Genomic DNA, 114,108 nt, shown 5'->3' with positions numbered 1-114,108 from the left:
GCCGGCGGTACGGCGGCCCGCCCCCGAGCCGGCGGTACGGCGGCCCGCCCCCGAGCCGGCGGTACGGCGGCCCGCCCCCGAGCCGGCGGTACGGCGGCCCGGCGCCCGCCCCGGCGCGGCGGGCCGCCACCTGCCCCGCCCGGCCCCGCCACCCGGCCGGCTCCGTCACCCGGCCGGCCCGCTCGCCGGGCGGGCCGGCGGTCACCGCCCGCGACCAGGCAATGAACCCGGCGCGACGACGCCCGGTGGTCGGGGCGGCCCACGGCGCGCCACGGGCCGCGGATGCGGCACGGCCCCGGGCGACCCGCTAGCGTCGGGGCGTGACCCACGCTGCTCCCGTGTCCCCCGTCGACCGCGCCGGCCTGCGTCAGCGGGTCGACAAGGCCCTGACCGAGTTCCTGGCCGGCCAACGAATCTGGATGGCGGGCGTCGACGACGCCCTGGTGCCGGTGGCCGAGGCGATCGAGGCGTTCGTGCTGGGCGGCGGCAAGCGGCTGCGCCCGGCCTTCGCGTACTGGGGGTTCCGGGGTGCCGGCGGGGGCGACTCGGACCAGATCGTGACCGCGCTGTCGGCGCTGGAGTTCGTGCAGGCCAGCGCGCTGATCCACGACGACCTGATGGACCGCTCGGACACCCGGCGCGGCGAGCCGGCGGTGCACCGGCGGTTCGCCGCCCGGCACCGGGGCGCCGGCTGGGGTGGCGACGCCGACGGGTTCGGTGACGCGGCGGCGATCCTGCTCGGCGACCTGTGCCTGGTCTGGTCCGACGAGCTGCTGCACTCCGCCGGGCTGGACCCGCGGATCGTGGCCCGGGCCCGCCCGGTCTTCGACGAGATGCGCACCGAGGTCACCGTCGGGCAGTACCTCGACGTGCTCACCCAGGCCACCGGGGACACCTCGGTGGAACGCGCGGGCAAGGTCGCCCGGTACAAGTCGGCGAAGTACACGGTCGAGCGCCCGCTGCTGCTGGGCGCCGCGCTGGCCGGCGCGGGGGCGGACGTCCGGGCGGCCTACTCGGCGTACGGGCTGCCGCTGGGCGAGGCGTTCCAGTTGCGCGACGACGTGCTGGGAGTGTTCGGCGACCCGTCGCAGACCGGCAAGCCGGCCGGCGACGACCTGCGCGAGGGCAAGCGGACGTACCTGGTGGCGGCGGCCGTGGAGGCCACCGACGCGGCCGGCCGGGAGCTGCTGCTCGGCCGGCTCGGCGACCCGGGCCTGGACGAGGACGGGGTGGCCCGGCTGCGCGAGCTGATCACCTCGACCGGGGCGCTGGCCCGCGCCGAGGAGCGGATCGTCGCGCTGACCGACACGGCGCTGGCCGCGCTGGCCACCGTCGACCTGGAGACGGAGGCCCGCCAGGCCCTGGTCGACCTCGCCATCGCCGCCACCCGCCGCGCCGACTGACCCCGTCCCGGCCACCCGGGCCCGCCCGCCGTTCCGGACCCGCCCGAAAACGGCGGGAAAGGCCCGGAACGGCGGGACAGGCCCGGTACGGCCGACCCGCCCGGTGCCGTGGGAACAGGGGGCGGGCGGGGTGGGTCAGGGGTCAGAAGCCGAGGGCCTGGGCGCGGCGCTTGACCTCGCGGGCGTGGTCGCCGCCGAGCGTGGCGGCCGGGGTACCGCCGGACAGGGTGTCGTCGGGCTCGTAGAGCCAGCGCAGCGCGGCCTCGTCGTCGTAGCCGGCGTCGGTCAGCAGGGTGAGCACCCCGGGCAGGTGCTTGAGCACGGTGTGGTTGGCCACCAGGTCGGTGGGGATCCGGCGGACGCCGTCGCGGCGCACCGCGAGCAGCTCCCGGTCCCGGATCATCTGGTGCACCTTGCTGATCGACAGGTCGAGGCGCTCGGCGACGTCCGGCAGGGTCAGCCAGCCGGCCGGATCGGTCGGGCCGGCGGGGCCGGCGCCGGAGGCAGCCTGGTCGGAGGGTACGGAGTCGGTCACCCGATCACCCTGTCACGCCGTCGGCGGCGACGGCGAGGGGCACCCCCTCGACCAGTCCCGGACGGGCTGCCGGGAGGGTTCGGGGACGGCCCGAGCGCGGCGGGACGGGCCGGCCGGCCAGCCGGCTGTAGCATCCTGTTCAACCTCTACCCTCTGGACACATAGACTGCCTGCCGATGGACACACAGGTCGCCGACACGTTGCTGGGCTCGCTGATCGACGGGCGCTACCGCATTCGCGGTCGCGTGGCCCGTGGCGGCATGGCGACCGTGTACACCGCCACCGACGAGCGCCTGGAGCGCACCGTCGCGGTCAAGATCATTCACCCGACCCAGGCCGCCGAGACGCGGGCGCGGATGGCCGGGTTCCTGGAGCGGTTCACCGACGAGGCGAAGACCATCGCCCGGCTGACCCACCCGAACGTGGTGGCGGTCTACGACCAGGGCACCCACGCCGGCCTGCCGTACCTGGTGATGGAGTACGTGCGCGGCCGGACGCTGCGCGACGTGCTCGCCGAGCGGCGCCGGCTGCACCCGGACGAGGCGCTGGCGATCATGGAGCAGATGCTCGCCGCGATCGCCGCCGCACACCGGGCCGGCCTGGTGCACCGCGACGTCAAGCCGGAGAACGTGCTGGTCGCCGAGGCGCCCACCGGCGGCGTCGCCAACCTGGTCGACAGCGTGGTCAAGGTCGCCGACTTCGGGCTGGCGCGCGCCGTGGAGGCCAGCGCCGAGGACGAGCCGGGCAACCAACTCATGGCCACGGTGGCGTACGTCGCGCCGGAGTTGGTCACCGACGGTCACTCCGACACCCGCACCGACGTCTACTCGGCCGGCATCGTGCTGTTCGAGATGCTCACCGGCCGGGTCCCGTACGACGGCGACCGGCCGGTGGACGTCGCCTGGCAGCACGTCGACCGCGACGTGCCGGCCCCCTCGACGCTGGTGCCCGGACTGCCGAGGGCGCTCGACGACCTCGTCGCCCGGGCCACCCGACGCGCCCCGGAGGCGCGGCCGACCGACGCCGGCGCCCTCCTGGCCGAGGTCCAGGTCGCCCGCGACGACCTGGGCGACCAGAACGCGCACACCGCCGTGCTGCGCGCGGTGACCGACGACGCGGCCCCGCTGGCGCAGCCCACCATGGTGGTCGCGGCGGTCCGGCCCGCCGAGCGCCCGGCCTGGGCCCGGCTGCCCGAGCACAAGGAGCCGCGCCCGCACCGGCGCCGGGCCGCGCCGGAGAACACCGGCCCGGGCGGCCGGATCGGCGCGCTGCGGGCCCGGGTGCTGGGCGACCAGCGGGGGCGCGTGGGCCTGCTGGCGGCAGCCGTGGTGCTCGTCCTGATCGCCGCGCTCACCGGCTGGTGGTTCGGGGTGGGCCGGTACACGGTGGCCCCGGAGCTGGTCAGCCTCAGCAAGGCCGAGGCGCAGGCGCAGGCGACCAGGGGCGGCTTCACCCTTGAGTACGCCGAGCCCCGCTACGACGAGAAGATCCCGCGCGACGGCGTGGTGGCGCAGAGCCCGGCCTCGGCCGCCCGGATCGTCAAGGGCGGCACCATCACCCTCACCCTCTCGCTGGGGCCGGACCGGTTCCCCGTGCCGGACGTGGTCGGCAAGGAGTTCGAGCTGGCCGAAGCCGACCTGGTCAACGCCAAGCTGGTCGTCGCCAAGGGCACCCCCCGGTACGACGACAACCTGCCCGAGGGCGTGGTGGTGGACACCAACCCGAAGGTCGGCGCCGAGGTCAAGCCGGGCGCGAAGGTCACCGTCATCCTGAGCAAGGGCAAGGCCCCGATCTCGGTGCCGAACCTCGTCGGCAAGAACGTCAACGAGGCCCGCACCGCCCTGACCCAGCTCGGCCTGGTGCCGGTGGAGACGTACAAGGACTCGCCCAAGCCGAAGGACGAGGTCCTCGGGCAGAGCCCGGTGGACGGTACGGGCGTGGAGAAGGGGGCCCAGGTCAAGCTGGACGTCAGCAAGGGCCCCGCCCCGGTGGTCGTGCCCCGGGTGGTCGACCTGCCCTGTCAGCAGGCCAAGCAGCAGTTGGAGAGCCAGGGCTTCCCGGTGAACGTGCAGTTCAACCCGAACGGCATCGTCCGGTTCCAGAACCCGGGCGAGAACGCCCAGGTGGCGCCGGGTACCCAGATCACGATCGGGTGTCTGTAGCGATGTCCGCGTCCGCTGTCCACCGGCCGGTCGGCTCGCACACCCCCACCTCGGGCGGGCTGGCGAAGGCTGCCCTGCCGTACGTCGACGCGACCGGCGCCGAGGTCGTCCAGGTCTACGTCTCCAACTCCCGGGGCTGGGCGCTGCCGGCGGGCGACCCGGTCCAGGACGTGCTGTTCCGCGACGGCTGCGCCGAGCGGGGCGTGCCGGTGTTCGTCCACGCGTCGCTGCTGGTGAATCTCGGCTCCCCCACCCCGGCCACGGTCGAGCGGTCGGCGCAGACCCTGGCCCACGCGCTGCGCCGGGGGCGGGCGATCGGTGCCCTCGGGGTGGTGTTCCACGCCGGCAGCGCGGTCGACACGGGCCACGCCGACGCGGCCATGCGGCAGGTACGCGAGGCGCTGCTGCCGCTGCTCGACGAGACGCTGGCGGCGGGCGGCCCGCTGCTGCTGGTCGAGCCGAGCGCGGGTGGCGGCCGGTCGCTGGCCTCCCGGGTGGAGCAGCTCGGCCCGTACCTGGACGCGGTGGACCGGCACCCCGGCCTGGGCGTCTGCTTCGACACCTGCCACGCCTGGGCGGCCGGGCACGACCTGGCCGCCGAGGGCGGCATGACGGCCTGCCTGGACGCGCTGGTCGCCACGGTCGGGCCGGACCGGCTGCGGCTGGTGCACGCCAACGACTCGAAGGACCTGTGCGGCTCGACCCGGGACCGGCACGAGAACATCGGCAAGGGCACCATCGGCGAGCCGGCGTTCGCCGAACTGATGGCCCACCCCGCCACGGCGGGCATCCCGGTGGTGGTGGAGACCCCCTCGGAAAAACACGAGGGCCACGCCACCGACATAGCCACCCTCACCCGCCTCCACCCCTAACCCCACCCCCGCCGACCCTTGCGTTGATCAAGAGGTTTACGTCATCCGGGCCCCGGATCCTGACGCGAACCTCTTGATCAACGGGGGCAGTCGCGGGGTGGGTGGGGTTGGGTTGGCTAGTTGCGGAGGATTTGGGTGAGGGTGGTGGCGGCGCGGTCGACGGTGGTGTCGTCGACGTCCAGGTGGGTGACCAGGCGGGCGGAGCGCGGGCCGAGGACCGAGATCAGCACGCCCTCGGCGCGGGCGGCGGCGGCCAGGCCCCGTGCGTCGAGCGGGGACTTCGTCAGGTCCAGCGGGACGATGTTCGTCCGCACCGCTGTGGCGAGCACCCCGAACGGGGCGACAGCCTCGGCCAGCCGGGCTGCCTTCGCGTGGTCGTCGACGAGTCGCTGGATGTGGTGGGCCAGGGCGTACCGGCCCGCGGCGGCGAGCACGCCGGCCTGGCGCATTCCGCCGCCCATCCGCTTGCGGACGAACCGGGCCCGCTCGATCTTCTCCGCGCTGCCGACGACGAGCGAGCCGACCGGCGCGCCGAGGCCCTTGGACAGGCAGACCGACATGGTGTCGAACAGGGCACCGTAGGCAGCCAGCGGCACGCCGTCGGCGACGTGGGCGTGCCAGATCCGGGCGCCGTCGCAGTGCAGGGCCAGCCCGTTGGCGTCGGCGACCCGACGCAGCTCGCGCAGGGTGGCCAGCGGGATCACCCCGCCGCCGCCCCGGTTGTGGGTCTGCTCCACGGCGATGGCCCGGGTCGGCACCGCGAAGTAGCCGTCCGGCCGGACCATGCCGGCGACCAGGTCGGGGTCGACGTCCGCGCCGACCGCCGGCCACGTCCGCGACGAGATCCCGCCGTACGCCGCCGCCGCGCCGATCTCGTACGTGACGATGTGCGCGTCGGCGTCGCAGAGCAGCTCGTCGCCGGGCGGCACCACCAGTTGCAGGGCGATCTGGTTGGCCATCGACCCGGTCGGGGCGAACAGCGCCGCCTCGTGCCCGAACAGGGCGGCGACCTCGGCCTCCAGGGCGTTGACCGTCGGGTCCTCGCCGTAGACGTCGTCGCCGACCTCGGCGGTGGCCATCGCCTCCCGCATCCCGGCGGTGGGCCGGGTCACGGTGTCCGACCGCAGGTCGATGAGTGGGTCAGCCACGGTCATCCCTTCGGCCGCCGACTGCGGGGCTCGCAAGCTCACTCCTCGCGTCAGCCACGGAGCATCTCCGCCACCAGGAAAGCCAGCTCCAGCGACTGCTGGGTGTTCAGCCGCGGGTCGCAGGCGGTCTCGTACCGGTCGGGCAGGTCGAGGTCCTCGATGCCCTGGGCACCGCCGAGGCACTCGGTGACGTCCTCGCCGGTCAGCTCGACGTGCAGGCCGCCCGGGTGGGTCTCCAGGCCCCGGTGCACCTCGAAGTAGCCGAGCACCTCGTCGACGATCCGGTCGAAGTGCCGGGTCTTGTAGCCGTTGGACGACTCGTGGGTGTTGCCGTGCATCGGGTCGCACTGCCAGACGACCTTCGCGCCGGCGGCGGTGACCTTCGCCACGATCGGCGGCAGGGTGTCGCGGACCCGGTGGTTGCCCATCCGGCTGATCAGGGTCAGCCGGCCGGGGATGTTCTCCGGGTTGAGCTTCTCGCAGAGCTCGATCGCCTCGTCCGGGGTGGTGGTCGGGCCGAGCTTCACGCCGATCGGGTTGGCGATGCGGGAGATGTAGTCGATGTGCGCGCCGTCGATCTGCCGGGTGCGCTCGCCGATCCAGAGGAAGTGCCCGGACAGGCCGTACGCGCGGCTGCCGGAGACCCGGGTGAGCGCCCGGTCGTACTCCAGCGCGAGGGCCTCGTGGGAGCAGTAGAGGGTGACGGTGCGCAGCGCGTCGTCCTCGGTCATCCCGCAGGCGTTGATGAAGGCCAGCGCCCGGTCGATCTCCCGGGCGATCGCCTCGTAGCGCTCGCCGGCCGGGGAGCTCTTGACGAAGCCCTTGTTCCAGTCGTGCACCGCGTGCAGGTCGGCCAGCCCACCGGCCAGGTACGCCCGGAGCATGTTCATCGCGGCGGCCGAGTTCGCGTACGCCCGGATCATGCGCTGCGGGTCGGCGACCCGCGCCTCCGGCGTGGCCTCCAGCGAGTTGATCAGGTCGCCGCGGTAGGCCGGCAGGCCCCGCGCGTCGGTCGGCAGCGACCGGGGCTTGGTGTACTGCCCGGCGACCCGGGCGACCTTGATCACCGGCAGGGAAGCGCCGTAGGTGAGCACGATCGCCATCTGGAGCAGGGTGCGGGCGTTGGCCAGCAGGTGACTCTCGGTGTTGTCGACGAAGGTCTCCGCGCAGTCGCCGCCCTGGAGCAGGAACGCCTTGCCCTCGCAGACCAGCGCGAGGCGCTGCCGGAGCTGGTCGACCTCGTAGGGCGCGACGACCGACGGCACGGTGTCGAGCACCTTGCAGACCTCGGCGACCGCCGCCGGGTCCGGCCACGGCGGGATCTGCGCCCGGGGCAGGTCCCGCCAGCGGTCCAGGCCGAGGGCGGCGTCCTCGGCGGAGTCGACGGTCGGACGGCTGGTCTGTAGGCCGGGGCTGCCCACCGCGGGATGGCTCAGCTGATGCCACTCATGGCGCATGACAGAAAGCGTACGGCGACCGCCGGAGGGACCGGGCGGCGAGGGTGACGGTTCCGGCAGTTGGGAGGTCCCGGCCCGTGGGGGTCGGCGTCAGGGGGTGACCGACGGCTCGGGGGTGTGGCCGCCCGGCGCCTCCCCCGCGACGCACCAGTCGGCGCCGCTGCGGGTGACGGTGAACAGCAGCGGCCGGGTGGCCTCGCGGGTGCCGACGGTGACGGTGACCGACGTGCTGACCTCCTGCCCGGCCGCGCCCGGGCGGACGTCGGTGATGGCCGCCTCCGTCACGGTGAAGTGGTCGGCGAAGTCGCCGTTCGGGCCGGTGGCGGCGGAGTCGAAGCTCCCCTGGGCGGGGGCGCAGAGCTGACTGCGTCCGGCTGCGACGTCCTTGGCGATCATCGCGTCGAGGTACGCCTGCACCCGCTCGCGGGCCTTGGTGCCCGCCTCCTCGGCGGGCGCCCGGCCGGGCTGCTCCGCCGCCTTCTCGTCGGCACCGCCGAGCCCGCAGCCGAGCAGGGTGAACGGCAGGAGCGCGAGCGCCGTGACGAGCGCCGCCCTGGAGTGAGCCACAGCCATCCGTCCCTCCCCTCGACCCGGCACGGGCAGGTGCCGATGCGCGAGTCTGACACATCGCCCCGGACCCGCCGCGCACCCGGTGCGCCACGGGGGCCGGCGGGCCGGGTGGGGGCGGGGGGGGCGGATGGGGCACCGGGCCGGGTGGGGGCGAAGGCGGGCTGGGGCGCCGGCGCGGGCCTGCCGCGCGGGAGGCGTCGACGAGGGCCAGGCGCCACGAGCGGGCGGGGAGGGACCGGTGCGCGGTCCCTCCCCGCCGGGTGGGTGTTGCGTCGGCCTTCGGCTCAGCCGAGACCGCCCTTGATGGCGCCGATCAGCTCACCGTTGGTCGTGTCGCCGGAGAGCTCCCAGAAGAACGCGCCACCGAGGCCCTGGTTCTTCGCGTACGTCATCTTGCCGCCGATGGTGGACGGGGTGTCGTAGCTCCACCAGTTGCTGCCGCACTTGGCGTACGCGGTGCCGGCGACGGTGCCGGTGGCCGGGCAGGTGTTCTTGAGGACCTTGTAGTCCTCGATGCCGGCCTCGTAGGTGCCCGGGGCCGCGCCGGTGGCGGTGCCGCCCGGGGCGGCCTGGGTGACCCCGGTCCAGCCCCGGCCGTAGAAGCCGATGCCGAGCAGCAGCTTGTCGGACGGGATGCCCTTGCTCTTGAGCTTCTGGATCGCCGCGTCGCTCCAGAAGCCCTGCTGCGGGATGCCGGCGTACGAGGTGAGCGGGGAGTGCGGGGCGGTGGGGCCCTGCGCCGCCCAGGCGCCGAAGAAGTCGTACGTCATCGGCATCAGCCAGTTGAGGTTCGGCGCGGCACCGGCGTAGTCGGTGGCGTCGATCTTGCCACCGGTGCTGCCGTCGGCGGTGATGGCCGCGGTGACCAGCGCCGAGGAGCCGAACTTGGTCCGCAGCGCGCTGATCACGTTCTTGAAGGCGTTCGGGCCGCTGGTGTCACAGGTGAGGCCGCAGGCGTTCGGGTACTCCCAGTCGACGTCGATGCCGTCGAAGACGTCCGCCCAGCGCGGGTCCTCGACCATGTTGTAGCAGCTCTCGGCGAACGCGGTCGGGTTCTGCGCGGCCTGGGTGAAGCCGCCCGACCAGGTCCAGCCGCCGACGGAGTAGATGACCTTGAGGTGCGGGTACATCTTCTTCAGCTTGCGGAGCTGGTTGAAGCTGCCGCGCAGCGGCTGGTCCCAGGTGTCGGCGACGCCGTCGACGCTGTCCGCGGCGGTGTACGCCTTCTCGTAGTCGGCGTAGCTGTCGCCGATGCTGCAGCGACCGCCGGTGGTGTTGCCGAAGGCGTACAGGATGTGGGTCAGCTTCGCGGCGGACCCGCTGGTGTGGATGTTCTTGACGTGGTAGTTACGGCCGTAGACGCCCCACTCGGCGAAGTAGCCGACGACCTTCTTGCCCCCGCCGGGCGGCGGCGTGGTCGGCGGCGGGGTGGTCGGCGGCGGGGTCGTGGGGGGCGCGGTGGTCGGCGGGGTGGTGGTCGGCGGCGGGGCGCTGGTGGTCGGGGTGGTGCCGCCGCCGCACGGCGCGCCGTTGACGGTGCAGTTCAGCGGCGCCTTGTACGCCCCGGTGCCGTTGTAGCCCCAGCTGAAGCTCGCCCCGGCGGGGAGCGGGCCGGCCCAGCTCTTCTTCACCGCGACGTAGTGGTTGCCGCTGCTGGTGACGTCGGCGTCCCAGGAGCTGCTGATGGTGGTGCCGGCCGGCAGGTCGAACTCGATGCGCCAGGTGTCCACGCTGGCGGCGGAGCCGTTGGCAACGGTCACCCGGGCCTCGTGACCGGTCCCCCAGTCCTGCGCCTTGGCGAACGTGGCGGTCACACTTCCGGCACCGAACGCCGAGGTCATCGGGACCGCCGAGACGGTCATCGCGACCACGGCGCCGGCCCAGAGGGCCCGGCGGAGCGATCTCTTCATGTGGCGTCTCCCCAAACAGTTAGGAAACTTTCCAAAAGGATGGTGAGACGCTACTCACGGCGTCATCACTTCGTCAAGATGTACATGCGTCGATCATCGGGAAACGGGGATCCGCCCGGCCGTCGCCGCCGGTCGGTAGCCTCGGCGGATGACCGTCTTCGACACCCAGATCGACGCGCTGGCCGGTGGCCCGGCCGACCTCGCCCGCCACCGGGGCCGGGCGCTGCTGGTGGTGAACGTGGCGTCCCGCTGCGGCCTCACCCCGCAGTACGCCGGCCTCCAGGCCCTGCACGAGACCTACGCCGACCGGGGCCTGGTGGTGCTCGGCGTGCCGTGCAACCAGTTCGCCGGCCAGGAGCCGGGCACCGCCGCCGAGATCGACGAGTTCTGCCAGGTCAACTACGGGGTGACCTTCCCCCTGACGGAGAAGGTGGACGTCAACGGCCCGGGCCGGCACCCGCTCTACGCGCAGCTCGTGTCCACGCCGGACCCGGACGGGCACACCGGCGACGTGCGGTGGAATTTCGAGAAGTTCCTGGTGGCGCCGGACGGCACGGTGGCGGGCCGGTTCGCCCCGACCGTCGCGCCGGACTCCCCGGACCTGCGCGCGGCGGTCGAGAAGGTGCTGCCGGCGTGACGACCGGGTAGGCGCCCGGAACACACGCGAGGCCGCGCCCCCACCCGAGGTGGGCGCGCGGCCTCGAAGGTCACCGGCGCGGGGCCGGCCCGGTCAGCCCGCCGCGGCGCGGAACACCGGGTAGTAACCGCCGGACTGACCGGCCGCCGTCGGGTGGTACGAGATGCCGAGGTTGAGGAAGTTCAGGGCGTGCATCCACTTCTCGCCGTAGCTGCACAGCTGGTGGCCGACGAAGGCCGACCGCACGTCGGCGAACTTGAAGCCGGCCGAGGTGGCGGCGGTGCGGATGATGTCGTCCACGAGGTTGATGCCCTCGTTGATCTTCGCCCGGGAGGTCGCGGTGAGGCCGACGCAGGTCGTGCCGAGCTGGTAGAAGACCGGGTATCCGACGACCACGACCCGGGCCGACGGCGCCTTGGCCTTGATGCCGTTGTAGACGTTGGCCAGCTTGCCGGGCAGCTCGGTGCGCGCCTTGGTCTCGGCGGCCTGCACGGCGGCCACGCACTGGCTCTCGCCTTGGAGCACGCAGGTGGACATGATGGTGGTGAAGCCGACGTCGTTGCCGCCGATGGTGATGCTGACCAGCGTGGTGGTCGACGACAGCGCGGAGAGCTGGTTGTTGATCACGTCCGTGGTGATCGCTCCGGAACAGGCGACCGACTTGTACGACGCGGGCCTGATGTTGGTGTTGTAGAGCGCCGAGTACGCGTTTGTGCTGCGCTTGCACGCGCCACTCTCGGCGGTGTAGCTGTCGGCGCCGAGGCCGGAGGCGTACGAGTCGCCGAGGGCGACGTAGCGGTCGCTGGCCGAGGCCTGGGCGGGGACGGCCAGCGTGAGCGTGGCGCCGAGGGTCGCCGCGACACTCACGGCGAAGGTAACGAGACGGGATCTCCGCACGTCGCACTCCTGGGGGTGGGAAGTGGTAGTGAAAGATAGATATCACTGAATCCAGACCTGATGGAAGATCACCGATCCCCTACAGGGGTGGATAGGGGTGGTTCGGTCCACAAGCGTCCGAAGTCACGGGACGCCCGAGCCGGAGTCACGGGACGCCAGATAACCCAGTGGATCGGTCGCTGGGCTCGCGGGCCCGGGCGGCCACCCCCGCCGAGGCCGCGGCGAAGGCCGCCGTCACCGCGTTCCTCGACACCCTCGGGTACGACGCGGCAGACGTCGGGCCGCTCGCCGAGGGCTGGCGCTTCCAGCGGGACACCACCGCGTACGCGGCGCTCTACGCGGCCGACCCGGCGGGCGACTTCGACGTCCCCGCCCGGGTGGACGCGGAGAGACTGCGCGCCGCCCTCGCCGCCGCCCGCCGCTACGCCGACGCCTGAGGCCTGACCAGGGGCCCCTGCTCACCGCCCCGGCGGCAGGCGTCCCTGGTCAGCAGCGGCCCGGTCACCGGTCACCCTGGCGACCGCACGTCCGCGGGGAGGTGGACGCGCTCGGCGGGGATCCCCGCCGCCAGCAGCCGCAGCCGCGCGCCGGCGAGCATGGCCGGCGGCCCACACACGTACACCTCCTGCCCGGGCTCGTGGTGGTCCAGGGCCAGGGTGAGCGCGTCGCCCTGCTCCGCCGGCCCGGCGAGGACGTCGTGCGAGAACGCCGGGACGAGGGTCAGCCAGTCGTACGCGCGCTGGAGCCGGTCCAGGCTGATCGCGTCGTACAGGTCGGCGAAGGTGCGCGCCCCGACCACGAGGGTGACCCGGCGGCCGTCCGGAGCGGCGGCGACCTGCTCGACGAGGGCACGCAGCGGCGCAAGGCCGGTGCCCCCGGCGACCAGGAGCAGGTCCCGGCGGGGTCGCGGGTGGAGGGTCAGCCCGGTCTCGGCCGGCGGGCCCAACCAGAGCGGCTCGCCGGGGCGTACCTCGTGCACCAGGGCGCGGGAGACGGTGCCGGCGGTGACGGCGCGGACGTGCAGCTCGACGGTGCCGTCGGGGCGCGGCGCGTTGGCCGGGCAGTACCAGCGCCACACCCCGGGCCGGCGGGGCGTGCACACCGGCACGGCCTGGCCGGGCCGGTGCGGCAGCCGTTCCCCGGGACGCACGGTCAGGATCGCGACGCCGTCGCCCGGCCGGTCGTGGTCGACGACCCGGGCCGCCCACCACGCCGGACCGGTCCCGCTCGGCGGCAGCGCGCGCAGCGCCTCCCGGCAGCGCCGCCGCCAGCCGTCAGCCGGCGTCCGCCCAGGGGCGATCCCGGCGAGCAGGGCATCGGCGACCGGCCCCGCGTGCTCCGGCAGCAGGCCGTGCCGTCGCCGGGCGCGGCCGAGCACCGTCAGCAGCGCCGCCCGCCCGACCGGGTCGTCGCCGCCGTCGACCAGCCGGGCGAGGCTGGCGAACAGCAACGGCCCGTCCCGCCCCGGCGGGCCGCCGCCCACCGCCGCGCGGAAGTGCCGGGCCGCCGCGTCGGCGTACCGGAAGGTGGCCGCCCAGGACGCGGCCTCGTCGGCGGCCGGCGGCCCGGCCTCGTCGGCGAACGCCCGGCCCGCCGCCTCGACCGCCGCCGCCGGCAGGTCACGCGCCAGCAGCACCCCGGTCAGGTAGTCGACCACCCGTCGGTGCTGCGTCTCGGTGAGCCCGAGGCCGCGCCACGCGCCCGCCGCCGGGCGGGCGATGTCGCCGGCCGGGCCGCCGAGCGCCGTCGTGAGGGTCAACGCCAGGTGCCCGGCGAGCCGGACCCGATCGACCCCGACGAGGTACGGCGACAGGTCGGCGTCCGCCGCCACCAGCCGCAGCCAGCGCGTCACCACCTCCCGCACCCCCGCCGGCCCGAGCCGGCCGAACACCCCCATCCGGTACGTCACCGCTGGCCTCCGTTGGTTGAGAAGTCGAGCGGCACCGGGGCGGGCGGGGACGGTGGAAGCGCTCGGGGTGACGCTCCCACCGGAGCCCGGCACCCGCCCCGGGCCATGCGTCCACCCTCGCCTCCGGGACGGGCCGGTCCCAGGGCGGCAACTCGGCGAAAGGGCGGCACGGGTGTTGCATCCCGATCACCAGGGAGGTAACTGTGTAGTGCTGCCCAATCACGTTCCGCGACGGAAGGTGCCGTGATGGCCCCGAAGCGACACCGGCTTGCCCAGCGACGGAAGACGGTTGGTCACACCCAGGAGAGCCTCGCGGAGAAGCTCGGCGTCGACCGCACCACCGTCGTCCGCTGGGAACGCGCCGAGTCGGCGCCCCAACCCTGGATCAGACTCAACCTGGCCAACGCGCTCGCGATGACTGTGGACCAGTTGGACGACCTGCTGAGGGATGTGGCCGAGACCGAACTTCCTCGACCAGGGGTTCCCAGTGGTGGTCGCGGCACTGGGACGACCACCTCGCTGATAAGCGAGGCCGCAGATGCGATCTCCAACGATCCGTTTCTCTCCGACAGGCCGATGCCACACGAGACGGTCGAATCACTGCAAGATGACATGGCGATCCTGGCGCGGTCGTTCAGCATGACCGCCCTTGACGTGTTCACCACCGCTCGCTGGCTCTCGAACGAGGCCCGATCGCTGGCCAAGCGAACGCGGCGGCCAGGTGAGCTTGCGGATCTCTACACGGTGATCGGCCAGGGCACGGCACTGATGGCGTCCACCGCCTTCGACCTCGGGCACTGGAACGACTCAGCAGCGTTCGCCCGCGCCTCCACCCGGTACGCCGACCTGGCTGGCCAACCGTCTCTGATGGCCTGGACGCTCGGTCTCCAGATGACGCTGGCCAACTGGCGCAACGAGCCGGATGCCGCCTTGGCCTACTTCGCCAAAGCGATGCGTGTCGCACCTGACGGCGAGCCGAAACTGAGACTCCGTCACATCGCCGCGCGGTCATACGCGTTGCTCGCGGACCCAGCGTCCGTCGCCGAGTCCCTGGAGGCGGCCCGGCGGGACAGGGAGCTCGCGGCAGGACACCCGGACGAGCTCAACGTTTCCTCCGGTGGCGAGTTCGCTTTCGGGCCCGCGCGGGCGGCGGCGTGTGCGGCAGCTGCCTGGCTCGACCTCGGCGAGGGCGGACAGGCAATCGCGCACGCGCAGGAGGCTCTCGACGCCTACACCAGCGTCCCGTCCGCCCGCTGGCCCTACTCACAGATCTGCGGCGTACAGATCGACCTGGCGGCGGCCCGCCTCTGTCAGGCTGACCGGGACGGCGCTGCCGACGCTGTTCGGAACGCCCTGGCACTACCCCAACACCGGAGGAACACGTCGCTGACCGGCCGGATGACCAGGGTGCAGAGGCTACTGGGAACCTCGCGCTGGGAGCACGACGAAAGGGCGCGGCAACTCGCCGAGCAGATCGCGATGTGGCTCGCCGAGCAGTCAGCCGCAGCGCTCACCTGAGCCATGCCACGCGGCCAACACCCGGGCTTCCTTCTCCGGGCTCAACCCGATCTCCACAGTGCGGTCGATCCCGTGTGTCGAACCGCCGGACTGGCGCAGCCAGTGCCAGGTGTCGGCGACGGTCGCAGCCAGCGACCGGCACGTCAGACCGGCCTGCTGGGCCTTGGCCGCGTCGACCTGCCACACCCCGTCGAACGTGCGCCACAACGGAAGCTCGGACCATTGCCGTACGCCTTGGTCGAGCAACGCGCCGTGCGGAACCCAGGTGAAACTCGGGGTGACGCCGGTCGCGGCGACACAGGCGTGCAGCAGACCGGCGAAGGTCGCTCCCCCGATGGGCGCGCAGACGTTGTACGCACCCGGCAGGTGGTCCGTGACGGCACACAGCGCGAACGTGGCCACATCTCGCACGTCGATCGGCTGGATGGTGCGGTCGGGCGAGCCGGGGGCGAGCACCTCACCACCGGCGGCGACCCGACGCAGCCACCAGGGCAGGCGGCCGACGTACTCACGGGGACCGAGGATCACGCCGGGGCGCAGCAGGGTTGTCCGGTCCTCGCCGAACACGGCGGAAACGGCCGCCTCGCAGCCGGACTTGAGGTAGCCGTATCGGGTCGCCCCGTCCTCGGTGTCGGTGCCGTAGCTCGGCCCGGCGTCCTGCGGACAGTCGAGCACCTCGGAGCGCTCGCTGAGCGGCCTCGCCGGCCAGTCGCGATACACACTGACCGTCGACACGAACACGTAGCGATCGGCGGCGGCGGAGAGGGCGGCCGCCACCTCGAGCACGTTCGCCGGCACGTACCCGGACGTGTCGACCACGGCGTCCCACGGCCCGGCGGCCGCCAGGTCAGCGACATCACCGGCCCGCGTCCGGTCGCCGTGGATCGCCCGCACTCCAGCCAGACCAGGACCCGACTGGCCCCGGTTGAAGGTGGTGACCTCCCAGCCGGCACGGAGGGCCGCCGCTACCACGGCACGGCCGACGAACCAGCTTCCCCCGAGCACCAGCAGTCGCATGGTTCCACTATCCGCCGCGACGATCGAGCGACGAGCCCCAGACGCTGTAGAACAGGAGTGCGGTGGAACACGACAATGCGAAGCGCAGTGTGCGTGAGCGGGTCTCGTGACCGGCCGTCCGGTCCTGTACCTGGTGGTGTGCGCCGCTCCCCCGGCGCAGCGGATCGGCGAGTTGGTCGAGCTGCTGCGCCGGGACGGCTGGACGGTGTGCGTGATCGCCACGCCGACGGCCGCCACCTGGGTCGACCGGGAGGCCCTGGCCGAGCGGACCGGTCACCCCGTTCGCTGGACGCCCCGGACGCCCGGAGATCCCGCCGTGCACCCCGAGGCCGACGCCGTCCTGGTGGCCCCCGCGACCTTCAACACGGTCAACAAGTGGGCGCTCGGCATCAACGACAGCGTCGCCCTCGGCATCCTCAACGAGCTACTCATGTCGGGTCTGCCGATCCTCGTCTCCCCGTACGCCAAGGGGACCCTGACGGCGCACCCGTCGTACGCCGGACACGTCCGGCTGCTCGCCGGGGCCGGCGTGGAGTTCACGGAGACCTCGGTCCTCCGGCCGGGGACGGCGGCCGGGGAGCACCCGTGGCGCCTGGTGAGCGAACCGCTGAGGCGTCACCTTCCGACCGGCCGCTGAGCCCGTCAGTCGGCCGGCGACAGGCTCAGGCGCAGCGTCTGGCCGGAGGTGGGAACGAACCCCAGCGACCGGTAGAGCGGCTCACCGTCCGCCGTCGCCCGCAGGTCGATCTTGCCCACGCCGCGCTCGCGGTACCAGTCGAGCAGCGCCTCCAGGCAGGCCCGCGAGTACCCGCGCCGCCGGTAGCCGTGGTCGGTGACGACGTTGAAGACGTACCCGGTCAGGCCGCCAGGGTTGTCCGGGCCGCCGAGCCGGCGCTCGATCGTGCCCACCGCGACGGCGGCCAGCTCCCCCGGCCCATCCGGCTTGTCGACGACGAAGACGCCCATCGCGTCCTGCGGCTCGGCCAGCCGGTCGCGCAGCGTCTCCCGGGCCGCCTCCTGCCAGGGGCCGGGCGCGGGCGGTGCCCCGGCCATCGCCGCCAGCATGACGCCACGCAGCCGGACGATCTCGGAGGCGTCCCCGACGGCCGCTCGACGCACGATGATCATGCTGGGACCGTACCCGGTGCCTCCCGGCGCGTCGGCAGAGCCCATGGCTTGGTCCCCGCGCCCCGCCGCCACAATCGGCGCGTACCTGCGCCTGCGAGCTGGCGACCCTCGCGCTGCGGGCCGGCTGGTCGAAGCCGCCCGGGCACCCGGACGATGCTGCTACCCAGCGGCGGCAACTCGGGAGGGCGCCGTTTCACACCGGGCGGCGGCCGGCGAAGCCGCACTCGACGCGGTGGTACCAGCGCACGTCGGAGTCGCCCTCCAGCCAGCACCACAGCACCGGGCGGCCGGCCTGCTCGCCGGGGAAGTCCAGCAGCACCGGGGCGATGCCCTTGACCTCGATGTCGTGCTCGTGCAGCTCGTCCACGACGCCGTGCAGCCGGGCCTCCAGGGCCTTGACCTCGGCCAGGCCGCCGAGCGGGCTCAGGCCCCCGTCGGCGAGATCGGCGCGCAGCTCGGCCAGGTCGGCCCGGATCCGGATCAGCTCGTCGATGCGGGGCCGCAGGGTGGCCACCAGGAACCGCGCCTGGGCGAGTGTGAACACCGCGCCAGTATGGGGCACGGCGGTGGGTGACGCGTCCCGCCGGTCCGACGGCGGGACCGCGGCGGGGACGGGTGCGCTACTCGGACTGGGCGGCCAGTTCCCGGGCCCGGTCGCGGGCGGCCTCCAGCGCGGCGAGCATGGCCGCCCGGACGCCGTGGTTCTCCAGCTCCCGGATGGCGGCGATGGTGGTGCCGGCGGGCGAGGTGACCGCCTCGCGCAGCTTGACCGGGTGCTCGCCGGAGTCGCGCAGCATGACCGCCGAGCCGATCGCGGTCTGCACGATCAGCTCGTGGGCGACCTGCCGGGGCAGGCCGAGCAGGATGCCGGCGTCGACCATCGCCTCGACCAGCAGGTAGAAGTACGCCGGCCCGGAGCCGGACAGGGCGGTCACGGCGTCCTGCTGGGACTCGGGGACCCGGACGGTCGCGCCGAGCGGGGAGAACATCTCCTCGGCCAGGGCCAGGTGCTCGCCGGTGGCGTGCGCGCCGGCCGAGATCGCGCTCATCGCCTCGTCCACCAGGGCCGGGGTGTTGGTCATCACCCGCACCACCGGGGTGCCCTCGGGCAGCCGCCGGGTGAAGAAGGTGGTGGGCAGGCCGGCGCAGAGCGAGATCACCAGCTTGCCGGCCGGCACCTTCGGCCCGATCTCGTCGAGCAGGGCGGCGGCGTCCTGCGGCTTCACGGAGACGGCCAGCACCGCCGCCTCGTCGACCGCGGTCAGGTTGTCGACCACCCGGACGCCGTAGCGGGCGGTCAGCTCCTCGGCCCGGCTCGGCCGGCGCGCCGTGGCGAGCAGCCGCTCCACCGGCCACCCGGACCGCAGCAGCCCGGAGAGCATCAGCTCGCCGATCTTGCCGGCCCCGATCACCGCAACGATGTGTCTCCCCGCCGCCATGGCCGTACCCCCTTACCCGCCTCGCGTCGTCCCAGGGTGTGCCGCCGCCCGGGCGTAGCCGCCCGCCGCGGACGCCCTGGACCGGCGCGGCGGGGCACCCGGCGGCGCGTGCGGCGACCCGCAGGGGTGCCGCACGCGCCGCGTGGGCGTCAGCTACCGAAGAAGACCTCGGCCTCGTTGTACCGCTCCAGCGGCACGGTCTTCAGCTCGCGGGTGGCCTCCGCCAGCGGCACCCGGACGATGTCCGTGCTCTGCATGGCGACCATCTTGCCCCAGTCGCCCTCGTGCACCGCGTCGATCGCCTGGAGGCCGAGCCGGGTGGCGAGCACCCGGTCGAAGGCGGTCGGGGTGCCACCGCGCTGGATGTGGCCCAGCACGACGGTGCGGGCCTCCTTGCCGGTCTTGGCCTCCAGCTGCTCGGCGAGCCACTGGCCGATGCCGCCGAGGCGGACGTGGCCGAACGAGTCGAGCTCCTGGTTGTGCAGCACCATCTGGCCGTCGAGCGGCTGGGCGCCCTCGGCGACCACGACGATCGGGGCGTACTGGTGCTGGAAGCGCTTCTCGACGTACCCGGCGACCTGCTCGACGTCGAACTGCCGCTCGGGCAGCAGGATGACGTTGGCGCCGCCGGCCAGGCCGGCGTGCAGGGCGATCCAGCCGGCGTGCCGGCCCATCACCTCGACGACCAGGGTGCGGTGGTGGCTCTCCGCCGTGGTGTGCAGCCGGTCGATCGCCTCCATGGCGATGTTGACGGCGGTGTCGAAGCCGAAGGTGTAGTCGGTCGCGCCGAGGTCGTTGTCGATCGTCTTCGGCACGCCGACGACGTTGACGCCCAGCTCGTGCAGCTTGGTGGCGACGCCGAGGGTGTCCTCGCCGCCGATCGCGATCAGCGCGTCCACGCCCTGCGCGGCGAGGTTCTCCTTGATCCGCTCGACGCCGTTCTCGATCTTGAACGGGTTGGTGCGGGACGAGCCGAGGATGGTGCCGCCGCGCGGCAGGATGCCCCGCACCTCGGCGATGCCCAGGGGCTTGGACAGGCCCTCCAGCGGACCCTTCCAGCCGTCCTTGAAGCCCACGAACTCGTGACCGTAGCTGGCGACGCCCTTGCGGACCACCGCCCGGATTACCGCGTTGAGACCCGGGCAGTCGCCGCCGCCGGTGAGCACGCCGATACGCATGATCTGCTCATCCTCCTGGAGCATCAGGTGAAGCCCGATTTGCCCCAGGATATGTGTCAGATCAGACCATCGGCGCCATTGCCGGCCCGGGGCGGGCCGTCAGTGCGAACTGTAGCCGTCGTACCTGCGCGCCGGCCGCGCGCCCCGGGCAGCCGCCCACAGCTCAGCAGGTCGTCTCCTGGTCGCCCCCCGCCCTCGGCGGCTTGCCGGTGCCCGCCGCCCTGGCGAAGCCGAGCAGGTTGACCACGGTGCTGCTCGCCGAGTCCCAGTACTCCGTGGAACTGACGTGCACCCTGATCAGCGTCAGCCCGGGGGTGTCCAGCCCGTCCGGGAACCAGGTTTTCAGCAACGGGTTCCACACCTGCTCGGCGCGGGCCCGGTCGTACTCCTCCTGCGCGGTGCCGGACAGCGAGACCCAGGCGTCGTTGCGCCGGTCGGAGAACCCGACGTTGACCTCCGGGTTGACCCGGAGCTGGCGGACCTTCGCCGAGTCGGCGTGGGCGAAGAACCACAGGTCGCCGTCGAACTCTGCCGCCTGTAGCCCCATCGGCCGGCTGACCAGCCGCCCGTCCAGGCCGATGGTGGTCAGCATGCAGATCCGCGCCTCACGGATCAGCTCGGTGACCCGGTGCCGGGCGTCGGTGGCGCTGGTCGGCTCACTGCTCATGGCGGTACCTCCCTCGATCGACCGGACGTCGACCCGGTGCCCGGGACGGACCCGACCAAACCCGAGGGAGCCGACGAACGTCAGCGGGCGGTCATCGCACGCCAGCGGGCGAGGTTGTGCCGGGCGTCGACCAGCGCGTCGTGCCGGGCGGCGTCGGCGTTCGGCAGCGGCGGTCGCCCCCGGTCGTCCCAGAGCTGCCGCAGATCCTTGGTGAACCGGGGGATCTCCCGGGGCAGCGCCGGCATCGCCCCCCAGAGCTGGGCCAGCACCACGTGGTCGTACGCGGCGTACCAGGCCCACAGCTCCAACTGCTCGCCCGGCCGGTCCCGGACCGGCTCGACGAGGAACTCGTAGAGCTCGTCGCGGATCCGCTCCCGCGACCGCCAGGCCCGGTCGGCCGGCGAGGGGAGCTTGTCCAGCACGTTGCGGCGCACCCAGGGCACGGCCCGGGAGTCGTCGAACTCGGTGGAGACGGCGTAGAACTCGCGCCCGTTCTCGTCGACGACGCCGATCGACACCAGGTCGACGGTGCGCCCGTCCTCGATGAACTCGCAGTCGTAGAAATAGCGGTAGACCATCGTCCCCATCCTGGCCCACCCGCGCCACCCGCCGTCGGCCGGGGCCCGCCCCGCCGCCCTTCGCCGCAGCTCGGGAGTGTCACGGAAGTGTTTCCAGGGGTGTACAGCAAGCGACTGGACCGTCATGATCTGATGTGTACCGCTACCGGACGTCGAACCGGTTCAGAACCTCGTACCGGGGACTGTCAGGTTCACCCGGCTGCGAGTTGTGGTCCTTGACCGGGGAGGGGTTGGGCCGTGGAGATGCGCCTGCCGGAGCCGGGTGACGCCCTCACGGGGGTCGACATGTTCGCCGGCCTCGAACCGGAGGTGCGCCAGCGGGTGATCGCGGCGGCGGTGCCGCGGACGTACCGCAAGGGCCAACTGCTCTTCGTCGAGAACGACCCGGGCGAGTCGCTGATCGTGCTGCGCCGGGGCGCGGTGGCCGTGTTCCGCACCGCGCCGACCGGCGAACGGGCCGTGCTGTCGGTGATCCGACCCCCGGAGGTGCTCGGCGAGGTCTCCCTGCTCGACGCCTCCACCCGCTCGGCGTCGGCGGAGGCCATCGAGGACTGCTCGGCGCTCGCGCTGTCCCGCTCCGCCTTCATGGAGCTGGTGCACTCCAACCCGCGCATCCTCGACGTGGTGATGCGCTCGCTCGGCGGGCTCATCCGCCGGCTGACCGAGCAGAACGCCGACCACGTCTTCCTGGACCTACCCGGTCGGGTCGCCAAGACGCTGGTCCGGCTGGCCGGCGAGAGCCAGGCCCCGATGATCACGATCGAGCTGAACCAGAGCCAGCTCGCGGAGATGGCCGGTGGCTCCCGGCAGAGCGTCAACCAGGCGATCGGTTCCTTCGCCAGCCGCGGTTGGCTGCGTACCGAGGGTCGCCGGATCGTGGTCACCGACGTGGCGGCGCTGCGCCGCCGGGCCGGCATGAGCGACCGCTGAGCCACCCCGCCCCCGGACGGTGAGAGGGCCGGCGGGCGAGGCCCGCCGGCCCTCTCACCGGTTATCGACTTGTCCCGTTGTTCACTTGCCCGGCTCGTCCGCGGGCGGTGCGCCCGGGCCGGGACCGATCTTTGTCGGATCGGTCGGCTTGGGCGTCGGCGTCGGCGTCGACGTGGTGTTCGTGGTGCTCTCGGGACCAGCGCCCTGGCCGTCCGGCGTTTCTACCATGCCCTGCTCCTCCAGTGAGGCGAGAGTGACGGCGTCGACCTCGACCGTGTCGCCCGGGGCCCACATGGTCCCGCGCGCATCCATCCACGGGGCGGACAGTCGTACGTGCACGGCACTCTCCTGACGGTGTATCTCCTGAGTGGAAGGTTAGTCTGACCCGATCAGCCGCATCGTCCGCCCGCATATCGGGTAGCCGACTCAGCGGCGGGGGCGTGATACTGGGGCCACCTCGCGCTACGGAGCCGACCATCGACCTGAAGTGTGGACACTGCTCACGGGAAGCCGGTCCCGACGACCGCTTCTGCGGCGGGTGCGGGCAGGCGCTGAGCCGTAGCTGCGCCCGCTGCGGGCACCCCAATGGTGCCGAGGCCAACTTCTGCACGAGCTGCGGCCAGCCGCTGCACGACCGGCCGGTGGCGGTGCAGGAGGACCGCCGCCAGGTCAGCGTCCTGTTCATCGACATCGTCGACTTCACGACGTACGCCGAGCGGGCCGACCCGGAGCAGGCCCGCGGCCTCCAGCAGGGCTACTTCGCCACCGTGCGCCGGCTGGTGCACCAGTACGGCGGGGTGGTCGAGAAGTACATCGGCGACGCGGTGATGGCGCTGTTCGGGGCGCCGGTGGCCACCGACAACGACGCGTTGCGCTGCGTCCGCGCGGGGCTGGAGCTGCAACGGAACCTGGCCCGCCAGTCCATCGGCCCGCATCCGCCGCTCGGGTTCCGGGTCGGCATCGCCACCGGCGAGGCGCTGGTCGACCTCTCCGCCGCCCGCGACGGCGGGCAGGGCTTCGTCACGGGGGACGTGGTGAACACGGCCTCCCGGTTGCAGTCCCTCGCCCCCTCCGGCGGCGTGGTGGTGGACGAGAGCACCTGGGCGGCCACCCGGCACGACATGGAGTACGCCGTCCAGCCCCCGGTGACGCTGCGGGGCCGCTCCGCGGTCAGCCGGATCTGGCTGGCCGTCCGCGCGCTGCCCCAGCGGGACCTGAGCAGCGCCGAGCAGACGCCGATGGTCAACCGGGAACACGAGCGCGGCCTGCTGGTCAACGCCCTGCACCGGACGATCACCGAGCGCACCTCGCAGCTGGTCACCGTCTTCGGTCCGGCCGGGGTGGGCAAGAGCCGGCTGCTGCGCGAGCTGGCCCGGACCGCCGCCAGCCTGCCCGGACCGCCGGTCACCTGGTTGGTCGGGCAGTGCCCGCCGTTCGGCGAGAACGTCACGTACGCCGCCCTCGCCGACATCGTCAAGGGGTGGGTCGGCGTGTCGGACGTCGACGACCCGGCGGCCCTCGGCGACCTGCTACAGCGCCGCCTGGGCGGGCTGGCCGACCGGCACGGCGTCCGGCTGGCCGGCCAGCTCGGCCCGCTGATCGGCCTGCCCGGCGAGCGGCTCACCCCGGGCGAGACCGAGGCGTCCTGGCGACGGTTCCTGCTCGCCCTGGCCGCCGCCGGCCCGACGGTGCTGGTCTTCGAGGACATGCACTGGGCCGACCAGGCCATGCTCGCCTTCGTCGAGCAGCTCGGCGCGGCGGCGCGCGGCGTGCCGTTGCTGGTGGTGGCCACCGCCCGGCCGGAGCTGCGGGAGCGCCACCCGGCCTGGACCGGGACGATCAGCGGGGCGATGTCGATCTCGGTGCCGCCGATGCACGACGCGGACATCGACACCCTCTACTCGCTGCTGCTCGGGCAGGCCGCGCTGTCGCCGGAGTCCCGGGGACCGCTGATCGAGTTCGCCGACGGCAACCCGCTCTACGCCCAGGAGTACGCCCGGATGCTGCTCGACGGCGGGCTGCTCGACGCGGCCCGGCCGGACGTCCGGCTCGACCCGGCCGGCTCCCCGGGGATGCCACGCACCGTGCAGGCGGTCATCGCCAACCGGCTCGACCTGCTCGACCCGTCCGACCGGGCCGTGCTCCAGGCCGCCGCGGTGGTCGGCGTGCAGTTCTGGCCGGGGCCGGTGGCCACCGCGCTGGGCCGGCCGGTGGAGTGGGTCGAGCGGGCGCTGGACCGGCTGCAACGCCGCGACCTGGTGTACGAGCAGCCCACCTCGACGATGCCCGGCCAGCCCGAGTACCGGTTCCGGCACATCCTGGTCCGGGACGTCTGCTACCAGCGGCTCCCCCGGGCCGAGCGGGTGCTGCGCCACCAGCGCACCGCCGACTGGTTGGAGCAGATCACCGACGGCCGGCAGCACGACCTCGTCGAGGTGCTGGCCAACCACCGCTGGGCGGCGCACGAGATCGCCCGCACCGTCGGCCTGGACACCGCCCCGTACGCCCCGGCGGCGCGGGCCGCCCTGCACCGCGCGGCCCGGCGGGCGAACGAGCTGCACGCGCTGGACACCGCCGCGACCCTGGTGGGGCGGGCGCTGGCCCTGGCCGGCGGGCCCGACCCGACGCTGGAGCTGTTCGACGCCGAGCTGGCGTTCTACCGCGACGGCGACGCGTTCCTGGTGGCCGGGGGCACGGACAAACTGACCGGGCTGGCCGACCGGCTGGCCGAGGCCGGTGAGTGGACCGGGGCGGCCCGGGCCTGGACGCTGCTCGCCACCGCGGCGTGGAGCCGCGCCGACCGGTCGGAGACGCTGCGCTGCCTGGACCGGGCGCTGGGCATCTACGCCGACCTGCCGGACACCGAGGAGAAGGCGGGCGCCCTGCTGGAGCTGGCCCGGGTGCACATGCTCAACGCGGAGACCGACCCGGCCTGCGCGGCGGCCCGGACCGCCGCCGGGCTGGCCGAGCGCCTGCGACTGCGCGAGGTGAGCGCGAACGCCCGGATCACCCTCGCCGTGGCCCGGTACCAGTCCGGCGTCGGCGAGGCGTACGCCGAGCTGGCCGAGATCACCGAGCACTGCCGGGTGGAGCGGCTGACCAGCCGCCGCCGGGCGGTGCACAACCTGGCCTGGGTGTTGCAGGAGGAGGGCGACCTGGCCGGGTCGGCCCGGCTGGTGGACGAGCAACGCTCGCTGGACCTCGGCGGCGAGCACAGTCTGGCGACGAGCTTCGAGGACCAGTGGGCCCGGTCGTACTACGCCGGGGACTGGGGTTCGGCGGCGGCGCTGGTGGCCGAGTCGACCCGGCGGCCCACCGCCGAGTGGGACCTGCACATCGTCGCGGTCTCCGGCTGGCTGCGGGCGCTACGCGCCCACCCGCAGCGGGCCGACACCGACCCGGCCGGCACCGACCCGGCCGACGCCAGGCCGGGCGACGCCAGCGGGACGGGCGGGGGCACGGCCGGCGGGCGCAGGGCCGAGGAGGGCGGCGAGGGCGACCAGGTGGAACGGGCGGTGCTGGCCGCCCGGCGCTCGGGCTTCCACCGGGTGCTCCGCTCGACGCTGGCCCACGCCGCACTCTGTCGGGCGGTGCAGGGACGCGACGCCGAGGCGCTGCGGCTGCTCGCCGAGCTGGACGAGGACTGGCGGCGGACCCGGATGATCCCGTTCGCCGAGTGGGTCCCCGCGATCGGGCACGTCGCGGTGGTGCTCGGCGGGGATGCCGCCCGACAGGTCCGGGACCTGCTGGCCTGCTCGCCGCGAACGACCCCGTGGGCCCGGGCCGCCGGCCAGGCTACGGAGGCCGCGCTCGCCCGGGCGGCCGGGGACACCCACTCCGCCGCCGGGCTGTTCCGGTCGGCGGCCGAACAGTACCGGCGGATGGGCGACGCCACCGACCACGCGCTCGCCCTCGCCCTCGCGGTGCCCACCCTGCGCGAGGAAGACCCGGCGGACGCGGCCGAGGTGCTGGCCCAGGTGCGGGAGTTCGCCGCCCGCAACCACGCCCCGGGCCTGCTCCGCTTCGCCGGTGTCGGTGCCGGTGCCGGCCCGCAGGCGTAGCCCCGCCGGCCCCGGCCACCCGGACGCGGCCGGCGGTCGACCCGTCGCCAGGTCAGTTACCTCGCGCCTATCCACCACCCGCATACCGCGACGTCAGTGACATCGCGGCGCCCCGGCCGCGCCCGGGCGGTCCACCGGGATGGTGCCGGGCCGACGAGGAGCATCGTCGTCGGCCAGCCCTTGGTCCCCTTACCGGTGAAGTACTCCGCTTTGGCGATGATTGTGACTTTTCGCTTGCCGACCGGCGGTGTGAAGGTCGAATCGGAGAAGGGCAGGCGGCTGCTGGCGAGGATGACCGCACCGGCGTCGGGCACGTGGTGCAGACCCTCGACCCGAGGGTGGAAGATCAGCCTCGGCAGGGACCGGGGATGGTGTACTTCATCAGCCAGTACAGCCGCCGGTGGCCGTCCCGAGAGGGCGGCCGCGACGCCACCGCCCGGGCTGGCGGGGCCCTCGGCCCGCCCCGGGGCGGGCCCGCGGGGACGCCGTCGGCGAGCGGGACTGTCGGGCATGAGCCTACGAACCGGGAGCGGCACGCCACAACGCACTCCCGGAACAGGGCCCCGACGTGTCACGATTCAGGGCACGGCGTACGGGGCGCCGGGACAACCGCACCGCGAGGTGCTCCGAGGGAGGATGTCCGGTGTCAGCGGGTGGGGCCCGCCGGGGGCGGCGGGACAACGGGCTCGACGCGAGCGAGTACGCCGTCGCCGGCGACGTGGATCCGCGCATCGGTGAGCACCTGCTCGACGTGCTGGCCGCCGGCGGCATCGCGGCGTACCTCCAGCCGTCGGCCGACCTGAACCCCGTCACCCGCACCACCACCGTGCCGGCCCGGCCGGTCGACCGGCTCTACGTCGACCGGTCCCACCTGACCACGGCGCGCGACTACCTCACCCAGCTCGCCGACGAGACCCCCGCCGAGCCGACCCGGGACGAGCCGGACGTCGACGCCGAGTGGGCCCGCATCGTGGCCGGCTTCCACACCACCCCGGCCGCCGGGGCACATCCCTGGCCAGCGGCGGAGGACGTCGACGACGAACCGGGCGAGCCGGCGGCGGGCGGGACCGGCCGGGCCGGGATGGACGAGGGTGGCACCGCCACCGACGTGCGCCGGCTGCCCTGGGCCGCCGACATCTCCGGCGTCTCCGTCGGCCGGGGCCGGCAGGACGAGCCGTCGCTGCTGGACGGGTTGGACACCTTCGGCGCCGACCTGCCCGACGACGCGGAGGAGCGCTACCACCCGCCGCCACCCCCGCCGCTGCCCCGGATCTCCAAGTACGCGGTGGCCGGCGTGCTCGCCATCATCGTCGGCTTCGTGCTCTTCCTGGAGCCGTCGCTGCTGCCGGTGGACAAGTCGGTGGTCACCCTGTTCGGGTTCACCGGGATACTGGCCGGCTTCGTGACGCTGATCTGGCGGCTGCGCCCCGACGACTCCGACGACGACCCGGACGACGGCGCCCGGGTCTGACCCACCCGGCGCGGAGGCGGGCCAGGGGCAGCAGGTCCACCCTCCGTTGCGTACCGTTCCCGGGCACGGACGCCGGGTGCCCGAATTGCGGGACGCCCACCGCCCTCCGCGAAAGGCGTAACAGTGGTGTAACTTACTGTCAGTAGGAATACCGCTGTACGTCACTTCCCCCACTGACTGCCCGGTTGTTCCTCGCTCGTGGTGGTCGGTCTCTGCTGATCGGAATGCCCGAGATGCGACAGAGTTCACTCGTGGTGGTGGCCAACCGCCTCCCCATCGACGACAGTGTGGCGCCCGATGGCGCCTGCGAGTGGCGACGCAGCCCCGGCGGGCTGGTGAGCGCCCTGCATCCCCTGCTCCGGCACACCCCGGCCACCTGGGTCGGCTGGGCGGGCGGCACCGGTCCGGCGCCGGCCCTGCCCGACGTCGACCGCGTCCGGATGCGCACCGTGCCGCTGAGCTCCGAGGATCTCCGCGACCACTACGAGGGCTTCGCCAACTCGACCCTGTGGCCGCTGTACCACGACGCGGTCGAGCAGCCCGAGTACCACCGCCGCTGGTGGGAGGCGTACCAGCGGGTCAACCAGCGGTTCGCCGAGGCGACGGCCGAGGTGGCCGAGCGGGGCGCGGTGGTCTGGGTGCAGGACTACCACCTGCAACTGGTCCCCGGCCTGCTCCGCGAGCTGCGTCCCGACCTGCGGATCGGCTTCTTCCTGCACGTGCCGTTCCCGCCGCCGGAGCTGTTCATGCAGCTCCCCCGCCGGGCCGAGCTGCTGCGCGGCATGCTCGGCGCCGACCTGATCGGCTTCCAGCGCGCCCAGGCCGCGCACAACTTCGCCCAGCTGGTGGCCAAGGTGCTGGAGCTGCCGGCGACCGACCGGCGGATCGCCGTCGGCGACCGGGTGGTCCGGATCGGGGCGTTCCCGGTCTCGATCGACACCGCCGAGATGGCCGCGCTGGCGAGCCGCCCCGACGTGGCCGCCCGGGCCCGGCGGCTGCGCCACGACCTCGGCGACCCGGACCACGTCATCCTCAGCGTCGACCGGATGGACTACACCAAGGGCATCGAGCAGCGGCTCAAGGCGTACAGCGAGCTGCTGGCCAGCGGGCACGTCAAGGTGCGCGACACGGTGCTGGTGCAGGTGGCGGTGCCCAGCCGGGAGCGGGTGACGCAGTACCAGATCCTCCGCGACCGGGTCGAGCGCGAGGTGGGGCGGATCAACGGCGAGTTCGGCCGGGTCGGCGAGCCCGCCATCCACTACCTCACCCAGCCGTTCGACCGGGCCGAACTGGCCGCGCTCTACCGGATCGCCGACGTGATGGCGGTGACCCCGCTGCGGGACGGGATGAACCTGGTCGCGAAGGAGTACGTGGCGGCGCGGGTGGACGACACCGGCGCGCTGCTGCTCAGCGAGTTCGCCGGCACGGCGGCGGAGCTGTCGCAGGCGTACCTGGTCAACCCGCACGACCTGGAAGGGCTCAAGCAGGAGCTGCTGACCGCGCTCCAGGCCGACCCGGCCGACGTCACCGCCCGGATGCGGGCGATGCGCGAGCACCTGCACCGCAACGACATCCTCGCCTGGGCGCGTTCCTACCTCAGCGCGCTCGACGACGGGGGCTCACTGCTGAACCACATCAGCACGACCGGCTGACCGGCCCGGCCCTCGGGGGTCAGGCCGGGCCGGGCTCCTTCTCCAGCCAGTCCAGGATGGCGTCGATCGGCTCCCGCCAGCGGGCGTCCAGCATCAGGTCGTGCCCCATCCCGGGGAAGAGCAGCGGCGCGCCGCCGTGCCGCCGGGCGGCCCGGGTCAGCGCGGCCGGCGGGACCACCCGGTCGTCGGGGCTGCCCAGCACCAGCACCGGGGGGTGGCCCACGGCCGGCTCCGGGGAGCGGTGGGTCAGCAACTGCCACTGCGCGCGCCTTCCGGCCCGGCCGAGCCGGGAGGCGTACCGGCGGGCCTCGGCGTCGGGCAGCTCGCGGCTGAACAGCTGCCGGCGGCTCAGCCGCAGCCCGCCGCCGACCAGGGCGGGCAGGGTGCCGCCGGGATTGCGGCGCAGCGCGGCGCCCAGCGTCCCCCAGTCGCCGAGCACCGGCGCGACCAGCACCGCCGCCCGGGCCGGGTAGCGGGCCAGGGCATGCCGGACCACCAGGGCCCCGGCGCCGTGCCCCACCAGCACCGCCTGGCGCGGCAGGCCCGCCGCCACCTGCGTCACGTCGTGGGTGTACGCCCGCAGCGTCGCCTCCGGCGCCGGCTCGCTGCCGCCGTGCCCGCGCAGGCTCAGCGCGTACGCCGGGAAGCCGCGCCCGGCGGCGTGCTCCAGCCAGTGCTCGGCGAACGCCCACGCCCCGTGCCCGAAGCCGGGCACGAACAGCAGCGGGGGGCGGCCCTGCTCCAGCTCGGGGAGCGCGCTGAGCACCTCGCGGCGGGCCGGGCGGACCGGGCGGGCCCACTCCCGGCCGCGCATGATCCGCACCCGTTCCCCGCCGCCGCTCACTTCTCCTCCAGGTCGTACATCGCGCGCTGCACGGCGCGCAGGTAGTCGGCGTGGCCGACCTCGAACCAGTGCCGGCTGCTGTCCTTGACCCTGCCGGAGTAGCGTTCGCCGACCCCGGCCGTGACCCGCTTCGCGAACGCGGCGGCCCGGTCCGGCCGGGTGAGGCGCAGCGTGAGCAGCCGGGCGAAGAGCACGCTCTGCCAGTGCGACAGGGGGAAGAGACCCGAGTCGGGCTGGACCAGGCCGGCGACGGCGAGGGTCGGGTGGCCGGGGGCGAAGGCGTTGAGCCACAGCCGGGGCCGGCCCGACCCGTCGGCGTCGCCGAGGATCCTCGGGTCGAGGAACTCGAAGCGGGGAAGGTACCCGGTGGCGAAGACGACCAGCTCCGGCTCGATCTGGCGGCCGTCGGTCAGCTCCACCGCCTTGGTGTGGAACCGGGCCACGTCCGGCACCGGAGCGATCTCGCCGTGCCCGACGTAGTAGACGAGCTGGCTGTTGGCGATCGGGTGGGTCTCGTAGACCCGGTGGTCGGGCTTGGGCAGGCCGAACCGGGTCAGGTCGCCGACGGTGAGCCGCAGCGTCCAGTGGTAGAGCCACTGCCGCAGCCGCAGCGGCAGCCGCAGCGCCAGCAGGGTGTCGTTGACCTGGTCGGCGGGGCGGCCGAGGACGTACTTCGGGGCGTACCAGTAGCCGCGGCGGGTCGAGTGCCAGCAGTGCGATGCCTGCTGGGCCGCCTCGACCGCGATGTCGCAGCCGGTGTTGCCGGCCCCGACGACCAGCACCCGCTTGCCGCGCAGCTGGGCCGGGTCCTTGTAGGACGAGGCGTGCATGATCTCGCCCCGGAACTCCTCCAGCCCCTCGTAGCGGGGTAGCTTCGGCGACCAGTTGTGGCCGTTGGCGACCACCACGGCGGCGTACCGAGAGGTGCGCTCCGGGCCGTACCCGCCGGTGCTGCGGGTGGTGACGTCCCAGCGCTCGCCGGCGACCGGCTCGACCCGGACCACCTCCGTGCCGAACCAGACGTGCTGGCGCAGGTCGAAGTGGTCGGCGTAGCGCTCGAAGTAGGACAGCAACTGGCTGTGGTGCGGGTAGTCCGGCCAGTCGTCCGGCATCGGGAAGTCGGGGAACTGGGTGAACGGCCGCGACGAGATCAGGTGGGTGCTGGCGTACACGGGGCTGCGGTCGTGCCGCCAGTTCCACCCGCCGCCGATGCCGGTCTCCCGTTCGTAGCAGTCGACGCCGAAACCGTGTTCGCGCAGGTTCTTCATTGCGGTCAGGCCGCTTGCCCCGGCCCCGATGACGCAGACCGTGTCGCCCCGGTCGGATACGGTGCGGCCGTCCCGGGTCGGGGTGAGCGCCGTCGCTTCCGGCTCGGGGCGGCCAGGGTCGGTGGAGGGGGACACCGGATTCTCCTTATGTGCGGCACGAGTGCCGGTCGCTGCGAGATCCTTCCGGTAACCCGACCGGTTTGTCCAGCCCCTGTGGAGGGCCGGGCACCCCGGGACGGTCAGTCGGCCGCCGGCAGCAGCAGGTCGACCAGGACCGGGAAGTGGTCGCTGGCGCGGCGGGTCTGCGGGGTGTCCACCACGTCGTAGTCGACCACGGTGATCCGGGGGTCGACGAAGACCGAGTCGATCCGTCGGCGTGGGTCGGCGCACGAGTAGGTGTGCCGGTCGGCCCGGTCGGCCGCGACCGCCGCGTCGGTCAGCCCCTGCCCCACCGTCGCCCAGGCCGGGCCGTCGGGGCCCTCGTTGAGGTCGGCGCCGGCCACCACGGGCAGGTCGGCGGCGGCCAACTCCCGCTTGAACGCCGCCGCCTGGGCGGGCCGCTCGGCCGGGTCGGTGGACAGGTGCGAGCCGGCCAGCAGGAACCGGGCCGCGCCCACCCGGCACTCGGCGTACGCCGCGCCGCGCAGGTGCCGGCCCGGGGTCAGCGGGTAGCGCTGGCAGCGGGTGTCGAGCACCCGCACCCGCAGGCTGGTCAGCAGCAGGTTGCCCAGCGACGGCAGCCCGCCGGCGGCGACCACCAGCCCGAACGACTCGGCCAGCGTGGCCGACTTCTGCCGCCACCGGAACCGCCGGGGGGCCTCCTGCACGATCACCACGTCCGGCGCGGCCTCGCGGACCACCGCGGCCAGCGCGGCGGTGTCGTCGCGCTGGCTGTGGATGTTGTACGACACGACGCGCAGCGGCACGCCCGCGTTCTCGCTCACCCGGGCCCGCCTCAGAGCCGGCGGGCCAGGTCGGCGGCGCCGATCACGCCGGCGGTGTTGCCCAGCTCGGCGGGGAGCACCTCGGCGACCGGGAGCCGGCTGCGCTGGGCCAGCGCGCCTGCGAAGGACCGCCGGGTCGGGCCGAGCAGCAGGTCGCCGGCCTCGACGACGCCGCCGCCGACGACCAGCACCTGCGGGTCGAGGATCTGCGCCATGTCGGCGAGGCTGGTGCCGAGCCAGCGCCCGACCTGGGCGAACGCCTCGGCGGACACGGGGTCGCCGCCCTGGGCGGCGGCGGTCACCATCGGGCCGGTGACTGCCTCGGCGTCGCCGCCGGCCAGCTCCAGCAGGGCGGTGGCCCGGTGCGGCTCCTGGCGGGCGGCGGCCCGGGCGAACCGGACCAGGGCGCTGCCGCTGGCGTACTGCTCGATGCAGCCGAGCCGGCCGCAGCCGCACTGGTGGCCGTCGGGGACGGTGAGCATGTGGCCCAGCTCGGCGGCGATGCCGTTGGCGCCGCGCACCAGTTCGCCGCCGAGCACGATGCCGCCGCCGACGCCGGTGCCGATGGTGAACATGACCATCGAGTCGTCGGCGTGCCGGGCCGCGCCGTAGCGGAACTCGGCCCAGGCCGCCACGTTGCCGTCGTTCTCCACGATCACCGGCAGGCCGGTCGCGGTGCTGACGTACTCGCGCAGCGGCTCGTCGCGCCAGGCCAGGTTCGGGGCGAAGAGGACGGTGGAGCGGCTGGCGTCGATCCAGCCGGCCGCGCCGATGCCGACGGCGCCGACCTGCCGGCCGGCGGCGAGTTCGGTGACCACCTCGATGATGACGTCCCGGGTCTTGGCCACGTTGTCGGCGGGGGTGTCCCGTCGGGCCTGCACGAGAACCCTGCCGGTGTCGTCCACGACACCGCCGGCCACCTTCGTGCCACCGACGTCGACTCCGATGGTCAGCGTCACCGCTGCCACTCCCCTCTGCTGTGCTGCCCGGCACCGGCACGGCGAACCGCCGTGGGTGGGCCGGGATGTCCGGTGGTCAGGCCCCGTCGCCTGGTGCGTCCTCGCCCGCGCTGCCGGGTGTCCGCGAGGCGGGCACCACGGGTCGGCCGGCCGGTGGCCGGGGAGCCCCCGGCGCGTCCGGCCCGGCGTCGTCGACGGGCGGCACGACGGCGGCCGGAACGCCCGGACCCTCTCCCCGGGTCGCGGCGGACCACACGTCGTCCTGCTCCGGCGCCGGCTGAGAATCATGCCCGGTACGGGTGGCCTCGCGCCACACATGATCGCCCGACCCCTGGTCCGCTCCGGTGCGGGGCGGGGCGGGAGAGGACTCCTCCGGCTCCGGCGGGCGGTGGGCGGGGTCCCCGGCCGAGGCGAACGCGCGCAGCAGGCTGGCCACGCCGGCCGCCAGATCGCCCGCTCCGGTGGCGAGCCGCTCGGCGAATTCCGGACTCGGGTCACGCAACGCTGCGATACCGCGACAGACCGGGCAGATACAGCATTCTGCCGCGCCGGTGGCGAAACCGCCCCGGCCGGCCCCGGCGGGTCCACCGGCCGCCCGCCCGCCGCCACTGTGACCGAGGACACTCGACAGGATCCCACCGACCGGACCCCACGGACCCGCCCCGGAACCGGAACCAGCGCCGGCCAACCTGGCCGCCGCGAGCACCGTGGCGACCAGCCGCTCCGCCTCTTCCCGGGCCGAACCCGGCTCAGTACCCCCCATGGTCGGCTCCTCTACCGTGCCGGGCGCGCCGCAGCCGGTCGCGTCACCGCGCCGCACCGGATTCCTCTACCCGGCGCTTGAGCTGCTTCAACGCCGTATCCATGATCATTTTTTCGGCCTTGCGCCGAAACATCCCGAGCATGCCCACGGAGAGCTCCACCTCCAGGGTGTAGGTCACCGTGGTCGTCCCGTCCGGGTTGCCCACCAGGTCGTACGACCCGTGCTGGGAACGCTGCATCTTCGAGGGCGTCACCAGGCGCCACTCGATACGGGTCAGGTCCTCGGAGTACTCGTAGGCGAGCAGGTACTCGTCGGCCAGCACCCCGGCGTCGATGGTGAACCGGACCTGGCTGGCGTAGCCGTCCTCGTACTCCTCGACGACCTCGGCCCGGCGCATCGCCTCGGTCCACTCGGGGTAGCGCGCGAAATCGCAGATCACCGCCGCCACCCGCTGCGGTGACGCGCCGATGACGATCGACTGGGTGGAGGAGTCCGCCATGGGGGGAGGCTACCCGGCGGCGGGCCGGCGCGCCCCGCCCCCGGACCGGGTCGGGGGAAACGCCCCGGCAACCTCCCTACCGTAACCACCTGGACGGGCGGGTAGGTTTCGACGTAGCCGACCCGTCCGGGCCCCGGCCCGCCCGGCCAGTGCGAGCACGAGGGAGTGCAGGTGCGCGAGTTCTCCGTTCCGCCGATCGTCACCGTCGGCGACTCGGCCAACCTGACCCAACCGGTCTGGGACAACGCCGAGGCCGCCCCGGAGGCGGTGCAGTTCGTCCGCCCCGTCCCGTCGGCCGGCGGGGCGGGCCGGGGCCGGGCCGAGGTGACCTGCCGGCAGTTCCGCGACGAGGTGGTCGCGGTGGCCCGAGGGCTGGTCGCGGCCGGCGTGTCCCCCGGCGACCGGGTCGCCCTGATGAGCCGCACCCGGTACGAGTGGACCCTGTTCGACTACGCGATCTGGGCGGCCGGCGCGGTCACCGTGCCGATCTACGAGACCTCCAGCGCCGAACAGGCCGCCTGGATCCTGGCCGACTCCGGCGCGGTCGCGGTCGTGGTCGAGAGCACCGCGCACGCCACCCTGGTCGCCGGCGTCCGGGACCGGCTGCCCGAGCTGGCGCACGTCTGGCAGATCGAGCTGGACGCGGTCGACGAGCTGGTCGCCGCCGGCGCCGAGGTCGACCCGATGGAGATCGACCGGCGCCGCACGGCGATCCGGGCCGACGACGTGGCGACCATCATCTACACCAGCGGCACCACCGGCCGCCCCAAGGGCTGCGTGCTGACCCACCGCAACATGTACGCCGACATCGCCAACGCGGTGCCCGTCCTGCCGAACCTGTTCCTGCGGCCGGGCGCGTCGACCCTGCTGTTCCTCCCGCTCGCGCACGCCTTCGCCCGACTCATCCAGATCGGCATGGTGCAGGCCCGGGCCACCATGGCGCACTGCGCCGACACGAGGGACCTCATCGGGGAGCTCCAGGAGTTCAGGCCGACCTTCGTGCTCTCGGTCCCCCGGGTCTTCGAGAAGGTCTACAACGGGGCCCGGCAGAAGGCCGAGGCCGACGGCAAGGGGAAGATCTTCGACCGGGCCGAGCAGGTCGCGGTCGCGTACAGCGAGGCCCTGGAGAAGCCGGGCGGGCCGGGCCTGGGGCTGCGCGCGCAGCACGCGGTCTTCGACAGGCTGGTCTACCGCAAGCTGCGGGCCGCCCTGGGCGGCCGGTGCCGCGACGCGATCTCCGGCGGCGCGCCGCTCGGCGCCCGGCTCGGCCACTTCTTCCGCGGCATCGGGGTGACCATCTGCGAGGGGTACGGGTTGACCGAGACCTCCCCGGCCGCCGCCGCGAACCTGGCCGACGCCACGAAGATCGGCACCGTCGGCCGCCCGCTGCCCGGCGTGACCATCCGGATCGCCGACGACGGCGAGATCCTGATCTCCGGCGACCTGATCTTCCAGGGGTACTGGCGCAACGAGGCGGCCACCGCCGAGGTGCTCAGCGCGGACGGCTGGTTCCGCACCGGCGACCTGGGGCAGCTCGACACCGACGGCTTCCTCAGCATCACCGGCCGGAAGAAGGAGATCATCGTGACCGCCGCCGGCAAGAACGTCGCCCCGGCGGTGCTGGAGGACCAGGTCCGGGCGCACCCGCTGATCAGCCAGTGCGTCGTCGTCGGCGACCGGCAGCCGTTCATCGCCGCGCTGGTCACCCTCGACGAGGAGGCGCTGCCGAAGTGGCTGGCCGCCCACGGCCGACCGGAGACCACCACGGCCGAGGAACTGCGCGACGACGACGCGCTGCGTGCCGAGGTGCAGGGCGCGATCGACCAGGCCAACCAGTCGGTGTCGAAGGCCGAGGGGATCAAGGTCTTCCGCATCCTGCCGCACGACTTCACCGAGGCCACCGGCGAACTCACCCCGTCCCTGAAGGTCAAGCGGCAGGTCGTGCACAAGACGTATGCGGCGGAGATCGCCGACATCTACCGGCGCTGACTACGATCCGTCACGTGCCCGCCTCCCCGACACCCGCCCGGCCGCCCACGCAGCCGCTCGCCACCGCCGCGCGCGTGGTCATGCTCGCGCTGGTCGCCGTCCTCACCCTCTTCGCCACCCGCGACGTCGGGCAGCTCTGGTGGATCGCCCTGCTGGGCGTCGCCGGGCTGCCCGCCGTCCTGGCCTCCCAGCACCGGCTGCTCGGCCCGCTCAGCCGCTTCGCCGAGGTGGTGGTGCTGGGGCTGGCCGCCAGCCAGGTCGCCGCCGTCACCACCCTCGACGGCACCGCCGGCGGGCTGGGCGCCTCGGCCGTGCTGCCGTACCTCGCCGTCCCGGTGACCGTGACCGCGCTGCGCCGCCGGTTCCGCGAGGGCGCGGCGCTGCTCGCCGTCTGCGCCGCCACCCTGCTGGTCAGCGCCGCGCTCACCGGCGTCGACGGCGGTCGCCAACTCGGCCAGCCGGGGTACCTCGCGGTCTGCGCCCAGTGGCTGATCCTGGCCGGGCTCGGCCTCTACACGGCCGGCACCCTGCACCGGGTGATGCGAGTCCGCAGCGAGGGCAAGCCCCAGCCGTACGCCGAGGCCACCCGGCTGCTGACCCAGCTCCGCACGGTCGCCCGGCAGCTACCCGGGGCCACCCTCGACCCGGGCGGCATCTCCGAGCACCTGCTGGAGGAGCTGCGCACCGTGGCCCGGGCCGAGCGGGCGGCGGTGCTCTCGGCCAGCGGCGGCGGGCGGCTGGTGGTGCTCGCCCAGGTGGGCGTGGACCGGGTCGACTGGGAGACCACGCTCGACGCGGACTCGGCGATCGCCGACGCCTGGGCCAGCCAGCAGCCGCAGACCGCGAGCCGCTCGCAGGCCCGTTCGCACACCGGCGGCGACGTCTCCGCGCTGATCGTGCCGCTGGTCGCCGGCGTCCGCACGGTCGGCATGCTGGTGATGGAGGCGGACGCCGCGCAGGCGTACCCGCCGCCGGTGGTGTCCCGGGTGACCGCGCTGACCCGTCCGGCCGCGCTGCGGCTGGAGGCCGCCCTGCTCTTCGACGAGGTGCGCTCGCTGGCCACCAACGAGGAGCGGCAGCGGCTGGCCCGGGAGATCCACGACGGGGTGGCCCAGGAACTGGTCATGGTCGGGTACGGCATCGACAACGCCCTGGCCACCGTCTACGAGGACGCCGACGAGACCGCAGAGTCGCTGCGCCTGCTGCGCCAGGAGGTGACCCGGGTGATCACCGAGCTGCGGCTGAGCCTGTTCGAGCTGCGCAGCGAGGTGGACCGGCACGGCGGACTGGCCGCCGCGATCGCCGAGTACGCCCGCACCGTCGGCGCGTCCGGCGGGCTGCGGGTGCACCTGTCGCTGGACGAGTCGACCGCCCGGCTGCCCGCCGCGACCGAGGCGGAACTCCTGCGCATCGCGCAGGAGGCGGTCACCAACGCCCGCAAGCACGCCGGGGCGTCGAACCTGTGGGTCACCTGCGAGGTGGACCCGCCGTACGCGCAGATCGAAGTGTCGGATGACGGTCACGGCATCGGTGAGCAGCGCACGGACGGGCACTATGGCCTTGCGATCATGGCCGAGAGGGCGGAACGTATCCGGGGCCGGTTGGAGATCAGGCCGCGTCGACCCAGCGGCACGACGGTGGCGGTGGTTCTCGGCACCTCGCCCCGGCGCGATAGGGTGCGCGGCAACGCCGCAGCAGCAGAAGTGGAGTAACCCGAGGATGACCACAAGCCCGACACCGGCCACCCGGACCAAGGTCCTCCTTGTCGACGATCACGACCTGATCCGCAAGGGACTGCGGCACGCCTTCGAGCGGGATCGGCAGTTCGAGGTCGTTGGTGAGGCCGCCACGGCGGCAGAGGGGGTGCGGCAGGCCGGCGCCCTTCAGCCCGATGTGGTGATCATGGATCTGCGGCTGCCCGACGGCAGTGGCCTGGAGGCCACCCGCGCGCTGCGCAAGTCCAGCGCGTCGATGGGCATCGTCGTGCTCACCATGTACGCCGGCGACGACCAGCTCTTCGGCGCCCTGGAGGCCGGGGCGAGCGCGTTCGTGCCCAAGACGGCCCCGGCCGACGAGGTGGTGGCCGCCGCCCGGCACGCCGCCTCCTCGCCGAGCGCGTTCACCGCGGCAGACCTGGCCGAGGCGATGAAGCGGCGGCTCGCGCCGTCCGGCCCGCAGCTCTCCCCCCGGGAGGGTCAGGTGCTGCGGCTGCTCGCCGACGGCATGAGCGTGGCCGGCATCGCCAAGCAGCTCTTCGTCAGCGAGTCGACGGCCAAGACCCACATCTCGAAGCTCTACGAGAAGCTGGGCGCGGCCAACCGGGCGCAGGCACTGATGACCGCGCTGCGGCTCGGCCTGCTCGAAGCCCCGGACGCGCCGAAGTTCTGACCGCTCCCCCGCCCGGCCGGCAGTAGTCGGTCGGGGTTTCCGCGACGGCCAGTGGGTCCGGTCAACGGGACCCACTGACCGACCGGTCGGGCGGGAGTCGGCCCACTCTGGTCACCCGCGTGGCGGGCGGGGCAGAATACCCGAGTGACCCGCGCGGGGCGGCGTGTTCCGCGTCGTTGACAAAAGGGGTAGGGCATGCAGCGGCCGGACTGGGCACCCGACACCATCGACATCGAGCGCCCCAGCGTGGCCCGCATGTACGACTACTACCTCGGCGGCTCGCACAACTTCGCCGCCGACCGCAGCGCCGCCCGGGCGATGGTGGACGCGGTGCCCGAGGCGCCGCTGATGGCCCAGGCGAACCGGGCGTTCCTGCGCCGGGCGGTGCACTTCCTCGCCGAGGCCGGGATCCGCCAGTTCCTCGACATCGGCTCCGGGATCCCGACGGTCGGCAACGTGCACGAGATCGCCCAGCGGATCGATCCCGACGCCCGGGTGGTCTACGTCGACGTCGACCCGGTGGCGGTGGCGCACAGCCGGGAGATCCTCAGCGGCAACGACCGGGCCGTCGTGCTCCAGGAGGACCTGCGCCGCCCCGAGCGGATCCTGGCCCACCCAGAGGTCACCGGGCTGCTGGACCTGTCGCAGCCGGTCGCGGTGATGATCGTGGCGGTGCTGCACTTCGTCCCGGACACCGACCGGCCGGCGCAGATCCTGCGGGAGCTGCGGCAGGCGCTGGCGCCCGGCAGCTACCTGGTGCTCTCCCAGGCCAGCGACGACGCCCGGCACGACACCGGGGAACGCGCCGAGGCCGAGGCGGTCTACCGGCGAACCGACAACCCGCTGGTCATCCGCAGCCGCGCCGAGCTGACCGCCCTCTTCGACGGCTTCGAGCTGGTCGACCCGGGCGTGGTCTGGGTGCCACAGTGGCGCCCCGAGACTCCGGAGAGCGCCGAGGGCGCCGAGCAGGCGGTCTTCATGGGCGGCGTCGGGCGGCTCGATGGGTGAGCGGTCCGACGGTCCGACGGGCCCGCCGGACCCCGGGTCACCCGCCTCGCCCACGGGGGCACCCGCCTCGTACCCGGGACACCTTGCCCCGCGCCCCGGGGCCTTCGCCCGGGCCTGGGCGAAGGCGGTCTCCGGCACCAGCTACCTGCCGATGACCCAGGCCCAACTGGAGGCGCTGCTGCAACGGCTCACCGACCGGCTGGCCGAGGCGCTGGTGGCCGAGCCGTTCGACCTGCGGGTCGGCCACCAGGTCGGGGCGGAACTGGTCGAGGCGCACATCGCCTCCGCCGAAGGGCTGGGCCGCACGATCGAGGTCGTGCAGCTCCGGCTGCTGCGCGACCTGGGGCTGGTCGGCGAGGACATCGAGGACCGCCTGGCCCGGCTGCTGGCCACCGTGGCCACCGGCTACGCCCGGGCACTGCGGGACCGCACGCTGGACGAGCAGGAATCCATCCGCCGGGCCGCGATGGTGGCCCGGGCGCAGGCCGAACAGGCACTGCGCGACAGCGAGGCCCGGTTCCGGCATCAGGCCACCCACGATCCGCTGACCGACCTGCCCAACCGCACCCTGTTCACCGAGCGGCTCGCCGCCGCGATCGACTCCCCGGGCCGGGGCGCCGACCGGGTCGGGGTGTGCTTCCTCGACCTGGACCGCTTCAAGGTGGTCAACGACTCCCTCGGCCACCAGGTCGGCGACCGGCTGCTGGTCTCGGTCGCCGACCGGCTGCGCCGGGCGCTCGGCGAACACCTGGTCGCCCGCCTCGGCGGCGACGAGTTCGTCATCCTGGTCGAGCGGACCGCCGGCACCGACGACGTGGTGAAGGTGGCCGAGGCGGCGCTCGCCGCGGTGGGCGAGCCGGCCCTGGTCGACGGGCACGAGCTGACCGTGTCGGCGAGCATCGGCATTGTCGAACGCCCGGTGGCCGGGACCACCCCGGTCGACCTGATGCGGGCCGCCGACTCCACGCTGCACTGGGCCAAGGCCGCCGGGGGCGCCCGCTGGTCGCTGTTCGACGCCGACCGCAACCGCCGGGAGCTGGCCCGGTACGCGCTGTCCGCGGCGATCCCGGGGGCGCTGGAGCGGGGGGAGTTCTACCTGGACTACCAGCCGCTGACCTCGCTGCGCGACGGCACCGTGCTCGGCGTCGAGGCACTGGTCCGCTGGCGGCACCCCGTGCTCGGCGAACTGCGTCCGGGCAGCTTCATCGGGCTGGCCGAGGAGACCGGGCTGATCATCCCGCTCGGGGGCTGGGTGCTCGCCGAGGCGTGCCGGGAGGCGGCCGGCTGGACCGGGCCGGGGGGCGCCGCGCCGTTCGTCAGCGTCAACCTGGCGGTGCGGCAGGTGCACCGGCCCGGCCTGGTGCAGGAGGTGCGCGCCGTGCTCGACCGCACCGGCCTGCCGCCCGAGCGGCTCCAGCTGGAGGTCACCGAGAGCACCATGATGAGCGCCGTCGAGGAGCCGGTCCGCGCCCTGCGGGTGCTGGCCGACCTCGGCGTGCGGATCGCCATCGACGACTTCGGCACCGGCTACTGCAACCTGGCGTACCTGCGGGACCTGCCGGTGACCGAGCTGAAGGTGGCCGGGGAGTTCGTGGCCGGGCTGCGGGCCCCGACGGAGGACCCGGCCAGCCGCACCGACGAACGGATCCTCGCCTCGCTGGTCTCGCTGGCGCACGCGCTGGGCCTGACCGTCACCGCCGAGGGGGTGGAGACCGCCAGCCAGGCCGACCGGCTGCGTGCCATCGGCTGCGACGCCGCCCAGGGCTGGCACTTCGGCCGCCCCGCGCCCCCACCGCCCACCACCTGGACCGCCTAACCTGACTCCCCACCCGCCCCGGGCGCCCCGCCCGGGGCCAAGGTCGTGCAGGTTCCCGGAATCAGTGGCCTCCCCACTCCCCGAAGGCCACGCTTTCTCTGAACTTGCACGACGACCCCCTGCCGGGCGGGGCGGCGCGGGTGGGTGGGGGTCAGCCCGTGAGGAGGGTTGCCATCCGGGCGGCCTGGGTCTCCCAGCGCCACTCCCGCTCCACCCAGGCCCGGCCGGCCGCGCCGAACTGCCGGGCCAGGTCCCGGTCGGCGAGCAGGGTGGCCACCCGGTCGGCGAGCTGGGCGACATCCTGGCCGGAGACGACGTACCCGGTCTCGCCCTCGCGGACGGCGTCCGGCGCACCCCCCGAGTCGCCCGCCACCACCGGCAGGCCGGTCGCGGACGCCTCCAGGTAGACGATGCCGAGCCCCTCGACGTCCAGGCCGCGGTTGCGGGTGCGGCAGGGCATGGCGTAGACGTCGCCGGCCGCGTAGTGGGCGGGCAGGTCCGCCGAGGGCACCGAGCCGGTGAAGACCACGTCCCGCTCGACGCCCGTCTGCCGGGCCAGCTTCTCCAGGGTGCCCCGGTACGGCCCACCGCCGACGACCAGCAGCGCCGCGTCGGGCACCCGGCGGCGGATCGCCGGCAGGGCACGGATCAGCATGTCCTGGCCCTTGCGCGGCACCAGCCGGGAGACGCAGACGACCACCGGCCGGTCGGCCAGCCCGAGCCGGGTCCGGACCGGCTCGCCGTCGACCGACGGATGGTACGTCTCGACGTCCACGCCGGGAGCCAGCCGGTGCAGCTCGGTCACCCCGTGCAGCGCCCGCTCCAGCCGGACCCGGGTGTACTCGCCGAGGTACGTCACCACGTCCGCGCCCCGGCCGATCCGGCGCAACGCGGCCCGGGCCGCGGGCAGCGCCGCCCAGCCCACCTCGTGCCCGTGGGTCAGGGCCACCACGCGGCGGACGCCGGCGCGGCGGCGCAGCCCGGCGGCGAGCAGCCCGAGCGGGGCGGCGGCGCCGAACCAGACGGTGTCGCAGCCGCGCTCGCGGGCCAGCCGGGCGACCCGCCGGGCGACCAGCGGGGTGGGCAGCAGCACCCGGGTGCGTTCCCGGACCACCTCGAACGGCTGGTCGGCGTCGAACTTCTCCGCCCCGCGCCAGCTCGACGCGTAGACCACCACGGAGCCGGTGGGCTGGCGGACGGCGAGGTTGTGCACGAAGGACTGGATACCGCCCGGACGGGGCGGGAAGTCGTTGGTGATCAGCAGCGTGCGGCTCATCGGCCGGCCTCCCTGGCGTGGGCGCGGGCGGCGGCCATCCGCTCGACCGTGGACGGGTGCGACGCCGAGTAGAGGTACTCCCAGCGGGGCGGATCGGGGTCGGCCAGGTTCACCCCGGCCAGGCGGCGCTGCATCGCCTCGAAGGTCGCCGGGTCCCCGGTGAGGGCGAGGGCGTGCGCGTCGGCCCGGGCCTCGATCCGGCGGGACACCAGCGCCTGGACCGGGGCGGTCACCAGCCCGGCCACCGTGACCAGCGCGATCAGCAGCGGGAACGCGCGCGGCTCGGCGATCGAGTCGACGCCGGCCAGGCGCAGCAGCGGGCCGGCCGAGCCGAGCAGGTAGAGCACGACCACGGCCAGCGCGGCGCCCAGCGCCCCGGTCAGCGTCCCGGTCCACACGTCCCGGTCCTTGGCGTGCCCCAACTCGTGCGCGACGACGCTGGTCACCTCGGCCGGGGTGGCCTCGCGCAGCAGGGTGTCGTAGACGACCACCCGGCGGGTCGGCCCGAGCCCGGAGACGTACGCGTTGACCGCGCGGGTACGCCGGGACGCGTCGGCGACCAGCACGTCGCGCACCGGCACGCCGTCGCGGGCCGCCAGGCTCATCAGCTCGGTGCGTAGCGGGCCCTGTTCCATCGGGGTGAACCGGTTGAACACCGGCTCCACCAGCACCGGCAGCACGAACGACAGCAGCACCACCAGCCCGGCCGCGCCGGCCGCGCCGAACGCCCACCACCAGCGCGGGGCGAGCCGGGTCACGGTGTAGAAGCCGAGCAGCGCGACCGCGCCGATCACCGCGCTGACCGCGTACGACTTGAGCAGGTCGGCCGTCCAGCCGGCCCAGCCCTGGGTGCTCAGCCCGTACCGGGTGAGGACCGTCTGCCGCCAGGCGGCCAGGGGCAGGGTGAGCAGGTCGGCGACGAGCACCACGGCCAGCCCGCCGAGTACCGCCTGGGCGATCCAGTGGCCGCCGAACGGGCGCCCTGCCAGCTCCACGAGGCGGCTGCCCAGCGGGGTGAGCCCGAGCGCCACGGCCACCAGCAGCCCGAGGGCGAGACCGGCCCAGCCGGCGGGGCGCAGCGCGGCCCGGAACTCCCGGCTGCGGGCGACCTGGTCGACCGGCAGGTCCCGCAGCGCGGCGAGCTGGTCGACGCGCGGGGCCGGCGGCCGGTGCCACGGCACCAGCAGGGCGCTGGCGACGAGCAGCGCCACGGCCAGCCCGGCGAGGGTGAGCACCGCCCAGCCGCGCGGCGTCATCCCGCCACCCCGGCCGGCACAAGCCGGGCCAGCGGGGCACGGGCCGGCATGCGGCCGGCCGCGGCGGGCACCGCTGGTGGGCGGATCGGCATCGCGTCGCGCGCGCCGCCGTCGCGTCGTACCCGCGTCATGCCACTCCTCCCGCCGTGAGCGCCCATCCTATGGCCCGACGGCGGTACGGCCGCCGGGGCGGGCGACCGCGCCCACGGCCGGCGGTCGCGCCACCCGAGTCGCGGTCGGCGGTTACGCCACCCTGCGGCGGGCCGGGCGGGCCGGGTGGCGGGGCGCGGCGGGCGGGAGCACCTCGACGTCGAAGCCGGCCCGGGCGAACACCTCGATCGCCCGCTGCTCGGCGGCGCCCAGCTCGCCGGCGGGGGCGTCGGCGTCGAGCAACGCGGTCACCAGGCAGCCGGCGCAGCCCGCGCCCCGGATCGCGCACCTGTCGCAGTCGATCAGCATCGTTCCTCCTGAAGCGATGCGTCGGCGGCGGGCGGGACCCGACCTGGTCGACCACGTCGTCGCCAGCTCGCCCGTCGTCGCCGCCCGGCCACCGTCGGTCATCCCGACGCTACGGCAGGGGTACGACAGAATCGGACAACCGGCTCGCTACGGCCCAGATGCGTTCAAGCGCCCCGGATCAGGAACGGGCCAGCCGGCGCAGCAGCGAGTCGGCGCCCAGCGGGTACGCGCCGTGCCGGCGCACCCCGTCGGCGACCTCCCGGTCGGAGGAGACCACCACCACCGGCCGGCCGGCCGGCTCGGCCCGGACCAGCCGCCGGATCAGCTCGTCGGCGGTCTCGCCCTTGCGGGAGAAGAGCACCCGCACGCCGCGCGGGGTGGGCGGCAGGCCGTGCATCCGCTCCGCGCCGTCGAAGACGACGGTGACCTCGTCCCCGGTCTGGGCCGCGATCCCGCCCAGCCCGGTGATCAGCCGCTTGCGCTGCTGCTCCAGCGACATCTCGCCGAAGCCGCGTTTGGTCACGTTGTAGCCGTCGACCACCAGGTGCGCCCTGGGCAGCGCGAGGAGCTGGTCGAGGCGGGCCGGGTCGTCGGTGTCGCGGGCCCGGGTGGCGGCACCGGCCGGGGTGGCCGCCGACTGGTCGGCGAAGGCGTCGGCGACGAAGTCGGCGGGGAGCCGGTCGACCGGGTCCAGCGCCAGCTCGCGGCGCAGCCCGACGGCGGCCTGCCCGATGGTCTCCAGCAGCAGCCACAGCCTCGCGTCGTCGACCGAGCGGGCCTCCTTGGCGCTGGCCCGGGCCACGCCGGCCGCCGCCTCGGCCTCGGCCAGCCGGGCCCGGGCACGGCGCAGTTCGGCGTCCGCGTCGGCCCCCGCCCGGGCGGCCCGGCCCCGCTCGGTGGCCAGCAGCTCGCCGGCCCTGCGCTCCCGGGCCTGGGTCTCCCGCAGCGTACGGGCGAGCTGGCGGCTCTCCTCGCGAAGCTGGCCGAGTTCCTCGCGGACCCGGGCCAGCTCGTCGCGGAGCTTGTCGGCCTCCACCCGGGCCACCGCCCGGTCGTGCTCGGCCCGGGTGGCCCGCTGCTCGGCCTCGCGGACCAGCTCGTCGACGACGGCCCGGTCCGCCTCGGCCCGCACCGCCGCGCCGCTGGCCTCGATCAGCTCGCGCCAGCCCCGGGGCCGGGCCAGGTACGCCAGGGCGGCCACCTCGACCGGGTCGGCGGCGGCCGGGGCGGTGCCCTCGACCACGGCGGCGCCGAGGTCGCCGGCGTCGGCGAGCACCCGGGCGGTGATCCGCTGCCGGAACAGCGGGTCGGCGGTGAGCTGGGCGGCGATCACCGGCGCACCGAGCCGGGCCCGGCGGTTGGGGGCGAACTTGGCCACCCGGCGCAGTGGCACCGGCACCTCGTCGCCGGGCAGGACCGGCAGCACGGCGGCGGTGAGCGCGACGATCCGCTGGCGTACCGACTCCGGCAGCGTCGGCTCCGGCTCGGCCGCCACCACCTCGGACGTGCGGTCGATGTCCGGGGAGTCCTCACCGGTGTGACCCACGGCGCCGGCCGACACCTCCCCCGGGAGGTTGTCGTCGTACGGCTCGGTGAGGGGCATGTGGCAAGTCTCCCACCGCGACCGGGCCCACCGCCCGGTGAGTGAGCCGATCTCTCATCCTAGACCAGTGGTGACGTTTGGGGCCGCTGATGCGTAAGTGTCGCACCGGCGGACTAGCGTGCCGCAGGTGGTACGACAGGAGTACGTCCAGCAGGCGCTGGCCGGGCTGGACCGGGCCGCCGGCGACGGGGTGGACCCCGCCCTGCCGCTGTACGCGACGACCTTCGTGGTGGTCGACCTGGAGACCACCGGCGGCGCGCCGGACGGCGGCGGGATCACCGAGATCGGTGCGGTCAAGGTACGCGGCGGCGAGGAGCTGGGGGTGCTGGCCACCCTGGTCAACCCGGGGGTGCCGATCCCGCCGTTCATCACCGTGCTGACGGGGATCACCCAGGCCATGCTGATCCCCGCCCCGCCGATCGAGCAGGTGCTGCCGAGCTTCCTGGAGTTCGTCACCGACGCGGTGCTGGTCGCCCACAACGCGCCGTACGACGTCGGCTTCCTCAAGGCGGCCTGCGCGCGGCACGGCTACCGCTGGCCGAACCCCCGGGTGCTGGACACCGCGGCGCTGGCCCGCCGGGTGCTCACCCGCGACGAGGTGCCCAACCGCAAGCTGGGCACCCTGGCGGGGTACTTCCGCACCGCCACCCAGCCCACCCACCGGGCCCTCGACGACGCCAAGGCCACGGTCGACGTGCTGCACGGGCTGATCGCCCGGCTGGGCGGGCACCGGGTCGACACGGTCGGCGAGGCGATCGAGTTCGCCCGGGCGGTCACCCCCACCCAGCGGCGCAAGCGGCACCTCGCCGACGGGTTGCCGAAGGTCCCCGGGGTCTACATCTTCCGGGCCGCCGACGACCGGCCGCTCTACGTCGGCACCTCCGGCGACATCGGCACCCGGGTCCGCAGCTACTTCACCGCCGCCGAGAAGCGGGCCCGGATCTCCGAGATGCTCGCCGCCGCCGAGCGGGTGGAGGCCGTCGAGTGCGCCCACTCGCTGGAGGCGGAGGTGCGCGAGCTGCGGCTGATCGCCGCGCACGCGCCGCCGTACAACCGGCGGTCGAAGTACCCCGAGCGGATGGTCTGGCTCAAGCTCACCGACGGGCCGTACCCCCGGTTGTCGGTGGTCCGGTCGCTGGCTCCCGACGACGAGGCGTACCTGGGTCCGTTCAGCTCCCGACGGGCGGCCGAGCTGGCCGCCGCCGGCTTCCACGACGCCGTGCCGCTGCGCCAGTGCACGCACCGGCTGTCGCTGCGCACGGTCACCCCGGCCTGCGCGCTGGCCGAGCTGGGTCGCTGCCCGGCGCCCTGCGAGCACCGGATCACCCCGCAGGAGTACGACGACCGCGCGGTGGCGCCGTTCCGCACCGCCACGGCCAGCGACCCCGGGTCCGTGGTCGAGGCCCTGCTGGCCCGGATCGAGGCGCTGGCGGCCGACCAGCGCTACGAGGAGGCGGCCGTGGTGCGCTCGCGGCTCGCCGCGGTGCTGCGCGCGACGGTACGGATGCAGCGGCTGGCCGCGCTGGCCGGCATCGCCGAGCTGGCCGCCGCCCGCCCGGCCGCCCGGGGCGGCTGGGAGCTGGCCCTGGTCCGGCACGGCCGGCTCGCCGGCGCCGGGGTCTCGCCGCCCGGCGTCCACCCGCGACCGACGCTGCACGCGATCCGGGCGACGGCCGAGACGGTCCCGCCCGGGCACGGCCCGGTGCCTCGGGCCTCCGCCGAGGAGTCGGAGCGGATCCTGTCCTGGTTGGAGCGACCCGAGACCCGGTTGGTGGAGATGTCGTCCGGCTGGTCGTCCCCGGTGGCCGGTGCGGGCCGATTCCGTGACCTGCTCAGCAAGGCCGAGGGCGCCTCGTCCCACCAACTCTCGACCGAACGCTCATGACCAAGTGACCGATCGGACGACCCGGACTCGCTTAGGCTGTTAAGGAAGTGCAGTAGTGCCCGTTTCGTGGGCCTGCTCCCGGTTGCCGGTGCCCGGCGGCCGTGGAGCCGGGGTGAGGAGGTGTCCCTCGTGGACGTCGACGCCGGACACGGCGCCGCCCTGGGGGGCGCGCTCCCGACCCAGCCGGGTGAACTACCCCTGGCCCGTCGGCTGCGGTCCTTACTGAGCTGGCCGAGCGCCGAGACGGACCCGGTCACCCAGCTCGTCCGCACCCACCGGGCGATCCACACCGGCACCGACCCGTCGGTGCTGCGCCGGGCGTACACGATCGCGGAGAACATGCACCGCGGCCAGTTCCGCAAGAGCGGCGAGCCGTACATCACCCATCCGCTGGCGGTCGCCCAGATCTGCGCGGAGCTGGGCATGGACGCCATCACCCTGGTCGCCGCGCTGCTGCACGACACGGTGGAGGACACCCGCTACACCCTCCAGGCCCTCGCGGAGGACTTCGGCGGCGAGGTGGCCCACCTGGTCGACGGGGTGACCAAGTTCGACAAGGCGTTCTACGGCAAGGCCGCCGAGGCGGAGACCACCCGCAAGATGATCATCGCGGCCGGCAAGGACGTCCGGGTGCTGATCATCAAGCTGGCCGACCGGCTGCACAACATGCGCACCCTCGGGGTCCGCTCGGCCGCGTCGCGGGAGCGCATCGCCCGCAAGACCCTGGAGGTGCTGGTCCCGCTCTGCGACCGGCTCGGCATCCAGACCCTCAAACGCGAGCTGGACGACGTGGTGCTGCTGCACCTGGAGCCCGACGAGCACGCCCGGATCGCCCGGTTCGTGCACGACCGGCCCGGCTGGGACGCGTACCTCGGCGACGTGGTCGCCAAGGCGAAGGTGGCGCTGCGCCGAAGCCGGGTCGACGCCATGGTGGCCCCCCGCCCCCGGCACCTCTACTCGATCTGGAAGGACACCGTCGGCGGCGGCCACGGCACCCCGTACGACCTGCCCCGGATCGTGATCGTGGTGGACGGTCCGGCGACCGACTGCTACGCGGCCCTCGGCGCGGTGCACGGCCTCTGGCGGCCCGTCCCCGGCCGGTTCAAGGACTTCATCGCCTCCCCCAAGAACAACCTCTACCGCTCGCTGCACACCACCGTGTGCGGCCCGAAGAACCGCACGGTCGAGGTGTTGATCCGCACCGAGGAGATGCACCGCTCCGCCGAGTACGGCATCGCCGCCGACTTCCGGTTCCCCCGCACCGCCGGGGCCGCCGCCACCCGCGCCCAGCAGCTCGACTGGCTGCGCCGGGTGCTCGACTGGGAGCAGGAGGCCGCGGACCCGGCGCAGTTCCTCCAGTCGCTGCGCTGCGACCTCGCCGAGGCGCAGGTCCAGGTGGTCGCCGAGGGCCGGCAGGTGGTCCTCCCCGCCGGGGCGACCCCGGTGGACGTGGCGTACGAGCTGGGCCCCGACCGGGGCGACCGCTGCCTGGCGGCCCGGATCAACGGCCGGCTGGCCCCACTCTCCTCCGAGCTGGACGAGGGCGACGTGGTGGAGATCTTCACCGAGTCCGACGCCGAGACCGGCTTCGAGGCGGACGTCGCCCCTCGCGGCCCCCGCAAGGAGTGGCTCGGCTTCGTCAAGTCCCCGCACGCCCAGATGCAGATCAACCGCTGGTTCGCCGAGCACACCGAGCCGGGCATCTCGATCGCGGACAAGGTCCGCCTCGGCCGGGCCACCATCGGGCTGGCGCTGCGCAAGCACGACCGGGGGCTGGCCAACGACCTGCCGCTGCTGCGGCTGTCGGAGGAACTGGGCTATCCCGACCTGGAGACCCTGCTGGTGGCGGTCTTCGACCGGGCCATCGAGCCCGACGCGGTGGTACGCCAGCTCATCGACCTGGTGGACCACCGACAGTGACCGATCTCCCCCCGGTGGCCGGCGCGGCCCACGCCGGCCACTAGCCTGGACCCATGATCCCCCGCTCCCGCGCCACCGGACGGGCCTTCGCCTACCAGCTCTTCTACCGGCTGCCCGTGTCGGTGCGGCGCCGGCTGGTCCGGCTCGCCACACCGAAGTACATCGTCGGGGCGGTCACCCTGGTCCGCGACACCGAGGCCGACGGCCCCGGCCGCCTGCTGCTGCTGCGCCAGCCGCCGGGACACAGTTGGACGCTCCCGGCCGGGCTGCTGCAACGCGGCGAGGACCCGATCGTCGGCGCGGCACGCGAGCTGTTCGAGGAGTCCGGGGTCCGGCTCGCCCCGGACCGGCTCCGACCGGCGGTGCCGAACGCGCTGGTGCACGCCAAGGGCTGGGTGGACGTGGTCTTCGAGACGGAGGTTCCGGCGTCGACCACGGAGCTGAAGGTCGACGGCGCGGAGGTCTTCGAGGCGGCCTGGCACCCGCTGGACGACCTGCCCCGGCTGAGCCGGGCGACGGCGAACCTGCTCGGCCACTACGGCATCGGGCCACGGGCCGGCGAGGTGTCGCCGCCCCGCCCGACGGCGTGACCGTCCCGGCGTCCGGTGCCGCCCGCCCGGCGGACGGCGCCGGCCCCGTCGGAGCCCCGACCGGCCGGTCCGGCGACCCCACCGCCGCGACCACGCCGGGCCCCGCCGGAGGCGGGCCGGAGGTCTGCGCGGTGGTGCTCGCCGCAGGCGAGGGGACCCGGCTGCGCCCGCTGACCGAGCGGCTGCCCAAGGCGCTCTGCCCGGTCGGCAACACCCCGCTGCTGGACCGGGCGCTGGCCCGGCTGGCCGGGCTCGGCCTCACCGGTCCGGCCCGGGTCGCGGTGAACGCCTGCTACCTCGGCGACCAGGTCGTCGCGCACGTCGCCGGCCGGGCCCACCTGTCGGTCGAGCCCGGCGACCCGCTCGGCACGGCCGGCGGCGTGGCGAACCTGCGGAACTGGATCGCCGGCCGGGGCGTGCTGGTCGGCAACGCCGACGCGTACCTGGCGGATCCCGCCGCCGCGCCGGGCCCGGACGTCGCCGCCCTGCTGGCCGGCTGGGACGGCGAGACCGTGCGCCTGCTCGGCCAGCCCGCCGACGACCCGGCCGCCCCCGGCACCTTCGACGGCCACCGGTTCGTCGGCTTCTCGCTGCTGCCCTGGCGGCTGGTGCGGGGCCTGCCCGTCGCGCCGGGCGACCTGGTCCGGGCGGTGTGGCGGCCGGCCGAGGCGGCCGGGGCGCTGACCGTGGTGCCGTACCGGGGCACCTTCTACGACACCGGCACCCCGGCGGACTACCTGGCGGCGAACCTGCACGCCGCGGGCGGCGGCAACCTGGTCGACCCGAGCGCCACGGTGACCGGGCGATGCCGGGAGGCGGTGGTGGGCGCGGGGGCGACGGTGCGGGGCGAGGTGACCCGCTCGGTGATCTGGCCGGGCGCCGAGGTGGCCGCCGGGGAGCGCCTGACCGGGGTGGTCCGCGCGGCGGGGGGCCTGACCGTACCGGCCGCGCCCCGCTGAGCACGGCCCGGCGGCTCACCCCGTGACGACCCGCCGTCCCCGGTCCGGGCGGATCGGGTGGCCTCTAGCATGGTGATCGACGCCGACCGGCGGGAGTGGACGCACGACGAAGGGCGGACCCGTGATCACCGCGATCGTACTGATCGACTGCGCCACCGACTCGATCCCCGAGGTGGCCGAGAACCTGGCCAACCTGCCCGGGGTCAGCGAGGTCTACTCCGTGGCCGGGCATCGCGACCTGATCGCCATCGTGCGGGTCCGGGAGTTCGACGAGATCGCCCAGGTGATCGCCGGCAGCATCTCCAAGGTGCCGGGCGTGCTGGACACGGAGTCGCACATCGCCTTCCGGGCGTACTCCCGGCACGACCTGGAGGAGGCGTTCGCGATCGGCCTGGCCAGCGCGGACTGATCCGCCCCACGCACGGCGGTAGCCAGCCCATCTGTCGGTGGGCTGGCTACCGGCGGTGCTACGACGTCAGCTCGCGCTCGGAGCCGGCGACTCGGTGCCGCCCGGGGCCGGGGACTCGGTGCCGCCCGGAGTCGGGGACTCGGTGCCGCCCGGAGTCGGCGACTCGGTGCCGCCCGGAGTCGGCGTCGTGGCGCTGCCACCCGGGCTGGGCGTGCCGCTGGCGCTGGTCTGCGGGACCGGGACGCCCAGGGTCTGGGCCAGGGCCACCAGCGCGTCGTAGTGCGCCTGGAGCACCGGCAGGGCGTTCTGGGCCAGCTGGACCACCGACTGCTCGGAGCCCTGCGAGATCTCGGTCTGGGTGGCCTGGATGGCCTGGACGTGGCCAGCCAGCTCGGCGGTCACCCACGCCTTGTCGAACTCGGCGCCGCTGAGGTTCTTCAGCCTGTCGACGACCTGCTGCTGGTCGGCGTTCGGCGCGTTCGGCAGCTGGACGTTGAGCTGCTGCGCGGTGCTCTGTACCGTCTGGTCCAGCTGGGTGTGGTCCGTGACGAACTGGGCACCCAGGTCCTTGACCTGCTGGTTCTGGCCCTTCTGCTGCGCCAGGTTCCCGGTTTCGATCTCCGTCAGGTTCACCTGGTGCAGCGCCTGCAGGTACTGGGTGTCCTGCGTCGACGGCTGCGCCGCGGCCTGCGCCGCCGTCGCGGGCGCCAGCCCGACCACCACCAGGGTGGCGAGCAGTCCGAGGCGTTTGAGACCCAACATGTTTCCCCCCCTTTTGTCGTTGGACCGCACGGATACCCGGCTGACCCGGATTAACCCTGCGGATCGGCGACCGGTCCGGCGTGGGGCCCGGGGCGGCGGACAGCGGGCGGCGGTCGCCCGGGGGCGGGAAACGGACGTGGCGCCCGCCGGAGGGATCCGACGGGCGCCACGCGCGGGTGTCTCGGGCGGGTCAGCGGCGGCTCTCGCCGCTGCCGATCTCCTCCCGCTCCGGCCGGGGCTCGACCGGCGGGTGCCCCGGCGAGACCGGCGCCTCGGCCGGCTTCTCGATCGGGTAGAAGAAGCCCCGGACGGCCGGGCCGAGGGCGCCGAGCCGGTTCATCTTCTTGGGCACCACCCAGCCGACGTAGTCCAGCTCGCCGTGGCCGTCGTGGCCCGCCGCGGTGAGCGGCTGGTGGACCTCCTCGAACCGGCCGTCCGGCAGCCGCCGGATGATGCCGGTCTCCACACCGTGGGCCAGCACCTCCCGGTCGTGCTGCTGGAGACCCAGGCAGATCCGGTACGTCACGTAGTACGCAAGCGGCGGGAGGACCAGCAGGCCGATCCGGCCCGCCCAGGTCATCGCGTTGAGGCTGATCTGGAACTTGTCCGCGATCACGTCGTTGCTGCCCGAGAGGGTGAGCACGACGTAGAACGACACCGCCATCGCGCCGATCGCGGTCCGCGCCGGGGCGTCCCGGGGGCGCTGGAGCAGGTTGTGGCTGCGGGTGTCCTTGAGCCGGCGGGCCTCCACGAACGGGTAGAGCGTGGAGAGGCCGACCAGGATGCCCGGCAGCACGACCGTGGGCCAGAACAGCGGCGGGATGACGTACCCGTCGCCGATCGGGATGTTGATCTCCCAGTACGGCATCAGACGGGTGGAACCGTCCAGGAACATGACGTACCAGTCAGGCTGGCTGGCGGCCGAGACCACCCACGCCTCGTACGGGCCGAAGTACCAGATCGGGTTGATCTGGAACAGACCACCCATCAGGGCGATCACGCCGAAGACGACCATGAAGAAGCCGCCCTGCTTCAGCGCGTACCGCGGGAACATCCGCTCGCCGACCACGTTGTCGTTGGTCCGGCCGGGGCCGGGCCACTGGGTGTGCTTCTGCTTGAAGACCAGGCCGAGGTGGGCGCTGATCAGCGCCACCAGCAGACCCGGGACGAGCAGGACGTGGGCGATGAAGAACCGGCTGATGATGATGTCGCCCGGGAACTCCCCGCCGAAGACCGACGAGGTGACCCAGGAGCCGATCACCGGGATCGACAGCATGATCGCGGAGGCGATCCGCAGGCCGGTGCCGGACAGGCCGTCGTCCGGCAGCGAGTAGCCGGTGAAGCCGGCCAGGAAGCCGACCCAGAACAGCAGCGAGCCGATGATCCAGTTGGTCTCCCGCGGCTTGCGGAACGCGCCGGTGAAGAAGACCCGCAGCATGTGCACGACGATCGCGGCCATGAACAGCAGCGCCGACCAGTGGTGCATCTGCCGCATGATCAGGCCACCGCGGACGTCGAACGAGATGTCCAGGCTGGAGGCGTACGCGGCGGACATCGGCGTGCCCCGCAGCGGGGCGTAGCTGCCGTTGTAGACGACCTCGGTCATCGCCGGCTCGTAGAAGAAGGTGAGGAAGACACCGGTCAGCAGCAGCACGACGAACGAGAACAGCGCGATCTCGCCGAGCAGGAACGACCAGTGGTCCGGGAAGACCTTGTTCAGCAGCTTGCGCAGCGGGGTGGAGACCTGGAACCGCTCGTCCACCCCCACCGCGGCCTTGCCCGGCACGGACGCCATGTCCAACTTACGACGCTTCACGGCCGCTCCCAGAAGTCAGGCCCGACGGTCTCGGTGTAGTCCGACCGCGCCACGAAGAAGCCCTCTTCGTCCACCTCGATCGGCAGCTGTGGCAGCCGCCGGCTGGCCGGGCCGAAGACCGGCCGCGCGTTGTCGGTGATCAGGAACTGGGACTGGTGGCACGGGCAGAGCAGGCGGTTGGTCTGCTGCTCGTACAGGCTCGCCGGGCAGCCCGCGTGCGTGCAGATCTTGGAGTACGCCGCGTAGTTGCCCCACATGAAGTTCGCGTGGCCGATCCGCTGGTTGGCCTCGCGGGACTTCTGGGCGTCCAACTCCCGCAGGTGGATCAGCAGCGTCGGGGAGTCGGCGTGCCGGTTGCTCACCCCGTGCTCGATGCCCGGGAAGACGGTGAGCTGGCCGCCGGCGCTGATGTCGGCCGGGCGGATCGGCCGGCCGTCCTCGCGGACCAGCCGGATCTTCTTGCCGGCGGCCGGGGCGAAGCCGGTGGTGAACATCTGGTTGTTCTTGTGCGGGTTGGAGATCAGGCCACCGACCAGCGGCGCCGCGGCGACCGCGCCGACCGGCACCAGGCCGGCCAGCAGCGACATGCCCAGCAGCGGACGGCGCTTCACGCCCAGTTCGTCGGCGAGGTAGAGCATCGTCTCGCCGGTGATCTTGCGGCTCTCCGGCGCGTCGGGGTCTTCCACGTGCCGGTCCTGGATCGACACCTCCTTGGGCAGCAACTTCTTGCCCCAGGTCAGGATGCCGAAGCCGACGCCCAGCAGCGCCAGGCCGAGGGTGAGGCCGAGCAGCGGGGTGTAGTACTTGTCCCCGCCCGAGCCCGGCGCGTACTCCCAGGGCCACCAGATGTAGACGGCCAGGAAGGCGGTCGCGGCCAGGCCGGTCAGCAGGAAGAACGAGGCGACCGTGCGGGTCAGCCGCCGCTCGGCCCGGCTACCGGGGACGACCTGCTCCTCGTAGTGGACGATCTCGATGTCGTCCCGACGCGCGCCCTCCCGGACGATGTCGAACCGGCTCAGCCGCGGGTCGTGAACGTCGAGCGGCTCCGGGCCCTGCGGGGCCTGGTGCTCGGTCTGGGTGCTCATGCCGTCACCTCGCTACGGGCGGTGCCGGGCTGCGGCACCACAGCGCTGAATCGAATGATCCGCTCGGTCACGACTTGCCCGCAATCCACAGGCTGGCGAAGACGAGCGCGACGATGCCGACCAGGAAGATCGCCAGGCCCTCGGTGGACGGCCCGTACCGACCGAGGTTGAAGCCACCCTGGTCCTGGTCGGCCTTCAGGGTGCCCTGGATGTAGGCGATGATGTCCGCCTTCTGCTCCGGGGTGATCTGGTTGTCCCCGAAGACCGGCATGTTCTGCGGGCCACTCAGCATCGCGGCGTAGATCTGCCGGTCGCTGGCGGGGCGCAGGCTCGGCGCGAACTTGCCGGAGGACAGCGCGCCGCCGCCACCGCCGAAGGCGTGGCACTGCGAGCAGTTGATCCGGAACAGCTCACCGCCGGTCGCCAGGTTGGCGCCCTCGCGCAGGTCGCCCTCGGGGATCTGCGGGCCACCACCGAGCTCCTGGACGAACTGGCCGAGCTGGCGGGCCTCCTCGTCGGTGAACGCCGGCGGCTTGCGCATGGCCTGCGCCTCCTGGCGGGCCATCGGCATGCGGCCGGAGCTGACCTGGAACTCGACCGAGGCCGCGCCGACGCCGATCAGGCTCGGGCCACGACCCTCGACGCCCTGCGCGTTGCGACCGTGGCAGGACACGCAGCTCACGTCGAACAGCGCCTTGCCCTCGGCGGCGGCGCCGGTGAGCGGCGGGTTTTCCTGCGCCTGCACGCCGGGGGCGAAGACGGTGTAGGCGCCGCCGGCCAGCGTCAGCGCGGCGATCAGCCGGACCGCGGCGCCCAGCCGGCGGCGGCCCCTGCTGCGCGCTGCGGACCGCTCGCCGCGCAGCCGCGCGAGCAGACCGCGTCGGCGGTCGTTGTCAGAAGTCATGACCTGTGTCCTTAACCGGTGGGACCTTGTCTCAGGGGACGGGGCAGCGGCGCGGTTCGTGACGCGCCAAGATCACTGAAGCCAGTAGATCATGGCGTAGAGGCCGATCCACACGACGTCGACGAAGTGCCAGTAGTACGACACGACGATCGCGGACGTGGCCTGGGCCGGGGTGAACCGGCCCATGGTCGTGCGGACCATGAAGATGATGAAGGCGACCAGACCGCCGGTCACGTGCAGGCCGTGGAAACCGGTGGTCAGGTAGAACATCGACCCGTACCCGTCCGCGTTGATCTTCACGCCCTCGTGGACCAGGGTCCGGTACTCGTTCACCTGACCGAGCACGAAGATCAGACCCATCACGAAGGTGATCGTGAACCAACGCCGTAGGGCGTGGACGTCACCCTTCTCCGCGGCGAACACACCGAGCTGGCAGGTCACCGAGGACAACACCAGGATCACCGTGAAGGTGGTCGCGTACGGGATGTTGAGAAGCTCGGTGTGCTTCGCCCACTGCTCCGGCGCCGCCGCGCGGATGGAGAAGTACATCGCGAACAACGCCGCGAAGAACATGAGTTCGCTGGAGAGCCACACGATCGTCCCGACGCTGACCATGTTGGGCCGCGTCAGAGAGTGGATCCGGCTCTTGTCAATGGCTGGGGCCGCAGTCACGCGGTCATTATTGCCCCTGACCACGGCCGGCGATCAGCGGGGGGCCAAACCGGTGGCACGGGTGGCCCGATCGTGACGGTCCGGTTCGCCTGGCCTAGCCTGAAAAGCGTGCTGCACGTCGATTCGATCTTCGCCGCCACCTCAGCGGTCGCCGCACCGCCGGCCATGGCCGCCGGCGGCGACCCGCTGCCGCCGCCGTTCACCGTGGCCCGGGTGTTCACCGAGACCCGGCTGGACAGCTGGCTGGCCCTCGGGCTGGTGCTCGCCGCCGGGCTCTACCTCTACGCTGTGCACCGGCTCCGGCTACGCGGGGACCGCTGGCCGGTCGCCCGCACGGTGTTCTTCCTCGGCCCGGGCCTCGGCGGGATCGCCGTGGTCACGGTCAGCGGCCTGCACGCGTACGACACCGCGCTGCTGTCGGTGCACATGGTGCAGCACATGGTGCTGTCGATGGTCTCGCCGATCTTCCTGGCCCTCGGCGCGCCGATCACCCTGGCCCTGCGCACCCTGCCGGTCCGCCCGCGCAAGCGGCTGCTGGCGATCGTGCACAGCCGGATCGCCCGGGTCTACAGCTTCCCCCTGGTGGCGTTCGCCATCTTCGTGGTGAACCCGTTCGCGCTCTACTTCTCCGACCTGTACCGCTACACCCTCGAACACGCCTGGGCGCACGAGGTGGTGCACGCGCACTTCATCATGACCGGCTGCGTGTTCTTCTGGCCGCTGCTCGGGCTGGACCCGCTGCCCGGCCGGTGGCCGTACCCGGCCCGGGCGCTGCTCATGGTGCTGTCGGTGCCGTTCCACACCGTGCTCGGGCTCACCATCATGCAGAGCACCACGCTCTTCGGCGGCGACTGGTACCCGTCGCTCAACCTGACCTGGTCCAACCCCTGGGACGACCAGGTGGTCGCCGGCGGGATCCTGTGGGCCGGCGGCGAGTTCGTCAGTGTGACGATGCTCGCGGTCCTGGTGGTGCAGTGGGTGCGCCAGTCCGAGCGGGAGGCCCGCCGGCTCGACCGCGAGCTGGACCGCCAGGAGGCCCGCCAGCGCGCCGCGGAGGCGGCGGAAACAGCAGCCTGACCAGCCCTTTCCGGTACGCCGGCCGCGCCGCGTGGGCGCGGGGTCGACCGGCCTGCGGCGGCGGGTACGATCAGCGGGCAGCTACGAGGTGGGAGTCAGCCAGCGATGAGCGATCGTCTTTGCACCGTCCTGCTCTACAGCGACGACCCGCAGGTCCGCGACCGGATGCGGCTGGCCGTCGGCACCCGGCCCGCCCCCGGGCTGCAGATCGAGTTCGTCGACGCGTCCGACTATGCCGGGTGCATCCGGCTGGTCGACGAGTACGAGATCGACCTGATGCTGCTCGACGGCGAGGCGAGCCCCGGCGGCGGCCTCGGCATCGCCCGGCAGGTCAAGGACGACCGGAACGACGCCCCCCCGACCTGCCTGGTGATCGCCCGCGCCGCCGACCGCTGGCTGGCCGCGTACGCCGAGGTCGACGCCACCCTGGTGCACCCGCTCGACCCGGTGACCACCGGCGCCACCGTGGCCGACCTGCTGCGCAGCCACACTCCGGCCTGAGCCACTCCGGCCCGAGCCACGCCGGCCCGAGCCACGCCCCGGCGGGGCGCCACCGGCGGTGCCCGGCCCGACGTGCCGGCCCGCGCCGGTCGCACCCCGTCCCCCGCATCCCCACGCCCGCTCGGGAGGCCCGCCATGGGCGAACGGACCTGGCCGCACCTGATCTCCGCGCTGCTGCGCGGTGAGGAACTCGCCACCGCTGACACCGCCTGGGCGATGGGCGAGATCATGGCCGGCTCGGCGGCTCCGGCGCAGATCGCCGGTTTCGCCGTCGCGCTGCGGGCCAAGGGCGAGACCCCGGCCGAGCTGGCCGGGCTGGTCGAGACGATGCTCGGCGAGGCGCTGCCGGTGGAACTGCCGGAGGAACTACGGGCGTCCGCGCTCGACGTGGTCGGCACCGGTGGTGACCTCGCCCACACCGTCAACATCTCGACCATGGCCGCCCTCGTGGTGGCCGGTGCCGGGGTCCGGGTGGTCAAGCACGGCAACCGGGCCGCCTCGTCCCTGTGCGGTACGGCCGACCTGCTGGAGTACCTCGGCGTCCCGCTCGACCTGGCCCCGGAGGGGGTGGCCCGGTGCGTGACCGAGGCCGGCATCGGCTTCTGCTTCGCCGGCCGGTTCCACCCGGGCATGCGGCACACCGGCCCGACCCGGCGTGAGCTTGGTGTACCGACCTTCTTCAACTTCCTCGGCCCGCTGACCAACCCGGCCCGGCCCCGGGCCGGCGCGGTCGGCTGCTTCGACCTGCGGATGGCGCCGGTGATGGCGGCCGTCTTCGCCGCCCGGGGCGACTCGGTGCTGGTGCTGCGCGGCGAGGACGGCCTCGACGAGTTCACCACCGCCGCACCCACCCGGGTCTGGGTGGCGCAGGCAGGCACCGTCAGGGAGGCGCTGCTGGACGCGGTGGATCTCGGGGTTCCCCGGGCCACCCTGGCCGACCTGCGGGGCGGGGACGCGGCGTACAACGCCGACGTGGCCCGGCGGTTGCTGGCCGGTGAGACCGGCCCGGTGCGGGACGCGGTGCTCGTCAACGCCGCCGCCGCGCTGGCCACCCAGGGCCCGCTCGACGGCGACCTGGTCGAGGCGCTGCGCGCCGGGATGACCCGGGCCGCCGAGTCGATCGACTCCGGCGCCGCCGCCGCCACGCTGGACCGCTGGATCGAGGTCACCCGCTCCGCCTGACCGCCCGCCCGGCTGGTCGGCGCGCACCGACCAGCCCTCCCACACCCGACAACGGACCGCAGCCGTCGGTGTGGGATCGACCGGCGGACCGCGGCGGTAGCCGGGTCGGTGGTAGCCCCGGAGCGGCAGCCGGGTCGGCGCTAGGCCCGGAGCGGTGGTAGCCCCGGAGCAGCGGCCGGGGCAGCGGTAGGCCGGAGCGGCAGCCGGGCTGGCGGACCGGAGCGGTGGTAGGTCGGCGGACCGGACCGGCAGGTCGGCCGGTAGCCCTCGGTACGTAGGCGGCAGCCGTCGGTGCACCCACGGCCCTCGGCGAACGTGTCGCACCTCCGTGGGAAACTACATCCGAGTGATTTTCCGATGCCCGGTCCGGCCACCGCCCGCCGGACGGGCCACCGGCCACCACGCCGGCCGACGTCCCCGTGGGTCCCCGGTCCCGCCGCCCCGGCGGGCACCGCGCGACCACGACGGCGTCCAGCAACCAGAGGAGACGCCCGTGTCGGACCGCGAGCTCTACTGCGATACCTGCGGGGGCGTGCAGCCGTTCGAGGCGCCGCCCTGCGCCGACGGCCACGGCGCCGACTGCCCGGAGCTGGCCTGCACCGGCTGTGGCGCAGCCGTGCTGATCGCCACGTTCACCTTCCCGGCCACCCGGCTCACCGGCCGCCGCCACCGCGCGTCCCGACGCCACGCCGCCTGACCAGCACCTCACCCCGGCCAGCAGACGCCTGACCGACCCGCGCCCCGCCCGCGACCTGCCCTGACCAGCCCTAACCAGCCCGGCGGGGTTCCGGCGAAGATCCACTCCAGTTGCCGCACAACGCTCCTTGCTGCGTCTACGAAGGCGCGACATGCCGCACACCGAGTCGATCAACACGACGGGACCGACCAGAGGCGGGCCGGACAGAAGCGCGCCCGACCAGAGGCGGGGCCGGACAGGCAGGAAGCCCGCGCCCCTGGAACGGGGTGCGGGCTTCCTGACGTGTTGCCGGGGCGCCGGTCAGTGCTCGGCGGTGCGCCGGGTGCCGGTGTAGTACTCGAAGAGCAGGCCGCAGGCGGCGAAGACGACCGCCAGCAGGCCCAGGCCGATCAGCCAGAACTGCCAGAACGCCAGGCCGAGGCCGGCGATCGCGGCGGCCAACGCCAGCCCGATGGGCCAGTAGCTGCCCGGGCTGAAGAAGCCGATCTCGCCCGCGCCGTCGGCGATCTCGCCGTCCGGCCGGTCCTCCGGACGCAGGTCGATGCGGCGGGAGACGAACCAGAAGAAGCCGCCGCACATCGTGCAGAGCAGGAACGACAGCAGCAGCGCCACGGTGCCGACCCACTCGACCCGGCCGCCGGAGTCGCCGTACGTCCAGGCGCCGTAGAGAACCGTCGTGCCGAAGAGGAACCCGGCGATGACCAGGAAGATACGCCACTCGGTCTTCATGCCCGCTCCCTCAGCTTCCCGCGCCGGCGGTGACGTCGTCCGGGTTGAAGTTGGCCGTGTCGCGCCGGGTCTTGAACGGCACGGTGGTGGAGGCGTACGGGTCCTCGCCGATCGCGGTGAGCGCCTCCTGCGTCGACCTGCCGTCCCGCTTGGCGGCCAGGAACTGGTCGTACTGCTGTGGGGAGACGACCCGCAGCTCGAAGTTCATGAACGCGTGGTAGCTGCCGCACAGCTCGGCGCAGCGACCGACGTACGCGCCCTCGGCGTCGAGGCTGGAGACCTCGAAGACGTTGCGGACGTTGCCCGGCATGACGTCCCGCTTGAACAGCAGCTCCGGCACCCAGAACGAGTGGACGACGTCCTTGCTGTGCTCCTCGAACCGGATGGACCGGTCGGTCGGCAGGACCAGGATCGGGATGACCTCGCTGGTGCCGAGCACCGAGGCCACCGTGTTGGCGTCCTTGCCCTGGCCGTCGCGGTAGTTGAACTGCCAGTTCCACTTGAAGGCGATGACCTCGACCGTGATGTCGGGGTTCTTCGTCGTCTTCGTCACGTCGGTCTGCACGACCGCCGTGTAGTAGAAGAGCACCGACACGATCAGGATCGGGGCGATCGTGTAGAGGAACTCCATCGGCAGGTTGTAGCGCGTCTGCACCGGCAGGTCGTTGCCCCGCTTCCGGTAGCGCACCACGCACCAGAAGATCAGGCCCCAGACGAACACGCCGACCGCGAGCGCCGCGATGCAGGACGCGATCCACAGGTTGTACATCCGGTGCGACTCGGGCGAGATGCCGCCCTGCGGCCAGCCGAAGCCGGCGAAGGTCTTGCCGACGTCACAGCCCGTGAGCAGGACCAGCAACGCCGCGCCGCCGAGGCCGAGCCCGGCGAGCCGACCAGCACCACGCCGCCGGCGTCCACCGGCTCCCGGAGAAGCGCTGTGCCGTACGGCCGACGGCCGTACCTCCGAACTCCTTGCGACCACCTGGTCCTGCCTCCCTAGCGCGCCGCGGTGGTTGTTGTCCCCGTACCAGCGGCAAAGGCGTCACCGACGGTCGCAGATTACTCGACCATGACGGGCCTGACCGTGTTGGGGTGGCCGTCCGCCCCCATCGGGGGGATCTTGGGCATACCGGCGCGATAGCGTCGGAGCCGTGAGCGCACCCTCGGTCTACCTGGACGCGGCCACCGCCGCGCCGCCACACCCGGTCGCCCGGCAGGCCCTGCTGGCCGCCCTCGACGACGGCTGGGCCGATCCGGCCAGGCTCTACACGCAGGCCCGCCGGGCCCGGCAACTGCTCGACGCGGCCCGCGAGGCCGCCGCGGCCACCCTCGGCGTCCGCGCCGACGAGCTGTCCTTCACCCCCAGCGGTACGACCGCCGCGCACTCGGCCGTGCTCGGCGGCCTGGCCGGGCGGCGCCGGGTGGGCGGCGCTCTGGTGCACTCCGCGATCGAGCACTCGGCCGTGCTGCACGCCGCCGAGCGGCACGTCGCCGCCGGCGGCACGGCGACCTGCGTGCCGGTGGACCGGCTCGGCCGGGTCGAGGTGGCTGCCTGGTCGACGGCGGTCGCCGCGCCGGGCGTGGCCCTCGCCGCGCTGATCGGGGCCAGCCACGAGGTGGGCACCGTGCAGCCGGTGGCCGAGGCCGCCGCCGCGTGCGCCGCCGCCGGGGTGCCGCTGTACGTCGACGCGGCCCAGCTCGTCGGGCGGGCCCCGGTGCCGGGCGGCTGGTCGGTGCTGACCGCCAGCGCGCACAAGTGGGGCGGCCCGCCCGGCGTCGGGCTGCTGGTGGTGCGCAAGGGCACCCGGTGGGAGTCGCCGTGGCCGGCCGACGAGCGGGAGTCGGGGCGTACCCCCGGGGTGGTGAACCTGCCCGCGGTGGTGGCGGCGGCGGCGAGCCTGCGCGCGGCGGCGGCCGACGCGGCGGCCGAGGCTGCCCGGCTGGCCCCGCTGGTGGACCTGATCCGGGCCCGGGTGGCGGCCGAGGTGCCGGACGTGGAGGTGGTCGGCGACCCGGTCGACCGGCTCCCCCACCTGGTCACCTTCTCCTGCCTGTACGTCGACGGCGAGGCGCTGCTGCACGCGCTGGACCGCCGGGGGTTCGCGGTCTCCTCGGGCTCGTCCTGCACGTCGTCGACGCTGCGCCCGTCGCACGTGCTGGAGGCGATGGGGGTGCTGTCGCACGGCAACGTACGGGTGTCGCTGCACCGGGAGACGACCCCGGCGCAGGTGGAGCGGTTCCTCGCCGAGCTGCCGGGGATCGTCACGGAGCTGCGCGCTGAGGCGGGGGTGGTGGGGCTGTGACCGGGCCGGACGAGGTGACCAGGCCGGCGGCACCGACCGCCCCCGCCGAGGTGCTGGACTGTCGGGGTCAGCGCTGCCCGCTGCCGGTGATCGGGCTGGCCCGCCGGCTGCCGGAGCTGCCGGTCGGTGCGGTGCTGCGGGTCCTCGCCGACGACCCGGCGGCGGCCGTCGACATCCCGGCCTGGTGCCGGATGCGCGGCCAGGAGTTCGTCGCCGCGCACTCCGAGGGCCCCGGCTACGAGGTCCGCCGCACCCACTGAGCCGCCCACGACCCGCGCCTCATGGGCTCGTGCTCGATGGCAGGGCGTCGATCCAGATCAACCGGAGTTGACGACCAGTGCGGCTGAAGAGCCGGAGTGCGCCCTCGGCGTCCGCGAAGTGCCCGGTCGACGTCCGATCGTCGCTGTGGAGCAGGACGCCGTCCTCGAACGACATGCCCCAGGCGAAGACTCGGCCGTCGACCCGGTCGCCGTGCTCCTCGCAGATCGCGAACCGCCGGGGCGCGAACTCGTTCACCAGCTCGACAAGCATCAGCTGAAACTCCTCGGGCGTGCCGAGTGGCTCGGTCGTCGGGTCAAGCATGGCCACCTCCAGAAGGTTGATTGCTATACGTATAGCCCGTCGCATTGCTTATTGGAAGTGGTGGCGGCATGATGTCTTCATCGGTACACGAACGTGGAGGCGAACTGATGGCACCGCGAACAGACCCTTCCGCGCTGCGCTGGCTGATCGGGGCGGAGCTGGGCCGATATCGCCGCGAGTCGCCGATGACGCTGACCGAACTCGCGGCCCGCACCGGCATCGGCAAGCCGAAGCTCGGCCACATGGAGACCGGCCGCTACCAGCAGTTCCCCGAGGACATCGCGAACATCCTGCGGGCCTGCGGGGCCGACCAGCCGGCGATCGACCGGCTCACCACGCTCGCCACCCGCTCCGACGCCAAGACGTGGTGGGCGCCCTGGGCCGCCGTGATGCCGGACTGGTTCAAGACGTACGTCGGCCTGGAAGGGCTGGCCGAGTCCGCGTTCGTGTTCGAGTCCATGGTCATCCCCGGCCTGCTCCAGACCGAGGACTACGCCCAGGCGCTGACCCTCGGCACCGGCTTCGTCCGCCCCGACCACGCCGAGCGTTTCGTGTCCTTCCGGCAGACCCGGGCCAAAAGGCTCACCGACGACGAGCCGCTCACCCTGCACGCCGTGATCGGCGAGGCGGCGCTGCGGCTGCGGGTCAACGGCGACGAGACCCGGCGAGCCCAGCTCGCGCACCTGGTCGCCATGTCCGAGCTGCCGAGCGTCACCGTGCAGGTGCTCCGCCCCGAGGACGGGCCGCACTCCGCGACGCCGCTGGGCAAGTTCGTGCTGCTGGACTTCGCCCACGTTCGGCCGATCGCCTACACCGAGGTGCTGGACGGGGCGATGTACGTGCAGGACCCGGACGGCGTCCGCACCTATAGCATGGTGGCCGACAACCTGCGCCAGGTCGCCCTCTCCCCCGCCGAGTCGCGCGCGTTGATCCGGGAGCTGGCCGGCGCGGCCTAACCCTCGGAGGCCACCATGCTTAACCCCACCCCCGACCTCGCCGCCGCCCGCTGGTTCACCAGCAGCCGGAGCGCCAACAACGGCGACTGCGTGGAGTGCGCCGTCCTGCCCGACGTCATGGCGGTGCGCGACAGCAAGGACCGGTCCGGCCCGACGCTCGTCTTCCCGGCCCGCCAGTGGTCCGCGTTCATCGCCGCGACCACCTCCGGCACCGTCGCCCCGCCGCAGGCGGCGCGGCGCTAGGGCCGAGGGCAGCCGCTGCCGATGTCCCTTGATCGTCTGCGGCTGAGCGGCAACTGTGTCGGCGTGTCGTGCCACTCAGCCGCAGGCGATCATCGCGTGCTGGTCGGTTCAGCGCGCCGGCGGGCCGGGCCTACGGCAGCAGATGCGGCCGGACGTCCTCTGCGGCGACGTCGCCGTACGACTCGGCGAGCCGCTTGACGAACAGGTCGCGGCGCACCTCGTACTCCTGGGTGCCGACGGTCTCCAGCACCAGGGTCGCCAGCAGGGAGCCGACCTGGGCGGCCCGCTCCAGCTCCAGGCCCCAGGAGAGCGCGGCGAAGAACCCGCCCCGGAAGCCGTCCCCGACGCCGGTGGGGTCGACCGCCCGGGTCTCCCGGGCGATCGGCACGTGGATGGTGCCGAAGTCCCGGCCGACGATCTCCACGCCGTTGCTGCCCAGCGTGGTCACCCGGATCTTCACCCGGTCCAGCAACTGCGCGTCGGTGAGCCCGGCCTTGCTCTGCAGCAGCGACTTCTCGTACTCGTTGGTCATCAGGTACTCGGCGCCGTCGATCAGGCCCACCACGTCCTCGCCGTCCATCCGGGCGAGCTGCTGGGACGGGTCGGCGACGAAGGCGTACCCGCGCTCGCGGCACTCGGCGGAGTGCCGCAGCATCGCCGCGGGGTCGTTGGCGCCGACCAGCACGAGGTCGAGCCCGCCGAGCCGCTTCGCGACCGGGGCCAGCTCGATGTTGCGTGCCTCGCTCATCGCGCCCGCGTAGAAGGAGGCGATCTGGCACATCTCGGTGTCGGTGGTGCAGACGAACCGGGCGGTGTGCGCCACCTCGCTGACGTGCACCGAGTCACAGTCGACGCCGTGCCGCTCCAGCCAGGAGCGGTAGTCGGCGAAGTCGGCGCCGACCGCACCGAGCAGGATCGGGCGCAGGCCGAGCTGCCCCATGCCGAAGGCGATGTTGGCGGCCACCCCGCCCCGGCGCAGCACCAGGTCGTCCACGAGGAAGGACAGCGAGACCTTGTCGAGCTGGTCGGCGATGAGCTGGTCGGCGAACCGGCCGGGGAAGCTCATCAGATGGTCGGTCGCGATCGAGCCGGTCACGGCGATCTTCATGTCAACCCTCGCGGTCGGGAGCACGGCGCGGGTCAGCCTACCGGGCCGGCCGGTGTCGTGGTCGCGGGTCGGACGAGGATCGGTCACGTTCCGTTCGGCCCCGCGTCGACGGCCGGACACCCGGCGTCAGCCCGGGACGGATCCACCCTGGTCGGTCCGCCGCGACAGCGCGCGTGGACGGCTACGGACGGCGCAGCGGTCCGGCAAAAAAACAACGGGGCCACCCCCGGATCGGGGGTGGCCCCGCCGCATCGGCCGAAGGGGCGTCGACTCAGCTGAACGAGTCGCCGCAGGCGCAGGAGCTGCCCGCGTTCGGGTTGTCGATGGTGAAGCCCTGGGCGTCGATCCGGTCGGCGAAGTCGATGGTGGCGCCGGACAGGTAGGGGGCGCTCATCCGGTCGACGACGACCTCGACGCCGTCGAAGTCGGTGACGACGTCACCGTCGAGCGAGCGCTCGTCGAAGAAGAGCTGGTACCGCAGGCCGGAGCAGCCGCCTGGCTGCACCGCCACCCGGAGCCGCAGGTCGTTGCGGTTCTCCTGCTCGATCAGGGCCTTGACCTTCTGCGCCGCGACGTCGGTGAGGACGACGGAAGTAGGGGCCTTGGCCTCGGTCGACTCGGTCTGCGCTGGCGTGGTCACGTGGAAATCTCCCTGCGCGGTCTGGGTCTGGACGCACTGGCCAACGTCTCGCGTCGTCCAGTGATTCCCGATGTGGTCGCAGACCCGATCGTACGCCGCCTCGGCCGGGACCACCCCTTCGACGTGATCCGGGCCCGGGATCCCGCCGGATAGGGGCCCGCACACACCCGCGAGGCCGTCCTAGGAGGATAGGTGGGAAGCGGACGTTCGACGGCGCCGCCAGCCGCGGGGGTGAGCGGGCCGTCGGCCGCCCACCCGGCCGGCGCTCAACGGCTCCACTGGCGGGCCAGCCGGGCGCCGAGCTGGCGCAGCCCCTCCGCCGGGCGGCCGAGCGCCGCGGCGAGCCCGCCACGCTCCTCCCCACCGAAGTGCTCCACCAGGCTGTACGCGTCGGTGACGCCGGCCGAGGCCGCCTCGCGCCGCCCGGTGCTCACCTGCCCCGCCAGCACCACGCAGGGCACCCCCCGGTCCCGGGCGGCCCCGGCCACCCCGGCGACGACCTTGCCGCGCAGCGACTGGTGGTCGAAGGAGCCCTCGCCCGTGACCACCAGGTCGGCCGCGTCGAGCGCGGCGGGCAGCCCGATGGCCTCGGTGACCAGGCCGATGCCCGACTCGCACCGGCCGCCGAGGGCCAGGATCGCCGCGCCGAGGCCGCCCGCCGCGCCGCCGCCGGGCAGCGCGCCGAGGCCCGCCGGGCAGCCGGGCAGGTCCCGTTCCAGTACGCCGGAGAAGCGCTCCAGCGCGGCGTCGAGCAGCAGCACGTCGGCGCGGGTCGCGCCCTTCTGCGGGCCGTAGACGCTGCTGGCCCCGTGCAGCCCGAGCAGCGGGTTGTCCACGTCGGTCGCGGCGACCAGGGTGGCGCCCCGCAGCCGGGGCGCGCCGTCCAGCCCGGCGACCCCGGCCAGCGCCGCCCCGCCGTACGGCAGGGCCCGGCCGGCCTCGTCGAGCGCGGTGACGCCGAGCGCGGTGAGCAGACCGGCCCCGCCGTCGTTGGTGCCGGAGCCGCCGAGCCCGATCACCACTGTCCGGGCGCCGTGCTCCACCGCGGCGGTGACCAGCGCGCCGAGCCCGTACGAGGTGGTGGTCTTCGGGTCGCGCTCGGCGGCGGCGAGCAGGTGCAGGCCGCACGCCTGGGCGCTCTCCAGGTACGCCGTGCCGTCGCCGGTGAGCAGGATCTCACCGGCGACCGGCCGGCCGAGCGGGTCGACGGTCGGCACCGGCACCCGGCGCCCGCCGAGCGCCTCGGCGAGGACGGCGACGAAGCCGGGACCGCCGTCGGTGAGCGGGCGGATGAGCAGGTCGTCGGCGTCGGCCACCTCCCGCCAGCCCTCGGCCACCGCCGCGGCGACCTCCTGGGCCGACAGCGTGCCGGCGAACTTGTCGGGGCAGAGCAGCACGCGCATGCCGAGCAGTGTGGCAGGACACATCGGCACGGGGCAGTGCGGCAGCCCACACCGGCACGAGCCGCCTTCTCGCCCGGCTGTGGAACCATGTGGTCGTGACTTCGACCTGGGTGGAACCCTCCAACACCGCGACGGCCCTGCTGCTGCTCGGCCGCGGCAGCGACCCCGCCACCGAGCGTGGCGTGGAGTGTCCGGGCGACCTGCCGGCGCCCAGCGACCCCGACCTGGTGGCCCGGGCCACGGCGGCGAAGGCGGCGCTGGGCGACAGGGTCTTCGTGCTGGGCCATCACTACCAACGCGACGAGGTGATCCAGTTCGCCGACGTGACCGGCGACTCGTTCAAGCTGGCCCGCGAGGCGGCGGCCCGGCCGGACGCGGAGTACATCGTCTTCTGCGGTGTGCACTTCATGGCCGAGAGCGCCGACATCCTCACCACCGACAGCCAGAAGGTGGTCCTGCCCGACCTTGCCGCCGGCTGCTCGATGGCCGACATGGCGGTGCTGTCCCAGGTCGAGACCGCGTGGGACGTGCTGACCGAGCTGGGCGTGGCGCAGGACACCGTCCCGGTGACGTACATGAACTCCTCGGCGGACATCAAGGGCTTCGTCGGCCGCAACGGCGGCGTGGTCTGCACCTCGTCCAACGCCAGGCGGGCGCTGGACTGGGCGTACGCGCAGGGGTCGAAGGTGTTGTTCCTGCCCGACCAGCACCTGGGCCGCAACACCGCCGTGCTGGAGCTGGGCCTCTCGCTCGACGACTGCGTGCTCTACGACCCGCACAAGCCCAACGGCGGGCTCACCGCCGAGCAGCTCCGCGACGCGAAGATGATCCTGTGGCGCGGGCACTGCTCGGTGCACGGCCGGTTCACCCTGGACAGCGTCGACGACGTCCGCGAGCGGGTGCCGGGGGTGAACGTGCTGGTGCACCCGGAGTGCCGGCACGAGGTGGTCACCGCCGCCGACTTCGTGGGCTCGACGGAGTACATCATCAGGGCCGTCGAGGCGGCCCCGGCCGGCTCGGCGTGGGCGGTCGGCACCGAGCTGAACCTGGTGCGCCGGCTGGCGCTGGCCCACCCGGACAAGCAGATCATGTTCCTGGACAAGGCGGTCTGCTACTGCTCGACGATGAACCGGATCGACCTGCCGCACCTGGTGTGGGCACTGGAGGAGCTGGTGGCCGGCCGGGTGGTCAACCAGATCACGGTGGACCCGGACACCGCGCACCACGCCCGGGTGGCGCTGGACCAGATGCTGGCCCTCCCCGGCGCCGACACTCCAGCGCCGACATCCTGATCACCCTGCGTGACAGGCTGGTGCGTTTACGCACCTGACACCCCGATTCATGCCCTCCGGGGCGATGTGACCGCATCCATTCTGGTCACCGAGGGCTATGCTGCCGGTGCGACGACACACCTGGGCCTGTTTACCGCCGGCCGCATCGCGGGTACCACCCCCACCACTCCCGCATCACCACAAACACGGCAGCACCGACGCGCTGGAGGTTGCGTTGACCGACGACGTCCTGGTCGTACACGGAGGTACTCCGCTGGAAGGGCGGATCCGCGTGCGCGGCGCGAAGAACCTGGTTTCCAAGGCGATGGTCGCCGCCCTGCTGGGCGACAGCCCCAGCCGGCTGTTCGACGTGCCGCGCATCCGCGACGTCGAGGTGGTCCGGGGGCTGCTCGGCCTGCACGGGGTCAAGGTCACCGACGGCGAGGAGGACGGTGAGCTGGTCTTCGACCCGGCCAACGTCGAGAGCGCCAGCACCGACCAGATCAACGTGCACGCCGGCTCCAGCCGCATCCCGATCCTGTTCTGCGGGCCGCTGCTGCACCGGCTCGGCCACGCGTTCATCCCGGACCTGGGCGGCTGCCACATCGGGCCGCGCCCGATCGACTTCCACCTCCAGGCGCTGCGCGAGTTCGGCGCCACGGTCGACAAGACCCCGGAAGGTCTGCACCTGTCCGCCCCGAACGGGCTGCACGGCACCAAGTTCGCCCTGCCGTACCCGAGCGTCGGCGCCACCGAGCAGGTGCTGCTCACGGCCGTGATGGCCGAGGGCGTCACCGAGCTGCGCAACGCGGCCGTCGAGCCGGAGATCATCGACCTGATCTGCGTGCTGCAGAAGATGGGCGCGATCATCAAGGTGCACACCGACCGGGTGATCGAGATCCAGGGCGTGCCGAAGCTGCACGGCTACACCCACCGGCCGATCCCGGACCGGATCGAGGCGGCGAGCTGGGCGGCGGCGGCGCTGGCCACCCGCGGCCACGTCGAGGTGCTCGGCGCGCAGCAGGCCGACATGATGACCTTCCTGAACGTCTTCCGCTCGGTCGGCGGCGAGTACGAGGTCACCGACGCCCGGCCGCCGAAGCTGGGCGACCCGGGCCAGGAGGGCGGCATCCGGTTCTGGCACCCGGGCGGCGAGCTGAAGTCGGTGGCGTTGGAGACCGACGTGCACCCCGGCTTCATGACCGACTGGCAGCAGCCGCTCGTGGTGGCGCTGACCCAGGCCCGGGGCCTGTCGATCGTCCACGAGACGGTGTACGAGCAGCGGCTCGGCTACACCGAGGCGCTGAACACGATGGGCGCCAACATCCAGGTCTACCGCGACTGCCTCGGCGGCACCCCGTGCCGGTTCGGCCGGCGCAACTTCAAGCACTCCGCGGTGATCGCCGGCCCGAGCAAGCTGCACGCGGCCGACCTGGTCATCCCGGACCTGCGCGCCGGGTTCAGCCACCTGATCGCCGCGCTCGCCGCCGAGGGCACCTCCCGGGTGTACGGCGTCGACCTGATCAACCGGGGCTACGAGGACTTCGAGGCCAAGCTGGCCGACCTGGGCGCCCACGCCGAGCGGCCGTGACACCGCCCACGGCGGGCGGCCCCGGCCACGTCGGGCGGCCGTAACACCGCCCACGGCGGGGGTCGCCAGTAACCTCGCTCACCTCCGCCCCGCGCCCGGTGCACCGCGATGTGCACCGGGCGCGGGCGTTTGGCTACCCTTTCCCCGTGCCGTCGCTGTTTCGCCGCAAGTCCTCCGACCTCGTTGACGAGTCCGTCACCTCGGTGACGCCCGACGAGGCGTCCGCGCCCGCCCGCCGGGGCTACACCCCGAGCAAGAAGGAACTGGGGCGGGAGACGCCGAAGCGGCCCGTCGCCGGCCGCCGGCCGGCCGGTCCGACCAAGCCGCTGACCAAGGAGGAGGCCCGGGAGCGGCGTCGGCGGTTGCGCGCCGAGTCGTCGGCCGAGTTCCGCCGCGAGGGCGGCCCGCGCGATCGCGGTCCGGAGAAGCTGCTGGCCCGCAACGTGGTCGACTCCCGCCGTACGGTGGGCACCTGGTTCTTCGGCGGGGCGCTGATCGTGCTGCTCGGCTCGAACCAGGCGATGCCGCCGATCGTCCGGCTGATCTCGAACATCCTCTGGGGCGCGCTCGCCCTCGGCGTGGTGATCGACTCGGTCCTGATCAGCCGCAAGATCAAGAAGCTGGTCCGGGAGCGCTTCCCGAACAGCGGCGAGCGGCTGGGCTCGCTCTACCTGTACGCGATCATGCGGTCGATCACCTTCCGCCGGATGCGCGCGCCGGAGCCCCGGGTCAACATCGGCGACCCGGTCTGACCCGTACCGGGCGGGACGGCGGCGGTCAGGAAGTGATTCCTGCCCTGCCGAACGTTTCGGGGAGCCCTCCCGGGCCGGCGTAGAGCCGGGCGACGACCTCCTCGATGTCCGGCTCGACGATCGAGATGTCGCGCAGGCTGGCCAGCCCGGCCAGTGCGGCCACCACCTCGGCGGCGCCCGCCGACTCCAGCGCGAAGACCAGCCGGTGCCCCTCGGCCTCGACCCGGCGCAGCGGCGCGCCGGGCAGCTCCGGCGGCTCCGGCAGGGCGGCGTCCAGGTCGGCGACGACGAGGCGGCGCGAGCCGTACCGGTCGTGCAGCGCGGCGATCGTGCCGTCGTGCACCACCCGACCGTGGTCGACCACCACGAGCCGCCGGCACAGCCGCTCGATGTCGGCCAGGTCGTGGGTGGTGAGCACCAGGGTGGTGTCGCCGGCCCGGCCCAGCTCACCCAGGAATCCCCGCACGGCCTGCTTGCTCACCACGTCGAGCCCGATGGTCGGCTCGTCGAGGAAGAGCACCTCCGGACCGTGCAGCAGGGCGGCGGTCAGCTCACCGCGCATCCGCTGGCCGAGGGAGAGCTGGCGGACCGGGGTGTCCAGGAAGCCGTCCAGGTCGAGCAGGTCGCGGCAGCGGCGCAGCCGGGCGGCGTGCTCGGCGGCCGGCACCCGGTAGACGTGCCGGAGCAGGTCGAACGAGTCCCGCAGCGGCAGGTCCCACCAGAGCTGGGAGCGCTGGCCGAAGACCACGCCGATGCGCAACGCCAGCCGGGTACGCTCGGGCACCGGGCGCAGTCCGCAGACGCGCACCTCGCCGGAGGTGGGGGTGAGCACGCCGGTGAGCATCTTCAGGGTGGTGGACTTGCCGGCGCCGTTCGGGCCGATGTAGCCGAGCATCTCGCCCCGCGCGACGAGCAGGTCGATCCCGTCGACCGCGCCGACGCTGCGCTTCTCGCGGCGCAGCCGCCCCGCCCTGACCCGGACCGTGAACTCCTTGCGCAGGTTGCGTGCCTCGATGACGCTCATGACCCCGTACTCCGGTAGTGGCGGACCCCGACGCGCCAGGCGGTGGCGGCGAGCGCGGCGGCGACCAGCGCGACCGCCGGCGCGGCCCACCCGGCCCAGGCCGGCAGGCCGAGCGGGTCGGCGCGGCCGAGCAGCGCCAGCGCCGGCTGGTAGCTGACGAAGGCGAACCCCATCCCGTACGCGAAGACCGCGCGGAACCAGCCGTCGAAGACCGTGACGGGGTACGACGTGAAGTCGCGCCCGCCGTAGGTGACCGAGTTGGCCAGTTCCCCCGACTCCGTCCAGTAGAACGAGACGGTGGCGGTGGCCACGAAGACCGAGCCGAAGAAGACCACCCCGGCCAGCGGGGCGAGGAGCACCAGCGCCACCCGGCCGGGGGTCCAGTCGATCCCCGCCGAGCCGACCGCCACCACGAGCACGGCCAGGCCGAAGAGCGCCCGGGACACCTTGCGCAGCGGCAGGTCCATCAGCAGGAGCTGGGGCAGCGCGCCGAGCGGACGCACCAGCACGGCGTCGAACAGGCCGGTGCGCACGTACCGGGGCAGCCGCTCGATGTTGCCGACGAGCAGGTCGGCGGTGGCGAAGGCGGCGGTGGACAGGCCCACCATCACCAGCGTCTCGCGGAGGGTGAACCCGCCCAGTTCCCGGGTGACCCCGAAGATCACCAGCACGGTGACCACGTCGAAGACGGTGGCCCCGACGTTGCCGACCAGGTCCACCACGAACGACGTCCGGTACGCGGCCTGCGACCGCGCCTGCGCCCCGAGCAGCGCCCGGTACGCGGCGAGCCGGCCGGACCGCGGCCGGGGACGCCCCGGTGGCCGCTGCCGGGGCAGGGCGACCGGCTCAGCCACCCTGCACCACCAGCCGGCGCTCGGCGCGACGCTGCACCAGCCGGCACAGCGCCAGGACCGCCACCGCCCAGCCGACCTGCACCGCGACCAGCCCGACCTGGGTGGCCGTCGAATCCCGCTCGACCAGCACGTCGAGCGGGATCTGCAACAGGCTCGGGAACGGGGTGCCGAACTGCAACGTCAGGTACACCGCGTCGGGCAGGAAGGGCAGCGGGAAGTAGAGCCCGGCGAGCATCCCCGAGGCGAGGACCCAGAGGATCTGCGGGCCCCGGACGTCCTCAAGCCAGTAGGCGGTGGCGTTGACCAGGAACCGGCAGCCGAAGCTGAGCACCACCGCGAGCAGCACGGAGGTTACGAACAGCGGCACGGTCGGCCAGCGGGCGGGCAGGTGGACGTCGAAGAAGATCGGGCCCACGAGCACCGGCGGCAGCAGCCGGGACACGCCGGCCCAGCCGGCCCGTCCCAGGTCGGTGGCGAGGTAGCTGGTCACCGGGTGGACCGGCCGCAGCAGGTCGCTGGCCACCTCCCCGGTGCGGATCCGGTCGGCCAGGTCGGTCCAGCCCCAGAGCAGGACCACCGCCAGCAGGCCCTGCCCGGCCCAGACGAAGGTGGCGAGCTGTTCCCGGTCGTACCCGGCGGCGCCGCCGGCGGCGCCGCCGGCGGCGCCGCCGGCGGCGCCGGCCACGGCGAGCAGGACGTAGCAGCGCAGGAAACCGAAGACGGTGTTGGTGACGGCGCCGGCCACCGCCGCCTGGCGGTACGTGGCGTATCGTCGGAATCCCGATCCCGCTATAGCCCCGAATGTCCGAAACCATAGGATAACGTTTGACTCGGTGGCCGGTGCCACAGTGGCGGTGACCGAGCCCACGCCGTTACCCTCCTTCCGCAGCCACACCGTGCCGGACCGGGCGACTTTACCGGCAGGCTGGGCGCCCAGCGCGACAATTTCCAACGAGGTGACATCGCCGTGAGCGAGCGACGCGAGCCGGGCACCGGGGCTTGCCACGCGGGCGGCGACGAGGCCTTGCGATGAACGGCGACTTCTACGACCGCTGGCGTGATCCGGCCGAGCCGTCCTGGGTGTTCGAGCCGACCACCGAGTGGCAGCCGCAGTTCCCGGGGCAGCGTTACCCCGGCGACATCGGCCTGCGGAACCCGCCGCCCCAGCACCGCGGCCGGGCCGCCGTGGTCGGCCGGGCCGGGGTGCAGCCGGTCAGCCCCGCCCCCGACCCCGGGCCGGTGAGCCCCGCGCCGGGCAGGCGCGAGGGGGCGTACCCCCGGGAGGGCCTCGCCCCGGACGGCCAGACCCGACGCGACCGGGACGACCGCCGCGCGGGCCCGGCCGAGCCGCGCCGGCCCGACGCCCGCCCGGCCTGGGCCGGCCCGGTGCGGGACCACGCCGCCCCCGTCGACGATCGCCTTGCCGGTTACGACACCCGGTCGCCGGCGCACGAGCAACGGATCCCGGCGCCCGGCGGCCAGCAGTGGCGGGGCGGGGTCGACCACCGCCCGGGCCCGGCCGACCAGGACGGGTACCCCAGCCGGGGCCACGACGAGCGGGATCCCGGCCGGCACGGCCACGACGAGCGCGAACAGGCGTGGCGCCCGCGTGGCGCCGGGACCACCGAACACGACGAGCGCGGGTACGGCCGGCGGGGCGAGGACCGCCGGCCCGCGGCGGCGGACCACGACGGGTACGGCCGCCGGGGCCACGACGACGGCGGGTGGCGCCGCGACCAGCGCCCGGCGGATCGGGGCCCGGTCGACGCGTACCCGCCGCGGCCCGATCCGGACCTGCCCGCGCGCCACGAGCCGCGCCGGCCCGAGTGGACGGTGGACCGCGACCCGGCGGCCGGCTGGCACGGCGACCGGTACGACCAGCGACACCCGACCGGCCCCGGCCGGCGGACTCCCCCGGTCGGGCCGACGGCGCCGGTGTCCCCCGCGCACCGGCACGAGCCGGGCTGGCTGCCCGAGCCGGAGGAATTCCCGCACCACCCCTACGACCGGACGACCGGCGACCGGCCCCGTCCCGACCGGCCCGGCCACGACCGATCCGGCTGGCCGGAACGTCCCCGGTTCACCCTGGACCGCGACGGCCGACCCGCCCTCGACCACGACGGCCGCCCGAGCCAGGAGCGCGACGGCCGACCCAGCTTGGAGCGCGACGGCTGGCCGGCCCCGGACCGCGCCGGCCGGCCCAGCCCGGATCAGGAGGCCCGCCCGGCCCGGGACCGTGACGGCCGACCGGCGCCGCCCGGCACCGGCTCCGCGCGCCCCGCCGACCGACCGGTGCCCGGGCACGAGCAGCGGGATGCCGGCCGAGCCGGCGTCGGCCAGCCGGACGTCGGCCGACCCGCTGCCGGCGCACCGCACCGTCCCGTCGAGCGGGACGGGCAACCGTACCGGGAGGCCAGCCGGGAGGCCGCCTCGTGGGCGGAGCCGTACCGCGACCCGACCGTCCGGCCGGCGGCGGCCCGCGACGGCGGGCTGCCCTGGCCGGAGCCCGGTCCCCTGCGGCCCAACCCGGGCCCGGCACCCGGACGCCCCGGCGACGCTCCCCGCCCCGACGCACGCCCGACCGACCCGGTCCACCCGGCACGGCCGGTCGACGGCGCACGGCCCGGCGACGGCGCAGGACGGGTCGACGGCATGCGTCAGGACCCCTGGTTCGCGGACCCCGCCCGGGCCGACCCGCACCGCCCGGCCGGACCGGTCGAAGGCCGGCCCGACGCGCGGCCCGGCACCGACCGGTACGGGCATCCCACGCCGGTCGACCGGGACGCCTCGGCCCACGAGAACCGGCCCGCTGCGCCCACCCGCGACGGGCGGCTCGCCCCGCCGCCCCACGAGGACCGGCTCGCCCCGCCGCGCCATGACGACCGGGGCACGCTGCCACGCCGCGACGACCCGCGGCCCGCCGGGCACCCGCCCGTGACCCCGGTCCGGCCCATCCCCGAGGCCAGCCCGCCGGCCGCCCGTCGCCCCGGGCCGGATCCGGTCCACGCGGACCGGCCGGCCGCACGCCCGGGCACCGAACAGCGGCCCGGCGACGCGCCCCGGTTCGGCCCACCGCCGCACCGACCGGCTGCGCCGCACCGGTCACCGGTCGAGCCGGCCGCCGGCGCACCGCACGACGAGCGACGCACCCCGTCCACGACCGACGCGCCCGTCTCGGGCGCGCGGGTGTCGGGCGCTCCTACCTCCGGCGCTCCGGCCCCGGGACGGCCGGTGTCGGGTCCGCCGATCCCGGTCCGGTCGGTGACGGGTCCGCCGGTTTCGGGTCCACCCGTGGCCGGACTGTCTGCTCCGGGTCGGCCGGTCTCGGGTCCTCCGAGCTCCGGCCCGCCACTGGCCGGACCGCCGGCTCCCGGCACGGCCGGCCCCGAACAGCCCGCCCGGGGCGTGCCGGTTGCGGGTGTCCCCGGATCCGGCCCGCCGCTCTCCGGGCCACCCATGCCCGCACCGTCCGTCTCCGGGCCACCCGTCTCCGGGTCACCCGTTCCCGCACCGTCCGACTCCGCGCCACCCGTTTCCGCGCCACCCGTTTCCGCGCCTCCGGTGGAGCCGGTTGCCCCGCCACCCGCCGCCCCGGCGGCCACGGGCCCGACGTCCGTCGCGCCGGTGTCCGGGCCGCTGGCAGCACCGGTAACCGGGCCACCCAGCCAGCCCGGGCCGCCGGTACGGCCCGTCTTCGGGCCGCCCGAGGGCGCGGCGTCCACTGTGCCGGTCGAGCCGGTCTCCGGGCCGCCAGCGGCCCGGCTGCGACTGGAGTTCCTGCCGGCCCCCGAGCCGGTCGAGCACGCACCCGCACCCGCGCTGTGGGACGAACCACTGGTGGGATCCGCCCCGGGGGTCGACGTGCCGGCGGTGGCGGGCCCGACGGACGCGGTGGCTGACGAATCCGTACCGGTGGACGTTGCCGGGTTGGTACCGCGCACCCGGGCGGATCGCCCTCCGGCCCTCGTCGGAGCACCCGCCGACCGCAGCCCGGCCCCCGGTACCGCAGAGCCGGACGCCGGTCCCGCAGAGCCGGACGCCGGTGTCGGGACGCCCGACGCGGGCGAGTTGTCGTCGGCTCGCCCAGCCGAGGACGACAGCCCCGCCGAGGACACGGGATCACAGTCGGTTCCGCGCCAGCCGGACCCCGCCGAGGCGTCGCGCGGCCCGCTGCCTCCGGCCCCGGACACCCCGGAGCCGCCGGTCGAGCCGGGTTCGGGCACCGCCGATCCACGCACCGCCGAGCCGGACGCCAGCTCGACGGACCCCGACGAGGCGAACAGCGATCGGCCAGGCCTCGACGCCGACGGCGCGCCGGACGAATTCCCGGAGCCGCCGGACGTTCCGCTGCCCGCTGACAAGAACACCGACCTCCCCGTGGACCTCGACGACGCCGTCGGCACGGACGTCGAAGACCCCAGGGCGGACGTCGAAGACCCCGGCGCGGACGTCGACGGCGCGGACGGACTGGGCGCGGACGGACTGGACCCGGACGGACTGGACGCCGACGCTCTCGGCAGCGCCGCCGGGTCGCGTGTCGTACCCGACGAGCCGCGCGTCTGGATGGACGAACCACGCGACGTACCCGACGAGCCTCGTGTCGTACCCGACGAGCCTCGTGTCGTACCCGACGAGCCTCGTGTCGTACCCGACGAGCCTCGTGTCGTTGCCGACGAGCACGGGAGCCTTGCCGTCCAGGATGTCGGGGAGACGGCGGAGGGTGAGCCGACGTCGCGGTCCCGGCAGGAGCCGGGGCGGCCCGGCCAGCAGCCGGCCGACTCCCCCGCAGCGCGGACCGGACCGCCACCGAACCTCCCCGACGCCCCGGTGTCGACCGAGACGCCACGCGCCCCCGCGCCTGCTCCGGACCACTCGGACGCCTGGTTCCGGCCGAGCAGGACCGCACCGCCGGCCGCCGAGCCGGCGCCGGCCCCCGAGCCGCCGGCCGCCGACGCGGCCCGCCCGCCGGCCGAGACGGCCAGTGCGGGAGGCTCGTCCGTTGCCGGGCCGGCGGAGCAGGGACCGGCCTCCACGCCGGAGGACAGGGCTCCGGCAGGACCGGTGTCGGCGCCCCCGACGCCGGAGCAGCCGACGCGCCCCGTCTCCGCGCCACCCGCACACCCCGTCTCCGCGCCACCCGCGCGCCCCGTCTCCGCGCCACCCGCGCGGCCCGTGTCCGCGCCACCCGCACGGCCCGCCTCGGGGATACCGGCGCAGTCGATCTCCGGGCCACCGGCGTATTCCGGGTCGGGTGTGCCGGCGTACCCCGCCTCCGGGCCGCCCGGACGGCCGGTGTCGCCGGCCGGGTCGGAGCCCGTGGCCGGGACGGGCGCGCGGGTCGGGCAGGACCAGCGGGGCGCCGCCCCGGCCGACGGGGCGGCCGACCCGGAGCGGACCCTCGCGGCGTTCCGGTGGCGACTGCACCCCGGGACGCTGCGGGAGGAGACCGACGACCCGGAGCGGTTGCGTGCGGTGCGGGAGGCGCTGACCGCCAAGCTGGCCGTCGCCCTGGACAACCGGTCCCGGGCCCGGCTGCTCAGCCTGCGGGCCGTCGCGTCCCGGATCCTCGGCGACCTGGACGACGCGCTCGACGACGCCCGGCTCGCCCTGACGTACGCCGAGACCACCGGCGAGCTGCGGCGGACCGCGTTGGCGCGGGCGCGGCTGGCCCACGTGTTGCGCTGGCGGGGCGAGTTCGCCGAGGCTGACCGGCTGTTCGCCGAGGCCAACTCGACCGAGCTGCCCGACCGGCTGCGCGCGGCCCTGCACGAGCACGCCGGCAGGTGCAGCTACGACCAGGGCCGGCTGGTCGAGGCGTGCCACCACTTCGAGCGGGCGCTGGACCTACGCCGGGCGGCCGACGCCGAGCTGACCGGCCGGACCCGGGTGGCGCTCGACGCGATCGCCGAGCGGGCCGCCCGGGACGGCTTCGGCCCGTACCCGCGCAGCCGGGACGAGATCCTGCGCCCCAGCCGGCCGCCGGTGCCCACGTACGACGAGGACCTGGACCGGTGGGGGTACGCCGACGCCGACGGCAACCTTGCCGTCGGCACCGACTACGCCGAGGTGCAGCCGTTCCGGGAGGGGATGGCCTGGGTACGCCGCCCGGAGGGCACCCGGTGGGCGCTGATCGACGAAACCGGGCGCACCCTGATCCAGGCGAACAACGGCTACCGCGCGGTCGGCTCGTTCTCCGACGGCCTGGCCTGGGTCTCGATGGACGGCGCCGGCAACTGGATGGCGATCGACCCGGCCAACATCGTGGCGATCCCGCCGGGCTTCGACGACGTACGCCCGTTCCGGGGTGGCGTGGCGGCGGTCCGGGCCGACGGCGGCTGGGGGGCCGTCGACCGGACCGGTGCGGTGGTCGTGCCGACCCGGTACCACGGCCTCACCACGGCGCTCGCCGACGGCCGCTACGTCGACGGTTTCACCGACGAGGGCCTCGCCGTGGTGGAGCTGAACGGCCGACGCGGGGTGGTGGACCGCGCCGGCCGGATGGTCGTGGCGCCGGCGCACCCCGTGCTGGTCGTGCACCCGGTCGCGTTCCTGGTCGGCGACGGTGCCGGCCGCTGGGGCGCGCTCGACCGGCGGGGCGAGCCGTTGCTCGACCCGGTGCACCCGAGCCGGGACCGGGTGGTGGAGCAGATCGACCGGCTCCTGGCCGACACCAGCCCGCTGCTGTGACCCGTGCCGGGCACCCGCAGGCAGATGACCATGATCCGACCGGGCTAGGGTCAGAGCATGGAATTCCGACACCTAGGCCGCTCGGGCCTGATGGTCAGCGAGATCTCGTACGGCAACTGGATCACCCACGGCTCGCAGGTCGAGGAGGACGCGGCGACCGCCTGCGTCCGGGCCGCGCTGGAGACGGGCATCACCACCTTCGACACCGCCGACGTGTACGCCAACACGAAGGCCGAGGAGGTGCTCGGGCGGGCCCTCAGGGGCGAGCGTCGCGAGGGCCTGGAGATCTTCACGAAGGTCTACTGGCCGACCGGGCCGGGCCGCAACGACCGCGGCCTGTCCCGCAAGCACATCATGGAGTCGATCAACGGCTCGCTGCGCCGGTTGCAGACCGACTACGTGGACCTCTACCAGGCCCACCGGTACGACCACAGCACGCCGCTGGAGGAGACGATGGAGGCGTTCGCCGACGTCGTGCACTCCGGCAAGGCGCACTACATCGGCGTCTCCGAGTGGACGGCGTCGGAGATCCGCCAGGCCCACCGGCTCGCCCGCGAGCTGCGCGTCCCGCTGGTCTCCAACCAGCCGCAGTACTCGATCCTGTGGCGGGTCATCGAGACCGAGGTCATCCCGACCAGCGAGGAGCTGGGCCTCGGGCAGATCGTCTGGTCGCCGATGGCCCAGGGCGCGCTCTCCGGCAAGTACCTGCCGGGCCAGCCGCCGCCGGCCGGCTCCCGCGCCACCGACGAGAAGTCCGGGGCGAGCTTCATCGCCAAGTTCCTCACCGACGACGTGCTGACCCGGGTGCAGCAGCTCAAGCCGCTGGCCGAGCAGGCCGGGCTGACCATGCCGCAACTCGCCATCGCCTGGGTGTTGCAGAACCCGAACGTCTCCTCGGCGATCATCGGCGCGTCCCGCCCGGAGCAGGTGCACGACAACGTCAAGGCGGCCGGCGTGCAGCTGGACGCGGGCCTGCTGAAGGCGATCGACGACATCTTCGACCCGATCGTCGAGCGCGACGCGGCGAAGACCCAGTCCCCGCCCCAGCGGCCGTGACCCTCGGGTCCGGCCGGCGTGGGCGCGCCGGCCGGACCCGGATCGGCCGCGCCCAGCCGCCGGGTCAGCCGCGCCAGAAGCGGATCAGCTCCAGGCCGACGGCGTAGAGCCACGGGGGCAGGCCGAGCAGGTTCGCCACGGCGAAGACCGCGTCGAAGAACCAGCCGCCGATGCGCGGGTTCCACAGCAGCGCGAAGAGCAGGATGAACCCGAACGGGGCGAACAGGTCGTACATCCGCCGCCACTGGGGGTTCAGCCACGGCTGGATCATGTTGCCGCCGTCCAGGCCGGGCACCGGCAGCAGGTTGAGCACGCTGGCGGTGAGCTGGAGGAACGCCAGCAACGCCAGCCCGGCCCAGAACTCCACCGACCCGCCCCCGCCGAACCCGATCCGCAGCACGGCCACCAGCAGCAGGGTGAACAGCACGTTGGTGGCCGGGCCGGCCAGGCTGACCAGGGTGTGCCGCAGCCGCCCCGGGATGGCGTGCCGGTCCACCCACACCGCGCCGCCCGGCAGGCCGATCCCGCCGAGCAGCACCACCAGCACCGGCAGCGCGATCGACAGCAACGGGTGGGTGTACTTGAACGGGTTGAGCGTCAGGTAGCCCCGGTGCGCGACGCTGCGGTCCCCGGCCCGGTACGCGACCACCGCGTGGGCGTACTCGTGCAGGCAGAGCGAGACCAACCAGCCCGAGACGACGAAGAGGAACACGTCGAACCGGACGTTGCCGAACCGGTTCCAGGCCATCACGCCGCTGGCCGCGAAGAGCGCGACCAGGGCGAGGAAGACCGGGCTGGGCCGGAACGCCGCCCGGGGCACGCCGAGCACCAGCGGCTCGCCGCCGCCCGGGCGGTCCCCCGTCATCACTCGGCCGGGGGTTGCAGGCTCATCCGGTACTCCACCCGGTCGTCCTCGACGAGCGCGACCGAGGTGACGCCGGACGCCGCGAGCTCCCGCCAGGTCTGGCCGATCCACGACTCGGCGTCCGCCTGGCTCCCGAACGTCTCCGCCGGCCCCTCGGTCGACTCGCCGTTCGCGCCCTCGTACCGCCAGCTCCACGCCATGCCGCGTCTCCCCTCGCCGCTGAAGTCCCTGGGACGAACCCCGCAAGCGTAGTCGGCCGCGGCGCCGGACGGCCCGACGCTCCACCCGGGGACCGCCACCGGCCCCGGCGGCCGGTGGGTGACCGGGGTCGGCGCCGCCGGTACGGTGACGCGGTGCTGACTCAAGGGGTGGTGCTCAACGGCCGGTACCGGCTCGACGAGCGGGTCGCGACCGGGGGCATGGGGGCCGTCTGGCGGTGCACCGACACGCTGCTCGACCGCGAGGTGGCGGTCAAGGTGCTGCTGCCGTCGCTGGTCGACGATCCGGAGTTCATCACCCGGTTCCAGGCCGAGGCCCGGATGATGGCCGCGCTGCGGCACCCCGGCATCGTCGCCGTGCACGACGTCGGGCAGGCCGCCCTCGACGACGGCAGCCGGGTGAGCTACCTGGTCATGGAGTACGTCGACGGCGAGCCGCTGGTGGTCTGGCTGCGCCGCGCCGGGCGGCTGGACCCGGCGTCGACCATGTCGGTGGTGGCGCAGGCGGCGGAGGCGCTGCACGCCGCGCACACCGGCGGGATCGTGCACCGCGACGTCAAGCCGGGGAACCTGCTGGTCAAGCGGGACGGCTCGGTGGTCCTGGTCGACTTCGGCATCGCCCGGTCCCGGAGCACGGCCGGCATCACCGCCGCGCACATGGTGCTCGGCACCGCCTCGTACATGTCCCCGGAGCAGGCCACCGGGCAGCCGGTGTCGGCGTCCTCCGACGTCTACGCCCTCGGCGCGGTCGCCTACTTCTGCCTGGCCGGCCGGCCGCCGTTCGACGGGGAGAACCCGTTGCAGGTGGCGCTGCGGCACGCCCAGGACGAGCCGGCGCCGCTACCACCGGGTATCCCGCCGCCGGTGGTCGAGCTGGTCGCGCGGGCGATGGCGAAACGCCCGGCCGACCGGTACGCCAGCGCGGCGGAGCTGGCCGACGCGGCGTGGCAGGCCCGCGACGCGACCCTTGCCCGTTTCCCGGTCTCGGCCCGCCCGCCCTGGGCGGTCCCCGCCCCGGCCCACCCTGTCCCCGGCCCGGCCGAGGCTGTCCCCGGCCCGGCCGGGACGACGGGAGAACCCGGCGCGGCCCATCCGACGGGAGTGGCCGGCGCGGTCCCGTCGGGTGAGGAACCCGGCCCGGCCCGGCCGGCGCGGGGACCCGGCGCGGCCGTTCCGGTGCCGGCGCCCGGCCCGGAGCATCCGGCGCCGTGGTCCGTCGGGCCGGCCCGGCAGCCCACCGACCCCGCCGCCCGACCCGGCCCGCCGATCCAACCGCCGCCCCCGCCGCACCAGCCGCCGACCCCACCGCCCGGCGGGTCGGCCCCGTGGCCGGTCGGGCCGGCGGCCCGGCCCGCGAGCCCGCCGGCCCGCCCCGCGGACGGGGCTCTGCGGCCGGGCGGCCCGGGGCCGTACCCGGCGGGTCCCGACCCGGCGACCGGCGGGCCCGGCTGGGCGGATGCCGGCTCGGCAGCCACCCGGGAGGACTGGGCGGGCCGGCCGGGCCGCAGCCGGCGCCTCGCCCTGGCCGGGGTCGCCGGCGCGGTGGTCGCGGTGCTGGTCGCCGTGGTCGCCGTGACGAAGCTGTGGCCGGCCGGGGAGCCGGCGTCGCCGGAGCGGCGGACGGCGCTGACCGTCGGCTCGGCGTCCGCCACGCCCGCGCCGGACGGCACCAGTCCGGCGCACCCGGCCCGGCCCGGCGCGACCGGGGCCGCCGACCCGACCGCCCCGGCCGGGTCCGCCCGCCCCACCGCCTCCGCCCGGCCGACACGCTCGGCCGCCGACGGGGCCACGCCCCACCCCTCCGGTGCCGGGAGTGCCACCACCGCGCCGACCACGGCCGCCCCGCCGAAGCCGAACCCGTACACGGCGGCGCAGGCCTGCGGCAGCGGGTACCAGGTGATCGACACGGCCACCCTCACCGGCTCCGACGGGGTCCGGCGGGGTCGGGTGTTCCTGCTCTACCAGACCTCGACCGGCCGGAACTGCGTGGTCACGCTCAAGGACACCGCCGTCGGCGTCAAGTCGGCCGTGTCGGCGTACCTGGAGGTGAAGGGGAAGGCCCGCAGCACCGACAGCGGCTCCTTCGCGTACTACGCCGGGCCCGTGCGGGCCGACGCCGACCGGACCTGCGTGCGATGGGGCGGCGCGGTCGGCGGGGTCGGCTACGGCAGCCCGTTCGAGCACTGCGGCTGAGCCGGGCCGGCGGCGGCGACACCAGGGGACCGGTCGACGCAGGTGGGCCGGGACGGCGGCGACGCCCGGCCACCGGTCACCGGTACGGGCCGGCGGGCGGGGCGGCGTCCGGCGGCCTTAAGGTACGGGCATGTCCGTTGACGGGTGGAACACGGTCCTGGTGCTCGGCGGTATCCGCTCCGGCAAGTCCGAGTTCGCGGAGTCGCTGGTGGCCGACTCGCCCACGGTGCGCTACGTGGCGACCTCGGCGACCGGCGACCCGGAGGACGCCGAGTGGGCGGCCCGGCTGGAGGCGCACCGGAGCCGCCGCCCGGGGAGCTGGACCACCGAGGAGACCGCCGACGACCCGCGCCGGCTGGCCGACGTCGTCTCCTCGGCCGGGCCGAACGACACGCTGCTCGTCGACGACCTCGGCGGCTGGGTGACGGTGCTGCTCGACCCGGCCCACCAGCCGGCGGACGACACGGCGACCATCGCCGAGCTGGCCGCGGCGGTCCGTGACTGCCCGGCACGGGTGGTGCTGGTCAGTCCCGAGGTGGGGCTGTCGCTGGTGCCGACCACCCCGCTGGGCCGGGCGTTCACCGACGCCCTCGGGGCGGCCAACCGGGCGGTCGCCGACGCGTGCGACGCGGTGGTCCTGGTGGTCGCCGGCCAGGCGAGCTGGTTGAAGCCCGCCGCCGTCCCGCGCACCGCCACCGTCCCGACGCAGGCCGGGCAGGGCCAGGGCACGCCGGCCGGGCAGGGCACCGGCCGGGCCGCGCCGGTGCCGGCGACCGGCGACGCGTCCACGCGGTCGGAACCGGCCACCGCCCGGCCCGACGGCGGCGAGCGGGAGGCCGCGCTGCCGGACGTGCTCACCCCGGCCGCCCCGCCGGAGCCGGCCGGCGCGCCGTGGTCGGCGCCGACCATGGCGCTGCCGATGGTCACCACGGGCCTGGTCATCCAGGCCGGCATGGAGCTGCCCATGCCCGACGAGTACGCCGGGCCGCAGGCGGTGCAACGGCTCGCCACCCTGGACGTGCCCGGTTCCGGGCTGGGCGTGCTGGAACGGGTCGTCGGCTTCGCCGCCGCCACCCAGGGCACCGCCACCCCGACGCCCTGGGACAGCGTGCGGGTGCTGCTGCTGCACGGCGACCACGCCGGGAACGCCGCCGCCGGGTCCGTGCCCGGCGAGTCGGCCCGGCTGGCCGCGCAGGCCCGCGCCGGCCGGGGCGTGCTGGCCCGGCTGGCCGCCGACAGCGGCGCCGGCCTCCAGGTGGTGGACGCGCCGAGCGCCGGGCCGATGGAGGACGCGCCCGCGCTGGACCACGAGGCGGTGGAGAAGGCCCTGCGGTACGGCTGGCGGCTGGCCGAGGGGGCCGCCGACGCGGGCGTACGGCTGCTCGTGCTGGCGGCGTGCGGCGCCGGTGCCGACGCCGCCGCGGCGGCGGTGCTCGCGGCGACCGCCGGCGCGGAGCCGCCGGCCGTGCTCGGCCGGGTGGTGACGGCGAGCGGCGAGATCGACGACGCAGCCTGGATGCGGCGCTGCGCGGCGGTCCGGGACGCGATGCACCGGACCCGGCGGTCCCCCCGGGACGCCAAGGACATCCTGGCCGAGCTGGGCGGCGGCGACATCGCGGTGGCGACCGGCGTGCTGCTCGGCGCGACCGCCCGCCGGATCCCGGTGCTGCTGGACGGCCCGGTCGGCCTGGCCGCCGGCATGGTCAGCCGGGACCTGGCCGGGCAGGCCCGGCACTGGTGCCTGCTCGCCGACTGCGGCGGCCACCCGGCGGTCCGGCTCGCCGCCGACGTGCTGGGCCTGACCCCGCTGCTGGACCTGCGCCTCGACCTGGGCGAGGGCGCCAACGCGCTGACCGCCCTGCCGCTGTTGCGCTCGGTGCTGTCGCTGGCCGCCGCGCTGCCCACCCGCCCGGGGCCCGGCGGCGACGGCGGGCAGGACGGCGACGAGGCGGGCGACGGCGGGGCGGGCGACGGCGGGGCGGACCGCGGTGCCGATGCGGACCCGGACGCCGGCGAGCCCGACTTCCGCGAGCCGGAGCCGGCCGGCCCCGGGCCGGCCACCACCGGGCCGGACGAGCCGGCCCAGCCGGACCCGGCCGGCTGGCGTGCCGGCTGAACCCGACGAACGGTCCGGGCCCGACCGGCGGGCCGGGCGAGGTCTCGCCGACGGCGTCCGGCTCGCGCTCACCACGTTCAGCGTCCTGCCGGTGCGCGCCGGTCGGGTGGACCGGGCCACGGCGGGTATCGCGATGGCGCTGGCCCCGGCGGTCGGCGCGCTGCTCGGAGCGGCGCTGGCCGGGACCCTGCTGCTCCTCGCCGCCGCCGCCGCGCCGCTGGTCGCGGCGGGGGTGACGGTCGCGGCGGGCGCCCTGCTCACCCGGGGGCTGCACCTGGACGGGCTGGCCGACACCGTGGACGCGCTCGGGTCGTACCGGCGGGGGTCGGCGGCGTTGGAGATCATGAAGAAGCCGGACGTCGGCCCGTTCGGGGTGGCCGCGCTGGTGGTCGTACTGCTGGTGCAGGCGGCGGCGCTCGCGGAGCTGGCGGGCCGGTCGTGGCCGGCGGCGCTCGCGGCGGTGGTGACGGCGACGGCGGCCGGTCGGCTCGGGGTCACCCTGGCCTGCCGCCGCGGCGTGCCGGCGGCCCGGCCGGACGGGCTGGGCGCGCTGGTCGCCGGCACCGTCGGCCCGGTCGCGGCGGCGCTCGGCACGGCCGCCGTCGTGGCCGTCTCGATCGCCGCCGTGCCGGGCCGCCCGTGGCAGGGGCCGCTCGTCGTGCTCGCCGCCGGCGCCGTCGCGGTCCCGCTGCTGCGCCACGTGGTACGCCGCCTCGGCGGGATCACCGGCGACGTGCTCGGCGCCGCCGTGGAACTGGTCACCACGCTGGTCTACCTGGGTCTGGTGCTGACCCGCTGATCCGGGCACGTCGGCCGGGTAGCGTTTCGGGCGACAGGCCGGCGCGGGGAGACGGGGGACCCACATGCTCATCACCGACGACTTCCTGCCCGTCCCGGTCCCCGAGTCGCTCAGCGCCACCTACCTGGTGCCGATGACGGGGCTGCCGAGGGTCAGCGCGAAGACCGCCGTGCGGGCGCTGGCCGGCCGGCTCGCCGAGCCGGTGCACGGGCTGGCCACCCAGATGCTGGACAGCCCGCTGATGAGCGTGGACACCCGGTCGATCGCCGAGTTCCCCGCGCTGCCGCCGGACCTGCTCACCGCGTTCGGGGCGACCGGGGCGCAGCTCGACCGGCTCGCCGCGGCCACCCACCTGGTGGTCGTGCAGGCGGAGTACCGGCCGGGCTGGCCGCCCGCGCACGAGTGGGCGGCCCGGGCGGTCGCCGCCGCGGTCGCCGAGACCGTCGACGGCGACGTGGTGGACGTCTTCGGCCTCCAGTTCCTCGGCCCGGCGGCGGCGCTGCGTTCGCTGCCCGACGAGCAGGGCCGGATCCGGCTCGTCGACTGGGTGCTGGTGCCGTACTCCTCGGACGCCGACGGGCTGTGGTTCACCACCAAGGGGTTGCGCCGGTTCGGGCTGATGGAGTTGCAGACCCAGGGGGTGCCCGACCACCTCACCCGGGCCTGGGGCGCGGTGCTGACCGGAGCGGCCCGCCGGCTGCTGCGGGACTGGACCGACGCGCTGGCCGGCGAGGAGGTGCCGGCGTTCGTGCAGCTTCCGGTGCTCGCCACGATCACCGGGCACGACATCGCGGTGGCGTACGGCAATCCGGAGCAGCACGGGGCGACCGCGCCGGTGCTACTGCGGCTGGAGCTGGACCCGGCCACGGACCCGGAGGCCGACTCGTTCCTGAGCCTGCGCCCGCCGCCGGGGCACCCGGGGCCGGCCGGAAAGTACTTCGCGGCGGCCTGCGCCACCCTGTTCAACGGCATCCAGCCGGACAAGCGCTACGCCCGCCGGGGCGACGCGATGAGCACGGCGATCGCCACCGCCCGGGCCGGCCTGGACGACGTCCGGGCCCGGTTCCTGGCCGGCCGGCTGCCCGGCGAGTCACAGCTCGTGGTCAAGTACGGCCTGCCGGGCGACGAGGGCCCGGAGTACGTCTGGGCCGGGGTGACCTCGTGGGAGTCCCCGGAGCGGATCGTCGGGGCCAGCGCCACCGACGCCGACACCGACCCCACGGTCCGCATCGGCTCCCCCGTGGCGATCGAGGCGGCGGACGTCGTCGACTGGGCGGTGCTCGACGGCACCGGCGTCGTCGAGGGCGGCTGGACCCAAGCAGTCCTCGACGCCGGCGGTCCCCCCGCCTAACCCACCCACCCCATCCCACCCCCTTCCTCGCCCAACGGGGCTGGACCGGGCCCGAGGCCGGGTGGGGGTGGGGTGAGGGGTGGGGTGGGTCAGCGGACCGAGGGGGTGACGAACGGGGGGCGGGTGAGGCGCATGGGGGCCCGGCGGCCCCGGATGTCCACCTCGACCGTGTCGCCGTCGGCGAGGGCGGCGGACGTGTCGAGCAGGGCCAGGGCGATGCCCTGCTTGCGGGTCGGCGAGAAGGTGCCGCTGGTCACCGTGCCGACCCGCGTGTCGCCGGCGTACACCGGCATGCCGGGGCGCGGGATGGCCCGGTCGACCGCCACCAGGCCGCGCAGCGTGCGTGCCGGGCCGGCGGCCTTCTCGGCGCGCAGCGCGTCGCGCCCCCAGAACGCCGGCTTGTCCCAGCCGACCGCCCAGCCCGAGCGCGCCTGCACCGGGGTGATCTCCGGCGACAGGTCCTGCCCGTGCAGCGGGTACCCCATCTCGGTGCGCAGGGTGTCCCGGGCCGCCAGCCCGCAGGCCCGAAGCTCGTACGCCTGGCCGGCGGCGAAGATCGCGTCCCAGACCGGGACGGCGTGCTCGGCCGGCACCACCAGCTCGTAGCCCAGCTCGCCCGTGTAGCCCGTGCGGCAGACCACCAGGTCGGCGCCGGCCAGGGTCGCCGGGCGGAAGCTCATGTAGCCGTGGTCGGTGGGCAGGCCCAGCGCGCCGAGCAGCTCCGTCGAGCGCGGCCCCTGCACGGCCAGCACCGCGTACGCCTCGTGCTCGTCGGTGACGACCAGCGACTCCGGGGCGGCGGCACGCAGCCGGCGGACCACCTCGGCGGTGTTCGCGGCGTTCGGGACCAGGAAGACGTGGTCCTCGGCGTGCAGGTAGGCGATGATGTCGTCGACCACGCCGCCCGTCGCGTCGTCGCAGCAGAGCGTGTACTGCGCCTGGCCGGGGCCGATCCGGCCGAGGTCGTTGCTGAGGCAGGCGTTGACGAAGTCCGCCGCCCCGGGCCCGACCACCCGGGCCTTGCCCAGGTGCGACACGTCGAACACCCCGACCCCGGCGCGGACCGCCGTGTGCTCCTTGAGCACCCCGCCGCCGGCGTACTCCAGCGGCATCTCCCAGCCCCCGAACGGGGCGAACTTGGCGCCGAGGGCGGTGTGCCGCCCGTGCAACGGGGAACGGCGCAGCCGGGTCGCGGCGGCGTCGGAGGTCACGTCGGTCATGGGTGGCAACTTACCGGTGTCTGAACGGCTGGTTAGCATCGGCGGGACCCCGCCGGAGCAGTTCGGTGGGACAGCCAATCGTCCGGCGGGTAGGTTGCCGCCGGAGACCTTCATCGCCGGTACGCGACGACGCGGCCGGCCCGGCCCGCCCGGAGTAGCTTCAGTGACATCGTCCAGCACCACCATCAGCCTGGTCGACACCGACCCCGCCGAACTCGCCGTCGACGCGATCGTGATCGGCCTGCACAGTCAGACCGCAGAGCAGGACGCCGCCAGCGGTCCGGCCGGCGCGCTGCTGCTCGCCAGCGGCGCCGAGAGCATCGCCGCCGCCTTCGACGGCAAGCTGACCGAGACGCTGGCGTTGCTCGGCGCGACCGGCGCCCCGGGCGAGGTGATCAAGCTGGCCACCCTGGGCACCGTCACCGCCCCGGTCGTCGCCGCGGTCGGGCTCGGCGCGGAGCCGACCGGCGCCGCCCCGGCGCCGGAGACGCTGCGCCGGGCCGCCGGCTCGGTGGTCCGGGCCCTGGCCGGGGCGCGCCGGGTGGCGCTGACCCTGCCGCTGCCCGACGACGCCGACGCCCCCGCCGCGCTGCGCGCGGTCGCCGAGGGCGCGCTGCTCGGCTCGTACCGCTTCGCCGGGTACAAGACCCGGCCGCAGCCGGCCCGGCGGGAGCCGGTGGCCGAGGTGCTGATCGCCGTCCCGGAGGCCGGCGACGCGACCGCCCGGGCGGAGGTCGAGCGGGCGCAGGCGGTGGCCGGCGCGGTCCGGCTCACCCGGGACTGGGTGAACACCGCACCGAACATGTTGCGTCCGCCGGCGTTCGCCGACGCGGTGGCCGAGGCCGCGCGGGCGGCCGGGCTGGGCGTCGAGGTGCTCGACGAGGCGGCCCTGGCGGCCGGCGGCTACGGCGGCATCATCGCCGTCGGCCAGGGCTCCGAGGCCCCGCCGCGCCTGGTCAAGCTGACCTACACGCCCGAGGGCGGCGGCACCGGCAAGCGGGTGGCGCTGGTCGGCAAGGGCATCACCTTCGACACCGGCGGCATCTCGATCAAGCCGGCGCAGGGCATGTGGGAGATGAAGTCCGACATGGGCGGCGCGGCGGCGGTCGGCGCGGCCATGCTGGCGATCGCCGCGCTCAAGCCGCCGGTCGCGGTGACCGGGTACCTGCCGATGGCCGAGAACATGCCGTCGGGCACGAGCTACCGGCCGGGCGACGTGATCACCATGTACAACGGCAAGAAGGTGGAGGTGCTCAACACCGACGCCGAGGGCCGGATGGTCCTGGCCGACGCCCTCGCCCGGGCCTGCGAGGACGGCGCCGACTACCTGTTCGAGACCTCCACCCTGACCGGCGGCCAGGTGATCGCGCTGGGCAAGCGGATCGCCGGCGTGATGGGCACCCCGGAGCTGTGCGAGCGGGTCCGGGTGGCCGGCGACGCCGTCGGCGAGCCGGCCTGGCCGATGCCGCTGCCGGACGACGTGCGCAAGGGCATGGACTCCGACGTCGCCGACATCTCGCAGGTCAACGCCGGCATGGACCGGGCCGGGCACATGTTGCAGGGCGGGGTGTTCCTGCGCGAGTTCGTCACCGACGAGGTGGCCTGGGCGCACATCGACATCGCCGGCCCCAGCTACCACTCGGGCGAGCCGACCGGCTACTGGACCAAGGGCGGCACCGGCGTCCCGGTCCGTACCCTGGTCCACCTGGTCGAGGACGTCGCCACCAACGGCTGACCCCCCGCGCACACGTAGAGACGCGCACTTTCACGGAAAGAGTGGCCATTCCGCGCGGGATGGCCGCTCTTTCCGTGAAAGAGGGGCCCGCAGGGGCTGCGGGGGTCAGGGGTGGTGGGGGCGGCGCTTGCGGCGCTCGTTGTAGTCGCGCATGCGCTGCGGGTAGCCCATCAGGCGCACGTCGTAGACCGGGATGGCCAGCTTGTGGGCGAAGCGGCGGGCCCCCTCGGGGCCGTCGATGCGCCGGCGGGTCCACTCCCCGTCGTCGGCGATCAGGATCACCGTGGTCTCGGTGACGGTGGTCCGCGGTTCGATGTACGCCTCGACGCCCCGCCGGGTCCGGACGAAGTTCTCGAGATGATCGAGATCACCCCGGTCCGCGGGACGGTCCCGGCCCGCCGGGCGCGCCTGCTTGCGTCGTCGGAACAGCGCCACCGACCGTCTCCCCCAGATCCGTCATCGAAACCGGTGCCAAGCGTACGTGTCGGGGACGTGTCGTTGGGCACCTCAGTACGCGTCCGATGCGTGGTGGTGACAAGATGACCGAGGTGGGGTCTGTCCGTGCCACCCTGCCGTGACCCCCGATGCAGTGACGCGAACTGGGAGTTGGACGTGAGCGAGCCGAACGACGCAACCTTCGACATCGTCATCCTCGGAGGTGGCAGCGGCGGCTACGCGACCGCACTGCGCGCCGTCCAGCTGGGTCTGACCGTCGCATTGGTCGAGAAGGGCAAGCTCGGCGGGACCTGCCTGCACAACGGCTGCATCCCGACGAAGGCCCTGCTGCACGCCGCCGAGATCGCCGACCAGACCCGCGAGTCGGAGCAGTTCGGCGTGAAGGCCGAGCTGGTCGGCATCGACATCGCGGCGGTCAACTCGTACAAGGACGGCGTGGTCTCCCGGCTCTACAAGGGCCTGCAGGGCATGCTGAAGGGCAACAAGTCGATCACCATCGTCGAGGGCCACGGCAAGCTGGTCGCCCCGAACGCCGTCGAGGTCGACGGCAGGCGGTACACCGGCCGCAACGTCGTGCTGGCCTCCGGCTCGTACGCGAAGAGCCTGCCCGGCCTGGACGTCGACGGTGAGAAGATCATCACCAGCGACCACGCGCTGACCCTGGACCGGATCCCCTCCTCCGCGATCGTGCTCGGCGGCGGCGTGATCGGCGTCGAGTTCGCCAGCGTGTGGAAGTCCTTCGGCGTGGACGTGACGATCGTCGAGGCGCTGCCCCGGCTGGTCGCCGCCGAGGACGAGGAGTCGTCGAAGGCGCTGGAGCGGGCCTTCCGCAAGCGGAAGATCAACTTCAAGGTCGGCAAGCCGTTCGAGAAGGTCGAGAAGACCGCCAGCGGCGTCAAGGTCACCATCGCCGGCGGCGAGACCGTCGAGGCCGAGCTGCTGCTGGTCGCCGTGGGTCGCGGCCCGAACACCGCCGGCCTCGGGTACGAGGAGCAGGGCGTGCGGACCGACCGCGGCTACGTGCTGACCGACGAGCGGCTGCGCACCGGCGTGCCGAACGTGTACGCCGTCGGCGACATCGTGCCCGGCCTCCAGCTCGCCCACCGCGGCTTCCAGCAGGGCATCTTCGTCGCCGAGGAGATCGCCGGCCAGAACCCGGCCGTGATCGACGAGGCCGGCATCCCGCGCGTCACCTACTGCGACCCGGAGCTGGCGTCGGTCGGCCTCACCGAGGCCAAGGCCAAGGAGCAGTACGGCGCCGACAAGGTCAAGACGTACAACTACAACCTGGGCGGCAACGGCAAGAGCCAGATCCTCAAGACCGCCGGCTTCGTGAAGCTGGTGCGGGTCGAGGACGGCCCGGTGGTCGGCGTGCACATGGTCGGCGCCCGGGTCGGCGAGCTGGTCGGCGAGGCGCAGCTCATCTACAACTGGGAGGCGTACCCGGCCGAGGTGGCGCAGCTCGTGCACGCCCACCCGACCCAGAACGAGGCCCTGGGCGAGGCGCACCTCGCCCTCGCCGGCAAGCCGCTGCACGCGCACGCCTGATCGAGAACTGATTCCGCGGCGTCCGGCGGCAGACGGGCGAGATCGCACCAGGGGAATGAAGGAGTCTTAGAACATGCCGGTATCGGTCACCATGCCTCGGCTCGGCGAGAGCGTCACCGAGGGCACCGTCACCCGCTGGCTCAAGCAGGAGGGCGACACCGTCGAGGTCGACGAGCCGCTGCTCGAGGTCTCGACCGACAAGGTCGACACCGAGATCCCGTCCCCGGCGGCGGGTGTGCTGAGCCGGATCGTGGTGGGCGAGGACGAGACCGCCGAGGTGGGCAGCGAGCTGGCCGTCATCGCCGGCGAGGGCGAGTCCGCGGGCGGGGCCGCGCCGCAGCAGGAGGAGCCGGCCGAGGAGGCCGCCGAGGCCGCCGCCGAGCCGCAGGCCGAGGCGGAGCAGCCGGCCGTCGAGGAGCCGGCGGCCCAGGCCGCCCCGGCCCCGTCGGGCCAGGGCACCCCGGTCAAGATGCCGGCCCTGGGCGAGAGCGTCACCGAGGGTACGGTGACCCGCTGGCTCAAGCAGGTCGGCGACGCCGTCGAGGTGGACGAGCCGCTGCTGGAGGTCTCCACCGACAAGGTCGACACCGAGATCCCGTCGCCGGTCGCCGGCACCCTGCTGGAGATCAAGGTCGCCGAGGACGAGACCGCCGCGGTCGGCGCCGACCTGGCGATCGTCGGCGCGGCCGGTGCCGCCCCGACCGAGGCGAAGCCGGCGCCCAAGCCGGAGGCCAAGCCCGAGCCGAAGCCGGAACCGAAGGCCGAGGCCGCCCCGGCGAAGGTCGAGGAGCCGACCCCGGGCCAGTCGTACAACGAGCCGGCGGCCGAGGCCGAGACGGCGGCCAAGCCGGCGCAGGCCGAGCAGCAGGCCCAGCCGACGGCCCCGACCGCCACCCCGGCGCGCCCGTCGGCGCCCGCGGGCGGCGAGGAGGCGGCCGGTTACGTGACCCCGCTGGTGCGCAAGCTGGCCGGCGAGCACGGCGTGGACCTGTCCTCGCTCACCGGCACCGGCGTCGGCGGCCGGATCCGCAAGCAGGACGTGCTGGCGGCGGCGGAGAAGGCGAAGGCGGCGAAGGCCGCGCCGGCCCCGGCGGCGCAGCCGGCCGGCCCGGCGGCCCCGGCCAGGCCGGCCGCGAAGCCGCAGCCGAGCGCGAAGCGCGGCACCACCGAGAAGCTGCCCCGGATCCGGGCGACCATCGCCAAGCGGATGCAGCAGTCGCTGCACGAGATGGCGCAGCTCACCACGGTCGTCGAGGTGGACGTCACCAAGGTCGCCAAGCTGCGGGCCAAGGCCAAGGACTCGTTCCAGCAGCGGCACGGCGTGAAGCTGTCGTTCCTGCCGTTCTTCGCCCTCGCTGCGGTCGAGGCGCTCCAGGCGTACCCGATCGTCAACGCCAGCATGGACCTCGACGCCGGCACGATCACCTACCCGCAGGCCGAGCACCTCGGCATCGCGGTGGACACCGAGCGCGGCCTGATGGTGCCGGTGATCCACGGCGCGGGTGACCTCAACCTGGGCGGGATCGCCAGGCGGATCGCCGACCTGGCCGAGCGCACCCGCACCAACAAGATCAGCCCGGACGAGATCGCCGGGGCGACGTTCACGCTGACCAACACCGGCAGCCGGGGCGCGCTGTTCGACACCCCGATCGTGCCGTCGCCGCAGTCGGCGATGCTCGGCACGGGTGCCGTGGTGAAGCGCCCGGTCGTGGTCAACGACCCGGAGCTGGGCGAGGTCGTCGCGGTCCGCTCGATGGTCTACCTAGCCCTGTCGTACGACCACCGGCTGATCGACGGCGCGGACGCGGCCCGCTTCCTGGTCGCGGTCAAGGAGCGGCTGGAGGCCGGCAACTTCGAGGCCGAACTCGGCCTGTAACTCCCGCTGTCCCACCCGACGGGCGCCCCGGTCACACCGACCGGGGCGCCCGTCGGCACAGTCCTCGACGTACCGCCCGAGGAGCTGAGCCGAATCCCCACCGGGAGCCCCCCGGACGCTGCGAGAGTGGACGGGTGGGCGGCAATCGACTGCGGAGGCTCGGCCCGGTCGTGGCAGTCGCCCCGGGTGCCCGCGTCGACAGGTTCGAGATCTTCTTCGACCTGGTCTTCGTCTTCTCGTTCTTCATCATCACCCGGGCCACCGCCGCCGAGATCACCGGCGCGTCCCTGCTGCACGCCATGCTGGTGCTCGCCGTGCTCTGGTGGACCTGGGTGGTGCACAGCGTGGTGGCCACCCGGATCCGGCTCGGCCAGGGCTTCGTCCCGGTGCTGATGGTCGTCGCGATGGCGGCGCTCTTCTGCTTCGCGCAGGCGCTGCCCCAGGCCTTCGGCGACCCGCGCGGGGGCGCCGCCGGGCCGGTGGTCGTCGTGGTCAGCTACGTGGTCATCCTCGGCGTGCACCTGTTCCTCCTCTCCCTGCACGCCGAACGGAACAGCGCGGAGGGGCGCCGGCAGTTTCTCCGGTTCGCCCCGGTGATGGGGCTCAGCACGTTCCTGCTGCTCGCCGCAGCGCTGGTCCCCGCCATGGTCCACGGCCCGGGCCGGGCGAACCTGGTCCGGGACGGGCTCTGGGCGGCCGTGGTGCTGCTCCAGTACGCCACGGGACTCTTCGGCACCAAGGGTTGGGAGGTGCAGTCGGCGGAGCACTGGACGGAACGCTACGACCTCATCCTGATCATCGCGCTGGGCGAGTCGGTCATCTCGGTCGGCGTCGGCAGCAACCTCCTCGGCCAGCCGCCGACCTGGCCGGCGCTCGCCGCGGCCGTCCTCGGCATCTTCTTCACCGCGGCGCTGTGGTGGGCCCACTACGACGTCATCGGGCCGGCCGCCCGGATCGCGCTGCACGTCGCGAAGGGCCGCCCCCGGGCGACGATGGCCCGCGACGCGTTCGCCTACCTCTACCTGCCGATGATCGCCGGGATCATCCTGTTCGCCCTGGGCGCCGAGGAGATCGTGCACGGGATCACCAACCCCACCGTGCCCGTCGGCGAGCCGGCCCACGGCCCGTCCGTGCCCCTGCTCTTCGGCGGGGTGATCTGCTACCTGTGCGGGAACATGCTGTTCCAGCTCCGCACGCTGCGCACGCTGACCTGGACCCGGGTCGTCGCCGTCGTGCTGCTCACCGCCGGCATCCCGGTCGGTGCCCGCCTGCCCGGGCTGGCCGCCCTGGGGCTGTTGACCGCGATCTGCGTGGGCCTGGTCGCGGTCGAGGTGATCACCATGGCGGAGGGCCGGCTCGCCCTGCACGAGGAGGTCACCCGCGAGCGCACCAGCCACGAGGCGCACGAGGCCGCCTGGCGGGCCCGGTGGCGCGCGAAGGCCCCCGGCGAGCACCCCTCCGGCGAACGGTGACCGACCCGCGGGCCGAGCGCGCCGGGCGCGGGCCGCGGGGGCGGCGCGCGGCCACCACGGTCGGTAGGATCATCGCCAGCGTCGCGGTGCACCCGGCAAGGAGACCGCCGAGGGCATGGAGGCGCGGGACCGTACGGGACTGACGTGCACCCTTCCCCCGGGCCGGGCGACCGGTTCACGGCGCTCGGCACCCAGTTGATCGAGATCCACCACTGGCTCCGCGAGGAGTTGGCCCGGCTCCGGGCGAGCCTCGAACCCGGCGCGGTCCCGCCGAACGGCGGCGACCGGCTGCGCAGCCTGCGGGCCCACTGTCTCAGCTTCTGCTCCGCCCTCACAGCGCACCACACCGGCGAGGACGGCGGCGCGTTCCGGGTGCTGGCCGAGGAGGCGCCGCAACTGCGGCCGGTCCTGGCGAAGCTCGCCCAGGACCACCGGCTGATCGACGGCATCGTGCGCCGGATCGAGGAGCTGGTCGCCGGGCCGCCGGCCGCCGACCCGGCCGCCGCCGCCCGGGTGCTCGCCGAGCTGGACGGCCTCACCGCCATCGTCGAGTCGCACTTCGGCTTCGAGGAGCGGACGATCGTCATCGCGCTCGACGCGCTGCGCGCCGACGCCGGCACCGCCGAGGAGCTGTACGGCCTCGCCCCGCCCGCCTGGTGACCCCGACCCCCGACCGGGCCGGGCCGGGCCGCGACGGCCGCGCCGGGTTCAGCGGGCCGGACTGGGTTCAGCGGGCCGGGCCGGGCCGGGTTCAGCGGGCCGGGCAGGGTTTCAGCGGTCGGCGGATTCGCCGGTCGGCAGAATCCGGCCCGGCGCGCTGGCCCGTTCGGCACCGGCACCGCACGCTGGGCTGATGGCGACCTTCTCCCTCCAGTCCGCCCCCACTGACGCCGCGAGCTGGCTCGCCCTGGCCCGTCGGGCCGAGGCCGCCGGCTATGACACGCTGCTCGCCGCCGACCACCCGGGCTCCTGCGGCGACCCGTTCGTCGCGCTGGCCGCCGCCGCGTCGGTGACCTCGACGATCGGGCTCGGCTCGTACGTGTCGAACCTGGGCGTCCGCGAGCCGATGCTGCTCGCCGCCGACGTGGCCACGCTCGACGTGGTCTCCGGCGGCCGGGCCCGCCTCGGCGTCGGCGCCGGCCACACCCCGGCCGAGTGGCGCGCGGTCGGCCGGGAACGCCCCGACGTGGCCGGCCGGGTCCGCCGCTGCCTCGCCGTCACCGAGGCGGTACGCGCCCTGCTCGACGGGGCGGAGGTCACCGTGGACTCCCCCGAGCTGACCGTGCACGCCGCCCGGCTGACCTCGCCCCGGCCGGTGCAGGAGCGCATCCCGCTGACCGTCGGGACGTCCAACTCGACGCTGCTGCGCTGGGCCGGGGCGCACGCCGACGTGGTCGGGCTGGCCGGCCTCGGCCGTACCCTCGAGGACGGCCACCAGCACGAGGCCCGGTGGCGGGCCGACCAGATCGGGGCGCAGCTCGCCCGCGTCGCCGAGGGGGCGGCGGGCCGGGCGAACCCACCGGCGCTGGAGGCGCTGGTGCAGACCGTCGTGGTGACCGACGACGCGGAGGCCGCCGCCGCCGAGCAGGCCGGCCGGAACGGGCTCACCGTCGCCGAGCTGCTGGCCACGCCGTTCGTGCTGATCGGCACCGAGGACGAGATCGTCGCGGCGGTCGCCGAGCACGAGCGCCGCTGGGGGGTCACCCGCTTCGTGGTCCGCGCCGACGCCCTCGACCCGCTCACCCCGGTACTCGCCCGCCTGGCCGGTGACGGTCGCCCGGCGTAGGTGCCCCTTCGGGTGGTCCCGGTACCGACGGAACAGCGAACCGGCGAAGTCCGGGGTGCCGACGACGTGCGCGGGCGGGCCCCGCAGTGGCTGGGCTGGTTCACCGACGGGCGGCCCGACGCGCCCTGGGCGACCCGGGTCGCCCAGGTGCGGGTGATCGAGATCCGCTCGCCGCGTCCGGTCGGGGCCGCGGGCGGCGAAGATATGGGTATGCGCATTCTCATGGCCGGCGCGTCCGGCTTCCTGGGCACCCGGCTGGTCGGCCGCCTCACCGCCGGGGGACACCAGGTCACCCGCCTGGTCCGGCGGCCGGCGCGCACTCCCGACGAGCGACAGTGGAAGCCGTCCGCCGCCCAGCTCGACCCCGGGGTGGTCGCCGACGCCGACGCCGTGGTCAACCTGGCCGGCGCCGGTGTCGGCGACAAGCGGTGGAACGACGGGTACCGGCGGCTGATCCGGTCCAGCCGGGTGGACAGCACGACCACCCTGGCCATCACGATCGCCGGGCTGCCGACCGCCGACCGGCCGGCGGTGCTGCTGAACGCCTCCGCCGTCGGCTGGTACGGCAACACCGGCGACCGGATGGTCGAGGAGGACGCCCCGGCGGGCGAGGGCTTCCTCGCCGACGTCTGCCGGGTCTGGGAGGCGGCCACCCGCCCGGCCGAGGACGCCGGGGTACGGGTGGTCCGGCTGCGCACCGGGCTGCCGCTGCACCGCGACGGCGGGATGCTCAAGCCGCAGCTCCTGCCGTTCAGGCTCGGCGTCGCGGGACGGCTGGGCAGCGGCCGGCAGTGGCTGCCGTGGATCTCGATGGCCGACTGGCTGCGCGTGGCGGAGTTCCTGCTGGACCGCGACGACCTGGCCGGACCGGTCAACGGGGTCGGCCCGGCCCCGGTCACCAACGCCGAGTTCACCAGGGAACTGGCCCGCCAGCTCCATCGCCCGGCGGTGCTGCCGATCCCGGCGGTGGCCCTCAGGGTGGCCCTCGGCGGCTTCGCGCAGGAGGCCCTGACCAGCGCCCGGGTCCTGCCCGCCGTGCTGCGCCGGGCCGGCTTCGCCTACCACCACCCCGATTTGGCCGGCGCCCTGCACGCCGCCCTGACCGACTGACCGGTACGGGGCCCGGCCCGGGCAGGCGGGACCCGTGCCGGAGCGCCCTCAGCAGCCGATCACCCAGTAGTCGGTGGCGGTGCGCCTGAGCGTGGACGTGTAGAAGGTGTTGTAGAGGCCCATCCGCTGGTTGCTGCCGAGGGCGTACGCGTAGCCGCCGGACTGGTACGCCCGCCCGGCGCTGACGTGGGCGTAGTTGCTGGCGGTGACGCACGTCGGGACGGCGGTCGGGGTGGCGGTCGGCGTGGCGGTCGGCGTCGGCGTGGGGGTGGGCGACGCGGTGGCCGTCGGGGTCGGGGTGGCCGTCGGGGTCGGGGTGGTCCCGCCGCCGCCGAGACCGAAGAACTGCGCGTCGCGGTACGTGGAGCAGATGGTGTCCAGGAAGTACGCCCCGGCGGTGCCGCACTGGTCGGCGCCGGAGCCCGGGTCGACGGGGGTGCCGTGGCCCATCCCGGAGACCCGCTGGAGGCGGACCGCGTCGTTGCCGTACACCTCCAGGCTGGTGCCGGCGGGCAGCGACGCCGTGCTGGTGGGGGTCTGGGAGACGCCGAGCACGTTGGTCCACTGGTCGCGCGACTCGACGGCGTTGGCCGGCACGACGGTGCTGTCCGAGGTGCCGTGCCAGATCGACACCCGGGGTCGGCGGCCGGTGTAACCGGGGTACGCGGACCGGACCAGGTCGCCCCACGCGGCCGGGGTCTTGTCCACCCCGCTGTACTGGCAGGTGCTGGTGGCGGCGGGCGGCGAGCAGCGGTAGGGCAGGCCGGCGATGACCGAGCCGGCGGCGAAGAGGTCCGGGTAGGTGGCGAGCATGACCGAGGCCATCCCCCCGCCCGCCGAGAGCCCGCTGAGGTAGATCCGGTTGCCGTCGAGGCCGTAGGTGGACTTCGCGTACCCGACCATCTGTGCGATCGACAGCGCCTCGCCCCGGCCCCGGGTGATGTCCCCCTCGGTGAACCAGTTGAAGCAGCTCAGCGCCTGGTTGGCGGACGACTGCTGGGGCACGATCAGGGCGAACTTCCACTGGTCGGCGTACTTCTGCCAGCCGGAGCTGGCGAAGTAGCCCGACGCGTTCTGGGTGCAGCCGTGCAGCAGCACGACGGCCGGGGCAGCCGCCGGCAGGCCGTCGGGGCGGTACGCGTACATGGCGAGGTTGCCGGGGTTGGAGCCGAAGCCGGTGACCTGGGTGAGGCTGGCGGCCTGGGCGGGCGCGGCGACGGCGACCGTGGCCGCCGCGGCGAGCGCGGCCCCGGCGACCGCCCCGGTGAGCCGGGTGAGCAGGGTGGTGGAGCGGCGCACGGCGGCCTCCTGTGGCGGATTGTGAACTGGGTCACCCCCGAGTTGCCGCGACGTTACGTCCCTGTTTCCGACCGGCGACATGGCCGCCGCTCACACATTCACGCCCGCCGACGTGTGCCCCCGCCCGGCGGCACCCGGCCGCCGGGCGGACGCCGCGGGGTCCCGGCCGCGCGGGATGCGCGGCCGGGACCCCCGCGCCCCCGTCAGCAGTTGCGCAGCTCCGGGGACTGGTTGCGGATCTGGGCCAGCGGCGAGACGAACTGCCGGTACTCGTCGCTGTCGACCAGCGCGGGCGGGAAGGCCGCCACCCGGTGGCAGTTCTGGAAGGCGAGCCGCACCCCGAAGTGCCGCTCCAGGCCACCCCGGATGGCGTCGCTGGCCAGCGCGCGCAGCAACTGCCCCCGCTCGGCCTCCGACGGCGGCGGCACGGCGTGGTCGGCCACCCGGCCGCCGGCCGCGCGCCCGGCCACGTCCGAGACGACCAGCCAGGCGTACGGCAGGGAGCGCCGCACGCAGTCGACGAACTCGGCGTCGTCGATCCGGCCCGCCTCGGCCCGCTCCAGCAGGGCGGTGGGTACGTCGAGAGACATGTTCTCCTCCGATCAACACAGGACAGCGTTGATGCAATTGGAAGTCATTTCCAACAAACGGTCAAGCCTTCGTGTCTGACCGGCGTGTCCAGTTCCGGTTGGTAACGTCCGCTGCGTGCCGTCCTCCCCGTCCCCGACCACCGGGCCGCCGCCCGCCGCCCGCCGCCGCGACCGGCGCGCCGACCTGACCGTCGTCCTCGTGGCGCTGGCGCTCGCGGTCTGGGTGACCAGCGGGCTGTGGCGGGATCCGGACCAGCGGGCGATCACCGTGAACTCCAGCGACCAGGCGCTGTTCGAGTGGCTGCTCGCCTTCGGCGGGCACGCGCTCACGCACGGGGAGAACCCGCTGTTCACGTACCTGATCAACGTTCCCGACGGGGTGAACCTCGCGGTCAACACCTCGATCACCGTGTACGCGGCGGTCTTCGCCCCGCTGACCTACCTCGTCGGGCCGCCGGCGACGTTCCTGGTGATCCTCACCCTCAACCTGGCCGCCACGGCGGTGGCCTGGTACCTGCTGCTGTCCCGGCAGTTCGTCCGCAGCCGGCTCGCGGCGGCGGTCGGCGCGCTGTTCGTCGCGTACTCCCCCGGCATGGTGTCGCACGCCAACGCCCACCTGAACTGGACGGCCGGCTGGCTCGTGCCGCTGCTGGTCTGGCGGCTGTTCGCGCTGCGCCGCCCCGGGCACTGGCTGCGCGACGGGGTCGCGCTCGGCGTCGCCGTCGCGGTGGCCTTCTCCATCGCCGCCGAGGGGCTGTTCTTCACCGCCCTGGCGCTCGGCGTCTTCCTGCCCGTCTGGGCGCTGCACCCGGGCCGCCGGGCCGCCGCCCGGGCCGCGCTGCCCACCTTCCTGCGCGGGCTCGGCGTCACCGCGCTGACCGCCGGGGTGCTGCTGGCGTACCCGCTGTGGCTGCACTTCGCCGGGCCGCAGCGGTTCCACGGCACCGGCTTCGACCCGATCATCCACTCCGAGGACATCGCCGCGTACTGGGCGTACCCGCGCCGGTCGCTGGCGGGCGAGGCGGGCCTGGGCACCTCGCTCGCGCCCAACCCGACCGAGGAGAACTCGTTCTTCGGGGTGCCGCTGCTGCTGCTCACCGGGGTCTGCTTCGCCTTCCTCTGCTGGCGGGACCGGGCCCGCCGGGCCACCGTGTGGGCGCTCGGCGTCACCGCCGTGGTCTTCGCGGTGCTGTCCTGGGGCCCCCGGGCCACATGGAACGGCGAGCGCACCGACCGGCCGCTGCCGTTCCTGCTGCTGGACAACCTGCCGGTGGTCAACGCCGCCCTGCCGTCCCGGCTGGCCCTGGTGGTGGCCCCGGTGATCGGGCTGCTGCTGGCGTACACCGTCGACCGGCTGCGGGCCGATCCGCCTTCGCGCGCCGCGTCCGCCGCCTGGGTCGTCGGCTTCGCGGCGGCGCTGCTGCCACTGCTGCCCACCCCGCTGCTGACCAGCGTCCGCGAGCCGGTGCCGGCGTTCGTCACGGCCGGCACCTGGCGACAGTACGTCTCCCCGGGCGGGGTGCTCACCCCGCTGCCGCTGACCCTCGACGTGACCCCGGACGGGCAGCGCTGGCAGGCGTACGCGCTGGCCCACCGGCAGGGTGAGTTCCGCATCCCGGCCGGGTTCTTCCTCGGCCCGGGCGGCCCGGACGGCCGGGGCCGGATCGGGCCGCCCCCGCGCACCTTCGACACCCTGATGGACCAGGCCGGCCGGACCGGGCTGGTGCCGATCATCACCGAGGGCAGCATCGAGGAGTCCCTGGCCGACCTGCGGTACTGGGGCGTCGAGGTGGTCGTCCTCGCCGACCGGGTGCACGGCGCCAAGTACGACCTGGACGAGGAGGCCCTGCGCCGCACCGCCACCGCCCTGCTCGGCCCCCCGCAACGCGTCGACGACGTCTGGCTCTGGAAGGTCCCCCCGGCCTGACCCGACACGTCGGTGGTGAGGCGGCTCACCGCAGGTGACCGGCGGGTACGGGACTAGGCTGGTGGCGTGACCGCGACGATTCCGGGGCTTACCGCCGTCCGTGCAGGGGTGCTCGACTACCAGGCCGCGTGGGACGAGCAGCGGCGGCTGCACGAGGCCGTGGTGGCCGGCCTGCGCGGCGACACGGTGCTGCTGCTGGAGCACCCGAGCGTCTACACCGCCGGCAAGCGCACCGAGCCGTGGGACCGGCCGATGGACGGCACCCCGGTGGTCGACGTCGACCGGGGCGGCAAGATCACCTGGCACGGGCCGGGGCAGCTCGTCGGGTACCCGATCGTCAAGCTGCCCGACCCGGTGGACGTGGTCGCGTACGTGCGCCGGACCGAGCAGTTGCTGATCGACGTCTGCGCCGAGTTCGGGCTGGCCGCCGGCCGGGTCGAGGGGCGCAGCGGGGTCTGGGTGCCCGAGGACGCGAGGGGCCCGGCCCGCAAGGTCGCCGCCATCGGCATCCGGGTCGCCCGGGGGGTCACCCTGCACGGCTTCTCGATCAACTGCGACTGCGACCTGGCCTACTTCGACCGGATCGTGCCGTGCGGCATCCGCGACGCCGGGGTCACCAGCCTGACCGCCGAGCTGGGCCGTCCGGTCACCGTCGCCGACGTGCTGCCGGTGGTCGAGCGCCGCCTGCCCACCCTGGTCACCCTGCCCGCCTGAGCCGCCCAGGCCCGGCTGCCTTCACGGCCGCCCGAAGCGCTGGGTGGTGGTCCGCCCGCCGGGCGCGCGGACCGGCCTGCTGCTGGCCCGCGCCGACGGGGAGCGGCAGGAGGCGGCGGTCGCCGACCAGACCGCCGGCCGGGTCGGCTTCTTCCTCCGGGTCGACGACTTCGAGTCCACCCACCGCCGCCTCGTCGACGCGGGCGTCGAGTTCGTCAAGCCCCCGCGCACCGAACCGTACGGCCGGGTGGCCGTCTTCCGCGACATCGCCGGCAGCCCCTGGGACCTCCTCGGCCCGGCCTGACCCGTCCGGGCCTGCCCCGGCGCGACCTGACCCGGCGCGACCTGACCCGGCGCGGTGCAATCCGCCCTCCAGCTCCACCGGCTCCCCTGCGCCCCCCTCCGGAGCCCCCGTGCCCTCCCGGCCGGACGCGCCCGGCACGCTGCCCGTCGCGTGCTCGACAACGCGACCGACCACTCCGTTGACGCACCGTCACCACCCGCCCCCGCACCCACCCCCCTCCCCCACTCGCTTTGCTCTGCACCCACCGACGCGGCAGCTACTTCACGTGCCTGTCGCATCGGTGGGTGCAGAGCAAAGGGCGGGAGTGGGGGGTTGAGGTGGGCGGGGTCGGCGCAGGTCAGGGGCAGCCGTGGCGGGGTGGCCTGAGGCAGCCACCCCGCCACACCTGACGGTGGGTGACGGGGACGCCCGACCGGCCGGGCCGTGACGCCGCGTAGGCGCCGAACAGGAATCGGTCGGTCAGGGGGTGAGGCGGTGCAGGTCGCGGGGGAACGCGGTGGCCTCGCGGACGTTGGCCGCCCCGACCAGGCGGGCGACGAAGCGTTCCAGCCCGATCGCGAAGCCGCCGTGCGGCGGCATACCGTGCCGGAACGCGTCGAGGTAGCCCGCGTACGGCCCGACCGGCTCGCCGCGCCCCGCGAGGGCGGCCAGGTAGTCGTCGTACCGGTGCAGGCGCTGCCCGCCGGTGACCAGCTCGACACCCCGGAACAGCAGGTCGAACCCGTTGGAGTACGCCGGCCGCGCCGGGTCGGGGTGGGTGTAGAACGGCCGCTTCGCCATCGGGTACCCGGTGACGAAGAGGAAGTCGCTGCCGTGCTCCCGGCGGGTCCAGTCGCCCAGCGCCCGCTCGTGGGCGGGGGCGAGGTCCGGCTCGTCGGCCGGGGCCCCGGCGATGACCAGGGCCTCGGTGAAGTGCACGGCCGGAATCCGCGCCGGCACCTCCGGCGGGTTCACGCCGAGCGTGGCCAGGGCGCCGCCGGCCCGGTCCGCCACCGTCGCCAGCATCCCGGCGACGGTGTCCCGCAGCACGGTCATGACGTCCCGGTGGTCGGCCACGAAACCCAGCTCGGCGTCGAGCGAGGTGTACTGGGCCAGGTGCCGGACGGTGTCGTGCGGCTCGGCCCGGAACACCGGCCCGACCTCGTACACCCGCTCGAAGACGCCGACCATGAGCTGCTTGTAGAACTGCGGCGACTGGGCCAGGTACGCGGGCCGGCCGAACCAGTCCAGCGCGAAGACGTTCGCGCCCGACTCGGTGGACGAGCCGACCACCTTCGGGGTGTGGATCTCCACGAAGTCGCGGGCGTCGAGGGCGGCCCGGAACCCGGCCACCGCCGCCGCCGAGATGCGCAGCGTCGCCGCCCGGGTCGGGTGGCGCAGCGCGACAGGCGCGTGGTCGAGCTGGGTGGGCAGGGTGGCGGTCAGCGCCGGGCGGTACAGGTCGAACGGGGGCGGGACGGCAGGCGGGCCGAGCGGTCGTACCGTCGGGTCGGTCAGCTCGACCCCGGCGGGGGCCGTCGGGTTCGCGGTGGCCGTGCCGACCACCTCGACGACGGTCTCCTCGGTCAGCGCCTCGACGGCGGCGCGGACGGCCGGGTCGGTGACCACCACCTGGACCAGGCCGGCGGCGTCCCGCACGATCAGGAACGCCACCGACTTGAGCAGCCGGCGGCGGTGCACCCAGCCGGCGACCCGGACGGTCGCGCCGGCGTGGGCGGGGAGCTGGGTGGACAGGATGCGTTGCACGGCGGGTACCTCCTCGATCAATCGCAACGCGATCCCCGGGAGGTGTGGGCGAGCGGGTCCTCGCGGTGCCACCACACCTTCGCCCCCGCCGGCGGCGGGGGCCTCGTTCGTCGCCTGGTGACCGGGGCCAGCCGGGCGGGCTCTACTGGGCGGTGCCGACCGGACCCCTCCGGTGTCGGAGGGCGCCGTCGCGCACGCGCCGTTCTTCCCGCAGCTCGGGAGGGTCTTCGCGCGCCGACGCCGGACCGCCTCGCAGCGGACGGCGGCTCTCTGAACTGGCGGGGCGGCGCGCTACTCGGCTCCGTCACAGCTTTCCGGCAAGGTAGCACCCGGCCGTGGCGGGCGTAACGCGGTTTCTGCACCACCGGTGGGCGGCGTCACAGGGATTAGGGGGTGATGGGCGTCGCCTCACGTTCATCGACGCAGACCGTCGGGCGTAGGCTCGTTTCGTGACGATCGAGCAGCAATCCGCGCCGACGACGCCGACGACCGAGCAGCCGACGACCAGCCCCGCTGCGCGTACCGCGACGGTCGCCCCCGAGGGGCGGCGCATGCTGCGGATCGAGGCGCGCAACGCCGAGACGCCGATCGAACGCAAGCCGCCGTGGATCAAAGTCAAGGCCAAGATGGGGCCGGAGTACACCCAGCTACGCGGGCTGGTCTCGCGCGAGGGGCTGCACACCGTCTGCCAGGAGGCCGGCTGCCCGAACATCTACGAGTGCTGGGAGGACCGGGAGGCCACCTTCCTCATCGGTGGTGACCAGTGCACCCGGCGCTGTGACTTCTGCCAGATCGACACTGGCAAGCCGGCCGAGTTCGACGCCGACGAGCCGCGCCGGGTGGCCGAGTCCGTGGTGTCGATGGGACTGCGCTATGCCACGATCACCGGCGTCGCCCGCGACGACCTGCCCGACGGCGGCGCATGGCTGTACGCCGAGACGGTCCGCCAGATCCATGCCCTCCAGCCGGGCTGCGGCGTGGAGTTGCTGATCCCCGACTTCAACGCGGTCCCCGAGCAGCTCGCCGAGGTCTTCGGCTCGCGCCCGGAGGTGCTGGCGCACAATGTCGAGACGGTGCCGCGGATCTTCAAGCGGATCCGGCCGGCGTTCCGCTACGAGCGCTCGCTGGACGTGATCCGGCAGGCCCGCGCCGACGGCCTGGTCACCAAGAGCAACCTGATCCTCGGCATGGGTGAGGAGCGGGCCGAGGTGTCCCAGGCGCTGCGCGACCTGCACGAGGCGGGCTGCGAGCTGATCACCATCACGCAGTACCTGCGCCCGTCGCCCCGGCACCACCCGGTGACCCGCTGGGTCAAGCCGGAGGAGTTCGTGGAGCTGCGCGAGGAGGCCGAGGAGATCGGCTTCGCCGGGGTGATGAGCGGGCCGCTGGTGCGCTCGTCGTACCGGGCCGGCCGGCTCTACCGGCAGGCGCTGGAGGCCCGCGAGGCCGTCCGCGCCTGACCCGTCGGCGGGGGTACGGGCCAGGGGCGCTCCGATTCGGCGGCGCCCCCGCAGGCGTACCGCGCCGCCCCGCTGTTCGCCCGGTCGTTCGGGTCGGTGGGGGTGGGGTCAGCGGTCGTCGGGGGCGAGCAGTCCGAGGCGGTGGGCGACCGCGGCGGCCTCGACCCGGTTGCCGACGTCCAGCTTGGCGATGATCCGGGAGACGTGCACGCTCGCCGTCTTCGGCGAGATGAACAGCCGCTCGGCGATCCGGCTGTTGCTCAGCCCCTCGGCGACCAGGCGCAGCACCTCCTGCTCGCGTACGGTCAGCAGGTCGCGCCCGGTGCGGTGGCCGGCCGTGCCGCGCAGCCCGACCCGGCGGGCCAGCGTCGCGGCCCGCTCGGCCAGCGGCGTCGCGCCCAGCTTCGCGGCGATCGCCGCCGTCTCCCGGACCGCCGCCGCGGCCTCGTCCCGTTCCCCCGCCCCGGCCGCCGCCTCGGCCAGCGCGAGCAGCGCCCGCCCCAGCGGGTACGGCGACCCGGCCGCCCGCCATGCCGCGACGGCTGCCCGCCAGGCGGGCAGCGCCGGCGGCCCCTCGGCCAGCAGGGCGGCGACCTCGACGGCGTGGGCCCGCTCCGTCGGGAACCGGGCGGGCAGGTCGACGGCCGGCCCGGCCAGCGCGGCGGCGAGGTCGGCGTCCGGCGCGGCGGCGGCGGCCCGGGCGGCGGCGGCCAGCACCGGCCAGCCCTCCCGGGGCAGCTCGGGCAGGCGCTCGTCGGCCAGCGCGGCCCTCGCGGCGCGGACCGCCCCGGCCGGATCGCCAGCGGCCAGCGCGGCCTCGATCCGCAGTTCGTGCAGCGGCAGCCGGTGGTTCGGCCACAGGTAGGGCCGCCCGAGGAAGGCCAGTGCCCGGCCGACCAGCTCGTCGGCGCGCGGGTGGGCCCGGGCCAGCCGCAGGCCGGCCCGTAGCTGGAGCCAATGCAGCCCGGAGACGCCGGGCGGGTCGGTCCGGGCCGCCTCGACGCACGCCGTGTCGGCCTCGTCCCACCGGCCCAGGGCGATCAGTGCCTCGGCTTTGTTGGAGAGCAGGTACGCCCCGGTGGAGCGGCTGATGCCGACCCGGCGTGCCTCGGCCACCCCGGCGTCGGCCGCCTCGACCGACTCGGCGTACCGGCCCAGCTCGTACAGCACGTCGGAGAGGTGCACCGCCGCGCTGACCAGGGCCGGGGCGTTGCCGGCGGCGCGGGCCAGGGTCTCGGCCCGGCGCAGTTCGGCCAGGCCGAGGTCGGGGGCGCGGTCGGAGCGGCAGATCATGGCGATCCGGGTCGGCAGCAGGGCCAGGTCCTCGCCGACCGCCTCGGCCGCCGTGGTCGCCTCGGCGGCGATCCGCGCGGCCTGCTCGGGGTCGATCCGCACCAGGTGGGCGGCGAGGTCGGCGAGCAGCCGGACCCGCTCCGGCCCGTCCGGCACCCCGGCGGCCAGCCGGTACGCCTCCCCCAGCTCGGCGGTGCCGTCGGCCTTGCCGAGCAGGGCGAGCAGCCGGCCCCGCCGGTCGAACAGCCGGGCCGCCCGCAGCGGCTCGGCGTCCCGGTCCACCTCGGCGAGGGCGGCCCGGGCGAGGGTGGCCGCCCGGTTCAGGTCACCGGCAGTGGTGGCCGCGGCCAGGGTCTCCTCCAGCACGGCGAGGTGGTCCATGCCGAGCCGGTCGGCCGCGTCGGGGACCTGCTCCCACAGCTCCAGCACCCGTTCCAGCAGCCGGCTCTGCTCCGCGTACGCGTACCGCTCGGCGGCGGCGTCCGCGGCGGCGCGGGCGGTGACCAGGGCGCGGGGGTGGTCGTGGGCGGCGTACCAGTGGTGGGCGATCTCGGCCGGGGCGCGGCCGGCGGCGACCAGGTGCGGGTGCGCCTCGATCACGGCGGCGTACCGGGCGTGCAGCCGGGCGTGCTCGCCGGGCAGCAGCTCGTCGTGCACCGCCTCACGCACCAGCGCGTGGCGGAACTCGTAGTCGCCGTCCGGATCGGCCACCACGAGCTGGGCGGCCACGGCGGCGCGCAGCGCGTCCTCCAGCTCCGGCTCGGGCGGGCCGGCGACCTCGGCGAGGAGTTGGTGGGCGAAGCGGGTGCCGCCGGCGGCGGCGATCCGCAGTACCCGCTGGGCCGCGTCGGGCAGCCGGTCGACGCGGGCGAGCAGCAGGTCGCGCAGGGTCTCCGGGAGGGCGGCGCAGCCGACCGGATCACCGGCGGCGGCCAGCTCCTCGATGAAGAACGGGTTGCCCTGGGTACGGGCGTGCACGTCGTCCACGGACCGGGCGGGCGGCTCGGCGCCGAGCAGGTCGGTGAGGATCGCGGCCGTGCCGTCGCGGTCCAGGCGGCCCAGTTCGATCCGCTCGACGCCCCGGGCCCGGTCCAGCTCGGCCAGGAAGGGCCGCAGCGGGTGACCCCGGTGCAGTTCGTCGGTCCGGTACGTGCAGATCAGCAGCAGCCTGGCGGTGCGGGCCGCGCGCACCAGGAAACCGATCAGGTCCCGGGTGGACCGGTCGGCCCAGTGCAGGTCCTCGATCAGCAGCACCAGCGGCTGTGCGGCGGCCAGCCGGTGGAACAGCTCCGCGACCAGGTCGAACAGGTACCCGCGTGGGGCGTCGGACAGCGGTGGGCGGCCGGGCGCGGCGACGCCGGCCGGGACCCGGGCCAGCTCGGGCAGGAGGCGGGCGAACTCCGCCTCGTACCCCTCGAAGGCGCCCGGGCCGTCGCGGCGCAGCACCTCGCGCAGCGCGGCGGCGAACGGCGCGAAGGGCAGGCCCGCCTCGCCGAGTTCCAGGCACTGGCCGACCAGCAGCCGCGCTCCCCCGCCGGTGGCCCGGGAGCCGAACTCCTCCAGCAGCCGGGTCTTGCCGACCCCGGCCTCGCCGCCGACCAGCACCGTGGCCGATTCGCCGGCGCCGGTGCGGGCCAGCGCGTCGTACAGGCTCGTCAGCTCGGACTCCCGGCCGACGAGGACGGTGCTGGCGGCTCGTGCGGTCACGGCAGGAAGCATGCCACGGCCGCCACCGGCATCGCCCCGGCCGACCGGCCCGGTCGCGGCCGATCGTTGCGGCGCCGCCGCCGACGCGGGCTGCGCGAGCCGATCCGCCGCCGCCGCGAACGGAGCCGCCGGGAACGGAGCCGCCGCCGGTGCGGGCGAGGACGCCGCCGGCGCGGGCGGAGCTGCCGGCGGCGTGGGCGGCGTCACCGGCGGGTGTCACCGGTGTGGTGGGAATGGTGGGAGTGGCGGCGGCGGCCGAGCCAGTCGCGGCCGTGCCGGCGGGGCACCGACCGGGCGAGCCGGTCCGCGTCCGCGTCGGCGCGCAGCTCGGCGGCGTGCGCGCGGTGGATGGAGAGCAGGAAGCCTGCGTCGTTGCCGAACATGTCGGGCTCCTCGTGGTGCGGGTTGAGCTGCCGACACTGACTCTCCGCGCGCAGGTCCCCCCGCCGCATGAGGGCAGCACCTGATCTTCGACCGCCCCGCCTCCTTACCAGGCCGTCCGGGCCGCCCCGGAGCGGCGTAAGGTACTCAGCCCGCCGCCGGGAGGGCCCCCGCCTGGGCGGGGCACCGGCCGCGGGTCAACCGGTTGCACGGCGACCACTAGACTCCTCGACATGGCAAAGCCCCAGGAGAAGGTCTCGTTCGGCCAGCGGCTGAAGCAGATCGGGATGGTGTTCCAGTTCACCGCCAAGCAGGACCGGTGGTTCGCGCCGCTGACCGCCGGCGCGGTGCTGATCCCGCTCGCGCTGACCGTGGTCGCGGTGATCCTCTGGGGCTGGCTCTGGCTGCCGCTGGGCATCCTGCTCACCCTGCTCGCCGTGCTGATCGTGCTCAACCTGCGGTCCAACAAGGCGATGATGAACGCCGCCGAGGGGCAGCCCGGCGCGGCGGCGCAGATCATGGAGAACATGCGGGGCGACTGGCGGGTCACCCCGGCGGTCAGCGCCACCACCCAGATGGACATGGTGCACCTGGTCATCGGCCGTCCCGGCGTGATCCTGCTGGCCGAGGGGAACCCGCAGCGGATCCGCGGCCTGCTGGGGCAGGAGAAGCGGCGACTGGCCAAGGTGATCGGCACGGCCCCGCTCTACGACTACGTCATCGGCCAGGACGAGGGCGAGCTGCCGATCCGCAAGCTGCGGATGACGCTGATGCGGCTGCCGCGCAACCTCAGCGGCAAGGACGTCAACGCCCTCGACAAGCGGCTCAAGGCGCTCACCGCCCGCCCGCAGATGCCCAAGGGCGCGATCCCGAAGAACATGCGCCCGCCGCGCAGCGCCTTCCGCCAGACCCGGGGCCGCTGACCCCGCTCCCCCGACCCCACTCCCCCGGCCCCGCGCGCCGGGACGCCCACGTCCCGGGCCGCCCCGAGCACCGCAGCTTCGCGCAGATTCACGGAAAGAGTGGCCTTCCACGGTGGGGAGGCCACTCTTTCCGTGAATCAGCGCGGTGACGAGCGGGGCGGGGGCGGGGCGTCAGGGGCGGGGGGCGGGGGTGATCACCGAGCCGGTGAGGCGGTCGTGCAGGCCGCGGCGGTGCTCGTCCATGAGCAGGGCCGGGATCACCAGGGCCAGCAGGACGCCGCGCAGCAGCGCACGGGCCAGGCCGACCCGGCCGCCGTCGGCCCAGGACAGGCAGCGGATCCGGGTGACGTACATGCCGGGGGTCTGGGCGAACAGGCCGAGGAATAAGGCGTACTCGACGATCAGCACCACGACGGGCGCCCAGCCGTCGCGGACCGGGTCGGCGAAGAAGTTGGACACCAGCAGGCAGAGCACCCAGTCGATCACCAGGGCGCCGAACCGGCGGCCCAGGGAGGGCGGGACGAAACCGGGGTCGGCGGCGGGCGGTGCGGGATGCTGCGGCGTGGTCACAGTCGCCAAGGGTAGTCAGGCGTGCCGGAGTGGCCGGAGTGGCACCGACCGCCGAATCGGACCAAAGGCGGTAATCTGCGTTACAACGCCATGCCGAGTATCGTCCGAACGGACAGCGGATGGCGACTGACCGGCGAAGATGACGCAGCGCGAGCGACGTAACACGACAGAAACACTCAAGATACGGCCGGGCAACCGTGCGGTCATAGCGTCGCCAGGAGCCAGCCACCGTGGACGTGCCAGGAGGACGTGTGTTCGCCAATCCCGAGGAACTCCTGCGATACCTCAAGAACGAGGACGTGAAGTTCGTCGACGTACGTTTCTGTGACCTGCCCGGCGTGATGCAGCACTTCAACCTGCCGGTGGAGTCCTTCGACGACAGCGTCTTCACCGACGGTCTCGCCTTCGACGGGTCGTCGATCCGCGGCTTCCAGGCGATCCACGAGTCGGACATGCTCCTGCTCGCGGACGTCGCGAGCGCCTTCATCGACCCATTCCGCGCGCAGAAGACCCTCGCGCTGAACTTCTTCATCCACGACCCGTTCACCCGCGAGGCGTACTCGCGGGACCCGCGGAACGT

100 protein-coding genes and 2 pseudogenes (2 of these 102 only partly in view) are annotated in these 114,108 nt (G+C 74.4%); 52 read left to right on the top strand and 50 right to left on the bottom strand.

Going from position 1 to position 114,108, the window contains the following annotated elements; translation table 11 throughout:
- Positions 1 to 225 carry the 3' portion of a helix-turn-helix domain-containing protein gene (locus OOK41_RS11745; protein WP_266264567.1) on the top strand. It extends 300 nt beyond the left edge of the window, so the window shows 225 of its 525 coding nt (coding positions 301-525); its start codon lies beyond the left edge, outside the window; its stop codon occupies positions 223 to 225.
- A gap of 95 nt (positions 226 to 320) precedes the next feature.
- Positions 321 to 1,403 (top strand): polyprenyl synthetase family protein, encoded by a 1,083-nt coding sequence (locus tag OOK41_RS11740; protein ID WP_117668908.1) that lies wholly within the window; start codon positions 321 to 323, stop codon positions 1,401 to 1,403.
- Positions 1,404 to 1,545: 142 nt separating this feature from the next.
- Here OOK41_RS11740 and OOK41_RS11735 read toward each other — a convergent pair whose 3' ends face one another.
- Positions 1,546 to 1,938 carry an Rv2175c family DNA-binding protein gene (locus OOK41_RS11735; RefSeq protein WP_266264564.1) on the bottom strand — a complete coding sequence of 131 codons (393 nt, stop codon included), beginning with the start codon at positions 1,936 to 1,938 and terminating at the stop codon, positions 1,546 to 1,548.
- Positions 1,939 to 2,114: 176 nt separating this feature from the next.
- Between OOK41_RS11735 and pknB the strand changes: the two genes are divergently transcribed.
- Together pknB and OOK41_RS11725 are read left to right on the top strand one after the other, a co-directional pair.
- The gene (pknB, locus tag OOK41_RS11730; RefSeq protein ID WP_266264562.1) at positions 2,115 to 4,100 is read left to right on the top strand and encodes a Stk1 family PASTA domain-containing Ser/Thr kinase; all 1,986 of its coding nucleotides are present in this window, start codon (positions 2,115 to 2,117) and stop codon (positions 4,098 to 4,100) included.
- A 2-nt stretch (positions 4,101 to 4,102) separates the two neighbouring features.
- Positions 4,103 to 4,972: a deoxyribonuclease IV gene (locus OOK41_RS11725; RefSeq protein ID WP_266264560.1), complete on the top strand. Its 870-nt coding sequence runs from the start codon at positions 4,103 to 4,105 to the stop codon at positions 4,970 to 4,972.
- Between the two features lie 116 nt (positions 4,973 to 5,088).
- On the opposite strand, the gene OOK41_RS11720 is transcribed toward OOK41_RS11725, so the two are convergent.
- From OOK41_RS11720 to OOK41_RS11705, 4 genes are all read right to left on the bottom strand, one after another.
- Positions 5,089 to 6,126, bottom strand: a complete 1,038-nt coding sequence (locus OOK41_RS11720) for a low specificity L-threonine aldolase (protein WP_266267787.1) — start codon at positions 6,124 to 6,126, stop codon at positions 5,089 to 5,091.
- Positions 6,127 to 6,170: 44 nt separating this feature from the next.
- Complete coding sequence (locus OOK41_RS11715) at positions 6,171 to 7,577, bottom strand: class II 3-deoxy-7-phosphoheptulonate synthase (RefSeq protein WP_266264558.1); 1,407 nt, start codon at positions 7,575 to 7,577, stop codon at positions 6,171 to 6,173.
- Positions 7,578 to 7,667: 90 nt separating this feature from the next.
- A complete protein-coding gene (locus OOK41_RS11710; protein ID WP_266264556.1) occupies positions 7,668 to 8,150 on the bottom strand; it encodes a hypothetical protein in 483 nt (160 codons plus the stop codon).
- A 281-nt stretch (positions 8,151 to 8,431) separates the two neighbouring features.
- Positions 8,432 to 10,057 carry a glycosyl hydrolase family 18 protein gene (locus OOK41_RS11705; RefSeq protein ID WP_266264554.1) on the bottom strand — a complete coding sequence of 542 codons (1,626 nt, stop codon included), beginning with the start codon at positions 10,055 to 10,057 and terminating at the stop codon, positions 8,432 to 8,434.
- A gap of 148 nt (positions 10,058 to 10,205) precedes the next feature.
- Between OOK41_RS11705 and OOK41_RS11700 the strand changes: the two genes are divergently transcribed.
- On the top strand, positions 10,206 to 10,694 hold the full coding sequence (locus OOK41_RS11700) for a glutathione peroxidase (RefSeq protein ID WP_266264552.1): 489 nt from the start codon (positions 10,206 to 10,208) through the stop codon (positions 10,692 to 10,694).
- A 93-nt stretch (positions 10,695 to 10,787) separates the two neighbouring features.
- Here OOK41_RS11700 and OOK41_RS11695 read toward each other — a convergent pair whose 3' ends face one another.
- Positions 10,788 to 11,591, bottom strand: coding sequence for an SGNH/GDSL hydrolase family protein (locus tag OOK41_RS11695; protein ID WP_266264550.1), 804 nt, complete (start codon positions 11,589 to 11,591; stop codon positions 10,788 to 10,790).
- A 167-nt stretch (positions 11,592 to 11,758) separates the two neighbouring features.
- On the opposite strand from OOK41_RS11695, the gene OOK41_RS11690 reads away from it, so the two are divergent.
- Positions 11,759 to 12,028: a hypothetical protein gene (locus tag OOK41_RS11690; RefSeq protein ID WP_266264548.1), complete on the top strand. Its 270-nt coding sequence runs from the start codon at positions 11,759 to 11,761 to the stop codon at positions 12,026 to 12,028.
- Positions 12,029 to 12,099: 71 nt separating this feature from the next.
- On the opposite strand, the gene OOK41_RS11685 is transcribed toward OOK41_RS11690, so the two are convergent.
- The gene (locus tag OOK41_RS11685; protein ID WP_266264546.1) at positions 12,100 to 13,500 is read right to left on the bottom strand and encodes an FAD-binding oxidoreductase; all 1,401 of its coding nucleotides are present in this window, start codon (positions 13,498 to 13,500) and stop codon (positions 12,100 to 12,102) included.
- A gap of 246 nt (positions 13,501 to 13,746) precedes the next feature.
- On the opposite strand from OOK41_RS11685, the gene OOK41_RS11680 reads away from it, so the two are divergent.
- A complete protein-coding gene (locus OOK41_RS11680; RefSeq protein ID WP_266264544.1) occupies positions 13,747 to 15,018 on the top strand; it encodes a helix-turn-helix transcriptional regulator in 1,272 nt (423 codons plus the stop codon).
- Here the strand turns inward: OOK41_RS11680 and OOK41_RS11675 are convergent.
- Entirely contained in the window at positions 14,998 to 16,035 is a 1,038-nt protein-coding gene (locus tag OOK41_RS11675; RefSeq protein WP_266264542.1) for an NAD-dependent epimerase/dehydratase family protein, read from the bottom strand. The two genes, OOK41_RS11680 and OOK41_RS11675, sit on opposite strands and share 21 nt — an antisense overlap.
- 106 nt (positions 16,036 to 16,141) lie before the next feature.
- Between OOK41_RS11675 and OOK41_RS11670 the strand changes: the two genes are divergently transcribed.
- The gene (locus tag OOK41_RS11670) at positions 16,142 to 16,672 is read left to right on the top strand and encodes a flavoprotein (protein ID WP_266264540.1); all 531 of its coding nucleotides are present in this window, start codon (positions 16,142 to 16,144) and stop codon (positions 16,670 to 16,672) included.
- Positions 16,673 to 16,677: 5 nt separating this feature from the next.
- On the opposite strand, the gene OOK41_RS11665 is transcribed toward OOK41_RS11670, so the two are convergent.
- The 6 genes from OOK41_RS11665 to OOK41_RS11640 form a co-directional block, all read right to left on the bottom strand.
- Positions 16,678 to 17,163, bottom strand: coding sequence for a GNAT family N-acetyltransferase (locus OOK41_RS11665; protein WP_266264538.1), 486 nt, complete (start codon positions 17,161 to 17,163; stop codon positions 16,678 to 16,680).
- A gap of 193 nt (positions 17,164 to 17,356) precedes the next feature.
- Positions 17,357 to 17,707: a DUF2203 domain-containing protein gene (locus OOK41_RS11660; protein WP_266264536.1), complete on the bottom strand. Its 351-nt coding sequence runs from the start codon at positions 17,705 to 17,707 to the stop codon at positions 17,357 to 17,359.
- A 76-nt stretch (positions 17,708 to 17,783) separates the two neighbouring features.
- On the bottom strand, positions 17,784 to 18,602 hold the full coding sequence (proC, locus tag OOK41_RS11655; protein WP_117668925.1) for a pyrroline-5-carboxylate reductase: 819 nt from the start codon (positions 18,600 to 18,602) through the stop codon (positions 17,784 to 17,786).
- Positions 18,603 to 18,751: 149 nt separating this feature from the next.
- Entirely contained in the window at positions 18,752 to 19,780 is a 1,029-nt protein-coding gene (locus OOK41_RS11650) for a 6-phosphofructokinase (RefSeq protein ID WP_117668926.1), read from the bottom strand.
- Between the two features lie 163 nt (positions 19,781 to 19,943).
- On the bottom strand, positions 19,944 to 20,447 hold the full coding sequence (locus tag OOK41_RS11645; RefSeq protein ID WP_266264532.1) for a pyridoxamine 5'-phosphate oxidase family protein: 504 nt from the start codon (positions 20,445 to 20,447) through the stop codon (positions 19,944 to 19,946).
- Positions 20,448 to 20,527: 80 nt separating this feature from the next.
- A complete protein-coding gene (locus tag OOK41_RS11640) occupies positions 20,528 to 21,025 on the bottom strand; it encodes a polyadenylate-specific 3'-exoribonuclease AS (RefSeq protein ID WP_117668928.1) in 498 nt (165 codons plus the stop codon).
- A gap of 237 nt (positions 21,026 to 21,262) precedes the next feature.
- Here OOK41_RS11640 and OOK41_RS11635 point away from each other — a divergent pair, with 237 nt between their 5' ends.
- Positions 21,263 to 21,955: a Crp/Fnr family transcriptional regulator gene (locus tag OOK41_RS11635; RefSeq protein WP_117668929.1), complete on the top strand. Its 693-nt coding sequence runs from the start codon at positions 21,263 to 21,265 to the stop codon at positions 21,953 to 21,955.
- An 81-nt stretch (positions 21,956 to 22,036) separates the two neighbouring features.
- Here the strand turns inward: OOK41_RS11635 and OOK41_RS11630 are convergent, their stop codons facing one another.
- Complete coding sequence (locus OOK41_RS11630) at positions 22,037 to 22,294, bottom strand: hypothetical protein (protein WP_117668930.1); 258 nt, start codon at positions 22,292 to 22,294, stop codon at positions 22,037 to 22,039.
- A gap of 101 nt (positions 22,295 to 22,395) precedes the next feature.
- Between OOK41_RS11630 and OOK41_RS11625 the strand changes: the two genes are divergently transcribed.
- The 3 genes from OOK41_RS11625 to OOK41_RS11615 all read left to right on the top strand — a co-directional run bounded on the left by OOK41_RS11625 (position 22,396) and on the right by OOK41_RS11615 (position 29,139).
- Complete coding sequence (locus tag OOK41_RS11625; protein WP_266264528.1) at positions 22,396 to 26,016, top strand: adenylate/guanylate cyclase domain-containing protein; 3,621 nt, start codon at positions 22,396 to 22,398, stop codon at positions 26,014 to 26,016.
- Positions 26,017 to 26,659: 643 nt separating this feature from the next.
- The gene (locus OOK41_RS11620; RefSeq protein ID WP_266264525.1) at positions 26,660 to 27,487 is read left to right on the top strand and encodes a DUF308 domain-containing protein; all 828 of its coding nucleotides are present in this window, start codon (positions 26,660 to 26,662) and stop codon (positions 27,485 to 27,487) included.
- A gap of 233 nt (positions 27,488 to 27,720) precedes the next feature.
- Positions 27,721 to 29,139: a trehalose-6-phosphate synthase gene (locus OOK41_RS11615; RefSeq protein ID WP_266264522.1), complete on the top strand. Its 1,419-nt coding sequence runs from the start codon at positions 27,721 to 27,723 to the stop codon at positions 29,137 to 29,139.
- Between the two features lie 19 nt (positions 29,140 to 29,158).
- Here the strand turns inward: OOK41_RS11615 and OOK41_RS11610 are convergent, their stop codons facing one another.
- The 6 genes from OOK41_RS11610 to OOK41_RS11585 all read right to left on the bottom strand — a co-directional run bounded on the left by OOK41_RS11610 (position 29,159) and on the right by OOK41_RS11585 (position 34,416).
- Entirely contained in the window at positions 29,159 to 29,953 is a 795-nt protein-coding gene (locus OOK41_RS11610) for an alpha/beta hydrolase (protein ID WP_117668994.1), read from the bottom strand.
- Between the two features lie 26 nt (positions 29,954 to 29,979).
- Entirely contained in the window at positions 29,980 to 31,386 is a 1,407-nt protein-coding gene (locus tag OOK41_RS11605) for an NAD(P)/FAD-dependent oxidoreductase (RefSeq protein ID WP_266264521.1), read from the bottom strand.
- 104 nt (positions 31,387 to 31,490) lie between these two features.
- Positions 31,491 to 32,195, bottom strand: coding sequence for an endonuclease/exonuclease/phosphatase family protein (locus tag OOK41_RS11600; RefSeq protein WP_117668934.1), 705 nt, complete (start codon positions 32,193 to 32,195; stop codon positions 31,491 to 31,493).
- An 11-nt stretch (positions 32,196 to 32,206) separates the two neighbouring features.
- The gene (locus tag OOK41_RS11595; RefSeq protein WP_207892760.1) at positions 32,207 to 33,163 is read right to left on the bottom strand and encodes an ROK family glucokinase; all 957 of its coding nucleotides are present in this window, start codon (positions 33,161 to 33,163) and stop codon (positions 32,207 to 32,209) included.
- Positions 33,164 to 33,230: 67 nt separating this feature from the next.
- Positions 33,231 to 33,917 (bottom strand): hypothetical protein, encoded by a 687-nt coding sequence (locus OOK41_RS11590; RefSeq protein WP_117668995.1) that lies wholly within the window; start codon positions 33,915 to 33,917, stop codon positions 33,231 to 33,233.
- A 43-nt stretch (positions 33,918 to 33,960) separates the two neighbouring features.
- Positions 33,961 to 34,416, bottom strand: a complete 456-nt coding sequence (locus OOK41_RS11585; RefSeq protein ID WP_117668936.1) for an SRPBCC family protein — start codon at positions 34,414 to 34,416, stop codon at positions 33,961 to 33,963.
- 171 nt (positions 34,417 to 34,587) lie between these two features.
- On the opposite strand from OOK41_RS11585, the gene OOK41_RS11580 reads away from it, so the two are divergent.
- From OOK41_RS11580 to OOK41_RS11560, 5 genes are all read left to right on the top strand, one after another.
- Positions 34,588 to 36,405 carry a long-chain fatty acid--CoA ligase gene (locus OOK41_RS11580; protein ID WP_266264517.1) on the top strand — a complete coding sequence of 606 codons (1,818 nt, stop codon included), beginning with the start codon at positions 34,588 to 34,590 and terminating at the stop codon, positions 36,403 to 36,405.
- A gap of 74 nt (positions 36,406 to 36,479) precedes the next feature.
- On the top strand, positions 36,480 to 38,117 hold the full coding sequence (locus OOK41_RS11575) for a GAF domain-containing sensor histidine kinase (protein WP_207892763.1): 1,638 nt from the start codon (positions 36,480 to 36,482) through the stop codon (positions 38,115 to 38,117).
- 7 nt (positions 38,118 to 38,124) lie between these two features.
- The gene (locus tag OOK41_RS11570; protein ID WP_007072219.1) at positions 38,125 to 38,793 is read left to right on the top strand and encodes a response regulator transcription factor; all 669 of its coding nucleotides are present in this window, start codon (positions 38,125 to 38,127) and stop codon (positions 38,791 to 38,793) included.
- A 195-nt stretch (positions 38,794 to 38,988) separates the two neighbouring features.
- Positions 38,989 to 39,801 (top strand): SAM-dependent methyltransferase, encoded by an 813-nt coding sequence (locus OOK41_RS11565; protein WP_266264515.1) that lies wholly within the window; start codon positions 38,989 to 38,991, stop codon positions 39,799 to 39,801.
- Between the two features lie 151 nt (positions 39,802 to 39,952).
- Positions 39,953 to 41,617 carry a bifunctional diguanylate cyclase/phosphodiesterase gene (locus tag OOK41_RS11560; protein ID WP_266267785.1) on the top strand — a complete coding sequence of 555 codons (1,665 nt, stop codon included), beginning with the start codon at positions 39,953 to 39,955 and terminating at the stop codon, positions 41,615 to 41,617.
- A 151-nt stretch (positions 41,618 to 41,768) separates the two neighbouring features.
- Here the strand turns inward: OOK41_RS11560 and OOK41_RS11555 are convergent, their stop codons facing one another.
- From OOK41_RS11555 to OOK41_RS11535, 5 genes are all read right to left on the bottom strand, one after another.
- Entirely contained in the window at positions 41,769 to 42,893 is a 1,125-nt protein-coding gene (locus OOK41_RS11555) for a glycosyltransferase family 4 protein (RefSeq protein ID WP_266264513.1), read from the bottom strand.
- Positions 42,890 to 44,149, bottom strand: coding sequence for a M48 family metallopeptidase (locus OOK41_RS11550; RefSeq protein WP_117668941.1), 1,260 nt, complete (start codon positions 44,147 to 44,149; stop codon positions 42,890 to 42,892). The genes OOK41_RS11555 and OOK41_RS11550 overlap by 4 nt, the downstream gene beginning before the upstream one ends.
- The gene (locus OOK41_RS11545; RefSeq protein ID WP_266264508.1) at positions 44,146 to 44,280 is read right to left on the bottom strand and encodes a hypothetical protein; all 135 of its coding nucleotides are present in this window, start codon (positions 44,278 to 44,280) and stop codon (positions 44,146 to 44,148) included. Before OOK41_RS11545 ends, OOK41_RS11550 begins: the two co-directional genes overlap by 4 nt.
- Before the next feature lie 112 nt (positions 44,281 to 44,392).
- A complete protein-coding gene (locus tag OOK41_RS11540) occupies positions 44,393 to 44,608 on the bottom strand; it encodes a hypothetical protein (protein ID WP_266264506.1) in 216 nt (71 codons plus the stop codon).
- A gap of 178 nt (positions 44,609 to 44,786) precedes the next feature.
- Positions 44,787 to 46,211, bottom strand: coding sequence for an NYN domain-containing protein (locus OOK41_RS11535; RefSeq protein WP_266264503.1), 1,425 nt, complete (start codon positions 46,209 to 46,211; stop codon positions 44,787 to 44,789).
- A 127-nt stretch (positions 46,212 to 46,338) separates the two neighbouring features.
- Between OOK41_RS11535 and OOK41_RS11530 the strand changes: the two genes are divergently transcribed.
- The 5 genes from OOK41_RS11530 to OOK41_RS11510 all read left to right on the top strand — a co-directional run bounded on the left by OOK41_RS11530 (position 46,339) and on the right by OOK41_RS11510 (position 51,974).
- Positions 46,339 to 48,096: a DEDD exonuclease domain-containing protein gene (locus OOK41_RS11530; protein ID WP_266264500.1), complete on the top strand. Its 1,758-nt coding sequence runs from the start codon at positions 46,339 to 46,341 to the stop codon at positions 48,094 to 48,096.
- A 129-nt stretch (positions 48,097 to 48,225) separates the two neighbouring features.
- Positions 48,226 to 50,016, top strand: coding sequence for a bifunctional (p)ppGpp synthetase/guanosine-3',5'-bis(diphosphate) 3'-pyrophosphohydrolase (locus tag OOK41_RS11525; RefSeq protein WP_266267784.1), 1,791 nt, complete (start codon positions 48,226 to 48,228; stop codon positions 50,014 to 50,016).
- Between the two features lie 53 nt (positions 50,017 to 50,069).
- Positions 50,070 to 50,606 carry an NUDIX hydrolase gene (locus OOK41_RS11520; RefSeq protein WP_117668945.1) on the top strand — a complete coding sequence of 179 codons (537 nt, stop codon included), beginning with the start codon at positions 50,070 to 50,072 and terminating at the stop codon, positions 50,604 to 50,606.
- Positions 50,607 to 50,737: 131 nt separating this feature from the next.
- On the top strand, positions 50,738 to 51,565 hold the full coding sequence (locus OOK41_RS11515; RefSeq protein WP_266267783.1) for a sugar phosphate nucleotidyltransferase: 828 nt from the start codon (positions 50,738 to 50,740) through the stop codon (positions 51,563 to 51,565).
- A 121-nt stretch (positions 51,566 to 51,686) separates the two neighbouring features.
- Positions 51,687 to 51,974 carry an Lrp/AsnC family transcriptional regulator gene (locus tag OOK41_RS11510; protein WP_117668946.1) on the top strand — a complete coding sequence of 96 codons (288 nt, stop codon included), beginning with the start codon at positions 51,687 to 51,689 and terminating at the stop codon, positions 51,972 to 51,974.
- Positions 51,975 to 52,040: 66 nt separating this feature from the next.
- Here the strand turns inward: OOK41_RS11510 and OOK41_RS11505 are convergent, their stop codons facing one another.
- The 5 genes from OOK41_RS11505 to OOK41_RS11485 all read right to left on the bottom strand — a co-directional run bounded on the left by OOK41_RS11505 (position 52,041) and on the right by OOK41_RS11485 (position 57,213).
- Positions 52,041 to 52,736 carry a DUF4142 domain-containing protein gene (locus OOK41_RS11505; RefSeq protein WP_266264494.1) on the bottom strand — a complete coding sequence of 232 codons (696 nt, stop codon included), beginning with the start codon at positions 52,734 to 52,736 and terminating at the stop codon, positions 52,041 to 52,043.
- A gap of 190 nt (positions 52,737 to 52,926) precedes the next feature.
- Positions 52,927 to 54,552, bottom strand: coding sequence for a ubiquinol-cytochrome c reductase cytochrome b subunit (locus tag OOK41_RS11500; protein WP_266264492.1), 1,626 nt, complete (start codon positions 54,550 to 54,552; stop codon positions 52,927 to 52,929).
- Positions 54,549 to 55,637 carry a ubiquinol-cytochrome c reductase iron-sulfur subunit gene (locus OOK41_RS11495; RefSeq protein WP_266264489.1) on the bottom strand — a complete coding sequence of 363 codons (1,089 nt, stop codon included), beginning with the start codon at positions 55,635 to 55,637 and terminating at the stop codon, positions 54,549 to 54,551. The genes OOK41_RS11500 and OOK41_RS11495 overlap by 4 nt, the downstream gene beginning before the upstream one ends.
- Before the next feature lie 67 nt (positions 55,638 to 55,704).
- The gene (locus OOK41_RS11490) at positions 55,705 to 56,541 is read right to left on the bottom strand and encodes a cytochrome c (RefSeq protein WP_266264486.1); all 837 of its coding nucleotides are present in this window, start codon (positions 56,539 to 56,541) and stop codon (positions 55,705 to 55,707) included.
- A 72-nt stretch (positions 56,542 to 56,613) separates the two neighbouring features.
- A complete protein-coding gene (locus OOK41_RS11485; protein ID WP_117668951.1) occupies positions 56,614 to 57,213 on the bottom strand; it encodes a heme-copper oxidase subunit III in 600 nt (199 codons plus the stop codon).
- A gap of 108 nt (positions 57,214 to 57,321) precedes the next feature.
- On the opposite strand from OOK41_RS11485, the gene OOK41_RS11480 reads away from it, so the two are divergent.
- From OOK41_RS11480 to OOK41_RS11465, 4 genes are all read left to right on the top strand, one after another.
- A complete protein-coding gene (locus OOK41_RS11480) occupies positions 57,322 to 58,290 on the top strand; it encodes a cytochrome c oxidase assembly protein (RefSeq protein ID WP_266264483.1) in 969 nt (322 codons plus the stop codon).
- A gap of 105 nt (positions 58,291 to 58,395) precedes the next feature.
- Positions 58,396 to 58,791: a hypothetical protein gene (locus OOK41_RS11475; protein WP_266264482.1), complete on the top strand. Its 396-nt coding sequence runs from the start codon at positions 58,396 to 58,398 to the stop codon at positions 58,789 to 58,791.
- A 135-nt stretch (positions 58,792 to 58,926) separates the two neighbouring features.
- Positions 58,927 to 59,973, top strand: a complete 1,047-nt coding sequence (gene trpD / locus OOK41_RS11470) for an anthranilate phosphoribosyltransferase (protein WP_117668954.1) — start codon at positions 58,927 to 58,929, stop codon at positions 59,971 to 59,973.
- Positions 59,974 to 60,466: 493 nt separating this feature from the next.
- Positions 60,467 to 60,670: a hypothetical protein gene (locus OOK41_RS11465; RefSeq protein ID WP_117668955.1), complete on the top strand. Its 204-nt coding sequence runs from the start codon at positions 60,467 to 60,469 to the stop codon at positions 60,668 to 60,670.
- Between the two features lie 300 nt (positions 60,671 to 60,970).
- Here OOK41_RS11465 and OOK41_RS11460 read toward each other — a convergent pair whose 3' ends face one another.
- Positions 60,971 to 61,399: a cytochrome c oxidase subunit 4 gene (locus OOK41_RS11460; RefSeq protein WP_117668956.1), complete on the bottom strand. Its 429-nt coding sequence runs from the start codon at positions 61,397 to 61,399 to the stop codon at positions 60,971 to 60,973.
- A 10-nt stretch (positions 61,400 to 61,409) separates the two neighbouring features.
- Complete coding sequence (gene coxB / locus OOK41_RS11455; protein WP_117668957.1) at positions 61,410 to 62,381, bottom strand: cytochrome c oxidase subunit II; 972 nt, start codon at positions 62,379 to 62,381, stop codon at positions 61,410 to 61,412.
- A gap of 169 nt (positions 62,382 to 62,550) precedes the next feature.
- Between coxB and OOK41_RS11450 the strand changes: the two genes are divergently transcribed.
- Entirely contained in the window at positions 62,551 to 63,702 is a 1,152-nt protein-coding gene (locus tag OOK41_RS11450; protein ID WP_266264481.1) for a cysteine desulfurase family protein, read from the top strand.
- Complete coding sequence (locus OOK41_RS11445) at positions 63,699 to 63,962, top strand: sulfurtransferase TusA family protein (protein ID WP_243639661.1); 264 nt, start codon at positions 63,699 to 63,701, stop codon at positions 63,960 to 63,962. Before OOK41_RS11450 ends, OOK41_RS11445 begins: the two co-directional genes overlap by 4 nt.
- 19 nt (positions 63,963 to 63,981) lie before the next feature.
- Here the strand turns inward: OOK41_RS11445 and OOK41_RS11440 are convergent, their stop codons facing one another.
- Positions 63,982 to 64,284: a hypothetical protein gene (locus OOK41_RS11440; protein WP_117668959.1), complete on the bottom strand. Its 303-nt coding sequence runs from the start codon at positions 64,282 to 64,284 to the stop codon at positions 63,982 to 63,984.
- Positions 64,285 to 64,391: 107 nt separating this feature from the next.
- Between OOK41_RS11440 and OOK41_RS11435 the strand changes: the two genes are divergently transcribed.
- Both OOK41_RS11435 and OOK41_RS11430 read left to right on the top strand, forming a co-directional pair.
- Entirely contained in the window at positions 64,392 to 65,240 is an 849-nt protein-coding gene (locus OOK41_RS11435) for a helix-turn-helix transcriptional regulator (protein WP_266264479.1), read from the top strand.
- Positions 65,241 to 65,255: 15 nt separating this feature from the next.
- Entirely contained in the window at positions 65,256 to 65,483 is a 228-nt protein-coding gene (locus tag OOK41_RS11430) for a DUF397 domain-containing protein (protein ID WP_266264477.1), read from the top strand.
- A gap of 130 nt (positions 65,484 to 65,613) precedes the next feature.
- Here OOK41_RS11430 and OOK41_RS11425 read toward each other — a convergent pair whose 3' ends face one another.
- From OOK41_RS11425 to OOK41_RS11415, 3 genes are all read right to left on the bottom strand, one after another.
- Positions 65,614 to 66,591 (bottom strand): carbohydrate kinase family protein, encoded by a 978-nt coding sequence (locus OOK41_RS11425; protein WP_266264475.1) that lies wholly within the window; start codon positions 66,589 to 66,591, stop codon positions 65,614 to 65,616.
- Positions 66,592 to 66,862: 271 nt separating this feature from the next.
- Complete coding sequence (gene erpA / locus OOK41_RS11420; protein ID WP_266264473.1) at positions 66,863 to 67,231, bottom strand: iron-sulfur cluster insertion protein ErpA; 369 nt, start codon at positions 67,229 to 67,231, stop codon at positions 66,863 to 66,865.
- Between the two features lie 266 nt (positions 67,232 to 67,497).
- The gene (locus OOK41_RS11415) at positions 67,498 to 68,658 is read right to left on the bottom strand and encodes a glycerate kinase (RefSeq protein WP_266264470.1); all 1,161 of its coding nucleotides are present in this window, start codon (positions 68,656 to 68,658) and stop codon (positions 67,498 to 67,500) included.
- Positions 68,659 to 68,729: 71 nt separating this feature from the next.
- On the opposite strand from OOK41_RS11415, the gene nadA reads away from it, so the two are divergent.
- The 3 genes from nadA to OOK41_RS11400 all read left to right on the top strand — a co-directional run bounded on the left by nadA (position 68,730) and on the right by OOK41_RS11400 (position 72,248).
- Positions 68,730 to 69,926, top strand: coding sequence for a quinolinate synthase NadA (gene nadA / locus OOK41_RS11410; protein WP_117669003.1), 1,197 nt, complete (start codon positions 68,730 to 68,732; stop codon positions 69,924 to 69,926).
- A 214-nt stretch (positions 69,927 to 70,140) separates the two neighbouring features.
- The gene (murA, locus tag OOK41_RS11405; protein WP_117668962.1) at positions 70,141 to 71,496 is read left to right on the top strand and encodes a UDP-N-acetylglucosamine 1-carboxyvinyltransferase; all 1,356 of its coding nucleotides are present in this window, start codon (positions 70,141 to 70,143) and stop codon (positions 71,494 to 71,496) included.
- A 146-nt stretch (positions 71,497 to 71,642) separates the two neighbouring features.
- On the top strand, positions 71,643 to 72,248 hold the full coding sequence (locus OOK41_RS11400; protein WP_117668963.1) for a DUF3043 domain-containing protein: 606 nt from the start codon (positions 71,643 to 71,645) through the stop codon (positions 72,246 to 72,248).
- Between the two features lie 25 nt (positions 72,249 to 72,273).
- On the opposite strand, the gene OOK41_RS11395 is transcribed toward OOK41_RS11400, so the two are convergent.
- Genes OOK41_RS11395 through OOK41_RS11385 form a run of 3 tightly spaced genes read right to left on the bottom strand, consistent with a single transcriptional unit; the run spans position 72,274 to position 74,994 of the window.
- Positions 72,274 to 73,272: an ATP-binding cassette domain-containing protein gene (locus tag OOK41_RS11395; protein ID WP_117668964.1), complete on the bottom strand. Its 999-nt coding sequence runs from the start codon at positions 73,270 to 73,272 to the stop codon at positions 72,274 to 72,276.
- Entirely contained in the window at positions 73,269 to 74,126 is an 858-nt protein-coding gene (locus OOK41_RS11390; protein ID WP_243639663.1) for an ABC transporter permease, read from the bottom strand. Before OOK41_RS11390 ends, OOK41_RS11395 begins: the two co-directional genes overlap by 4 nt.
- Positions 74,119 to 74,994: an ABC-2 family transporter protein gene (locus OOK41_RS11385; RefSeq protein ID WP_266267782.1), complete on the bottom strand. Its 876-nt coding sequence runs from the start codon at positions 74,992 to 74,994 to the stop codon at positions 74,119 to 74,121. Before OOK41_RS11385 ends, OOK41_RS11390 begins: the two co-directional genes overlap by 8 nt.
- Before the next feature lie 161 nt (positions 74,995 to 75,155).
- Here OOK41_RS11385 and OOK41_RS11380 point away from each other — a divergent pair, with 161 nt between their 5' ends.
- Complete coding sequence (locus OOK41_RS11380; protein WP_266264465.1) at positions 75,156 to 80,813, top strand: WG repeat-containing protein; 5,658 nt, start codon at positions 75,156 to 75,158, stop codon at positions 80,811 to 80,813.
- Positions 80,814 to 80,870: 57 nt separating this feature from the next.
- On the top strand, positions 80,871 to 81,869 hold the full coding sequence (locus tag OOK41_RS11375) for an aldo/keto reductase family protein (protein ID WP_266264462.1): 999 nt from the start codon (positions 80,871 to 80,873) through the stop codon (positions 81,867 to 81,869).
- 64 nt (positions 81,870 to 81,933) lie between these two features.
- Here OOK41_RS11375 and OOK41_RS11370 read toward each other — a convergent pair whose 3' ends face one another.
- Together OOK41_RS11370 and OOK41_RS11365 are read right to left on the bottom strand one after the other, a co-directional pair.
- Positions 81,934 to 82,734: a site-2 protease family protein gene (locus OOK41_RS11370; protein WP_117668967.1), complete on the bottom strand. Its 801-nt coding sequence runs from the start codon at positions 82,732 to 82,734 to the stop codon at positions 81,934 to 81,936.
- Positions 82,734 to 82,934, bottom strand: coding sequence for a hypothetical protein (locus OOK41_RS11365; RefSeq protein WP_117669006.1), 201 nt, complete (start codon positions 82,932 to 82,934; stop codon positions 82,734 to 82,736). Before OOK41_RS11365 ends, OOK41_RS11370 begins: the two co-directional genes overlap by 1 nt.
- Before the next feature lie 153 nt (positions 82,935 to 83,087).
- Here OOK41_RS11365 and OOK41_RS11360 point away from each other — a divergent pair.
- From OOK41_RS11360 to OOK41_RS11345, 4 genes and pseudogenes are all read left to right on the top strand, one after another.
- A pseudogene (locus tag OOK41_RS11360) lies at positions 83,088 to 83,897 on the top strand (serine/threonine-protein kinase); the annotation flags it as partial.
- A 1,378-nt stretch (positions 83,898 to 85,275) separates the two neighbouring features.
- A complete protein-coding gene (locus tag OOK41_RS11355; RefSeq protein WP_266264460.1) occupies positions 85,276 to 87,261 on the top strand; it encodes a bifunctional adenosylcobinamide kinase/adenosylcobinamide-phosphate guanylyltransferase in 1,986 nt (661 codons plus the stop codon).
- Positions 87,251 to 88,060 (top strand): adenosylcobinamide-GDP ribazoletransferase, encoded by an 810-nt coding sequence (locus tag OOK41_RS11350; protein ID WP_266264458.1) that lies wholly within the window; start codon positions 87,251 to 87,253, stop codon positions 88,058 to 88,060. The genes OOK41_RS11355 and OOK41_RS11350 overlap by 11 nt, the downstream gene beginning before the upstream one ends.
- A 64-nt stretch (positions 88,061 to 88,124) precedes the next feature.
- Positions 88,125 to 89,411 (top strand): DUF2314 domain-containing protein, encoded by a 1,287-nt coding sequence (locus OOK41_RS11345; protein ID WP_266264457.1) that lies wholly within the window; start codon positions 88,125 to 88,127, stop codon positions 89,409 to 89,411.
- Positions 89,412 to 89,500: 89 nt separating this feature from the next.
- Here OOK41_RS11345 and gcvT read toward each other — a convergent pair whose 3' ends face one another.
- Positions 89,501 to 90,631 (bottom strand): glycine cleavage system aminomethyltransferase GcvT, encoded by a 1,131-nt coding sequence (gene gcvT / locus OOK41_RS11340; protein ID WP_117668971.1) that lies wholly within the window; start codon positions 90,629 to 90,631, stop codon positions 89,501 to 89,503.
- A 163-nt stretch (positions 90,632 to 90,794) separates the two neighbouring features.
- Here gcvT and OOK41_RS11335 point away from each other — a divergent pair, with 163 nt between their 5' ends.
- Complete coding sequence (locus OOK41_RS11335; protein ID WP_117668972.1) at positions 90,795 to 92,366, top strand: leucyl aminopeptidase; 1,572 nt, start codon at positions 90,795 to 90,797, stop codon at positions 92,364 to 92,366.
- 105 nt (positions 92,367 to 92,471) lie between these two features.
- Here OOK41_RS11335 and OOK41_RS11330 read toward each other — a convergent pair whose 3' ends face one another.
- Positions 92,472 to 92,801 (bottom strand): hypothetical protein, encoded by a 330-nt coding sequence (locus OOK41_RS11330; RefSeq protein ID WP_117668973.1) that lies wholly within the window; start codon positions 92,799 to 92,801, stop codon positions 92,472 to 92,474.
- A gap of 177 nt (positions 92,802 to 92,978) precedes the next feature.
- On the opposite strand from OOK41_RS11330, the gene lpdA reads away from it, so the two are divergent.
- The 6 genes from lpdA (at position 92,979) to OOK41_RS11300 (ending at position 100,614) form a co-directional block, all read left to right on the top strand.
- Positions 92,979 to 94,370, top strand: a complete 1,392-nt coding sequence (gene lpdA, locus OOK41_RS11325; protein WP_117668974.1) for a dihydrolipoyl dehydrogenase — start codon at positions 92,979 to 92,981, stop codon at positions 94,368 to 94,370.
- Positions 94,371 to 94,443: 73 nt separating this feature from the next.
- The gene (sucB, locus tag OOK41_RS11320; protein WP_266264453.1) at positions 94,444 to 96,246 is read left to right on the top strand and encodes a 2-oxoglutarate dehydrogenase, E2 component, dihydrolipoamide succinyltransferase; all 1,803 of its coding nucleotides are present in this window, start codon (positions 94,444 to 94,446) and stop codon (positions 96,244 to 96,246) included.
- Positions 96,247 to 96,380: 134 nt separating this feature from the next.
- Positions 96,381 to 97,718, top strand: coding sequence for a low temperature requirement protein A (locus OOK41_RS11315; protein ID WP_266264451.1), 1,338 nt, complete (start codon positions 96,381 to 96,383; stop codon positions 97,716 to 97,718).
- A 144-nt stretch (positions 97,719 to 97,862) separates the two neighbouring features.
- Positions 97,863 to 98,378, top strand: coding sequence for a hemerythrin domain-containing protein (locus OOK41_RS11310; protein ID WP_266264449.1), 516 nt, complete (start codon positions 97,863 to 97,865; stop codon positions 98,376 to 98,378).
- Between the two features lie 193 nt (positions 98,379 to 98,571).
- Positions 98,572 to 99,504 (top strand): LLM class flavin-dependent oxidoreductase, encoded by a 933-nt coding sequence (locus OOK41_RS11305; RefSeq protein ID WP_266264447.1) that lies wholly within the window; start codon positions 98,572 to 98,574, stop codon positions 99,502 to 99,504.
- A 210-nt stretch (positions 99,505 to 99,714) separates the two neighbouring features.
- Positions 99,715 to 100,614: a TIGR01777 family oxidoreductase gene (locus OOK41_RS11300; protein ID WP_266267781.1), complete on the top strand. Its 900-nt coding sequence runs from the start codon at positions 99,715 to 99,717 to the stop codon at positions 100,612 to 100,614.
- 48 nt (positions 100,615 to 100,662) lie between these two features.
- On the opposite strand, the gene OOK41_RS11295 is transcribed toward OOK41_RS11300, so the two are convergent.
- Both OOK41_RS11295 and OOK41_RS11290 read right to left on the bottom strand, forming a co-directional pair.
- Entirely contained in the window at positions 100,663 to 101,913 is a 1,251-nt protein-coding gene (locus OOK41_RS11295; protein ID WP_266264445.1) for a PHB depolymerase family esterase, read from the bottom strand.
- A 203-nt stretch (positions 101,914 to 102,116) separates the two neighbouring features.
- Positions 102,117 to 102,503 carry an SCO5389 family protein gene (locus OOK41_RS11290; RefSeq protein ID WP_117669012.1) on the bottom strand — a complete coding sequence of 129 codons (387 nt, stop codon included), beginning with the start codon at positions 102,501 to 102,503 and terminating at the stop codon, positions 102,117 to 102,119.
- Positions 102,504 to 102,618: 115 nt separating this feature from the next.
- Here OOK41_RS11290 and OOK41_RS11285 point away from each other — a divergent pair, with 115 nt between their 5' ends.
- The 3 genes and pseudogenes from OOK41_RS11285 to OOK41_RS11275 all read left to right on the top strand — a co-directional run.
- A complete protein-coding gene (locus OOK41_RS11285; protein ID WP_266264440.1) occupies positions 102,619 to 104,430 on the top strand; it encodes a DUF2079 domain-containing protein in 1,812 nt (603 codons plus the stop codon).
- Positions 104,431 to 104,496: 66 nt separating this feature from the next.
- Positions 104,497 to 105,144 (top strand): lipoyl(octanoyl) transferase LipB, encoded by a 648-nt coding sequence (gene lipB, locus OOK41_RS11280; protein WP_117669014.1) that lies wholly within the window; start codon positions 104,497 to 104,499, stop codon positions 105,142 to 105,144.
- Between the two features lie 25 nt (positions 105,145 to 105,169).
- A pseudogene (locus OOK41_RS11275) lies at positions 105,170 to 105,448 on the top strand (VOC family protein); the annotation flags it as partial.
- Between the two features lie 459 nt (positions 105,449 to 105,907).
- Here OOK41_RS11275 and aspS read toward each other — a convergent pair.
- On the bottom strand, positions 105,908 to 107,194 hold the full coding sequence (aspS, locus tag OOK41_RS11270; protein ID WP_266264436.1) for an aspartate--tRNA(Asn) ligase: 1,287 nt from the start codon (positions 107,192 to 107,194) through the stop codon (positions 105,908 to 105,910).
- A gap of 449 nt (positions 107,195 to 107,643) precedes the next feature.
- On the opposite strand from aspS, the gene lipA reads away from it, so the two are divergent.
- The gene (gene lipA / locus OOK41_RS11265; RefSeq protein WP_266264434.1) at positions 107,644 to 108,654 is read left to right on the top strand and encodes a lipoyl synthase; all 1,011 of its coding nucleotides are present in this window, start codon (positions 107,644 to 107,646) and stop codon (positions 108,652 to 108,654) included.
- A gap of 108 nt (positions 108,655 to 108,762) precedes the next feature.
- On the opposite strand, the gene OOK41_RS11260 is transcribed toward lipA, so the two are convergent.
- Positions 108,763 to 111,654: an AAA family ATPase gene (locus OOK41_RS11260; RefSeq protein WP_266264432.1), complete on the bottom strand. Its 2,892-nt coding sequence runs from the start codon at positions 111,652 to 111,654 to the stop codon at positions 108,763 to 108,765.
- A 203-nt stretch (positions 111,655 to 111,857) separates the two neighbouring features.
- A complete protein-coding gene (locus OOK41_RS11255) occupies positions 111,858 to 112,106 on the bottom strand; it encodes a hypothetical protein (protein WP_243639673.1) in 249 nt (82 codons plus the stop codon).
- A gap of 162 nt (positions 112,107 to 112,268) precedes the next feature.
- Here OOK41_RS11255 and OOK41_RS11250 point away from each other — a divergent pair, with 162 nt between their 5' ends.
- Positions 112,269 to 112,958: a DUF4191 domain-containing protein gene (locus tag OOK41_RS11250; RefSeq protein ID WP_117669016.1), complete on the top strand. Its 690-nt coding sequence runs from the start codon at positions 112,269 to 112,271 to the stop codon at positions 112,956 to 112,958.
- Between the two features lie 171 nt (positions 112,959 to 113,129).
- Here the strand turns inward: OOK41_RS11250 and OOK41_RS11245 are convergent, their stop codons facing one another.
- A complete protein-coding gene (locus tag OOK41_RS11245) occupies positions 113,130 to 113,528 on the bottom strand; it encodes an RDD family protein (RefSeq protein WP_117669017.1) in 399 nt (132 codons plus the stop codon).
- Between the two features lie 251 nt (positions 113,529 to 113,779).
- On the opposite strand from OOK41_RS11245, the gene glnA reads away from it, so the two are divergent.
- A protein-coding gene (glnA, locus tag OOK41_RS11240) for a type I glutamate--ammonia ligase (protein ID WP_117669018.1) crosses the window boundary here: on the top strand, positions 113,780 to 114,108 show its 5' end (the start). Its footprint extends 1,096 nt past the window's final position; the window shows 329 of its 1,425 coding nt (coding positions 1-329); the start codon lies at positions 113,780 to 113,782; its stop codon lies beyond the right edge, outside the window.

Origin of the sequence: Micromonospora sp. NBC_01655, assembly GCF_026339755.1 — a bacterium.
In the GTDB taxonomy this organism is placed as follows: Bacteria; Actinomycetota; Actinomycetes; order Mycobacteriales; family Micromonosporaceae; genus Micromonospora.
This window is presented reverse-complemented; position numbering and strand designations above follow the sequence as displayed.

What these genes read in the sequence shown, in the direction of transcription:
- pknB (WP_266264562.1), top strand. Translation starts at nt 2,115, where the DNA reads ATGGACACACAGGTCGCCGACACGTTGCTGGGCTCGCTGATCGACGGG.
- OOK41_RS11725 (WP_266264560.1), top strand. Translation starts at nt 4,103, where the DNA reads ATGTCCGCGTCCGCTGTCCACCGGCCGGTCGGCTCGCACACCCCCACC.
- OOK41_RS11720 (WP_266267787.1), bottom strand. Translation starts at nt 6,126, where the DNA reads ATGACCGTGGCTGACCCACTCATCGACCTGCGGTCGGACACCGTGACC.
- OOK41_RS11715 (WP_266264558.1), bottom strand. Translation starts at nt 7,577, where the DNA reads ATGCGCCATGAGTGGCATCAGCTGAGCCATCCCGCGGTGGGCAGCCCC.
- OOK41_RS11710 (WP_266264556.1), bottom strand. Translation starts at nt 8,150, where the DNA reads ATGGCTGTGGCTCACTCCAGGGCGGCGCTCGTCACGGCGCTCGCGCTC.
- OOK41_RS11705 (WP_266264554.1), bottom strand. Translation starts at nt 10,057, where the DNA reads ATGAAGAGATCGCTCCGCCGGGCCCTCTGGGCCGGCGCCGTGGTCGCG.
- OOK41_RS11700 (WP_266264552.1), top strand. Translation starts at nt 10,206, where the DNA reads ATGACCGTCTTCGACACCCAGATCGACGCGCTGGCCGGTGGCCCGGCC.
- OOK41_RS11680 (WP_266264544.1), top strand. Translation starts at nt 13,747, where the DNA reads ATGGCCCCGAAGCGACACCGGCTTGCCCAGCGACGGAAGACGGTTGGT.
- OOK41_RS11675 (WP_266264542.1), bottom strand. Translation starts at nt 16,035, where the DNA reads ATGCGACTGCTGGTGCTCGGGGGAAGCTGGTTCGTCGGCCGTGCCGTG.
- OOK41_RS11665 (WP_266264538.1), bottom strand. Translation starts at nt 17,163, where the DNA reads ATGATCATCGTGCGTCGAGCGGCCGTCGGGGACGCCTCCGAGATCGTC.
- proC (WP_117668925.1), bottom strand. Translation starts at nt 18,602, where the DNA reads ATGGCGGCGGGGAGACACATCGTTGCGGTGATCGGGGCCGGCAAGATC.
- OOK41_RS11650 (WP_117668926.1), bottom strand. Translation starts at nt 19,780, where the DNA reads ATGCGTATCGGCGTGCTCACCGGCGGCGGCGACTGCCCGGGTCTCAAC.
- OOK41_RS11645 (WP_266264532.1), bottom strand. Translation starts at nt 20,447, where the DNA reads ATGAGCAGTGAGCCGACCAGCGCCACCGACGCCCGGCACCGGGTCACC.
- OOK41_RS11640 (WP_117668928.1), bottom strand. Translation starts at nt 21,025, where the DNA reads ATGGTCTACCGCTATTTCTACGACTGCGAGTTCATCGAGGACGGGCGC.
- OOK41_RS11615 (WP_266264522.1), top strand. Translation starts at nt 27,721, where the DNA reads ATGCGACAGAGTTCACTCGTGGTGGTGGCCAACCGCCTCCCCATCGAC.
- OOK41_RS11610 (WP_117668994.1), bottom strand. Translation starts at nt 29,953, where the DNA reads ATGCGCGGCCGGGAGTGGGCCCGCCCGGTCCGCCCGGCCCGCCGCGAG.
- OOK41_RS11590 (WP_117668995.1), bottom strand. Translation starts at nt 33,917, where the DNA reads ATGGGGGGTACTGAGCCGGGTTCGGCCCGGGAAGAGGCGGAGCGGCTG.
- OOK41_RS11585 (WP_117668936.1), bottom strand. Translation starts at nt 34,416, where the DNA reads ATGGCGGACTCCTCCACCCAGTCGATCGTCATCGGCGCGTCACCGCAG.
- OOK41_RS11570 (WP_007072219.1), top strand. Translation starts at nt 38,125, where the DNA reads ATGACCACAAGCCCGACACCGGCCACCCGGACCAAGGTCCTCCTTGTC.
- OOK41_RS11565 (WP_266264515.1), top strand. Translation starts at nt 38,989, where the DNA reads ATGCAGCGGCCGGACTGGGCACCCGACACCATCGACATCGAGCGCCCC.
- OOK41_RS11560 (WP_266267785.1), top strand. Translation starts at nt 39,953, where the DNA reads ATGACCCAGGCCCAACTGGAGGCGCTGCTGCAACGGCTCACCGACCGG.
- OOK41_RS11555 (WP_266264513.1), bottom strand. Translation starts at nt 42,893, where the DNA reads ATGAGCCGCACGCTGCTGATCACCAACGACTTCCCGCCCCGTCCGGGC.
- OOK41_RS11550 (WP_117668941.1), bottom strand. Translation starts at nt 44,149, where the DNA reads ATGACGCCGCGCGGCTGGGCGGTGCTCACCCTCGCCGGGCTGGCCGTG.
- OOK41_RS11545 (WP_266264508.1), bottom strand. Translation starts at nt 44,280, where the DNA reads ATGACGCGGGTACGACGCGACGGCGGCGCGCGCGACGCGATGCCGATC.
- OOK41_RS11540 (WP_266264506.1), bottom strand. Translation starts at nt 44,608, where the DNA reads ATGCTGATCGACTGCGACAGGTGCGCGATCCGGGGCGCGGGCTGCGCC.
- OOK41_RS11535 (WP_266264503.1), bottom strand. Translation starts at nt 46,211, where the DNA reads ATGCCCCTCACCGAGCCGTACGACGACAACCTCCCGGGGGAGGTGTCG.
- OOK41_RS11520 (WP_117668945.1), top strand. Translation starts at nt 50,070, where the DNA reads ATGATCCCCCGCTCCCGCGCCACCGGACGGGCCTTCGCCTACCAGCTC.
- OOK41_RS11505 (WP_266264494.1), bottom strand. Translation starts at nt 52,736, where the DNA reads ATGTTGGGTCTCAAACGCCTCGGACTGCTCGCCACCCTGGTGGTGGTC.
- OOK41_RS11495 (WP_266264489.1), bottom strand. Translation starts at nt 55,637, where the DNA reads ATGAGCACCCAGACCGAGCACCAGGCCCCGCAGGGCCCGGAGCCGCTC.
- OOK41_RS11490 (WP_266264486.1), bottom strand. Translation starts at nt 56,541, where the DNA reads ATGACTTCTGACAACGACCGCCGACGCGGTCTGCTCGCGCGGCTGCGC.
- OOK41_RS11475 (WP_266264482.1), top strand. Translation starts at nt 58,396, where the DNA reads ATGAGCGATCGTCTTTGCACCGTCCTGCTCTACAGCGACGACCCGCAG.
- trpD (WP_117668954.1), top strand. Translation starts at nt 58,927, where the DNA reads ATGGGCGAACGGACCTGGCCGCACCTGATCTCCGCGCTGCTGCGCGGT.
- OOK41_RS11460 (WP_117668956.1), bottom strand. Translation starts at nt 61,399, where the DNA reads ATGAAGACCGAGTGGCGTATCTTCCTGGTCATCGCCGGGTTCCTCTTC.
- OOK41_RS11440 (WP_117668959.1), bottom strand. Translation starts at nt 64,284, where the DNA reads ATGCTTGACCCGACGACCGAGCCACTCGGCACGCCCGAGGAGTTTCAG.
- OOK41_RS11435 (WP_266264479.1), top strand. Translation starts at nt 64,392, where the DNA reads ATGGCACCGCGAACAGACCCTTCCGCGCTGCGCTGGCTGATCGGGGCG.
- OOK41_RS11430 (WP_266264477.1), top strand. Translation starts at nt 65,256, where the DNA reads ATGCTTAACCCCACCCCCGACCTCGCCGCCGCCCGCTGGTTCACCAGC.
- OOK41_RS11425 (WP_266264475.1), bottom strand. Translation starts at nt 66,591, where the DNA reads ATGAAGATCGCCGTGACCGGCTCGATCGCGACCGACCATCTGATGAGC.
- OOK41_RS11415 (WP_266264470.1), bottom strand. Translation starts at nt 68,658, where the DNA reads ATGTGTCCTGCCACACTGCTCGGCATGCGCGTGCTGCTCTGCCCCGAC.
- OOK41_RS11395 (WP_117668964.1), bottom strand. Translation starts at nt 73,272, where the DNA reads ATGAGCGTCATCGAGGCACGCAACCTGCGCAAGGAGTTCACGGTCCGG.
- OOK41_RS11380 (WP_266264465.1), top strand. Translation starts at nt 75,156, where the DNA reads ATGAACGGCGACTTCTACGACCGCTGGCGTGATCCGGCCGAGCCGTCC.
- OOK41_RS11375 (WP_266264462.1), top strand. Translation starts at nt 80,871, where the DNA reads ATGGAATTCCGACACCTAGGCCGCTCGGGCCTGATGGTCAGCGAGATC.
- OOK41_RS11370 (WP_117668967.1), bottom strand. Translation starts at nt 82,734, where the DNA reads ATGACGGGGGACCGCCCGGGCGGCGGCGAGCCGCTGGTGCTCGGCGTG.
- OOK41_RS11365 (WP_117669006.1), bottom strand. Translation starts at nt 82,934, where the DNA reads ATGGCGTGGAGCTGGCGGTACGAGGGCGCGAACGGCGAGTCGACCGAG.
- OOK41_RS11355 (WP_266264460.1), top strand. Translation starts at nt 85,276, where the DNA reads ATGTCCGTTGACGGGTGGAACACGGTCCTGGTGCTCGGCGGTATCCGC.
- OOK41_RS11345 (WP_266264457.1), top strand. Translation starts at nt 88,125, where the DNA reads ATGCTCATCACCGACGACTTCCTGCCCGTCCCGGTCCCCGAGTCGCTC.
- gcvT (WP_117668971.1), bottom strand. Translation starts at nt 90,631, where the DNA reads ATGACCGACGTGACCTCCGACGCCGCCGCGACCCGGCTGCGCCGTTCC.
- sucB (WP_266264453.1), top strand. Translation starts at nt 94,444, where the DNA reads ATGCCGGTATCGGTCACCATGCCTCGGCTCGGCGAGAGCGTCACCGAG.
- OOK41_RS11305 (WP_266264447.1), top strand. Translation starts at nt 98,572, where the DNA reads ATGGCGACCTTCTCCCTCCAGTCCGCCCCCACTGACGCCGCGAGCTGG.
- OOK41_RS11300 (WP_266267781.1), top strand. Translation starts at nt 99,715, where the DNA reads ATGCGCATTCTCATGGCCGGCGCGTCCGGCTTCCTGGGCACCCGGCTG.
- OOK41_RS11290 (WP_117669012.1), bottom strand. Translation starts at nt 102,503, where the DNA reads ATGTCTCTCGACGTACCCACCGCCCTGCTGGAGCGGGCCGAGGCGGGC.
- OOK41_RS11255 (WP_243639673.1), bottom strand. Translation starts at nt 112,106, where the DNA reads ATGCGGCGGGGGGACCTGCGCGCGGAGAGTCAGTGTCGGCAGCTCAAC.
- OOK41_RS11250 (WP_117669016.1), top strand. Translation starts at nt 112,269, where the DNA reads ATGGCAAAGCCCCAGGAGAAGGTCTCGTTCGGCCAGCGGCTGAAGCAG.